The organism is Sinimarinibacterium flocculans (assembly GCF_003201205.1).
Classification (GTDB): Bacteria; Pseudomonadota; Gammaproteobacteria; order Nevskiales; family Nevskiaceae; genus Solimonas; species Solimonas flocculans.
Window position 1 is genome coordinate 1 of sequence record NZ_QICN01000002.1, and the last position, 111685, is coordinate 111685.

General features: G+C 68.9%; 100 protein-coding genes and 1 pseudogene. 49 read left to right on the forward strand and 52 right to left on the reverse strand.

Annotation, left to right across the window (positions count from 1 at the left end; translation table 11 throughout):
* The 8 genes from C8D93_RS20570 to C8D93_RS03795 form a co-directional block, all read right to left on the reverse strand.
* On the reverse strand, window positions 1-335 hold a 335-nt coding region (locus C8D93_RS20570; protein WP_170123880.1), incomplete at its 3' end, for a DUF3450 family protein.
* Window positions 336-597: 262 nt separating this feature from the next.
* Entirely contained in the window at window positions 598-3156 is a 2559-nt protein-coding gene (locus C8D93_RS03765; RefSeq protein ID WP_211307191.1) for a TonB-dependent receptor, read from the reverse strand.
* A 443-nt stretch (window positions 3157-3599) separates the two neighbouring features.
* On the reverse strand, window positions 3600-3998 hold the full coding sequence (locus C8D93_RS03770; RefSeq protein WP_110263849.1) for a hypothetical protein: 399 nt from the start codon (window positions 3996-3998) through the stop codon (window positions 3600-3602).
* Entirely contained in the window at window positions 3995-4393 is a 399-nt protein-coding gene (locus C8D93_RS03775; protein ID WP_211307192.1) for a nuclear transport factor 2 family protein, read from the reverse strand. The genes C8D93_RS03770 and C8D93_RS03775 overlap by 4 nt, the downstream gene beginning before the upstream one ends.
* Window positions 4394-4413: 20 nt before the next feature.
* Complete coding sequence (locus C8D93_RS03780; protein ID WP_110263851.1) at window positions 4414-4737, reverse strand: 2Fe-2S iron-sulfur cluster-binding protein; 324 nt, start codon at window positions 4735-4737, stop codon at window positions 4414-4416.
* A gap of 45 nt (window positions 4738-4782) precedes the next feature.
* Window positions 4783-5625: an enoyl-CoA hydratase-related protein gene (locus tag C8D93_RS03785; protein WP_170123881.1), complete on the reverse strand. Its 843-nt coding sequence runs from the start codon at window positions 5623-5625 to the stop codon at window positions 4783-4785.
* An 11-nt stretch (window positions 5626-5636) separates the two neighbouring features.
* Window positions 5637-6875 carry a cytochrome P450 gene (locus C8D93_RS03790; RefSeq protein ID WP_110263853.1) on the reverse strand — a complete coding sequence of 413 codons (1239 nt, stop codon included), beginning with the start codon at window positions 6873-6875 and terminating at the stop codon, window positions 5637-5639.
* 58 nt (window positions 6876-6933) lie between these two features.
* A complete protein-coding gene (locus C8D93_RS03795) occupies window positions 6934-8376 on the reverse strand; it encodes a coniferyl aldehyde dehydrogenase (protein ID WP_245903834.1) in 1443 nt (480 codons plus the stop codon).
* 138 nt (window positions 8377-8514) lie between these two features.
* Here C8D93_RS03795 and C8D93_RS03800 point away from each other — a divergent pair, with 138 nt between their 5' ends.
* From C8D93_RS03800 to C8D93_RS03815, 4 genes are all read left to right on the forward strand, one after another.
* The gene (locus C8D93_RS03800) at window positions 8515-9072 is read left to right on the forward strand and encodes a MarR family winged helix-turn-helix transcriptional regulator (RefSeq protein WP_110263855.1); all 558 of its coding nucleotides are present in this window, start codon (window positions 8515-8517) and stop codon (window positions 9070-9072) included.
* Between the two features lie 84 nt (window positions 9073-9156).
* The gene (locus C8D93_RS03805) at window positions 9157-9975 is read left to right on the forward strand and encodes an SDR family oxidoreductase (RefSeq protein WP_110263856.1); all 819 of its coding nucleotides are present in this window, start codon (window positions 9157-9159) and stop codon (window positions 9973-9975) included.
* 9 nt (window positions 9976-9984) lie between these two features.
* Window positions 9985-10968, forward strand: a complete 984-nt coding sequence (locus C8D93_RS03810; RefSeq protein WP_110263857.1) for an NAD(P)H-quinone oxidoreductase — start codon at window positions 9985-9987, stop codon at window positions 10966-10968.
* A 47-nt stretch (window positions 10969-11015) separates the two neighbouring features.
* On the forward strand, window positions 11016-11672 hold the full coding sequence (locus tag C8D93_RS03815) for an ankyrin repeat domain-containing protein (RefSeq protein ID WP_110263858.1): 657 nt from the start codon (window positions 11016-11018) through the stop codon (window positions 11670-11672).
* 1 nt (window position 11673) lies between these two features.
* Here C8D93_RS03815 and tadA read toward each other — a convergent pair whose 3' ends face one another.
* Genes tadA through guaB form a run of 4 tightly spaced genes read right to left on the reverse strand, consistent with a single transcriptional unit; the run spans window position 11674 to window position 15552 of the window.
* On the reverse strand, window positions 11674-12159 hold the full coding sequence (gene tadA, locus C8D93_RS03820) for a tRNA adenosine(34) deaminase TadA (protein ID WP_110263859.1): 486 nt from the start codon (window positions 12157-12159) through the stop codon (window positions 11674-11676).
* 4 nt (window positions 12160-12163) lie between these two features.
* Window positions 12164-12445 (reverse strand): TMEM165/GDT1 family protein, encoded by a 282-nt coding sequence (locus C8D93_RS03825; RefSeq protein WP_110263860.1) that lies wholly within the window; start codon window positions 12443-12445, stop codon window positions 12164-12166.
* A 20-nt stretch (window positions 12446-12465) separates the two neighbouring features.
* Window positions 12466-14037 carry a glutamine-hydrolyzing GMP synthase gene (gene guaA, locus C8D93_RS03830; protein ID WP_110263861.1) on the reverse strand — a complete coding sequence of 524 codons (1572 nt, stop codon included), beginning with the start codon at window positions 14035-14037 and terminating at the stop codon, window positions 12466-12468.
* 51 nt (window positions 14038-14088) lie between these two features.
* Window positions 14089-15552 (reverse strand): IMP dehydrogenase, encoded by a 1464-nt coding sequence (gene guaB / locus C8D93_RS03835; RefSeq protein WP_110263862.1) that lies wholly within the window; start codon window positions 15550-15552, stop codon window positions 14089-14091.
* Between the two features lie 82 nt (window positions 15553-15634).
* Here guaB and xseA point away from each other — a divergent pair, with 82 nt between their 5' ends.
* From xseA to purH, 4 genes are all read left to right on the forward strand, one after another.
* On the forward strand, window positions 15635-16999 hold the full coding sequence (xseA, locus tag C8D93_RS03840; protein ID WP_110263863.1) for an exodeoxyribonuclease VII large subunit: 1365 nt from the start codon (window positions 15635-15637) through the stop codon (window positions 16997-16999).
* A gap of 24 nt (window positions 17000-17023) precedes the next feature.
* A complete protein-coding gene (prmA, locus tag C8D93_RS03845) occupies window positions 17024-17917 on the forward strand; it encodes a 50S ribosomal protein L11 methyltransferase (RefSeq protein ID WP_110263864.1) in 894 nt (297 codons plus the stop codon).
* A gap of 267 nt (window positions 17918-18184) precedes the next feature.
* Window positions 18185-18454 carry a helix-turn-helix domain-containing protein gene (locus tag C8D93_RS03850; protein WP_110263865.1) on the forward strand — a complete coding sequence of 90 codons (270 nt, stop codon included), beginning with the start codon at window positions 18185-18187 and terminating at the stop codon, window positions 18452-18454.
* A gap of 55 nt (window positions 18455-18509) precedes the next feature.
* Entirely contained in the window at window positions 18510-20072 is a 1563-nt protein-coding gene (gene purH / locus C8D93_RS03855) for a bifunctional phosphoribosylaminoimidazolecarboxamide formyltransferase/IMP cyclohydrolase (protein ID WP_110263866.1), read from the forward strand.
* A 16-nt stretch (window positions 20073-20088) separates the two neighbouring features.
* Here the strand turns inward: purH and C8D93_RS03860 are convergent, their stop codons facing one another.
* From C8D93_RS03860 to C8D93_RS03870, 3 genes are read right to left on the reverse strand one after another with little or no spacing between them, the layout of a single operon-like run.
* Window positions 20089-20949 carry a DUF4097 family beta strand repeat-containing protein gene (locus C8D93_RS03860; protein ID WP_170123882.1) on the reverse strand — a complete coding sequence of 287 codons (861 nt, stop codon included), beginning with the start codon at window positions 20947-20949 and terminating at the stop codon, window positions 20089-20091.
* 13 nt (window positions 20950-20962) lie between these two features.
* A complete protein-coding gene (locus C8D93_RS20575; protein ID WP_170123883.1) occupies window positions 20963-21412 on the reverse strand; it encodes a hypothetical protein in 450 nt (149 codons plus the stop codon).
* Window positions 21409-21993 carry an RNA polymerase sigma factor gene (locus C8D93_RS03870; protein ID WP_422635958.1) on the reverse strand — a complete coding sequence of 195 codons (585 nt, stop codon included), beginning with the start codon at window positions 21991-21993 and terminating at the stop codon, window positions 21409-21411. Before C8D93_RS03870 ends, C8D93_RS20575 begins: the two co-directional genes overlap by 4 nt.
* Before the next feature lie 158 nt (window positions 21994-22151).
* Between C8D93_RS03870 and C8D93_RS03875 the strand changes: the two genes are divergently transcribed.
* The 4 genes from C8D93_RS03875 to C8D93_RS21060 all read left to right on the forward strand — a co-directional run bounded on the left by C8D93_RS03875 (window position 22152) and on the right by C8D93_RS21060 (window position 25415).
* Window positions 22152-22913, forward strand: a complete 762-nt coding sequence (locus C8D93_RS03875) for a glutathione S-transferase N-terminal domain-containing protein (RefSeq protein ID WP_110263869.1) — start codon at window positions 22152-22154, stop codon at window positions 22911-22913.
* A gap of 15 nt (window positions 22914-22928) precedes the next feature.
* On the forward strand, window positions 22929-23738 hold the full coding sequence (locus C8D93_RS03880) for a CHAD domain-containing protein (protein ID WP_110263870.1): 810 nt from the start codon (window positions 22929-22931) through the stop codon (window positions 23736-23738).
* Window positions 23739-23844: 106 nt separating this feature from the next.
* Window positions 23845-24420, forward strand: a complete 576-nt coding sequence (locus tag C8D93_RS03885) for a GNAT family N-acetyltransferase (RefSeq protein ID WP_110264335.1) — start codon at window positions 23845-23847, stop codon at window positions 24418-24420.
* Window positions 24421-24476: 56 nt separating this feature from the next.
* Window positions 24477-25415 (forward strand): LysE family translocator, encoded by a 939-nt coding sequence (locus C8D93_RS21060; RefSeq protein WP_281269289.1) that lies wholly within the window; start codon window positions 24477-24479, stop codon window positions 25413-25415.
* Here C8D93_RS21060 and C8D93_RS21065 read toward each other — a convergent pair.
* The 5 genes and pseudogenes from C8D93_RS21065 to C8D93_RS03915 all read right to left on the reverse strand — a co-directional run.
* A pseudogene (locus C8D93_RS21065) lies at window positions 25329-25706 on the reverse strand (MOSC domain-containing protein); the annotation flags it as partial. The gene C8D93_RS21060 and the pseudogene C8D93_RS21065 overlap by 87 nt on opposite strands.
* Before the next feature lie 51 nt (window positions 25707-25757).
* Window positions 25758-26066: a YceK/YidQ family lipoprotein gene (locus C8D93_RS03900; RefSeq protein ID WP_110263872.1), complete on the reverse strand. Its 309-nt coding sequence runs from the start codon at window positions 26064-26066 to the stop codon at window positions 25758-25760.
* Window positions 26067-26116: 50 nt separating this feature from the next.
* Entirely contained in the window at window positions 26117-27055 is a 939-nt protein-coding gene (locus C8D93_RS03905; RefSeq protein WP_110263873.1) for a hypothetical protein, read from the reverse strand.
* The gene (locus tag C8D93_RS03910) at window positions 27048-27548 is read right to left on the reverse strand and encodes a sigma-70 family RNA polymerase sigma factor (RefSeq protein WP_211307195.1); all 501 of its coding nucleotides are present in this window, start codon (window positions 27546-27548) and stop codon (window positions 27048-27050) included. Before C8D93_RS03910 ends, C8D93_RS03905 begins: the two co-directional genes overlap by 8 nt.
* Window positions 27549-27567: 19 nt before the next feature.
* A complete protein-coding gene (locus C8D93_RS03915; protein WP_110263875.1) occupies window positions 27568-29325 on the reverse strand; it encodes a vWA domain-containing protein in 1758 nt (585 codons plus the stop codon).
* 95 nt (window positions 29326-29420) lie between these two features.
* Between C8D93_RS03915 and C8D93_RS03920 the strand changes: the two genes are divergently transcribed.
* Window positions 29421-30344: an alpha/beta hydrolase gene (locus C8D93_RS03920; protein WP_110263876.1), complete on the forward strand. Its 924-nt coding sequence runs from the start codon at window positions 29421-29423 to the stop codon at window positions 30342-30344.
* A gap of 16 nt (window positions 30345-30360) precedes the next feature.
* On the forward strand, window positions 30361-30852 hold the full coding sequence (locus C8D93_RS03925) for a YybH family protein (protein WP_245903810.1): 492 nt from the start codon (window positions 30361-30363) through the stop codon (window positions 30850-30852).
* Between the two features lie 11 nt (window positions 30853-30863).
* Here the strand turns inward: C8D93_RS03925 and C8D93_RS03930 are convergent, their stop codons facing one another.
* Window positions 30864-31586 carry a hypothetical protein gene (locus tag C8D93_RS03930; protein ID WP_110263877.1) on the reverse strand — a complete coding sequence of 241 codons (723 nt, stop codon included), beginning with the start codon at window positions 31584-31586 and terminating at the stop codon, window positions 30864-30866.
* Window positions 31587-31777: 191 nt separating this feature from the next.
* On the opposite strand from C8D93_RS03930, the gene C8D93_RS20880 reads away from it, so the two are divergent.
* The gene (locus C8D93_RS20880; RefSeq protein ID WP_211307196.1) at window positions 31778-33118 is read left to right on the forward strand and encodes an alpha/beta hydrolase family protein; all 1341 of its coding nucleotides are present in this window, start codon (window positions 31778-31780) and stop codon (window positions 33116-33118) included.
* A gap of 74 nt (window positions 33119-33192) precedes the next feature.
* Entirely contained in the window at window positions 33193-33408 is a 216-nt protein-coding gene (locus tag C8D93_RS03940) for a hypothetical protein (RefSeq protein ID WP_110263878.1), read from the forward strand.
* A gap of 71 nt (window positions 33409-33479) precedes the next feature.
* Here the strand turns inward: C8D93_RS03940 and C8D93_RS03945 are convergent, their stop codons facing one another.
* Together C8D93_RS03945 and C8D93_RS03950 are read right to left on the reverse strand one after the other, a co-directional pair.
* Entirely contained in the window at window positions 33480-36995 is a 3516-nt protein-coding gene (locus C8D93_RS03945; protein ID WP_110263879.1) for a protein kinase domain-containing protein, read from the reverse strand.
* Between the two features lie 69 nt (window positions 36996-37064).
* Complete coding sequence (locus tag C8D93_RS03950; protein ID WP_110263880.1) at window positions 37065-37679, reverse strand: TetR/AcrR family transcriptional regulator; 615 nt, start codon at window positions 37677-37679, stop codon at window positions 37065-37067.
* Between the two features lie 222 nt (window positions 37680-37901).
* On the opposite strand from C8D93_RS03950, the gene C8D93_RS03955 reads away from it, so the two are divergent.
* The 5 genes from C8D93_RS03955 (at window position 37902) to C8D93_RS03975 (ending at window position 45387) form a co-directional block, all read left to right on the forward strand.
* Window positions 37902-39107, forward strand: a complete 1206-nt coding sequence (locus C8D93_RS03955) for an acetyl-CoA C-acetyltransferase (RefSeq protein ID WP_110263881.1) — start codon at window positions 37902-37904, stop codon at window positions 39105-39107.
* A gap of 109 nt (window positions 39108-39216) precedes the next feature.
* Window positions 39217-41352, forward strand: a complete 2136-nt coding sequence (locus C8D93_RS03960; RefSeq protein WP_110263882.1) for a 3-hydroxyacyl-CoA dehydrogenase NAD-binding domain-containing protein — start codon at window positions 39217-39219, stop codon at window positions 41350-41352.
* A 55-nt stretch (window positions 41353-41407) separates the two neighbouring features.
* Entirely contained in the window at window positions 41408-42565 is a 1158-nt protein-coding gene (locus C8D93_RS03965) for an acyl-CoA dehydrogenase family protein (protein ID WP_110264338.1), read from the forward strand.
* A gap of 168 nt (window positions 42566-42733) precedes the next feature.
* On the forward strand, window positions 42734-44824 hold the full coding sequence (locus tag C8D93_RS03970) for a serine/threonine-protein kinase (RefSeq protein ID WP_110263883.1): 2091 nt from the start codon (window positions 42734-42736) through the stop codon (window positions 44822-44824).
* Window positions 44821-45387, forward strand: coding sequence for a sigma-70 family RNA polymerase sigma factor (locus C8D93_RS03975; protein ID WP_110263884.1), 567 nt, complete (start codon window positions 44821-44823; stop codon window positions 45385-45387). The genes C8D93_RS03970 and C8D93_RS03975 overlap by 4 nt, the downstream gene beginning before the upstream one ends.
* 39 nt (window positions 45388-45426) lie before the next feature.
* Here C8D93_RS03975 and C8D93_RS20350 read toward each other — a convergent pair whose 3' ends face one another.
* Window positions 45427-45717, reverse strand: coding sequence for a hypothetical protein (locus C8D93_RS20350; protein WP_146216498.1), 291 nt, complete (start codon window positions 45715-45717; stop codon window positions 45427-45429).
* A 146-nt stretch (window positions 45718-45863) separates the two neighbouring features.
* Between C8D93_RS20350 and C8D93_RS03980 the strand changes: the two genes are divergently transcribed.
* Window positions 45864-47033 (forward strand): IS4 family transposase, encoded by a 1170-nt coding sequence (locus C8D93_RS03980; RefSeq protein ID WP_110263885.1) that lies wholly within the window; start codon window positions 45864-45866, stop codon window positions 47031-47033.
* A gap of 99 nt (window positions 47034-47132) precedes the next feature.
* On the opposite strand, the gene C8D93_RS03985 is transcribed toward C8D93_RS03980, so the two are convergent.
* Complete coding sequence (locus C8D93_RS03985; RefSeq protein WP_110263886.1) at window positions 47133-47696, reverse strand: twin-arginine translocation signal domain-containing protein; 564 nt, start codon at window positions 47694-47696, stop codon at window positions 47133-47135.
* 190 nt (window positions 47697-47886) lie between these two features.
* Between C8D93_RS03985 and C8D93_RS03990 the strand changes: the two genes are divergently transcribed.
* From C8D93_RS03990 to C8D93_RS04010, 5 genes are all read left to right on the forward strand, one after another.
* The gene (locus C8D93_RS03990; RefSeq protein WP_110263887.1) at window positions 47887-48285 is read left to right on the forward strand and encodes a hypothetical protein; all 399 of its coding nucleotides are present in this window, start codon (window positions 47887-47889) and stop codon (window positions 48283-48285) included.
* A gap of 120 nt (window positions 48286-48405) precedes the next feature.
* On the forward strand, window positions 48406-48699 hold the full coding sequence (locus C8D93_RS03995; RefSeq protein ID WP_146216499.1) for a hypothetical protein: 294 nt from the start codon (window positions 48406-48408) through the stop codon (window positions 48697-48699).
* Window positions 48700-48803: 104 nt separating this feature from the next.
* Window positions 48804-51293 carry a TolB family protein gene (locus C8D93_RS20885; RefSeq protein ID WP_211307198.1) on the forward strand — a complete coding sequence of 830 codons (2490 nt, stop codon included), beginning with the start codon at window positions 48804-48806 and terminating at the stop codon, window positions 51291-51293.
* Window positions 51290-53404 carry a TonB-dependent receptor gene (locus C8D93_RS04005; protein WP_146216500.1) on the forward strand — a complete coding sequence of 705 codons (2115 nt, stop codon included), beginning with the start codon at window positions 51290-51292 and terminating at the stop codon, window positions 53402-53404. The genes C8D93_RS20885 and C8D93_RS04005 overlap by 4 nt, the downstream gene beginning before the upstream one ends.
* Before the next feature lie 2 nt (window positions 53405-53406).
* Window positions 53407-54621 (forward strand): hypothetical protein, encoded by a 1215-nt coding sequence (locus C8D93_RS04010; protein WP_110263890.1) that lies wholly within the window; start codon window positions 53407-53409, stop codon window positions 54619-54621.
* Between the two features lie 46 nt (window positions 54622-54667).
* On the opposite strand, the gene gstA is transcribed toward C8D93_RS04010, so the two are convergent.
* A complete protein-coding gene (gstA, locus tag C8D93_RS04015; protein WP_110263891.1) occupies window positions 54668-55282 on the reverse strand; it encodes a glutathione transferase GstA in 615 nt (204 codons plus the stop codon).
* Window positions 55279-56412, reverse strand: a complete 1134-nt coding sequence (locus tag C8D93_RS04020; protein WP_110263892.1) for an NAD(P)H-dependent flavin oxidoreductase — start codon at window positions 56410-56412, stop codon at window positions 55279-55281. Before C8D93_RS04020 ends, gstA begins: the two co-directional genes overlap by 4 nt.
* Window positions 56413-56535: 123 nt before the next feature.
* Here C8D93_RS04020 and C8D93_RS04025 point away from each other — a divergent pair, with 123 nt between their 5' ends.
* A complete protein-coding gene (locus tag C8D93_RS04025; protein ID WP_110263893.1) occupies window positions 56536-56895 on the forward strand; it encodes a winged helix-turn-helix transcriptional regulator in 360 nt (119 codons plus the stop codon).
* A gap of 33 nt (window positions 56896-56928) precedes the next feature.
* On the opposite strand, the gene C8D93_RS04030 is transcribed toward C8D93_RS04025, so the two are convergent.
* A complete protein-coding gene (locus C8D93_RS04030) occupies window positions 56929-57279 on the reverse strand; it encodes a DUF2834 domain-containing protein (protein WP_170123884.1) in 351 nt (116 codons plus the stop codon).
* A gap of 53 nt (window positions 57280-57332) precedes the next feature.
* A complete protein-coding gene (locus tag C8D93_RS04035) occupies window positions 57333-58370 on the reverse strand; it encodes an AraC family transcriptional regulator (protein WP_110263895.1) in 1038 nt (345 codons plus the stop codon).
* Window positions 58371-58483: 113 nt separating this feature from the next.
* On the opposite strand from C8D93_RS04035, the gene C8D93_RS04040 reads away from it, so the two are divergent.
* From C8D93_RS04040 to C8D93_RS04060, 5 genes are all read left to right on the forward strand, one after another.
* Complete coding sequence (locus C8D93_RS04040) at window positions 58484-59386, forward strand: fatty acid desaturase family protein (protein WP_110263896.1); 903 nt, start codon at window positions 58484-58486, stop codon at window positions 59384-59386.
* Between the two features lie 270 nt (window positions 59387-59656).
* Window positions 59657-61888 (forward strand): NADP-dependent isocitrate dehydrogenase, encoded by a 2232-nt coding sequence (locus C8D93_RS04045; RefSeq protein ID WP_110263897.1) that lies wholly within the window; start codon window positions 59657-59659, stop codon window positions 61886-61888.
* A gap of 148 nt (window positions 61889-62036) precedes the next feature.
* Window positions 62037-63455 (forward strand): LVIVD repeat-containing protein, encoded by a 1419-nt coding sequence (locus C8D93_RS04050; RefSeq protein WP_110263898.1) that lies wholly within the window; start codon window positions 62037-62039, stop codon window positions 63453-63455.
* Complete coding sequence (locus tag C8D93_RS04055) at window positions 63452-64162, forward strand: DUF305 domain-containing protein (RefSeq protein ID WP_146216501.1); 711 nt, start codon at window positions 63452-63454, stop codon at window positions 64160-64162. The genes C8D93_RS04050 and C8D93_RS04055 overlap by 4 nt, the downstream gene beginning before the upstream one ends.
* 119 nt (window positions 64163-64281) lie before the next feature.
* Window positions 64282-65685: an LVIVD repeat-containing protein gene (locus C8D93_RS04060; RefSeq protein ID WP_110263900.1), complete on the forward strand. Its 1404-nt coding sequence runs from the start codon at window positions 64282-64284 to the stop codon at window positions 65683-65685.
* 13 nt (window positions 65686-65698) lie between these two features.
* Here C8D93_RS04060 and C8D93_RS04065 read toward each other — a convergent pair whose 3' ends face one another.
* The 5 genes from C8D93_RS04065 to C8D93_RS04085 all read right to left on the reverse strand — a co-directional run bounded on the left by C8D93_RS04065 (window position 65699) and on the right by C8D93_RS04085 (window position 70223).
* Window positions 65699-66379: a DUF4336 domain-containing protein gene (locus tag C8D93_RS04065; protein ID WP_110263901.1), complete on the reverse strand. Its 681-nt coding sequence runs from the start codon at window positions 66377-66379 to the stop codon at window positions 65699-65701.
* A 94-nt stretch (window positions 66380-66473) separates the two neighbouring features.
* A complete protein-coding gene (locus tag C8D93_RS04070) occupies window positions 66474-68288 on the reverse strand; it encodes an ABC transporter transmembrane domain-containing protein (protein WP_110263902.1) in 1815 nt (604 codons plus the stop codon).
* A 153-nt stretch (window positions 68289-68441) separates the two neighbouring features.
* Window positions 68442-68882: a hypothetical protein gene (locus C8D93_RS04075; protein WP_110263903.1), complete on the reverse strand. Its 441-nt coding sequence runs from the start codon at window positions 68880-68882 to the stop codon at window positions 68442-68444.
* Window positions 68879-69868 carry a carbon-nitrogen hydrolase family protein gene (locus C8D93_RS04080; RefSeq protein ID WP_211307199.1) on the reverse strand — a complete coding sequence of 330 codons (990 nt, stop codon included), beginning with the start codon at window positions 69866-69868 and terminating at the stop codon, window positions 68879-68881. Before C8D93_RS04080 ends, C8D93_RS04075 begins: the two co-directional genes overlap by 4 nt.
* 64 nt (window positions 69869-69932) lie before the next feature.
* The gene (locus C8D93_RS04085; RefSeq protein WP_110263904.1) at window positions 69933-70223 is read right to left on the reverse strand and encodes a hypothetical protein; all 291 of its coding nucleotides are present in this window, start codon (window positions 70221-70223) and stop codon (window positions 69933-69935) included.
* A gap of 152 nt (window positions 70224-70375) precedes the next feature.
* Between C8D93_RS04085 and gcvA the strand changes: the two genes are divergently transcribed.
* From gcvA to C8D93_RS04120, 7 genes are all read left to right on the forward strand, one after another.
* Window positions 70376-71338, forward strand: coding sequence for a transcriptional regulator GcvA (gene gcvA, locus C8D93_RS04090; protein WP_170123885.1), 963 nt, complete (start codon window positions 70376-70378; stop codon window positions 71336-71338).
* 109 nt (window positions 71339-71447) lie between these two features.
* Window positions 71448-71810: a glycine zipper 2TM domain-containing protein gene (locus tag C8D93_RS04095; protein WP_170123886.1), complete on the forward strand. Its 363-nt coding sequence runs from the start codon at window positions 71448-71450 to the stop codon at window positions 71808-71810.
* Between the two features lie 171 nt (window positions 71811-71981).
* Entirely contained in the window at window positions 71982-73073 is a 1092-nt protein-coding gene (locus tag C8D93_RS04100) for an MBL fold metallo-hydrolase (protein WP_110263907.1), read from the forward strand.
* The gene (locus C8D93_RS04105; RefSeq protein ID WP_110263908.1) at window positions 73070-73891 is read left to right on the forward strand and encodes an SDR family oxidoreductase; all 822 of its coding nucleotides are present in this window, start codon (window positions 73070-73072) and stop codon (window positions 73889-73891) included. The genes C8D93_RS04100 and C8D93_RS04105 overlap by 4 nt, the downstream gene beginning before the upstream one ends.
* 61 nt (window positions 73892-73952) lie before the next feature.
* Complete coding sequence (locus tag C8D93_RS04110) at window positions 73953-74903, forward strand: histone deacetylase family protein (RefSeq protein ID WP_110263909.1); 951 nt, start codon at window positions 73953-73955, stop codon at window positions 74901-74903.
* Window positions 74904-74907: 4 nt separating this feature from the next.
* A complete protein-coding gene (locus tag C8D93_RS04115; RefSeq protein WP_110263910.1) occupies window positions 74908-77283 on the forward strand; it encodes a bifunctional acetate--CoA ligase family protein/GNAT family N-acetyltransferase in 2376 nt (791 codons plus the stop codon).
* Window positions 77250-78494 carry an MgtC/SapB family protein gene (locus C8D93_RS04120; RefSeq protein ID WP_110263911.1) on the forward strand — a complete coding sequence of 415 codons (1245 nt, stop codon included), beginning with the start codon at window positions 77250-77252 and terminating at the stop codon, window positions 78492-78494. Before C8D93_RS04115 ends, C8D93_RS04120 begins: the two co-directional genes overlap by 34 nt.
* Window positions 78495-78504: 10 nt before the next feature.
* Here C8D93_RS04120 and pmbA read toward each other — a convergent pair whose 3' ends face one another.
* Window positions 78505-79848, reverse strand: coding sequence for a metalloprotease PmbA (pmbA, locus tag C8D93_RS04125; protein ID WP_110263912.1), 1344 nt, complete (start codon window positions 79846-79848; stop codon window positions 78505-78507).
* 92 nt (window positions 79849-79940) lie between these two features.
* On the opposite strand from pmbA, the gene C8D93_RS04130 reads away from it, so the two are divergent.
* Window positions 79941-80930 (forward strand): LLM class flavin-dependent oxidoreductase, encoded by a 990-nt coding sequence (locus C8D93_RS04130; RefSeq protein WP_110264340.1) that lies wholly within the window; start codon window positions 79941-79943, stop codon window positions 80928-80930.
* Window positions 80931-81089: 159 nt separating this feature from the next.
* Here the strand turns inward: C8D93_RS04130 and murU are convergent, their stop codons facing one another.
* Complete coding sequence (gene murU, locus C8D93_RS04135) at window positions 81090-81770, reverse strand: N-acetylmuramate alpha-1-phosphate uridylyltransferase MurU (protein WP_110263913.1); 681 nt, start codon at window positions 81768-81770, stop codon at window positions 81090-81092.
* On the reverse strand, window positions 81767-82774 hold the full coding sequence (locus C8D93_RS04140; RefSeq protein WP_110263914.1) for an aminoglycoside phosphotransferase family protein: 1008 nt from the start codon (window positions 82772-82774) through the stop codon (window positions 81767-81769). The genes murU and C8D93_RS04140 overlap by 4 nt, the downstream gene beginning before the upstream one ends.
* Before the next feature lie 135 nt (window positions 82775-82909).
* On the opposite strand from C8D93_RS04140, the gene C8D93_RS04145 reads away from it, so the two are divergent.
* The 5 genes from C8D93_RS04145 to C8D93_RS04165 all read left to right on the forward strand — a co-directional run bounded on the left by C8D93_RS04145 (window position 82910) and on the right by C8D93_RS04165 (window position 88825).
* Entirely contained in the window at window positions 82910-85069 is a 2160-nt protein-coding gene (locus tag C8D93_RS04145; RefSeq protein WP_110263915.1) for an LPS-assembly protein LptD, read from the forward strand.
* A gap of 78 nt (window positions 85070-85147) precedes the next feature.
* Window positions 85148-86482, forward strand: a complete 1335-nt coding sequence (locus C8D93_RS04150; protein ID WP_110263916.1) for a peptidylprolyl isomerase — start codon at window positions 85148-85150, stop codon at window positions 86480-86482.
* 28 nt (window positions 86483-86510) lie between these two features.
* Window positions 86511-87515: a 4-hydroxythreonine-4-phosphate dehydrogenase PdxA gene (gene pdxA / locus C8D93_RS04155; RefSeq protein WP_110264341.1), complete on the forward strand. Its 1005-nt coding sequence runs from the start codon at window positions 86511-86513 to the stop codon at window positions 87513-87515.
* Between the two features lie 5 nt (window positions 87516-87520).
* Complete coding sequence (gene rsmA, locus C8D93_RS04160) at window positions 87521-88312, forward strand: 16S rRNA (adenine(1518)-N(6)/adenine(1519)-N(6))-dimethyltransferase RsmA (RefSeq protein ID WP_110263917.1); 792 nt, start codon at window positions 87521-87523, stop codon at window positions 88310-88312.
* Window positions 88313-88390: 78 nt separating this feature from the next.
* A complete protein-coding gene (locus tag C8D93_RS04165; protein WP_110263918.1) occupies window positions 88391-88825 on the forward strand; it encodes a universal stress protein in 435 nt (144 codons plus the stop codon).
* A gap of 24 nt (window positions 88826-88849) precedes the next feature.
* Here C8D93_RS04165 and C8D93_RS04170 read toward each other — a convergent pair whose 3' ends face one another.
* The 15 genes from C8D93_RS04170 to C8D93_RS04235 form a co-directional block, all read right to left on the reverse strand.
* Window positions 88850-91879, reverse strand: a complete 3030-nt coding sequence (locus C8D93_RS04170; RefSeq protein ID WP_110263919.1) for a sensor domain-containing protein — start codon at window positions 91877-91879, stop codon at window positions 88850-88852.
* 19 nt (window positions 91880-91898) lie between these two features.
* Window positions 91899-93620 (reverse strand): Tad domain-containing protein, encoded by a 1722-nt coding sequence (locus C8D93_RS04175; RefSeq protein WP_110263920.1) that lies wholly within the window; start codon window positions 93618-93620, stop codon window positions 91899-91901.
* Between the two features lie 8 nt (window positions 93621-93628).
* A complete protein-coding gene (locus C8D93_RS20585) occupies window positions 93629-93907 on the reverse strand; it encodes a DUF3613 domain-containing protein (RefSeq protein ID WP_170123887.1) in 279 nt (92 codons plus the stop codon).
* Window positions 93904-94581, reverse strand: a complete 678-nt coding sequence (locus C8D93_RS04180) for a tetratricopeptide repeat protein (RefSeq protein WP_170123888.1) — start codon at window positions 94579-94581, stop codon at window positions 93904-93906. Before C8D93_RS04180 ends, C8D93_RS20585 begins: the two co-directional genes overlap by 4 nt.
* Before the next feature lie 25 nt (window positions 94582-94606).
* Window positions 94607-95545 (reverse strand): type II secretion system F family protein, encoded by a 939-nt coding sequence (locus tag C8D93_RS04185; protein ID WP_110263921.1) that lies wholly within the window; start codon window positions 95543-95545, stop codon window positions 94607-94609.
* Window positions 95546-95561: 16 nt separating this feature from the next.
* Window positions 95562-96485, reverse strand: a complete 924-nt coding sequence (locus C8D93_RS04190) for a type II secretion system F family protein (RefSeq protein WP_110263922.1) — start codon at window positions 96483-96485, stop codon at window positions 95562-95564.
* On the reverse strand, window positions 96485-97717 hold the full coding sequence (locus C8D93_RS04195) for a TadA family conjugal transfer-associated ATPase (protein ID WP_110263923.1): 1233 nt from the start codon (window positions 97715-97717) through the stop codon (window positions 96485-96487). The genes C8D93_RS04190 and C8D93_RS04195 overlap by 1 nt, the downstream gene beginning before the upstream one ends.
* 13 nt (window positions 97718-97730) lie before the next feature.
* Complete coding sequence (locus C8D93_RS04200) at window positions 97731-98921, reverse strand: CpaE/TadZ family protein (protein ID WP_110263924.1); 1191 nt, start codon at window positions 98919-98921, stop codon at window positions 97731-97733.
* 99 nt (window positions 98922-99020) lie between these two features.
* Window positions 99021-100382 carry a type II and III secretion system protein family protein gene (locus C8D93_RS04205; protein WP_110263925.1) on the reverse strand — a complete coding sequence of 454 codons (1362 nt, stop codon included), beginning with the start codon at window positions 100380-100382 and terminating at the stop codon, window positions 99021-99023.
* A gap of 10 nt (window positions 100383-100392) precedes the next feature.
* Window positions 100393-101268 carry a Flp pilus assembly protein CpaB gene (gene cpaB, locus C8D93_RS04210; protein WP_110263926.1) on the reverse strand — a complete coding sequence of 292 codons (876 nt, stop codon included), beginning with the start codon at window positions 101266-101268 and terminating at the stop codon, window positions 100393-100395.
* A gap of 37 nt (window positions 101269-101305) precedes the next feature.
* The gene (locus tag C8D93_RS04215; protein WP_110263927.1) at window positions 101306-101815 is read right to left on the reverse strand and encodes a TadE/TadG family type IV pilus assembly protein; all 510 of its coding nucleotides are present in this window, start codon (window positions 101813-101815) and stop codon (window positions 101306-101308) included.
* 38 nt (window positions 101816-101853) lie between these two features.
* Complete coding sequence (locus C8D93_RS04220) at window positions 101854-102282, reverse strand: prepilin peptidase (RefSeq protein WP_110263928.1); 429 nt, start codon at window positions 102280-102282, stop codon at window positions 101854-101856.
* 18 nt (window positions 102283-102300) lie between these two features.
* Window positions 102301-102507: a Flp family type IVb pilin gene (locus tag C8D93_RS04225; RefSeq protein WP_110263929.1), complete on the reverse strand. Its 207-nt coding sequence runs from the start codon at window positions 102505-102507 to the stop codon at window positions 102301-102303.
* A gap of 237 nt (window positions 102508-102744) precedes the next feature.
* Window positions 102745-103479 carry a nucleotidyl transferase AbiEii/AbiGii toxin family protein gene (locus C8D93_RS04230; protein ID WP_110263930.1) on the reverse strand — a complete coding sequence of 245 codons (735 nt, stop codon included), beginning with the start codon at window positions 103477-103479 and terminating at the stop codon, window positions 102745-102747.
* Window positions 103472-103957, reverse strand: a complete 486-nt coding sequence (locus C8D93_RS04235) for a helix-turn-helix domain-containing protein (RefSeq protein ID WP_170123889.1) — start codon at window positions 103955-103957, stop codon at window positions 103472-103474. Before C8D93_RS04235 ends, C8D93_RS04230 begins: the two co-directional genes overlap by 8 nt.
* 204 nt (window positions 103958-104161) lie before the next feature.
* Between C8D93_RS04235 and C8D93_RS04240 the strand changes: the two genes are divergently transcribed.
* The 3 genes from C8D93_RS04240 to C8D93_RS20590 form a co-directional block, all read left to right on the forward strand.
* Window positions 104162-104974, forward strand: a complete 813-nt coding sequence (locus tag C8D93_RS04240; protein ID WP_110263932.1) for a symmetrical bis(5'-nucleosyl)-tetraphosphatase — start codon at window positions 104162-104164, stop codon at window positions 104972-104974.
* 253 nt (window positions 104975-105227) lie between these two features.
* Window positions 105228-106043, forward strand: a complete 816-nt coding sequence (locus tag C8D93_RS04245) for a sulfatase-like hydrolase/transferase (protein WP_110263933.1) — start codon at window positions 105228-105230, stop codon at window positions 106041-106043.
* A 67-nt stretch (window positions 106044-106110) separates the two neighbouring features.
* Window positions 106111-111685: type I polyketide synthase (locus tag C8D93_RS20590; protein WP_211307200.1), on the forward strand; the 5575-nt coding region annotated here is incomplete at its 3' end.

The following is a 111685-nucleotide window of genomic DNA, read 5'->3' on the forward strand; positions in this document are numbered from 1 at the left end:
TGACGATCCACCGTCGTCGCCTGCGCGATGCTGTCGTCGAGAATCGCGATCTCTTCGCCCTGCAGTCGCAGCTGGCGCTCGAGCTGGCGGTTGTACGCCTCCAGGCCCTCGATCTCGCGCAGCACCGTGCGGTACTCGTCCGCAAGTCCCCGCCGCGCTTCGCCCAGATCGTCTACACGGTCCTGGCTCGCAGCCTGCGCCACCAGCCACTGGTTACCCGCGTCCAGGACTTCGGGGACTGTCGCTGCGTGGGTGGCTGCACCAAATGCGAGCACGCACCCCGCCCCCAAACCCAGTACCGCGCGCCCGAGCAGGCGCGTCACCCCACTGTTCATCTTGAATTTCTCCTCAACACTCGTTCCGGTCGCACTGCCGGTCATCCGCGGTGCACGGCACGTGCATCCCGCAAGCCCGCCGCTGTCGTGGCTGCGCAGGGAAACGCCTCCGACGACCCGGGGCGTCCCGCTGCTGCGCCATGATTCTGTTTCGCGGAGCGCGTGCATCTTAGCAAGACTTCCACACGATTCGCCCGGGGCCGACCGCGACTGATTCCACCATTGCGTTTCCATCCTGACTACCTACCAAAAAGGGGTGGGGTCAGAAGCTCCACTTCACGCGCAAGCCGTAGGTCCGCGGCGGCGCCAGCGTCACCGTCCGCCCGAAGTCCTGCTGGAGCATCGCCTGGATGTACTGCTCGTCGAGCGCGTTGTCGATGAAGCCGGTGAGCTGGATGCCCATCGGATCGTAGAAGTACGACAGCCGTCCGCTCCACAGGTCGTACGCCGGCTGCTCGTAATGCGGCGAGTTCTGCGGCGTCGTGTTGAAACCGCTGTTGTAGTAGTAGTCGACGCCGATCTCGAACGAACCGCGTCCGACCGAGATCGCCTGGTTGAGCGAGATGTTCGCAGTCAGGTCGGGCGTACGGACGATGTCGTTGCCGGTGAAGTCACGCGCCGGACCGCCGTAGAGGCTGTCGTCGCCGAAGTACAGGCCGGTGTCGTCGTCGTAGCCGACGCCGTCGCGGTAGTCGGTGTAGATGCCGCGCAGCCACGTGGCACCGGCCGAGATCGCCAGGCCCGGATTCATCGACGGCATCGGCTGCCAGAGCATGTCGAACTCCACGCCCTTGATCTCCGCTTCGCCGGCGTTGCGGAAGGTGACGATGCCACCGGAACCCAGCGAGACGATCGCCGTCAGCAGTCCGTCGATCTGCGTGTAGAACGCTGCGGCGTTGAGCCTGAGCGTGCCGTCGAGCAGGTCGGACTTGAAGCCGATCTCGTAGGCGGTCGCGGTTTCGCGCTCCACCGCGTCCGGGTTGGTGAAGAAGTTGACGATGTTGTACGTCGGGCTCTTGAACGCGCGCTGCGCCGAGGCGAAGTACTGGATGTTGTCGGACGGGCGGATCTGGATCGCCAGCTTCGGCGACAGCGTCTTGTCCTCCAGGTCCGGCGCCTCGAAGTTGCGCACGCGCAGGTTCTGCGAGGTGTCGTGACGGTCGAAGTAGTCGTTCGGCGGCGAGCCGGCCGTGGGCAGCACGACGTCGAGGTAGCTGTTGGTCAGGCCACGCGTCTCCACCTGGTAGCGCGCGCCCAGCGTGACGTCGAGCCAGTCCGTCGGCGACACCGTGCCCTGCAGATAGACCGCATCCGATTCGGTGATGAGCAATCCGCCGTTGCCGAGCACGACGTCGTTCGACGCGTTGATCAGCTGCCCCACCGTGTATCCGAGATTGGACGCGCCCAGCAGCGAGCCGAGTTGGTTGAGCACCCGCGGCAGGCCGATGACGTTGGACCCGAACCCGGCGGCGTTGACCGTGAAGTAGAGCGCGCCGAATCCGCCCTCGCCCTCCAGTCGATACAGGCCACCCACCCATTGCAGCCAGTTCGAAAACGGCGAGGCGCTGTTCGACACGAACTGCAGTTCGTAGGTGCGCTGATAGTTGTACTGGTCGTTGCTGTAGAACGTGGCCTGCGCCGTCTCGGTCGAGTCGTAGTCCATCATCGCCTCGTCCACGTCCGCCTTGTTGTCGGAGAAGATGAACTTGATGTCGGCGAAGTCGGTCAGCCACTCCAGCGTCGCCGCGTACAGCGCGTTGGACGTGTCGTTGCCGCCGAGATAGTTGTTATGCCACACCCGGTCCGGATCGTTCGGATCGGGCTCCACGCCGGCGTCGAAGATCGGCGCGGGCCGCGTGTTCTCCTGCGAGAGTGAGTTGCTGTTGAACTGCTCGTTCAGCGCCGCGGTGACGGTTAGGCTGAGGTTGTCGGTGGCGTACATCTTCAGCTTGAGGCGTCCGCCTTCCACGTAGTCGTTGCGCATCGGTCCCGGCTCGCCGTAGACCTCGTTGCGCCCGTACAGGTCCTGGTCTTCCTTGTAGAGCGCCAGCGTCGCGCCGAGCCAGCTGGTGATCGGCGTACCGAAATAGGCCTGGTACTTGCGCGAGTTGTAGTTGCCGAACTCCGCCTTCACCGAACCGAGGAACTCGTCCGGCGGATCCGCGGTGACGATGTTGATCGCGCCGCCGGTCGCATTGCGGCCGAACAGCGTGCCCTGCGGCCCCTTGAGCACCTCCACGCGCTCGACCGGGCCGATCGTGTCCTGCTTGCCCTGACTGGGCGTGATGTTGACGCCGTCGATGTACGTGGCGACGCTGGGATCGGCGTTCGGCAGGAAGGCATCGGTGCCGACGCCGCGCATGTAGATCACGCTGTAACCGTAGGTATACGTGTAGCTCAGGCCGGGCGTGATGCGCTGCAGGTCGGCGGTGTTCTCGACGCCGAAGGCATCGAGCTTCTCGCCGCTGAACGCATTGATCATGATCGGGACGTCCTGCAGGTACTCCTCGCGCTTCTGCGCCGTCACGATGATCTCTTCGACCAGGCGGCTGGCGGAAGGACGCCGACCCGCACTCTCTTCCACCGGTTCGGGGTCCGAGGCCGGGATGGTGGAATAGACCTCGGCGCTCGCCTCGGCCTCTGCGTCCGACGACGGGCTGCTGCCCTCGTCCTGTACTTCCGCAGCTTCGGGAGATGTCCCGGCTGCAGGCGCCGTCTGCGACGCGGGCGCTTCTTGTGACTCGGTCTCCGCCGCCCAGTCCGACGCCAGCAGACTGTCGAGATCGCCGTAGGTGGCTCCGTCCTGTGCAGGGGCTTTCATCGCGAATGCGCAGAGACCCATTGCGACCGCATGTACTGCCTTGGCTTTCATGGCACCTTCCCAATACTGATGAGCGCCATCGTCGGATTGCCGTCGAGGTCGACGGCACGGCGACGATGCGAACGTGTCACTTCCCTCTGGCGCAGACCGCACACACGGCACTGTGGCCGGCGATCGCGCTCGGGTCTTTCTAGGTGGAGATCTGAGGGGTCGGCCGACTGAGGCACGACGCAGTCACGCGCAGGTCAGGCAGCTGATGCCACTCGCCGCCGCGTGTTCGAGTCTTCGCGCATTTCTGGCATCTGTTCATGCCATTTCTCCTCTGCACGTTGTGGTCGTTGTAGTCGGAATCCGTTCCCGCTGACGGGCCGATCCATCTGCCCTAAACACTATGTCCTGATCCTGACTATGTCAATAGTTGATTGTGTCATTTGGACATCTTTTTATGACAACCGTCGCTGGCGGCTGTGCAGCGCGAGGATCGTCACCGCCTGTGCAAGGTCGATCGCACCGAAGACGACGAGCACTGCGGGCGCGCCGTGCCAGACGAACAGTGCAAACAGCGCAGCGGCGGCAAGCTTCACGCACACCGTCGCCCGCACGCCGTCGGTCGAGGCGCCGATCCGCAGGCGCAGGTACGCCAGCGCCGCACCCATCAGCCCCATCAGGTGAAGGAACAGGAGCAGCGCCGCAGTAGCCTGCGCGGCACCTCCCAGGCCCATCATCGTGTTCAGACGCAGAACCCAGTCGAACACGAGGCCGCCCAGCCCCGGGACGGCGAGCACCGAGAACAGCACCAGGTCGCCGGCGGCAACCGAGCGGTACAGCTTCTCCGCCGTCATGCCTTGAACGCGGCTTCCGCTGCGGACGTGTTCATGAAGTCGCGGAAGCGCAACCACTTGCCGTCCTGCACGGTGATGACGTGTGCGAAGGCCGACACGATGTCGCGGCCGGTCGAGCGCGCGGTGAGGTGCAGATTCCCGGTGACCGTCACCATCTGGCCGTCGTTGAGGAACTGCTCGGGCTCGAACTGGTGAATGTCGACCGAGCCGAGGACCGTCTCGAAGAAGCGTCTGGCTTCCTCCAGGCCGCGGTACGTCCCCGCATAGGGGATCACGGACGGCCCGTAGAACTCGATCAGGATGTCGTCCGAAAGCATTTCCAGAATGCCCGGAACGTCCTTGTTGCCGAACCGCGTGAATACTTCGACCGTGACATCGACTGGCTTGCTGCTCATGTCATCCTCCTGTTGTGCCCTCATTCGGGCTTCGCGATCTCCAGCGTCAGGCCGTCCAGATCGCCGTCCAGCGTGATCTGGCAGGACAGCCGACTGGTGGGCTGGGTATTCGTCAGACCTTCGAGCAATTCGCGCTCGAACTCGCCGGGGGCGGAGAGGCGGGCGAAGTGGTCGGTCCCGACGTAGACCTGACAGGTGCCGCACGAGCACTCGCCGCCGCAGGTAGCGTCCACAAAGTCGCGTTCCGCGAGAACGCGCATCAGCAAGTTGCCGGCGTCGCACTCGATGATCTCGTCGTGCCCGTTGCGGTCCTTCACATGAATCTTCATCTCAGCCTTGACCATTTCTCGAACCGTGCCCGCAACGGCCGCGCGAACGGCCCTCCACGCTCACGGCAGCAAATCATCGAAGCTCGCCGCTTCGCGCTTGCGCTGGGCGGCGATGGCGACGGGGATGTCCGCCGTCGGAAACATCGCGGCGTTCCACGCGGTCATGTAGTCCAGTCCCTCGCCGATGGCGCGCCGACGCTGGCGCACGAGCGCATGCTTGGTCCCGAGGACGGCCAAGGGGGACAGCCCGCCGATCCGCGCGGCCAGCTCGCCGGCGTGCGCGTGCAGCGCCGTAACATCGTCCGCCACATGACTCACGAAACCGTGCGTCAGTGCCTCGGCGGCGGCGAACCGCCGTCCCGTCAACGCGAGATCCTGGACGACCGACGGTGCGATCAGTTGCGGCAGTCGCTGCAGCACGCCCAGGTCGGCGGTGATCGCAACGTTGATCTCATGCACGCTGAAGAACGCATCGGCCGTGCACAGGCGGATGTCGGCCGCGCAGACGAGATCCAGGCCGGCACCGATGCAGGCGCCTTGCGTGCAGGCGATCACCGGCACCCTCAGCGCCTCCAGCTGATCCATCGGACGCTGCAGGTACTGGATCTTGCGGCGCAACCATTCCCGGTAGCGCCCCGGCTCAGCGCTTTCGTGTTCGCGCACGGCGGCGAAGAAGTCCAGATCCATGCCCGCACAGAAGTGCGAACCGACCGCCGTGATGACCAGCGCACGAACGGACGGCGTCGCGTCGATGCGTTCGATCGACTCACTCAGCGCACCCCAGAAGCGGTCCGTGAGCGCGTTCATCGCCTCTGCGCGCGCCAGCGAGATGCGGGCAACCGCACCCTCGATCCGCAGCTCGAATCCCGCGTCGGTCGTCGTACTGACCGCTTCGCGACTCATCGGCCGCATGCCTAGCTCTTGAGGATCAACGGCAGCGTCTGCAGACCGTATGTCAGCAGCCCGCCGGTCTGACGTCGCTTTTCCGTGCTGCCCGGCAGAATTTCCGAGCACCGGTCCAGCAGGACCTCGAGCATCTTCGTCGCTTCCATGCGCGCGACGCCGGAGCCCAGGCAGTGGTGGATGCCATGGCCGAAGGTCACGTGGCGGCCGATGTTCGGACGCTTGAGAATGAACTTGTCCGGGTCCGGAAAGACGCTCGGATCGCGGTTGGCCGCCGCCATGAAGAACGCCACCCACTCGCCGGCCTTGACCTGCACGCCACCGTGCTCGCAGTCCCGCGTCGCCACCCGGAACAGGCGTTGCGGCGGTCCGTCGCGGCGCAGGCTCTCCTCGATGAAGGGCCGGATCAGCGTGCGGTCCTGCTTGAGCTGCTGAAACAGCTCCGGCTCCTCCTGCAGCGTCGCGACGAGATTGCCGAGCAGGTAGGTCGTCGTCTCCGCGCCTGCCACCACCAAGGTGATGCAGAACAGCACCACCTCTTCACGCGTGAGGTGGTAACCCTCGTGCTCGGCCTTGATGAAGGCGGACATCAGGTTGTCGGGCACCGCCTCGCCGCGTTCGATGGCGGCATAGCGCTCGCCCACCTTGGCGACGTAGTACTGGAACAGTTCGACGTTGCTCTGCGTGCGCTCCTCGGGTGTGAAATCGGACGAGACCATAAAGGCGTTGGCCCAGCGCACGAGCTTGGTGTAGTCCTCGCGCGGCGTGCCGATCAGGAAGGTCATGACGACCGACGGCAGGATGCCGGCGACCTCCTTCATGAAGTCCACCTCGCGATTGAGCAGGCCGTCGATCATCGAGTTGAGCGTCTGCGTCACCAGCGGCGCGATGTCGCTTTCGACACGCTTGGGGGTGAACGCCATCCTCGCGATGTTGCGCAGCACCGTGTGCCGAGGGCGGTCGTGGTTGACGAGCATCAGCGTCGGTGCCGCGGAGGCCTCCTGCATCGGATCGCGCGACGAGAACGTGTCGTGATCCTTCAGGACGCCGGCGACGTCCTCGTACCTGGTGAAGACCCAGGCCGGGCTCGGCGAATCGACGCCCGGCACCGTGCCCGGCGGGTAGTCGAGCAGGCCGAACTGCGGCGTCTGGCCGCGCAGCCGCTCGTAGTACGGATAGGGATTGGCGATGACCTCTGGCCTGAGCATGTCGGCGACGCTGAAGTCGGTCGCCGGAATTTGTCCGGACATATTCTCCTCCTTTGTGTCCTGTCGATATTATGTCAACTGGACATTATTTGTGTCAACGTCATTTGCCGCTCATCGTGTAGCGGGAGAAGCGATCGAAGAGCTTTCCGTACGGCGGCCGGATCACGCGCCCCAGGTCCACGCCTGCCTGTCGATAGATGGCGCGCGCGTGGGAGAACTGTCTGAAGCCGTCGAAGCCGTGGTAGGCGCCCATGCCACTGGCCCCGACGCCGCCGAAGGGCAGATCGTCGATGGTGTAGTGCATGATCACGTCGTTGACGGTCACGCCGCCGGATGCCGTGCCCGAGATGACCTGCCGCTGCTCGGCGGCGTCGCGTCCGAAGTAGTACAGCGCGAGCGCCCGGGGACGCGCGTTGATGTACGCCAGCACCTCGTCGATCGACTCGTAGCCGCGAATCACCAGGATGGGACCGAAGATCTCTTCGCGGCTGACCGCCAGCTGATCCGGGGGATCGACCATCAGCGTGATCGGAATGCGGTTGCTCCCGTCGCTGCCCGGCTTGGCCGCGCACAGCACGCGGACGCCGGCCGCCTCGGCTTCGCCGATGTAGCGGCGGATGCGGTCGCCCTGGCGATCGTTGATCACCGAGACGAAGTCCGGATCGTCGGCACCGGCGGGCAGCGTCCGCGCCAGCTCCCTCTGCATCGACTGGACGAAGCGCTCGAGGTCCGCGCGATGGACGAAGACGTAGTCCGGCGCCAGGCAGACCTGGCCGGCGTTGAACACCTTGCCGAAGGCGATGCGACGGACCGCCAGATCCAGGTCGGCCGAACGACCGACGATGACCGGCGACTTGCCGCCGAGTTCGAGCGTCAGCGGGGTCAGGTTGTCGGCCGCATCGCGCATGATGTGCCGCGCGATCGCTTCGCCTCCGGTGAACACGAGGTGGTCGAGCGGCAGGCGACTGAAGGCCCGGCCGGTCTCGACGCCGCCGGTGACGACGCCGACCTCGTCCGGCGCGAACGCCGAGCGCAGCATCTCGCTCATCACCTCGGCGGTGGCCGGCGTGTGCTCCGACGGCTTGACCAGTGCGCGGTTGCCCGCGGCCAGTACGCCGGCCAGCGGCGTCAGCGTCAGGTTCACCGGGATGTTCCAGGGGCTCAGGATGCCGACGACGCCGAGCGGCTGGTACTCGACGCGAGCACTGGCGCCGAACAGGGCGAACAGGAACTCGACGCTGCGCCGCTCCGGCTTCATCCAGCGGCGCACGCCGCGCCGCGTCAGCCGGATGAACTTGCCGGTGGTCGCCACGTCCGCGAAGTAGGACTGCCGCGGCGAGCGGTAACCGAAGTCGCTGCCCAGGGCGTCGCACAGACGGTCCGCATAGCGATCCAACGCGTCCCACAGGCGGTCGAGGCGGTCCCTGCGCACCTCGAGTGCCGGATAGCGCTCGGCGGCGAAGCCTGCACTGAGGGTCTCGAACGCTGCACGCAGACCGTCGAGATCATCGGCGGCAACGCCGCCCGCCATTCCATTCTGCATCGTCACGGCCCCGCTCCTCATCGGCGCACACTGCGAGCAGACATTATTGTCGTTGTGATATTGTGTCAACTCGACATAATTGTACGGCAATGATGGCCGGCCCTAGAATGTTTCAATCGAGAAGCGGGACGGACCTCCTTGAAGAACATCAGCGCCCAGATCAAAGAGATCAAACACGAAGACGCCGCGCGCCACTTTCTGGAGCTCTTCTATCCGATCCACTACGCGATCGGCATGCAGGTCGAGGATGCGCTGCGCTGCGGCGGCGAACTCGACCGGCACCAGACCGTGATCATGTGGCTGCTGCGATCCGAGGCGGTCACCAACGGCGGGTCGAGTATGCGTCGCAAGGACATCGAGCGGCGCCTCATCAGCTGGTACGACATCACCAGCAGCACGGTCTCGAAGGCGCTGCGCGCGCTGGCAAAGCCGCCGCACAGCTTCATCGTGATCTCGGAAGACCCGAACTCGGGACGCGAGAAGCTCGTGACCGTGACGCCGGCCGGACGGCGCTACTACAAGCGGATGGTCGACAACGCGACCGCGTTCATCAAGCTCGCGACGGATCGCATGAGCGTGGAGGAGAACTCCATGGGCGTGCACATGTTCAAGACCATTTCCGACACGTTCCAGGAACTCCGGAACGAAGGCCGCATCGAGTCGTTCCAGGGCAACGGCTCGCCCAAGTCCCGCTAGCGGCCCCCATTTGCCGGCTGCGGCGCGCAGGCGCCGCGGCTCGCGCGTGCGCGTCACACCCGATCAACCGAGGAGAATGACCCGATGGCGACAACTGAATCGCTGTTTCAGAGCGGCACGTTCAGCGGCCGCAACGTTTTCGTGGCCGGCGGCACTAGCGGCATCAATCTCGCCATCGCGCGACGCTTCGGCGAGCTCGGCGCACGACCGTTCGTCATCAGCCGATCCCAGGAGCGCGTCGATGCCGCGGTGGCCGAACTCGCGACGGTGGCGCCGGCCGCGGCCGGAATGGCGGCGGACGTACGCGACTACGCAGCGGTCGAGACCGCGTTGAAGACCTTCCACGATGCCGCAGGCGAGATCGACATCGTCGTATCGGGCGCGGCCGGCAACTTCGTCGCCGAGGCCGCCAAGCTGTCCTCCAACGGCTTTCGCACCGTGGTCGACATCGACCTCGTCGGCACCTTCCATGTCTGCCGCGCGGCTTTCCCGATGCTCCGCAAGCCGGGAGCGTCGCTGATCAACATCTCGGCGACGCAGGCCATCAACCCGATGCCCGGGCAGGCGCACGTGTGCGCGGCCAAGGCCGGCATCGACGCGCTGACGAAGGTGCTGGCCATCGAGTGGGGCCCGCTGGGCGTTCGCGTCAACGGCATTGCGCCCGGACCGGTCGAGGCGACCGAGGGCATGTCGCGGCTGACGCCGACCGACGCCCATCGGCAGGCGGTGCTCAGGGCGATTCCGCTGCGGCGTTACGCGCGCTTGTCGGAGATCGCCGATACCGCCGTCTTCCTGTGCAGCCCCGCCGGCGCCAACTTCAACGGCGAGATCCTGGTCTGCGATGGCGGCCAGTCGACGCTCGGCAGTGGTGCGTTCGCTGCGGCCTGGGCCGGCGCAGGCTAAAGTCGGCGGATGCGCGCGATCGAGATCAGCAGGCCGGGACCGCCGGAGGTGCTGCAAGCCTGCAGCCGTCCGCAGCCAACCCCGGGAGGCGGTGAAGTCCTGATCCGCGTGCGGGCCGCGGGCGTCAATCGCCCGGACGTGCTGCAGCGGCTCGGCCAGTATCGCGCCCCGCCGGGCGCCTCGGACCTGCCCGGCCTCGAAGTGGCCGGGGAGATCGTCGACGGCGACGCGCAGGCCGGCGGTTTCACGGTCGGCGATCGTGTCTGCGCGCTGACGCCCGGCGGTGGCTACGCCGAGTACGTCTGCGTACCGGCCGTGCATTGCCTGCCGATTCCGCACGGCTGGAGCGATGTCGAGGGCGCGTCCCTGCCGGAAACCTGCTTCACGGTCTGGAGCAATGTCTTCGAACGCGGACGCCTGGCAGCGGGCGAAAGCCTACTGGTGCAGGGCGGCAGCAGCGGCATCGGCGTCACCGCGATCCAGATCGCCAGCGCCCTCGGTCATCGCGTGTTCGCCACCGCCGGCAGCGACGACAAGTGTCGCGCCTGCGAGCAGCTCGGCGCCGAGCGTGCGATCAACTATCGCGAGGCCGACTTCTCCACTGAGGTGCGCTCGCTCACCGACGGTCGCGGCGTCGACGTGATCCTCGACATGGTCGGCGGCGACTACCTGCCGCGCGAGATCGGCTGCCTGGCCGACGACGGTCGACTGGTCATCATCGGACTGCTCGGCGGCGCCCAGGCACAGGTACCGCTTGCGCAAATCCTGCTGCGACGGCTCACGCTTACCGGTTCGACGCTGCGTCCGCGGTCGATCGAGTACAAGGCAAACCTTGCGCAGGCGCTACGCACGCGGGTCTGGCCGCTGATCGAGGCCGGCACGATCCGACCGATCATTCATGCGAGCTTCCCGCTCGAACAGGCAGCAGAAGCGCACCGGCTGATGGAGAGCAGCACCCACATCGGCAAGATCGTGCTGACCGTGCAGAGCTAATTGGGGATAATTCGCGCCGCGCGATCCGCCGCACAGCCTGTTCTCACATGAGCGCCGTCAGCCCCTTGATGCTTGCGATCCAGAATCGCGATCTCGCCGCCGCCGAGTCTGCCCTCGAGCGCGACGTCGGCCGGGCGACAACGCCGCTGCCGGGCGGCCTGTCACCGCTGATGTTCGCGCTCTACAACGGCGCGCCGGACATCGCGGATCTGCTCAAGCCGTTCCGCGCACTCGACCTGTTCGAATCGGCCGCCGCCAACGACGCCCGGCGGGTCGCCGAACTCGCCAGTGCAGGCGCCGGACTGGATGCGTACAGCGTCGACGGCTGGACGCCGCTGCACCTCGCAACCTTCATGGGCGCGCGCGACGCCGCACTGGTGCTGATCGGCATCGGCGCGCCGCTCGATGCCGTATCGCAGAACCCGATGGCGAATACACCGCTGCATGCCGGCATCGCTGGCGCCGCGGGCGAGAGTCTGGCACCGCTGCTGATCGCGCTCGGCGCCAACGTGCTCCACGTCGGCGGAAGCGGGGTCAACGCGCTGCACCTGGCCGCCTCGCGCGGCTTCGAGCCGCTGTGCCGCCTGCTGCTCGCCCGCGGCGTCAACCGGCTTGCACGTACCGAGGACGGCAAGACCGCGGCCGAACTCGCACGCGAGCGGGGCCACCTGGCCGTCGCGGCGGCGCTGGAACTGGCGGACTGACTCAGGAGCGCCGCGCGCGGAAGAACGCGCGCAGCCGCTCGCCGCACTCGTCGGCGAGCACGCCACCCTGCCACCGGACGCGGTGATTGAGCCGCGGGGCGGCGATGACGTCGTAGACCGAATGCACGGCGCCCGCCTTCGGATCGTCCGCCCCATAGACGAGCCGCGCGACCCGCGCATGCACGATTGCGCCGGCGCACATCACGCAGGGCTCCAGCGTGACGTACAGCGTGCTGCCGCCCGTCCGGTAGTTGCCCAGATGCCGTGCCGCCGCACGCAGGGCGACGATCTCGGCGTGTGCGCTCGGATCGTGGTCGCCGATCGGACGGTTCCAGCCCTCGCCGACGATCCGGTCGTCGCGGACCACGACCGCGCCGACCGGCACTTCGCCCGCCGCTTCGGCGCGACGCGCGAGCAGCAAGGCATGCCGCATCCAGACCTCGTCCCGGGCGCGATCGTCCGTTACGGCGGGCAGGCCCGTCGTCATCGTCTCAGGCGGTGAAGGCCGACCGCAGCGTCCACGCGCCGATGACCATGAAACCGGCACCTGCGAGCAGCTTGAGGTGCCGCGGACTGACGTGCTGGGCCAGCCAGCCGCCGGCGAGCACGCCGATCCCCGCCGCAAGCACCAGCGCCGAGGCCGACGCCACGAACACCGTCCACCTGGACGCCGGACGATCGGCCGAGAACAGCAGGGTGGCCAGCTGGGTCTTGTCGCCGAGCTCGGCGACGAACACGGTCACGAAGACCGTCGCGAAGATTCTGGGGTCCATCGATCCACGGCTCCGGAGGTCTATTCCCACTCGATCGTTGCCGGCGGCTTGCCGCTGACGTCGTAGACCACCCGCGAGACGCCCGGCACCTCGTTGACGATGCGCCGCGAGCAGACGTCGAGCAGCTCGTAAGGCAGGTGCGCCCACTGCGCGGTCATGAAGTCGATGGTCTGCACGGCGCGCAGCGCGATCACGGGCTCGTAACGGCGACCGTCGCCGGTCACGCCCACCGATCTCACCGGCAGGAACACCGCGAACGCCTGGCTGGTCTTGTCGTACCAGCCGGCGCGGCGCAGTTCCTCGATGAAGATGTGATCGGCCTGACGCAGCGTGTCGGCGGCCGCCTTGCTGACCTCGCCGAGGATGCGTACGCCCAGGCCAGGCCCCGGGAACGGATGGCGGTAGACCATCTCGCGCGGCAGGCCCAGTTCGACGCCGATCCTGCGCACCTCGTCCTTGAACAGTTCGCGCAACGGTTCGACCAGCTTGAGCTTCATGTGCTCGGGCAGGCCGCCGACATTGTGATGGCTCTTGATGACGTGCGCCTTCTTGGTCTTGCTGCCGGCGGACTCGATGACGTCGGGGTAGATCGTGCCCTGCGCGAGGAAGTCGATACCCTCGAGCTTTCCTGCCTCCTCGTCGAAGACCTCGACGAACAGCCGGCCGATGATCTTGCGCTTGGCCTCGGGATCGTCGACCCCCTTGAGCGCGTCGAGGAACCGCGCCTCGGCATCGACGCGGATGACCTTCACGCCGAGGTGCTCGGCAAAGATCTTCATGACCTGGTCGCCCTCGTGATGGCGCAGCAGGCCGTGATCGACGAACACGCAGGTGAGCTGCTCGCCGATCGCCTTGTGCAGCAGCGCGGCAACGACCGACGAATCGACGCCGCCCGACAGGCCCAGCAGCGCCTTCGCTTCGCCGACCTGCTCGCGCACCGTCGCGATCGCGTCGTTGATGATGTTGCCGGGCTTCCACGCGTCGCCGCAGCCGCAGATCTCGTGCACGAAGCGCGAATAGATGCGCGCACCCTGCGTCGTATGCGTCACTTCCGGGTGGAACTGCAGTGCGTAGTAGCGCCGCGATTCGTCGGCGATGCCGGCGATCGGCACGTCCTTGGTCGAGGCGATCAGCTTGAAGCCGTCCGGCAGGCCCGACACGTGATCGCCATGCGACATCCACACGTCGAGCAGGCCGTGGCCCTCGTCGTTGACGCGGTCCTCGATGTCGCGCAGCAGCTGCGAGTGCCCGCGTGCGCGAATCTCCGCGTAACCGAATTCCTTGACCGTGCCCGGCGCCACCGCGCCGCCGAGCTGCACCGCCATCGTCTGCATGCCGTAGCAGATGCCCAGCACCGGTACCTGCAGATCCCAGACCGCCTGCGGCGCGCGCGGCGAGTTCGCCTCGGTGACCGACTCCGGCCCGCCCGACAGGATCACCCCCTTGGGCGCGAAGGCCCGGATGTCGTCGTCGGACATGTCCCAGGGATGCAGCTCGCAGTAGACCCCCAGCTCGCGCACGCGCCGCGCGATCAGCTGCGTGTACTGGCTGCCGAAATCGAGAATCAGGATCTTGTCGGAGTGGATGTTCAACGCTGTGCTCTCAACGAAAAAGCCCCGGCGAACCGGGGCATGCGCAGTGGATCACTCCACGCGGTAATTGGGTGCTTCCTTGGTGATGCTGACATCGTGGACGTGCGACTCCTTGATGCCGGCCGAGGTGATCTTGACGAAGCGCGTGCGCGTGCGCAGTTCCTCCACGGTCGCGCAACCGGTGTAGCCCATGGTGGCACGCAGGCCGCCGATCATCTGGTGGACTATCGCCGCCATCGGCCCCTTGTACGGCACACGCCCCTCGATGCCTTCCGGCACCAGCTTCTCGACTTCGGACGTCGTGTCCTGGAAGTAGCGGTCCTTGGAGCCCTGCGCCATCGCGCCGAGCGAACCCATGCCGCGATAGGACTTGTACGAACGCCCCTGGTAGAGCTCGACCTCGCCCGGCGCCTCCTCGGTGCCGGCCAGCATCGAGCCGACCATCACCGCGTAGGCGCCGGCTGCCAGCGCCTTGGAGAAATCACCGGAGTAGCGCACGCCGCCGTCGGCGATCAGCGGCAGGTCCTTGTTCTTCAGCGCCTCGGCGACGTGCATCACCGCGCTGATCTGGGGCACGCCGACGCCGGCGACGACGCGCGTCGTGCAGATCGAGCCGGGGCCGATGCCGACCTTCACCGCATCCGCACCGGCATCCGCCAGCGCCAGCGCAGCGTCGGCCGTGGCGATATTGCCGCCCACGACCTGCAACCTGTCGCCGTAAGCCTTCTTGATCGCGGCGACGCGGTCGATCACGCCTTTGGAGTGCCCGTGCGCGGTATCGACGACGACGACGTCGACTCCGGCATCGACCAGCCGTGCAACGCGCTCGTCGGTGTCGCCGCCGGTGCCGACCGCGGCGCCGACGCGCAGGCGGCCGTGCTCGTCCTTCGACGCCATCGGGTAGTCGGTCGACTTCTGGATGTCCTTGACCGTGATCATCCCGCGCAGCTGGAACTTGTCGTTCACCACCAGCACCTTTTCGATGCGGTGCTCGTGCAGCTTGGCGACCACTTCCTCCTTGGACGCCCCTTCCTGCACCGTGACCAGTCGCGCCTTGGGCGTCATCACCTTGGACACCGGCTCGCCGTAGCGCGTCTCGAAACGCAGGTCGCGGCTGGTGACGATGCCGACGAGGTCCTCGCCGTCGACCACGGGTACGCCGGAGATACGGTTGGCGCGCGTGAGCTTGAGCACCTCGCCGATGGTCATCGTCGGCGGGACGACGATCGGGTCGGTGATGACGCCGGACTCGTACTTCTTGACCGCGCGCACCTCGGCAGCCTGGCGCTCGGCGTCCATGTTCTTGTGGATGATGCCGATGCCGCCCTCCTGCGCCAGCGCGATCGCCAGCCGCGACTCGGTCACGGTGTCCATCGCTGCGGACAGCAGGGGAATATTGAGCACGATGCGCCGCGTCAGCGGCGTGCGCAGATCGACCTGGCGGGGCAGCACCTCCGAGTACGCGGGCAACAGCAGCACGTCGTCGAAAGTGAGTGCTTCGGTCAGGATGCGCATGGCGGGTGCGGGCCTTGGATGAAGCGCGTCATTATAGCCGATGCCGCCCGCGTTCGCGGCACCGGGTGCTAGAGTTCGCGCCATGAGCGTTCCACCCGGCCGCACCCCGCCTGGCCGCACCGTCTACGAGGTCGGCGAACTCGTCGAGATTCTGCGAGCCCTGATCGAGGATGCCCTGCCACGGGTCTGGGTGCAGGGTGAGATCTCCAACTTCTCGCGCCCCGCCTCGGGGCACTGGTACTTCACGCTCAAGGATGCCCGCGGTCAGCTGCGGTGCGCCATGTTCCGCAATGCCAACATCCACGTGCGACCGCCGCCGAAGGACGGCGATCAGGTCCTGGTCCGCGCGCAGCCAGGCATCTATGTCGCACGCGGCGAACTACAGCTCGTGTGCGAACACATGGAGCCGGCGGGCGAAGGCGCCCTGTTGCGGGCGTTCGAGGAACTCAAGAAGCACCTGGCCGCGGAGGGGCTCTTCGACGAGGCGATCAAGCGACCGCTGCCGCGCCTGCCGCGGGCGATCGGGCTGGTCACGTCGGCGACCGGCGCCGCAGTCCAGGATGTGCTGAGCACCCTCGCACGCCGCTATCCGCTGGCACCGGTTCACCTTTTCCCGGTCCCGGTACAGGGCACCGAGGCGCCGGCCGCCATTGTGAGAGCACTGGCCGAACTGCCACGGCGCGCGCCGGTCGACGTGCTGCTGCTGGTTCGCGGTGGCGGCTCGCCGGAAGACCTGTGGGCGTTCAACGATGAGCGCGTCGCACGCGCGATCCGCGCCTGCGCGGTGCCGGTCATCTGCGGTGTCGGCCACGAGGTGGACGTCACCATCGCCGACTTCGCCGCCGATCTGCGTGCACCGACGCCCACCGCCGCCGCAGAACGCGCGACCCCCGACGCCACCGAATGGCGTCGCGACATCGCCTCGTTCGAAACCCGCAGCCGGCTCGCGGTCGAGCGCCTGTCGCTCAGGCTGCGCGAACGACAGCGCGCACTCGACGCGCGCCTGCTCGCGCAGCATCCGCAGCGGCGACTGCACGAGGCCGCGCAGCGGCTCGACGAGCTGGCTCAGCGCGTGGCGCACGCACTGAGATCGCGCATCGACGGTCGCCGCCAGCGGCTGGCACAACTGCAGACGCAGCTGGCGCTGCACGCCCCGGCGCGGCGCATCCAGCAGCGCCAGCGACGCATCGACGAACTGTGTGCGCGACTGGCCGCCGCGCAGCAGCGCCTGATGACGCGCGCCGACGCACGCTGGCAGCGCAGCAACACACAGCTTGCCGGCCTCGACCCGCGAGCGATCCTCAAGCGCGGCTATGCCATTGCCCTCGATGCCGAGGGTCGCGCACTCACCGATGCGACGCGCACCCGTATCGGTGCCGCCGTGCACGTCGTCCTGTCGCAGGGCGCGCTCGATACGCGCGTCGAACGCCTGCACGGCGACGACTGATTCCCCACCCGCCCCCCCGACACCATGGCCTGGCTTCAGCTCCGCGTCCGCTCCCGTCATCCCGAGTTTGCCGAGGAGGTGCTGCTCGCTCACGGCGCCAGTGCCGTCAGCTTCGTCGATGCCGTCGACGACCCGGTGCTCGAACCGCCTCCGGGCGAAACACCGCTGTGGGCTCATACCGTGACGGTGGGCCTGCTCGCCGAGCACGCGGATCTCGTCGCGATCGCCACGAGCCTGCGCGAGCTGCTGCCGGACGGCGAGACCGTGACACTCGATCACGAACTGGTCGAGGATCGCGACTGGGTGCGGGTGTGGCTCGAGGACTGTCCGCCACTGCGCTTCGGCGATCGTCTGTGGGTCGTGCCGCACGAGAAGCTGCACGAGGTCACGCAGGCCGATGCCGTGATTCTCAGGCTCGATCCGGGCCTGGCCTTCGGCACCGGCACGCATCCGACCACCGCCCTGTGTCTCGAATGGCTCGCGGTACAGGACCTGCGCGGCAAGACCGTCCTCGACTATGGATGCGGCTCCGGCGTGCTGGCGATCGCAGCCCTGCTGCTCGGCGCGACGCGAGCGGTCTGTGTCGACATCGATCCGCAGGCGGTCCAGGCGACGCGGGACAACGCGGTGGCCAACGGTGTCGCTACGCGCATCGAGGCCATGCTGCCCGACGCGTTCCCGCCCGAGGCTGCCGATGTCGTCGTTGCCAACATCCTCGCGAATCCGCTCGTCGAACTCGCACCGCAACTTGCGGCGTGCACGCGCAACGACGGGTGCATCGCGCTCGCCGGCCTGCTCGACCGCCAGCGCGACGAGGTGCGTGCGGCCTACGCACCGTGGTTCGAGTTCGACGACGACGCAAGTCGCGAAGGCTGGACACGCATCGCCGGTCGCCGCGCGGACAAGCGAACCGCGTAACGAATCCTCGGCGCCATCGCGCCTTACGTCGCAAAGCGAAGATCGCGCTGCAACTGCACGATCGATTGTGACAGTGCGGATGTCGTCGGCGCCTCGAACCGCTGCGCGCATGGAACCGCATCGCGGGATTTGCGATTCGTGCACGTGGTGCTTTTTTCGGCACGGGCGCGGGAGTATGATTGCCGCCCCCTTGACCGGTGCCCCCCCGAATACCGGGCCAATGGCGTCGCGTTCGCGCGCGCAGGCACAGCATGTCAGGAACAGACGATGGCACCCTTGCGTTCTTCAGACATCAAACCACTCGGGCACTCGGTACAGGAATCGCTGGACGATTTCTTCCGCACGCTCAACGGTCACGCACCGCAGAATCTCTACGACCTGTTTCTGGATCAGGTCGAGCCGCCGTTGCTGCGGGCGACGCTGCGCTATTGCCACGGCAACCAGTCGCGCGCCGCCGACATGCTCGGACTGAACCGCGCGACGCTGCGCAAGAAGCTCAAGCAGCACAAGATCAGCGCCGACTCGCACAAGCTGTGATCCGGTCCGGTCGCTGCGCGGCCCTTTCTTCTTCCACCGCTGCCCGCAAGACTCCATGAAGACGCCCGTCTCCCGCGCCCTGCTGTCCGTTTCCGACAAGACCGGCATCGTCGAGTTCGCCCGCGAACTGGCCGCACGCAACATCGCGCTGCTGTCGACCGGCGGCACCTACAAGCTGCTGCGGGAGTCGGGGCTCGACGCGACCGAGGTGTCGGCGCACACGGGCTTTCCCGAAATCATGGACGGGCGCGTCAAGACCCTGCATCCGAAGATCCATGGTGGCCTGCTCGGGCGCCGTGACATCGACGGCGCGGTGATGACCGAACATGGCATTGCCGGCATCGACCTGCTCGTCGTCAACCTGTATCCGTTCGAGGCCACGGTCGCCAGACCCGACTGCACGCGCGCCGATGCCATCGAGAACATCGACATCGGCGGTCCGGCCATGTTGCGCGCCGCGGCGAAGAACCACGCCTGGGTCACGGTGCTGACCGACCCGGCCGACTACGCCGACGTGCTCGCGCAGATCGACGCCGGCGGCGTCACGCAGGCCACGCGCGAGAAGCTCGCGCTCAAGACCTATGCCCTGACCTCGCGCTACGACGCTGCGGTCAGTGCCTACCTGTCGAGCCTCGCCGACGATGGCAGCCGCGACCGCTTTCCCGGCGTGCTCGGCCTGCAGTTCGACCGCAAGCAGACGCTGCGCTATGGCGAGAACCCGCACCAGCAGGCGGCGTTCTACGTCGAGCGCGGCGCCGAATCCGGCACGATCGCCGGCGCCAGCCAGCTGCAGGGCAAGGAGCTGTCGTACAACAACATCGCCGACGCCGATGCCGCACTCGAGTGCGTGCGCAGCTTCGCCGAGCCGGCCTGCGTGATCGTGAAGCACGCCAACCCCTGCGGCGTCGCCGTGCGCGAGAATATCGGCGCGGCCTACGACGAGGCGTTCCGCACCGATCCGACGTCGGCGTTCGGCGGCATCATCGCGTTCAACCGCGAGCTGGACGGCGACACCGCGCGACGCATCATCGAGCGCCAGTTCGTCGAGGTGATCATCGCGCCGGCCATCAGCGCCGAGGCCCGCGCCGCCGCCGCCGCCAAGCAGAACGTTCGTCTGCTCGACTGCGGGGCCTTCCCCGCAACGCGCGCACCGAGCTGGGACTACAAGCGGGTTGCCGGCGGCCTGCTGGTGCAGGACGTCGATGCACTGTCGACGCAGCGCGCCGATCTGAAGATCGTGAGCACGCGCGCGCCGACCGAGGCCGAGATCCACGATCTGCTGTTCGCCTGGCAGGTCGCGCAGTTCGTCAAGTCCAACGCCATCGTCTACGCCAAGGACCGCATGACCATCGGCGTCGGTGCCGGCCAGATGAGTCGCGTCTACTCGGCGAAGATCGCCGGCATCAAGGCCGCTGACGAGAAGCTCGAGGTCCGCGGTTCGGTGATGGCGTCCGACGCCTTCTTCCCGTTCCGCGACGGCATCGACGCCGCGGCCGCCGCCGGCATCACCGCGGTGATCCAGCCCGGCGGCTCAATGCGCGATGCGGAAGTGATCGCGGCGGCCGACGAAGCCGGCATGGCGATGGTATTCACCGGCGTGCGCCACTTCCGGCACTGAGAGCCGGACGGCTTTCTCAGCGTTCGATGACGATGTCGCCGCTGAAGGTGCTCAGTTCGGCGCGCGCCGTGCCGGCACCCAGCGTGTACTCGGCGCTGCGCTGATCGCCGGACACCGGCTTTGACGGCCGCCCGCGCAGGCTGCCACTGAAGGTCTTCATCGACAGGCGCACGTCGCCGGTGTCGACCAGCCGCAGGCGCACGTCTCCGGACAGGGACTCCGCGCGCAGTCGCGATTTCGGCAGCAGGCGCACCGACAGCTGCAGGTCACCGGAAACGGTCTCGCCTGCCAGATCGCTGAAGTCCCCGCCGATCAGATCGATATCGCCGGAGACCGTTTCGGCCTTGAGCTCCCCGCGCAGCCCGCGCGCAACGACATCGCCGCTGACCGTGCGCAGCTCGCTGTCGGTCGCCGCCGACTGCACGCTGACGTCGCCGCTGACGCTGTTGAGTCGCAGGCGCTCGCCGTCGAAACGCACGTCCACATCGCCGCTGACGCTGGCGGCGTGCAGATCGCCGCGCGTACCGACGACGCGCACGTCGGCACTCACGGCATTCAGGTCCAGCGCCGCACCGTGCGGCACGCGCAGACGCAGCATCGTTTCCTCGACGCTGCGGCGCGACTTCTTCGGGTAGCGCACGTGAATCGACAGGCGCTCGCGGTCGCCTTCGATTTCGAGCGCCTCGACATCCTCACCCAGTTCGCCGGTCAGATGGACGGCGTTCTCGTCCCAACCGACGACCTCGATCAGACCGGCAAGATTGTTGACCTCGACCCGGCCGTCGGCAGCGAGCGCGCGGCGCTCGTCGATGGGCGTGGCGGCGATCACCGGCAGCGCGATCAACAGCGCCGTCGCCGTCAGTGCTTGCTTGAACATGGCGTGTACTCCTTCAGGTCTCTTGCTGGCCGATCCGCGAGCGCAGATCGCCCTGCCGCTGCTCGACGCTGAGCAGCAGGCGTTTGAGGGTCGCCGATTCCGGATCCAGCTCCAGCGCGTGCCGCAGCTGGCTTTCCGCATCCTGGACGATGGCGAGATTGGCCTTGAGCAGGGCGTCCTGCTGCGGCATGACCTGCCCGGCCCGCGGCAGTGGCTCGGCGAGAACCGCCGCGACCTCGCCGTCCGTCACCGGCGGTGCATCCGGGCGCAACTGCAGCACCACGGCAGCCACCAGCGCCGACGCCGCCAGCGCCCCGAGCCAGGGCCGGTGCCTCCGCGACCGGCGCGGTTCGATGCGCGCCGCAACCGCCGGCCACAGATCCCGCTCCGGTTCGCGGTCCAGCGACAGCTCACGCAGGGCCTCGATGCGATCTTCTCCGTCGTGCTCATCTTCGGCATTCATCTCAACCACTCCTTCATCAGCTTGCGGGCACGGTGCAACTGCGCCTTCGACGTGCCGACCGCGATACCGGTCAGCGCCGCGATCTCGTCGTGGCGATAACCCTCGACGTCGTGAAGCATCAACACCGCGCGCGCGCCCCTGGGCAGCTTCGCCAGCGCGCGCTCCAGGTCCATGCGGTCGCCGACACGCTGCTGCGGGTGCTCACCGAACGCGGCAGCCTCTGCCGCCTCGCCGTCTTCGCCGGCGGCGACGTGGTCGTCGAAGCTGACCCAGCGCCGCAGCAGGCGGCGCTCGCCCAGCACCAGGTTCACGGTCAGCCGGTGCAGCCAGGTCGAGAACTGCGCCTCGCCGCGGAAGCCGTCCAGCTTCTCCCAGGCACGCACGAAGGCGTCCTGGGTGTACTGCTCGGCCCTGGCGCGGTCGCCATCGGTCAGGCGCACGCACAAACCGTACACGCGGCCCACATTGGCCCGGTACAGGCGTTCGAAAGCGCGCGCATCGCCGGCCGCAGCCCGCCGCACCAGCTCGGCATCGCCGGCGTTCTGATCGTCATCGTTCGCGCCGCTCTGCACGCCGGGAATCCTGTCCGCTGTCCACGCCATTGCTGTCATGACCCGGTTTGGATGCAGCCGGCCGGCCGGGGGTTTGAAGCACCGGTCCTCGCGCTGCGCTGCGGCATGAGCGCGTCGGCGGCGGCCTGCGCATAATGGCGGACCCCGTGCCCCGGTCCAAGTCCGCCATGCTCCACGGCCTCAAGGTCACCGCCTCGGTGCTCACCAGTACCGCCGCGCTCTGGCGCGGCACCGATTGCTTCGCGCCGGCACGCGAGCCGCCAGCCGAGCTGCTGCGCCTCTACGAGTTCGAAGGCTGCCCGTACTGCCGCATGGTCCGGCAAACCCTGACCGAACTCGACCTCGATGTGCTGATCCTGCCGTGCCCGAAGGGCGGTACGCGTTTCCGGCCGACGGCGCTCGAACTGGGCGGCAAGGCGCAGTTCCCGCTGCTGGAGGACCCGAATACCGGCACGCGGATGTACGAGTCGCGCGACATCGCCGCCTATCTCGCGCAGACCTACGGCGGTCACGCCCGCGCCAATGCCGAGCCGCTGCGCAGCCTGTTTCTCCTCGGCAGCATGGGCGCGAGCGCGCTGCGCCCGCTGTCCGGCATGCGTGCGCGACCGTCCAAGGCACCCGAGCAGCCGCTGGAGCTGTACAGCTTCGAGTCCAGCCCGTACTCGCGGCTGGTGCGCGAGCGCCTGTGCGAACTCGAGCTGCCGTACATCCTGCGCAACACCGGCAAGGCGGCGTGGACCGATATGGGGCCGCCGGCGGTGCGCGACCGCCTGCTCAAGGCGCCGGCGGACAGCGGCCGCAACCGCGCGGCGCTGCTGGCGCGGACCGGTCGCGTGCAGGTGCCCTACCTGATCGACCCGAATACGAACACCGAGATGTTCGAGTCGGCGGACATCATCGACTACCTGGAGCGGCAGTACGCCGCCTGAGCCGGGGCGCGGCGCATGGCCTTCGACCTCGACCCGCGTGCGCCGCTGCCGACGAGTCTGCTCGGTGCCGCCCGCATCGAGTGCAAACAGGCCGAGGCGACGCTCGCCGAACCGACGCCGGCGCATATCCATGCCACGCGCAAGTCGATCAAGCGGCTGCGTGCCTGGTTGCGGCTGCTGCGCCCCCAGCTCGCCGGGCAGTACCGGCTGATCGACCGGCTGTTGCGCGATGCGGCGCGACAGCTCGCCGGCCGGCGTGATGCCGACGTCGCCCTGCAGACGCTGCTCAGCCTGCGTCGTGCGCGCCTGATCGACGCGGCCGCGTACCGCCAGCTGCGCGACCTGGCGTCACGGCAACGGCGCGATACGCAGGGCGACGGCGCGGCCGACGAGCGCGCGACGACGCTGTTGCGCGCCGCCGCGACCTATGTCGAAAGCCTCACCCTGCCCGACGTCGGCGAGTCCACCCTTCACGCCGCGCTGGCGAAGACGCGGCACCGCTGCCGTCGCCGCTGGAAGCGGGCGAGCGCCGACCCGACCGCCGAGGCGCTGCATGACTGGCGCAAGTGGGTCAAGCATCTGGCGACGCAGGCGCAGCTCGTTGGCAGCCGGATCGGCGAGCCCGGCGTGGACCCCGCGGCGCTCAAGTCGCTGGCCGACACGCTCGGCCGCCATCATGATCACGCGCAGCTGCTGCAGGGCCTCGAGGCCGCCGGCCTCGCCGGCCAGCCGCTGCTGCATCTGCGTCTGCGCGATGCGGTGACGCGCCGGCAACAGGCGCTGGAACGACGGGCGCTGCGCCTAGGCAAACGGCTGCTGGACTAGCCGCGGCCCGTCGCGAGCCGATCCGCGCGCGTGACGGCTGACGCGGCCGTCGATGGCACCGGTCGCCGGCCCGCTATCATCCGCACCGTTTGCCGACGACGACGCCATGCAAGACCTCGTCACCACCTGGTATCTGGAGATGCGCGACCCCGCGATGCTGCGGCCTGCGCGCATGCCGGCCGTCGAGCCGCTGATCATGCAGGCGCGCGCACCGCTGCCGATGCTGAGCCGCTTCCTGTACACGGCGGTCGGCGGCCACTGGTTCTGGCGCGACCGGCTGGGCTGGAGCTACGCGCGCTGGATGGCCTGGCTGGACCGGCTGCAACTGCAGACCTGGGTGCTGTATGTCGACGGCACGCCCGCCGGCTACGTCGAGCTGGAGCTACAGGCCGGCGACGACGTGGAGATCGCCTACTTCGGTTTGATGCGCGAATTCACCGGACGCGGGCTCGGCGGTCACCTGCTCACGCGCGGCATCGAGCAGGCCTGGGCGATGGGCGCGCGTCGCGTGTGGGTCCACACCTGCTCGCTGGACGGGCCTGCGGCGCTGGCCAACTACGAGGCGCGCGGCATGCGGCAGTACCAGGTCGAGCACCGGACCATCGAACGCCCGCCAACGCCGGATGGCCCCTGGCCCGGATGGGACCACGTCGCACCCGAACCCGGCCCCGGGCCCGCATGAACCTCGACGGAGCGGCCCTGTTCGTCGCCGTCGCGACGGCGCACGCACTCGGTGTCATGTCGCCGGGCCCGGACTTCGCGATGGTGACGCGCCAGTCGCTGGCGCTGGGGCGTGCCGCCGGCGTCTGGACCGCGGCCGGCATCGGCAGCGGCATCCTGTTCCACGTCGCCTACGGCCTGTTCGGCCTGCGCTGGCTCACGCAGCATTTTCCCTGGAGTCTCGACGCCATCGCGCTCGCCGGCGCCGCCTTCCTGCTGTGGATGGGCGTGCAGGCCCTGCGCGCGCAACCGCTGCCGGCGGACGGCGACATGGGCGGACGCGCCGAGCGCGGGAATGCCTGGCGCAACTACCTCGTCGGACTGGCGACCAATGTGCTCAATCCCAAGGCGACGCTGTTCTTCGTCGCCCTGTTCACGACGGTGGTCGCCGGCCCGGTGAGCACGGCGACGATGCTGGTGCTGGCCCTGTGGCTGCCGCTGTCGACCTTTGCGTGGTTCGCGACCGTCGCGCTGCTGCTGTCGCATCCGGGTCTGCGCCGCGGCCTGCACCGGCATGCGCACCGACTCGATCGCGCCATGGGTGCCGTGCTGGTGCTGCTGGCGCTCGCCGTGATCGCGCGCACCGTGTGTCGCCATAGCGCACCGCGACCCGCCGCGCACAGCCAGCGTGGATCAGCCGTGCGCCTGCAGCCACTCCAGGCGCTGCCGCCAGCGCGCCCGCTTGTCCGGCGCCAGACCGGGCGCATCGACGACACGCCGCACGGCGGCGAGATCCGGACGCGTCGCGGCGTGCAGATCCCAGTACTCGCGCAGGCTCACGGCGTCGGCCGCGCGTTCTTCGAGCATCAGGACGTCACCCGCCGCGAACCTGCCCGGCTCCAGCACGCGGTAGTACCAGCCGGCGATGCCATGTTCCGCGACAAAGCGCGTCATGCCATCGACGCCGAAGCGGGCGTCGATCTTCCAGCACGGCGAGCGCGGCTGGTTGAGCTGTAGGCGTACGCTGCCCAGGCGATAGACATCGCCGATGCAGACCTCGGTTTCGTCCCAGGCGGCCGTGGACAGGTTCTCGCCGAGACTGCCCGGCACCAGTCGTGCCGCGACTGCGGGAAACGCCGCGCGCAGGCGCAGCAGGTTCTTCGCCGGAAAGTGATGGACGGCCTTCTCGGGCCCGCCGTGCACGCGACGGTCGGCCTGCGCGTCGATCTCCAGCCCCTCGATACCGACCCGGACCGGTTCGACGACGGCCGTCTTGAAGATGCCGGTGGGGCGTCCATCGCCGGGCATGGCCTGCACGCGTCCGGCGAAGACCGCGTCGACGCGCGTCTGCTGCACGCCCTATCGCGACGTCTGTGCGAACACGAGACCCGGATAGGCCGTGATCGGATTCGTCAGCACCAGGTCTGCGGCCAGGCTCAGTGGCAGATCGGCCAGCGGGTAGCGCGGGGGCTGCATGCCGTAGGCGGCAAAGCGGTCGAGGGCGTCGACGTCGTAGGTCAATGCGGCAAGGTTCAGCCGCGTGCCGCCGAAGTAGACCGGCGCCCCGCGCTCGTGGTTCTGGATGACCGACGAGGTTGCGCAGCCGGTCAGCAGCAGGCTCGCGAGCGCCGGCAAGACCCGGTTCGTGCGCAGTCTCGATATCCGCATGGCCAGCCTCCCTTTCAGGACATCTTCGCTGCAGCCATTGTAGGCGCGTGTCAGGACGCCGGCGACAGGGCGAGGATCTGCCAGCCCGCGGGGATGATCCGCAGCCGGATCGTGCCCAGATCCCGGCCCGCGGCGTCCTGGATCCCGACGCGCCAGCCGTCGTCCTGGCGATCGAGCAACCGCGCCGCGTGCGCGGATGCAAAGTGCATGATGGCTGCCTCCGCGGCCGTCGCCGGCAGGCGCGCATCGAGATGCCGCGACAACCGCTCGGCGTCCTGGGCCTGCAACAGCGCGAGCAGTTCCCGCGTCGCGCCGACCCTGCGCTCGAGCGTCACGGCCTGAGGCACCGAATCGGACAGCGGAACCGGCGGCGCGAGCGCGAAGGCGCGCGCTTCGGGTGCCGCAGGCGCAACCGGGGCCGGCCGCTCGCGTGCGGCAAGCGCGGACTGCCCGTCGCTCGCTGCCGGCGCGGCCGCCTCGCCCAGTACGGTGCCCTGTCGTTCCAGGACCGACGCCGCCGGTGGGGCCGCCCGCTTGGCGGACTCCGCCTCTTCTGCCTTGCGCGCTTCACGTGCCGGTGGCTGCGCGGCCTGCGCCGCGACCGAGGGCGGCGGCGCCTCGGCAGCCATCCCGCGCGCCGCCTGATCCGTGGTCGCCAGCGACTCGACGATCGCGGTTTCGCGCGCCTTCCGCGCCACCGTCGCCCGGTCCTCGTTCAACACCGGCACGGCCTCATCCCGCAACTGCGAGACCAGACTCACGCCGAGCACCATCGTCGCCGCTGCGGCCAGCGGCACGCGCCAGCGCGCGCGGCGCTTGGGCGCTGCCGCCACGCCCGCGCGCGCTGCCGCGAGAACCGCCGCATCGAGTTCCGGCGGCGGCGTCTCGCGGGCGGCCTCGCGATAGCGCGCCGACACGGGGTGGCGACCGGCGAGGTAGTCCTCGAGTTCGCGATCGTTCTTTGGACCGTCGGTGCGGGCGTCAGTCATGGAAGGCCTCCCGCAACTTGGCGAGTGCGTAGCGCAGGCGACTCTTCACGGTCTCGCGGCCCACGCCCTGGATGTCGGCGATCTGCTCCAGCGTGAGGTTGCGCTCTTCGCGCAACACGATGATCTCGCGCTGCTCCGCGGGCAAGCGCGCGAGCGCCGCCAGCAGGCGCCGCGCCGTGTCGTCGTGCTCCACCTGCGACTCGGGGCCGCGCGCGTCGGCGTCGACCGCGTCGGCCGGCAACTCGTCGTGCGGTCGTGCGCGTCGCCAGTGATCGACGAGCCGGTTGTGCGCGATGCGGTACAGCCAGGCGGCGAAGGGGGCATCGCTGCGATAGCCGCCGCGCGCCTGGATCAGCTTCTGCCAGACATCCTGGAACAGTTCGCCGGCATCGGCGGCCTCGACATGCCGCAGGAAGTAGCGGTACAGCGCGTCCTTGTGGCGGCGATACAGCCGCTCGAACGCCGCTGCATCGCCGCCCGCATAGGCCAGCATCAGCCTCTCATCCGAGGTCTCAGTCGCACCCGCTTCCAAGCTCGCAAGCCTCCCCTGCGTGTCCGACCTGCTGAGCCGGCTGCGGCTGCAGGCTTTGCGCGAGCTGCACCAGCTGCACGAACTCGCCGCGCCAGCCTTGCGCATCTACCCCGCGCGCGCCGCGCGCCAGTGCCAGCGCATCGTCCCAGGTCCAGGCTTCAGTGTAGCGACCGCCGCGCAGCAATTGGCCGAATCCGGCCACCGCCGCGGCGAAGCGGAAGTCCTCGCTGCTCGCCGCCAACGCGCGCGTGATCTGGCTGCGGCGGATCGGCCGCTCGATCAGCTTGCTGCTGTCGCCGTCAGGCGCCTTGTAGCGCAGTCGCAAGTGCGCGATCTCGTCGGCCGTGCCGGCAGGCTTCGCGCCGCCGTAGCGCAGCGCCTCGATGCGCTCGCCGCCGCTGCCGACCAGCGCGATCTCGTAGAGCGCGGTGACATTGTGACCCGCACCGATCTCGCCGGCATCGACCCTGTCGTTGGCGAAGTCCTCGCGTGCCAGCGCCCGGTTCTCGTAGCCGATCAGGCGGTACTCGGCGACGACCGCCGGGTTGAACTCGATTTGGATCTTCACGTCCTTGGCGATCGTCTGCAGCGTCGCCGCACGCGCCTGCACCAGGACGCGACGCCCCTCGGCGAGATCGTCGATGTAGCTGTAGTTGCCGTTGCCCACATCGGCCAGCTGCTCCATCAGGTGCTCGTTGTAGTTGCCTGTGCCGAAGCCCAGCGTCGACAGCGCCACCCCCGACGCGCGCTCGCGCTCGACCAGGTCCTTGAGCTGCTCGAAGTCGGTGACGCCGACATTGAAGTCGCCGTCGGTGGCGAGCAGCACCCGGTTGATGCCGCCCTCGATGAAGCCCTGCCGGGCCATCGAATACGCCAGCTCGATGCCGGCCGCGCCCGCCGTGGAGCCGCCGGCGGTCAGGCCGTCGATCACGGCGGCGATCCGCGCCTTGCGATCACCGGGCGTCGGCTCGAGCACGACGCCGCTGTGTCCGGCATAGACCACCAGGCTGATGCGGTCGCGGGCACTCAGCTGCTGCACCAGCAGCTTGAGCGAGGACTGCACCAGCGGCAGCTTGTCCGCGCTGTGCATCGATCCGGAGACGTCGATCAGGAAGACCAGGTTCGACGGCGGCAGCTCCCCCTGGGGCCGCCAGCCCTGCAGGGCGACGCGCAGCAGATGCGTCTTCGCGTTCCACGGCGTCGGCGCGATCTCGACGTGCGTCGCGAACGGCGTGGACCGATCGCGAGGCGGCGCGTAGGCATAGTCGAAGTAGTTGATGAACTCCTCGACGCGCACGGCGTCCTGCGGCGGCAGGCGCCCATTGCGCAGCCAGCGGCGCACGTTGCTGTAGGCACCGGTGTCGACATCGACACTGAAGGTCGATACCGGCGATTCGGCGACGCACAGCACACCGGCATCGTCGAACGCCGCGTAGCGCTCGCGCTCTTCCGGCGATACCGGCGCCGGCCGGTGCACGGGCGGCATCGGTGCAGGCGCGATTGCAGACCTCGTCGGCGCCTGATGCTGCTTGCCCGCGGTCTGCGGCGACATCGCCATGCGGTCGGCGATCAGCTCCCGCGCCGCCTCCTGCTTCCCCGCGGCATCGCCCAGCTCGGCAAGCTCGGCGACGCGCCCCTCCTCGACGGGCATGCGGGAAGGCGCCTCGCGTTCCGGCTGCGCGCACGCCGCCACCAGGGCGGCCATTCCGACAACACTGATCCACTGTATCCGTGACATGACTGACGACTCCGGCTGATGACGTCATTCGATAACGCAGCCGGCGGCCAAACGGGGTTAAATTGCCGTTCCAGACCTTTTCCGGGGAGCCGCCGATGGGCGAGCAGTTCGAACCGATCGAGTTCCACAGCCATGGCGTCACCGTGCGCGGCGCGCATTTCCGGCCGCAGTCGGAGGTCCTCGCCGCCGGCAGCGGCGCAGCCCCGTGCGTGGTGATGGCGCACGGACTGGGCGGCGTGCGCGCCGCGCGACTCGACGCCTTCGCCGAACGCTTCGCGGCCGCCGGCCTGCATGTAATGGTGTTCGACTATCGCTACTTCGGTGACTCCGACGGCGAGCCGCGCCAGCACTTCAACATCCGCGCGCAGCTCGACGACTGGGCGGCGGCGATCGCCTGTGCGCGCAAGCTCGACGGTGTCGACGCCAAGCGCATCGCGCTGTGGGGCAGCTCGTTCTCCGGAGGTCACGTCGTCACCGCCGCCGTCGAGGACGGCCACGTCCAGGCGGTCAGCAGCCAGGGCCCGATGATGGACGGCTTTGCCGCACTGACCAATGTGGTCCGCTACGCCGGGGCCTTGCAGGCGCTGCGCGTCACCGCGCATGCCCTGTGGGATACGCTGCTGATTCCGTCGGGACGCCGTCACCTCATTCCGCTGGTCGCGGAGCCGGGCGAACTGGGGGTGATGACTTCGGCGGATGCGCAGAGCGGCTACACCGCGATCGTGCCGCCGGACTGGCGCAACGAGATCACCGCCGGCTGGCTGCTGGAACTGCCGCTGTACCGACCGATCGCCAAGGCGCACCGGCTGCCGTGTCCGACGCTGATCTGCATCTGCACGCAGGACAGCGTCGCACCGGCCTCGGCCGCCGAGAAGACCGCCGCCGCGGCCGGCGACCGCGCGGAGATCCGCCGTTACGACATCGGCCACTTCGACATCTACGTTGGCGACGGCTTCGAGCGGGCGGTCTCGGACCAGACCGAATTCTTCTGCCGCGTGCTGCGCGCGCCGGCCGACTGACCGTCGCGAACGCCCGATGATGATGCAGCCGGTTGCGAGCCCGATGCGGTCTGCGGCACCGGCGCGACTCACCGCGGCATTGATGCTGCTGGCATCGCTGGGCGCCTGCACCGCGCTGCCGGCCGCGCCCCGCGCGATGCCGCCGGCCGACGAGGTACGCGTGCGCGAACAGGCATTCGCGCGGACCATGGCGGATCGCGACTTCGAGGCTTTCGCGACCTTCGTCGCCGACGATGCCGTGTTCCTCAACGGCGGCCACCCGCTGCGTGGCAAGGCGGCCGTGCTGGCGCACTGGCAGCGGTTCTTCGACACCGCCGACGCCCCGTTCTCGTGGACGCCGGATCTGGTCGAGGCGCTGCCGGACGGCCTTCTTGCACATTCGGAAGGACCGGTGTCGGCGCCGGACGGCCGCGTGATCGCCCGCTTCTACTCGACCTGGCGCCGTGGCACCGACGGTGTCTGGCGGGTGGTCTTCGACAACGGGCACGACGTCTGCCCGCCACCCTGAACCCGCGGGGGTCAGCCGCGACGCAGTGTCGACCGGTCGACCAGGGTCTCGGTGGCCCGGCGCGCGAGCGCCGGCAGACTGCTGCCGTCGGACACCGAGCGTTCGACGTTCACGCCGAGCAGCCAGCGCTCGTCGAGCACGACCTTGTCCGGCGAGCGCAGGATGACCTGGTCGCGCCACACCACCTTTGCCGCGGCATCGACGACGCTGATCTGCAGAATCATCTCCGGGTGACCGCTGGTCTTCGCGGTGCCGGTGCCCAGCCAGGCGAAGTACCCCGTGCCCTGGTCGGGCACGCTCACGTCGACATCGATCTCCGCCAGCAGCGGCGCCACGCCCTGTCTGGCCAGCGCCTTGGCGTCGCCCTGCGGGAAACCGAGCAGATACGGCACGCGGCCGCGCAGCGTCTCGACCGGCGCCAGCGTCAGGCGGCTGCGCGTGGACAAGGCCTGTTCGATCTGCGCGAGCACGGCATCGGCCGTCGTCTTGACCACGGTCCCTTCCGGAGTGCGCAGCGTCTCGATCGCCTCGCGGATGTCGCCGAGCACACGATGCGCTTCGGCGATGTCGGGAATCAGGCCGTCGCCCGGCTGCGGGAATCCGCTTTCCAGACCGTCGATGTCGAGACTGAACCGGGCGATCGTGACCTCGCCGGCGAGACTGCCGGCCGGGGGCTGGACGGCACAGGCGCAGAGCACCGCGACCGCAAGAAAAGCCGCGATTCGGATCGGCACGGAAGCTTCGTCGGCAGACCGGCAGGCGCCGGCGGCGCATCTTGCGCTGACGGCGGATCGGCGTCCACGGCCGCTCGTCGGCTGCCGGTCGCTGCGCGGTGGCCCGCTGCCGCCGCGGCCTGAGGACAAGTCCCGTAGCACGCGGCCACCACCCTTGCCATCCTTGCCGCGGGGATTTGCGGGGGTGAACCGTGCGGATGCGACTGAGCGGCCACGTGTGTGTGCTGGCCGCCGTTTCGATGCTGCTGGCGGCCTGCGGCGGCGGTGACTCGTCCGGCGCGGCACCCGCGCAGAACGATGGCGCCGTGCCGTCGGCAAGCCCGACGCCGGCCGTCGCATCGACGCCCACCCCTTCGGCCACCGCCACGCCGACCCCGACGGCAACGCCCGCTCCCGCCGCCACGCCGACGGCCGCGCCGACCCCGTCGCCCGCGCCTACCTCGACGCCGGCCGCCACGCCAACGCCAACGCCAACGCCGACACCCCTCCCCACACCCACGCCCGAGCCGACGAAGCTGAACTGCCCGCCGGTGCCGCCGTCCGGCGCCACGCCCGCCAGCGCCGTCCATCCGGTCTTCGCGTGGCAGAAGAACTGGCAGATCTGCGACGTCAGCTTCGACTCGCAGATGCATGGCACGCGCCTCTACGGCGTGCTGTTCGCACCGGCCGGCACGGACCTGTCCGGCAGCGTGCTGCCGGCGGTGGTCATCACGCCGGCCTCCGGGGGCGGGGACGAATCGATGTACCACTGGGCCGCGCGCGATCTCGCCGGCCACGGTTACATCGCGGTCACGGTCGATCCGCAGGGCGTCGGGCGCTCGCCCGGCAACGCACCGGAACAGGATTTGAACAACTATGCGGACGCGACGGTCAGCGCGCTGAACTTCCTGCTGTCGGAGCGCAATCCGGCGCGCGCGTATACCGACGTCACGCGCCTCGGCGCCGCCGGACACAGCCTCTCGGCGCGCGCGGTGAGCTGGCAGCAGGGCGAGGACCGCCGCCTGCGCGCGATCGTCGCCTGGGACAACCTGTCGAGTACGCGGCACGGCGATCCGGGCACGCCGTCGCAGGGCGGGCTCGGCGGTGCGCTGATCAGCGGCGAACTCACGCGACCCAACGCCCCGGTCACGCCGCTGGTCCCGGCGATGGGCCAGGCCTCGGACGATCCGGGCACGAGCAATCCGCCGCCGGACCGCAAGAAGTACGCGTACGACTACTGGCGCCGCGCCGGACTCGCGTCGATGCAGGTCGTGATGCGCGACCTGCGGCACGAAGCCTGGGCGCAATACTCGACCCAGAACAGCGAGGCCGACTCCCAGCGCCTGCGGCGGATGGCGCACCTGACCCGCGCCTGGTTCGACCTGTGGCTGAAGCGCGACGACACCGCGGTCTCGCGCCTGCGTTCGCGCAGCGTCGCCGGCACCGACGCCGCGGCGGTCTACAGCGCCAAGTTCCGCTCGGCGCTGTATCTGCCGGCCTACGGCATCGACTGCGCCGACCTGCTCGCGGACGGCTGCCTGCAAGCGGACTGATCGAAGCCGGTGTCGCCATCGCGACACGGTCGCCGGCTAGACTGCAGCTCGTCCGGACGAAGAGGATTCCAACGATGCGATCGCCCGCCCTCGCCGCGGCCATCGGCGCAACGCTTGCGCTGCTCGCGGCCTGCAGCAACCGCGGCGTCTACGAAGGCACCCAGGCATGGCGCGCACAGGATTGCGACGTGCAATCCTCGCGCACCGAACGCGACGACTGCCGCGAACAGGCGCGCCTGACCTACCCCGAATACGAGAAGGAACGCGACGAAGCGCTGGCCGAGCGCTAGCGCGGGCTGCGGCGCGCTCGAAGAGAGATCAAGGTCGCCGGCGAATCGACCCGGCTCGGCGCGTCCCCGTGTCATTGGGGTGACATGGCGCAGGCACCGTAGACGTTCAGCTCGCCGAGCACGTTCACAAGACCACCGTAGGACAGTTCCAGTGCATTGAACGGCTTCGACGGCTCGAAGCCGACAAAGAGCGGATCGGAGCCGCTCAGCAGGCCGGCGATATCAATTGTCAGCACTCCACCTGCGACGTCGGCGAGCTCCTGCGGATCGCCATCCAGATAGGTGGTGATCACCAGACTTCTCAGAAGCTCGACATTGAGTGGTGCTCCCGGCCAGGCAACGACGAAGCCGGCCATGCCCGCCCCCGGGTAAACAGCCATCGCGTCGCTGACGCGTAGCGACACTGCACCTTGCGCACCGATCGACGGCGCCAATGTCGCGAAGTTGTCCGGATCGGCGTCTGTGGTGTTGGCCGTACCTGTCACGGAACAGACGACGCAGGAGGCCGAAACGAATCCGCTTGCAGTGGCGCCCGGCCTGACCAGCTGCACCAGGGGAGCCTGGTCATCGCAGACCGATCTGGCCTCGCACGCATCGCCGACACCGTTGCCATCGGCGTCGCTCTGGTCCGGATTGGGCACGTCCGGGCAGTTGTCCGTGACGTCGGGGATGCCATCCGCATCGCGGTCGGATTCCACGCCTCCGACTGTCGGCACCTCGAAGATGAACAAGCCCTCTTCCGAGAAGTTTGGCGTGTCGCCGACGACGTAGGCCAGATTGTCTCCGACGACAACGTCCCGCGCCTGTGCGGGTGTAGCGGGCTGAAACACGATCACCGGTGCGGCCGGATCGCGAACGTCAATCACCTGGAGTCCGCCATCGCTGTCCGCAACGAAGGCACGATTGCCATTGACGGTGATGCCCATCGCCTCTCCTAGTGTGTCGATGCTGCCGACGATCGCGAGAGAAGCAGGGTTGCTGACATCCACGATCTGGAGGCCTGACAGGCGATCCGCAACGAAGGCCAGGCCGTTCGCAACCTCGACGGCCATGGGCTGGTCCGGCGTGTTGATACTGCCGATCAAGGCCGGTGCGGCCGGATTGCTGATGTCCACGATCCGCAGGCCGGCATTGACGGCATTGGTCGCTCCATCGGCAACGTAGGCCCGGTCGCCCTGTATGGCGACGGCGCGGGGCAGGTCGCCCGGAGTCTCGAGCGTGTTGACCAATGCCGGCGCGGAAACGTTGCTGATGTCGACGACATGCAGGCCAGCCGATTCCGATGCCACAAACGCAAAGCCTTGGGAGAGCGCGAGCCCGCGCTCACGTCCGGGCAGGTCGATACTGCCCATCAGGGCTGGACCGGCCGGATTGGTCACGTCTGCGACCCACAGTCCAGAGCCGTCGCGCGCCATGTAGGCCCGGCCGGCCTCCAGAGCAATGTCTGCCTGCAGGCTGCCGCTACCACCCTCGGCCAGGCTGCCCACCACCCTCGGCGCTGCAGGATCCGTGACATCGATCACACGCAGCCGGTTGCTTTCCGTGGTGTACGCGTAGTCACCGGCACGCACGATCGACCATGCGGTCGACTCCGTCTCGACCCGTCCGACCAGTGTCGGGCCCGCCGGGTTAGCCGCGTCGATGACCTGCAGGCCGGCGGTGCCATCGGCGACGTAGATGTAGCGCCCAAGGGTCGCGACACCCGATGCCTGTCCCGGAGTATCCGTGCTGCCGATGCTGAGCGGCAGCGTGTGATCGGTCACGTCGAATATCTGAACACCCGCTCGATCATCGACCACATAGGCCGTATGCCCAGAGACGGTGATGTCCAGCGCCTCGTCCGGCGTGTCAGCGCTGCCGACGATCAGAAAGGGCGCTGCACTCCCGCGCACATCGACGATCTGCAGGCCGGATGTCCCGTCTGCCACATAGGCGTACCCGTCGACCCACGCCACACCCTGAGCATCTCCCGGCGTGTTCGCCGTGCCCAGCAGTTGCGGCGCAGCTGGATTGCTGATGTCGATGACGTGCAGGCCGGCGTCACCTGCGGCCAGATATGCGCGGCTGCCCGAAACGGCGACCCCCAGGGCATCACCGGGTGTGCTCAAGGTTCCCACCTCGACGGGCGTCGTGGGGTCGGATACGTCGACGACCTCCAGATCGTTGCCTCCGGCGATGTACGCGAAATCGCCGAGCACGGCGATGCCATAGCCTCCCGCGCCGACGAGGCTTCCGATGACCGTGGGCGCAGCCGGATTACCGACGTTGACGATCTGCAGATAACTCTGAGGCGCAGTGACGATGTAAGCAAGGTCATCGACAAGTGCGAGTGCTTGGGCACCACTGCTCGGCAAGTCCGTCTGACCGATGATCGATGGTCTTGTTGCGCTGGAAACATCGATGATCTGCAGACGCTGATTCGCTGCCACGTAAGCCAGGGAACCCACGGCCGCAACATCCAGGAACTGATTGCCGCTGGCGCCGCCCGGCCGTGCGACCGTACCCACGATCGTGGGCCCCTTCACCATGGGCGGTGCCACGAGAACATCGACAGCATCAGCGTCTTCGTAGATGTCAGACTGAAGCGTCGCCGGTTGCCCCGCCACGACTTCCGGCGCGAGATACAGCGGAGTGCCCCCATCGGCGTCACTACTGTCCGACGATACGAGGGTAGTCCCCAGGGCCGTTATGCCCAGGGCCTCCAGCTGTCGCGGCTCCATCAGCCGCCCCGAGCCGAAGTCGGTGAGACAAACCTGACGCCCGTCGGCGCAATCGCGAATCAGAACATTGGCGGGCTTCAGGTCCTTGTGCATGACGCCGACCTTGTGCGCCGCAGCCACCGCCTCTGTGATCTGCAGGAACAAGTCCAGGCGCTCCGCGCGGGATAGTCCGCTCAGGCGATCGTCGCACTGAGACCAACGCAACAGATCTGTTCCGTGATCGGCGCGCTCGACGTAAAAGGGAGGATCTGAAAAGTTCCACTCGAGGATCGGCGCGATGTCGGCGCGCGGACCCAGCTCCTGCAGCAAGTAGCGGGAGAGCGTCACCTCCCGCTTGAGCGCAGCCAGACCATCGCCATCCACGCAAAACTTGAACACCCGGCTCTGCGCAGATTCTGCCGCACGGGCCAGCCAGACCTCGTTGAGGCCCGTTCCCGATAGCTGCTCTTCGAGCACGAACGGATCGCGGCCCGGGACTGCCATGCCGGGCTCCAGTGAAAGCGCGCTGACCATGCCGCGCCCGGTGGCGATTCGCTCTACCGGACCATCGAACCGATAGCCGACGCGCGGAACCGTCGTGATCCGGCCCGCGTGCTCAGGCCCCAGGGCCACACGCAGTTTCGCCATCGCCTGCTTGAGCACGTCGCGCTCGGTCACCCGATCGCGCCACACGGCTCCATGCAGCTCCTCGTGCGTAACGACCTCGCCGACGTGGATCAGCAGCACCTCGAGAAGTTCCAGCGGGCGTCGCTCAGCCTGAACGGCGCGACCGTCGAGGATCAGCTCGAAACGCGCCTGATCGAACTCGGCAGTTCCGAAACGGAACCTGAACTGCCCCCTCGCCTGATGGTCGTCTGCGCGACTCATCGCATACCCTCCCCCTTGGGCCTGGGAAGGTTATGTACCAGATCGTGCCTATCGGCGCACGCAGAAAGGTTAGGGCTTGGAGATCGCCCGCCAGAGCATTTCGAACAGCACGTTGGCCTGTCGCGTCAGCGAATCCTTCATGCCGCGCTGCACCCAGGTCTGCGACAGGCGGAACAGCACGCCCATGATGTAGTCGAGCAGTACCTTCTCGTCGACCTGATCGTTGAGCACGCCCTTGGCGCGCCCTTCCGCGAGCACGCGGATGAAGGTGCCGAACAGTTCGGGGTTGTCGTACTGGGCGCCCTGCTTGCGCCAGGTGTTGATGTAGACCGAGCTCATCATCAGCTGCACGATCTTCGGGTTCTTCTCGGTGAAGTCGAGGAATACCCAGAAGACCTTACGCAGGCGTTCCTTGTAGTCCTCGATGCCCTGCAGGTGATCGATCATGCGTTCGGCGAGCTTGCCGAGCCAGGCGTCGAGGCTGGAGAACAGCAGCGCCTCCTTGCTGCCGTAGTACTTGTAGATGGTCTGCAGCGAGACGTTGGCGCCGCGCGCGATCTCGATCAGGCCGACGCGGTGGAACTCGCGTTCGGAGAACACGTCGAGCACGGCACGCTCGATACGCACGCGGGTGTCCGGATCGAGCAGGGCGGCATCCGCGGTGGCGGCTTCGCTGTGGCGCATCAACGCTTCTCCTTGTTGTAGTAACAGGGCTTACTTCGGCATCCCGCCGCGGTGTTTGACCCCGGCGGGGGGCCTGATTAAGCTCCGGTGCGGATCGCCGGTTCAAGACCGCATCCTCGCTTCCCCTACCATTCCTGCGAATGGTGCACGCATGGTAAGAGTCGTTACCATCCGCTGCAAGCCGCATCGCGATCCTGTCACCCAACGCAACCCGAGAACACCATGGCCGAAGCATTCATCTACGACGCCGTGCGCACGCCGCGCGGCAAGGGCAAGAAGGACGGCAGCCTGCATCAGGTCACGCCGATCCACCTCGTTGCCAATCTCATGTGGGCGCTGGAAGAGCGCAGCGGTCTGGATACCGCGCTGGTCGACGACGTCGTGCTCGGCTGCGTGACGCCGGTCGGCGAACAGGGCGCGGACATCGCGCGCGTGGCGGTGCTCTACGCCAACTGGGCGGAGACCGTGGCCGGTGTGACGCAGTCGCGTTTCTGCGCCTCCGGTCTGGAGTCGGTGAACATCGCCGCGCAGAAAGTCATGTCCGGCATGGAAGACCTCGTCGTCGCCGGCGGTGTCGAGAGCATGTCGCGCTGGGCGATGGGCTCGGACGGCGGCGCCTGGGCGATGGACCCGCGCGTCAACCAGTTCACCGGTTTCGCGCCGCAGGGCATCGGCGCCGACACCATCGCGACGCTCGAGGGCTTCTCGCGCGAGGACGTGGATCGCTTCGCGCTCGAGTCGCAGCGCAAGGCGACCCAGGCGCGCGAGTCCGGTCACTTCAGCAAGACGCTGGTGCCGGTCAAGGACGTCAACGGCCTGACCGTGCTCGATCACGACGAGTACATCCGCAGCGACGCGACGATGGAGGGACTCGGTGCGCTCAAGCCCTCGTTCGAGCAGATGGGGCAGATGGGCTTCGACGCCACGGCGCTGCGCAAGTACACGACGCTGGAGAAGATCAACCACGTGCACCACGCCGGCAATTCGTCCGGCATCGTCGACGGCGCCGCGCTGATGCTGATCGGCAGCAAGAAGATGGGCCGCAAGCTCGGCCTCAAGCCGCGGGCGCGCATCCGCCAGACCGCCGTGATCGGATCGGAACCGACGATCATGCTCACCGGCATCGGTCCGGCGTCGAAGAAAGCGCTCAAGCGCGCCGGCATGCAGGCCAGCGACATCGACCTGTTCGAGATCAACGAGGCTTTCGCCGCCGTGGTGCTGCGCGCGCAACGCGACCTCGACATCGACCCGGCGAAGGTCAACGTCAACGGCGGCTCGATCGCGATGGGGCATCCGCTCGGCGCCACCGGCTGCATCATCCTCGGCACGCTGCTCGACGAGCTGGAGCGCCAGGACAAGCAGACCGGCCTCGCCTCGCTGTGCGTCGGCGCCGGCATGGGCATCGCGACGATCATCGAGCGCGTGTAGCGCGCCGCCCCATCGCACAGACCTGTAGGAGCGCCGTCAGGCGCGATTCTTCTCGACACCCGGTCGCGCCTGACGGCACTCCTACAACGAAAGCAACAGGAAGACACACATGACCGCAGTGCAATTCAACCAGGACGCCGACGGCATCGTCACGCTGACGCTGGACATGCCGGGCCGTTCGATGAACGTGCTCAACGAGGAGCTCACCGGGCCGTTCTCGGACGCGATCGCGAAGATCGAGAACGATGCCTCGATCAAGGGCGTGATCATCACCTCCGGCAAGAAGGAATTCCTCGCCGGCGCCGACATCGACAAGGTCTACAGGATGACCGATCCGGCGGAGGCCTTCGCGATGGCCGAGGCCTACAAGAGCTTCCTGCGCCGCCTCGAGAAGTGCGGCCGCCCGGTGGTCGCCGCGCTCAACGGCACGGCTCTGGGCGGCGGCCTCGAACTGGCGCTGGCCTGTCATTACCGCATCGCGATCGACAATCCGAAAGCCAAGTTCGGTCTGCCCGAGGTCAAGCTCGGTCTGCTGCCCGGCGGCGGCGGCACCCAGCGCCTGCCGCGCCTGATCGGCATCCAGGCCTCGCTGCCGCTGATGCTCGAAGGCAAGGAGCTGAAGGCCGCGCAGGCGAAGCAGCAGGGCATCATCCACGAACTCGCCGCGGACAAGGACGAGATGTTCGCCAAGGCGCGGGCGTGGATCGCCGCGAACCCCAAGCCGGTGCAGCCCTGGGACGACAAGAAGTTCAAGTGGCCCGGCGGCGACTCGAAGAGCCCGGCGAACGCGCAGGTCTGGGCGATCGCGCCCTCGATGGCCAGCGCCAAGACCTGGGGCAACATGCCGGCGCCGACCAACATCATGTCGAGTGTCTTCGAAGGCGGCATCACCGACTTCGACACCGGCTGCCGCGTCGAGTCGCGCTACTTCGCCGAGCTGGTGGTGTCGCAGGTGTCGAAGAACATGATCGGCACGCTGTGGTTCCAGCTCAACGGCATCAACAAGGGCAGCTCCAGGCCGGAAGGGTTCGAGCGCTCGACGGTCAGGAAGCTCGGCATCCTCGGCGCCGGCATGATGGGTGCCGGCATCGCCTACGTGTCGGCGAAGGTCGGCATCGAATGCGTGCTGCTCGACACCACGCAGGACGCCGCCGACAAGGGCAAGGCGTATTCCGCCGGCCTGCTCGACAAGGCGATCAAGCGCGGGCGCGAGACGCCCGAGGGCAAGGACGCCTTCCTCGCGCGCATCAAGCCGACGACGAGCTACGACGATCTCAAAGGCTGCGACCTGATCATCGAAGCGGTGTTCGAGGACCGCGGCATCAAGGCCGACGTGACCAGGAAGGCCGAGGCGCAGCTCGCCAAGACCGCCGTGTTCGCGTCGAACACCTCGACGCTGCCGATCACCGGCCTCGCCGAAGCCAGCGAGCGGCCGAAGAATTTCATCGGCCTGCACTTCTTCTCGCCGGTCGACAAGATGCCGCTGGTCGAGATCATCAAGGGCAAGAAGACCAGCGCCGAGACGCTGGCGCGCGGCTTCGACTACGTGCAGCAGATCAAGAAGACGCCGATCGTCGTCAACGACTCGCGCGGCTTCTACACCTCGCGCTGCTTCGCGACCTACCCGATGGAAGGCCTGACCCTGCTCGCCGAAGGCCAGCATCCGCGCTCGATCGAGGTTGCCGGCCTGCAGGCCGGCATGCCGGTCGGCCCGCTGGCGCTGCAGGACGAGGTCTCGCTGTCGCTGTCGATGCACGTGCTGGAGCAGACGCGCAAGGACTACGCCGCCGAGGGCAAGACCGTTGCCGAACATCCGGGTGTCGCCGTGATCGAGAAGATGGTCAGGCAGCTCGACCGCGTCGGCAAGAAGTCCGGCAAGGGCTTCTACGACTACCCGCAGGGCGGCCAGAAGCACCTGTGGCCGGAGCTGACAAAGCACTTCCCGCTCGCCGAAACGCAGCTCCCGCAGCAGGAGATGATCGACCGCCTGATGTACGCGCAGGCCAACGAGGCGGCGAAGTGCTTCGAGGAGAAGGTCGTGGAATCGGTGGCCGACACCAACATCGGCTCGATCTTCGGCTGGGGCTTCGCGCCGCACCAGGGTGGCGCCCTGCAGTTCATCAATGCCGTCGGCCTGGACCAGTTCGTCAAGCGCTCGAAGGTCCTGGAGAAGAAGTACGGCGCGCGCTTCAAGCCGGCCAGGATCCTCGTGCGCATGGCCAAGGAAGGCCGCCGCTTCGAGTAGTCGCAGCACCCCCCGCACCCCACAGGTTCACCACCCTTCACCGAGGAAGATGTCGATGCTCAACGCCGCTCTTGCAGAAGGCCGCTACGTCACCGACGAGCTGAAGATGTTCCACGACACCGCCCGCCGGTTCATGCAGGCGGAGGTGGCGCCCAACGTGGTGCGCTGGGACGAACAGGGCCACGTCGACCGCGAATTGTGGAACAAGGCCGGCGAGCTCGGCCTGCTGTGCCCGAGCATCCCCGTCGAGTACGGCGGCGGCGGCGGCGACGTCGCATTCGAGAAGGTGCTGATCGAGGAGCAGGGCCGCGCCGGATGCTCGGCCTGGGGCCTGTCGCTGCACAACGGCATCGTCGCCCATTACATCCTCGCCTACGGCACCGAAGAGCAGAAGCAGGCCTGGCTGCCGAAGCTCGCCAGCGGCGAAATCGTCGGTGCGATCGCGATGACCGAACCGGGCACCGGTTCCGACCTGCAGAGCGTGCGCACGACGGCGATCGCCGACGGCGACGACTACGTCGTCAACGGCCAGAAGGTGTTCATCACCAACGGCCAGCAGGCCGGGCTGGTCATCGTCGTCGCCAAGACCGATCCGAACGAGAAGGCCAAGGGCATTTCGCTCGTCGTCGTCGAGACCGACAAGGTCGAGGGGTTCCGCCGCGGACGCAATCTCGAGAAGGTCGGCATGCACGGGCAGGACACGTCCGAGCTGTTCTTCGAGAACGTGCGCATCCCCAAGGCCAACCTGCTCGGCAAGGGCGAGGGCATGGGCTTCGTGCAACTGATGGAACAGCTGCCGCAGGAGCGCCTGATCGTCGCCTGGGCCGCCGTCGCCGCGATGGAGCTGGCGCTGGACCTGACCACGCAGTACGTCAAGGACCGCAAGGCCTTCGGCAAGCGCGTGATCGACTTCCAGAACACGCGCTTCCAGCTCGCCCAGGCGCGTACCGAGGCCACGCTGGCGCGCGTCTTCGTCGAGCGCTGCACCGAGATGCTGATCGACAAGAAGCTCGACGTCGTCACCGCGGCGATGGCCAAGTACTGGACCACCGACAAGCAGTTCGAGATCGCCGATCTGTGCCTGCAGCTGCATGGCGGCTATGGCTACATGGACGAGTACCCGATCTCGCGGCTGTGGCGCGACTCGCGCGTGCAGCGCATCTACGGCGGCACCAACGAGATCATGAAGGAACTGATCGGACGCTTTCTCTGAGCGCATCCCGACACGACCAGAGCCCCGCGAAAGCGGGGCTTTTTCGTGGCCCGGAACGCAGGCGCAACTGGCCGTTGCAGAACAACGCAACATATCGTCTCGAAACGGCTCATTGCGTTCGCGGCGCCGTTCTCAGAACGATTTTCCATCGGTGATTAGAATCGCCGGATGGACCCGGATCGCTGGCAACGACTGCAGACCGCGCTCACCGCGATCGTCGATCGACCGGCACAGGATCGCGCGTCGCTGATCGAGCGGATCTGCGCCGACGATGCGGACCTGCGCAGCGAACTCGAATCGCTGCTGCACGAATGGGATGCCGATCCGGACTTCCTCGAACGCGGCTCGGGCCTCGCCCCCGATCACCTTGCCGAAGCTGCCGGGGGCGACCCGCTCATCGGCGAGATCGTCGGCGCGTGGACCATCGTCCGGCGCATCGACCGTGGCGGCATGGGCTCGGTCTACCTGGCCGAACGCCGCGGCGACGATTTCCACCGGCACGCGGCGATCAAGGTCATTGCCCGCGGCATGGACTCGGAGGCGGTGCTGGCACGCTTCGAGACCGAGCGACGGATCCTGGCGGCGCTCGACCATCCCAACATCGCCTCCGTCATCGACGGCGGCCTCACCGCGGATGGCCGCCCGTGGTTCGCGATGCCCTACCTCGAGGGCGCGCAACCGCTCGACGCCTACTGCGACGAACGGCGCCTCACGCTCACCGAGCGCATCGGCCTGCTGCGCCAGGTCTGTGCCGCGGTGCAGTTCGCGCACCAGAACCTCATCGTGCATCGCGATCTCAAACCGGCGAACATCCTGGTCACGCCGCAGGGCGTGCCGATGCTGCTCGACTTCGGCATCGCCAAGCTGCTGGACCAGCCCTCGGGCGTCACCACCGGCGCCGCCACCCGCCTGTTCACGCCGCAGTACGCCAGCCCGGAGCAACGCAGCGGCGATGCCATCACCACCGCGAGCGACGTCTATCAGCTCGGCATCCTCTGCTACCGCCTGTTCTGCGGCGAGCGACCCTTCGACGAAACGCCGGCAAGCGAAGAGGTGCTACGCAGACCGTCCGAGTGCGTCACCGCCGAAACCGCGCGGCTGCGCCGCGAGACGCCGGACGGCCTGCGCCGCCAGCTTCGCGGCGATCTCGACACGATCTGCCTGCATGCGCTGAACCTCGAACCGCAGCGCCGGTACCGCTCTGCGGAAGGCCTGGCCGACGACCTCGATCTTCATCTGCGCGGACTGCCGGTCTACGCGCGTCCGGACACCTTCGCGTACCGCTCAGGCAAATTTCTCCGGCGCAACCGCTGGAGTGCGTCGTTCGCGGCGGCGCTGTTCGTCGTCGCGATCGGCTTCGGCGTCTTCGCGTCGGTGACCGCTGCACGCATCGGCGAGCAGGCGGAGGCAGTGCGCGCCGAACGCGATCGCGCGCAGGCCACAGCGCGCTTTCTCACCGAGCTGTTCACCCAGGCCGATCCGACCCGTGCGGAGCGCGACTACACCGCAGGCGAGATGCTCGAACGCGGGCTGAGCCTGCTCGAAGCCGACACGGCGCTGCGCGACGCGGAGCGTGCCGCGGTCCTCACCGTCGTCGGCGGCGTCTATCAGGTGCGCGGCGACTACGAGCGTGCGCGCACCGCCCTGACCGAAGCCGTGGGGTTGAGCCGGCGCGGCGGCGCGGAGGGCGAGCCGTATGCCGGCAGCCTGCTCGAACTCGCAAAGGTGGAATACCGGCTCGACAACTACGCCGCATCCGAGCAGCTCGCGCGTGAGGCGCTGGGCGTGTTCGACAGCCTCACCGAGGTCGGACCGGACGCGCGCGCCAGCGCGCTGAACCAGATCGCGATCGCGCTGAGCGAACAGGACCGGCTCGACGAGGCCACCGTCCTGCTGGAGCAGGTCGTCGCGCTGCGACGCCAGTTGCCGGGCGCCGCCACCGACCAGGATCTCGCCGCCAATCTCAACAACCTCGCACTGAACTACGTCGCGCTGCGCCGCTTCGACCGTGCCGAAACGGCGTTCGATGCCTCACTGGCCATCGTCGAACGTCGTTACGGGCCGGTGCATCCGTATGGCGCATTCCTTCGACGCGCCCGGGCCGCGCTGCACGAGGACCGCGGTGACACCGACGCCATGCGCCGCGACCTGCAGGACGCCCTCGACATCGGGATGAGCACCCTGGGCGAGGACCACCCCTTCGTCCTCGACGTCACTCAACAGCTCGAACAGGTCGCCATGGAGGGCGACACGCCATGAACGGACCGGTCACCCAGCTGATTCTCAGCGCCCGCAACGGCAATCGCCGCGCCCTCGATGCCCTGATGCCGCTGATTCACGACGAGTTGCAGGCAACCGCGCACCGCCAGCTGCGCGGCGAGCGTATCGGGCACACGCTCGACACTTCGGCACTGGTCAACGAGACCTACCTGCGCCTCGCCGAGCAGGACCGGGCGCAGTGGCAGAACCGCTCGCACTTCCTGGCCGTCGCCGCCATCGTGATGCGCCGGGTGCTGGTCAACTACGCCAAGCAGCACAACCGCGCGAAGCGCGGCGGCGGCGCCGTGCAGCTCACGCTCGGTCAGGCGCAGCACGTGGCCTCGGAAACGCCCGATGTCGACGTCGAAGCGCTCGACGAGGCGCTGACGCGGCTGGCAGCCATCGACAACCGCGCTGCGCGGGTCGTCGAGTGCCGCTACTTCGGTGGCCTCGACATCGACGAAACCGCCGAAGCGCTCAACATCGCGCCCGCCACCGTCAAGCGCGACTGGCTGCTCGCGAAGACCTGGCTGCGGCGCGAACTCGAAAGCGACGGAGCCTAGGCCTTCGCGCCCAGGCTCCGCCGCAAGCCAGTCGAGCGATCAGGGCATCGACGGCGACACCTTTTCCGGAGGAGTGTCACCGCCGGGCGAGCGCATGGGCTTCCGGCCGTGAACGCAGATGCCGATCCCGCCACCCGGCCGGACCGAGTCGTCGCAGTACTGTCCCGCAGGGCACGAACCTTCACCTTGGCAGTGCGTGATCGCACTCGCGGAGGATGCCGGCCCCATCTTGAGTTCGTTCGTGGTCTTCGCCTGCTGGGCGGCCAGAGGTGTTGCCAGAGTGAAGGCAATGGCGGCCAGAGTGGCCTTGATCTTCGAGTTCATGTTCATACAGTAGTGTCCGGTTCGTTGAACGCCCAAACGCCAGAACACGCATTGGAGCAATGAGTTAGCGCGATTCATGGGTGTCCACGATTTGAAATCGACTTTGCGGTGTTGTGGGCAGACTTCCGGCGTTTTCGTTGCCGGGGACCGCCATGAACACGGGCAAAACGTTGTTCGCGCAGCTGATGGAGTTCGTGCCGTGGAAGACGTTCACGCGCATCGTGGCGCGCCGCCAGGGCGACCGTGGCGTGCGCACCCTCAACTGCGTGGAGCTGTTCCGGGTGCTGGCCTTTGCCCAGCTGACCTATCGCGAAAGCCTGCGCGACATCGAAGCCTGCCTGTCGACGCAGGCCGGCAAGCTTTATCACATGGGCTTGCGTCAGGCGCCGCCGCGCTCGACGCTGGCCGATGCCCTGGCGCAGCGCGACTGGCGGATCTACTTCGAGTTCGCGCAGCGCCTGATCGCCCAGGCGCGCACGCTGTACGCCAGCGAGCCACTGGAGGTGAATCTCGACGAGACGGTCTACGCGCTGGACGCCACGACGATCGACCTGTGCCTGTCGGTTTTCGACTGGGCGCCGTTCCGCACGACCAAGGCCGCGATCAAGCTGCACACGCTGCTCGATCTGCGGGGCCCGATTCTCAGCTTCATCCACATCAGCGACGGCAAGATGCACGACGTCAACGTACTCGACATCCTGCCGATCGAAGCGGGCGCGTTCTACGTGATGGATCGCGGTTACCTGGATTTCGCACGCCTGTTCGTCCTCCACCAGGCGCAAGCCTTCTTCGTCACGCGTGCCAAGGCGGGCTTGGATGCGCGGCGTCTGTATTCGGCGGCCGTGGACCGCAACACCGGCGTGATCTGCGACCAGACCATCGCACTCAATGGCTACTACTCCGCGCGCAAATACCCGCAGACACTGCGGCGCATCCGCTTCAAGGACACTGTGTCGGGAAAGACGCTGGTCTTTCTGACCAATCACATGAGGCTGCCGCCGTTGACCGTCGCCGCGCTCTACAAGAGCCGCTGGCAGGTCGAGCTGTTCTTCAAGTGGATCAAACAGCACCTGCGCATCAAGCAGTTCTATGGCACCAGCGAGAACGCGGTGAAGACGCAGATCTGGTCCGCAGTCTGCGTCTACGTGCTCGTGGCCATCGTCAAGAAGGCGCTTCAACTGGATGTCTCGCTCTACACTTTTCTACAGATCCTGTCGGTCACGGTCTTCGAGAAAACCTCGCTGCAACAAGCTCTGGCGGGCCTCGACTACCGAACCGACATCACCGACTTCGCTAAGCAGATGAATCTGTTTGAGATCTAACCGGACACTACTGATGTTCATACTCCTTTCAATCGAATGTCGGTGCCGAGAGCATTGGCGGACTCGGCGCGTAACAACCAGAGTTGAGCTGCAGGGTTCTCAGCGATCGCCGCCGTCGTTGTCGACTTCGACTTCCGCGCTCATCCCGCCTGCCGAGAACTTGACCTTTACGTTGCTGTCCTCATTCAGGGCGGTCGCAATGGCGGCGACACCGGCGCCAATGACGACTCCAGCCAGAAAAGCGCCTGCTCCAGCGACTCCAATCGCCACGGCGGCCGGCAAGGCCTGCGTACTGACCTGGCCGGACTCGCCGCCGAAGCTCATGTCGGCGCTCTTCAGATCGTCCCGCAAGGTGATTCGGCCCGCTTTGCCATTTGCCACGAGACTGAGCGCCTGCGTCTTGGCGAACGCTTCCGCCACCTGCTGATACTTCTTGGAATTGCTCCTCAGGCGTGTGGTACCCGACTCCTTGCCCGACTGCCACTTGATGCTGAAGTTGCCGGATTGCGGGTCGCCCACGATGGTTCCCTCCACGCGACGCGAGCCACTCACATAGCTGAAGCGACCGCCGCCTCCGCCGCCCTGCGCAAGCACCGATGCCGGGCTCACTGCGAGAGCGCCCCCGGCCGCAAGGGCGAACTTGACGAAATCCCTGCGTTTCATTTGCAGACTCCTTGATTTCGGAGACCCCGGATTGGGCCTCTCAAGGATCAACGCACCGTTCTCCGCGCGGACGGCTCATCGGACACCTTGAGCCGTTTGCCGGCGCGATGTTGCGTCTTGCCATGAAGCTCCCTTCCCGCTGCATGCGCGGAACAGCGACCGCAACCCTCACGATGAAGGACGCTCGCCGATGAAGTTCGTCGCCCACGTGGTGCTGATGGTCCTGCTGCTGGCCGCTACCGGCCCGGCACTGTCGACACCCGATCCGTCCAAGGACGACTTCGCCCGCATGAAGACGCAGCCGGGGGCCCTGATGCTCTCGCCCACCGACCCCGCGGTGCTCGATCTTCGCCGTCGCTCGAGATCCGGCGCCCAGAAGGCCTACGGTTCCCTGCAGGGCCATCGCTGCGCGGCAGGCGACACCCTGCGCATCCAGGAGGAGGCCGTCTGCGAACCGATGCAGCACGACGGCAAGGATGGCCGGCTGTGCTGCGCGGCGAACTGCAACTACGCCTGCGGGGGCGGGCGGCTGCAGGGCCGTTGTTCCGTGCGCAGCGGCGACTGTGCGTTCGTGCCGGCGCGGCGCTGAAACGCCGATGAGCCGTTTTCGATGCCGACGTTGCGTCAGTTCATGAACGCCTGACCTCGTCGACGCACGACAGGCGGCGCTCGCACCCCCGTTGCACACGTCAACCAAGGAGAGTTCAACGTGAAACCGAATCCTTCCACCACCCGCGTCTCGTTGTTTGCATCCGCCGCCCTGCTCATCTGCGTGAACGCACCCGCCTGGGCCTGGTCGGTGAAGGTCACCGAGCACCCGAGCGGCGGCTACGTCGCCTCGCTGATCCACGGCAGCGAGCCCGCTCAGAACAAGACGGTTGGCCACTACGCGACGAAGAGCGAAGCACGCAAGGCCGGCAAGGCAGCGAAGAAGGAGGCCGAAGGGTTCAAGGCCGAGGATTCCGGGCCGTGCGCCGACCCCATGTCCGGCGTGCGCTGCTGACCGGAACGAGTCCTCGAAAGAGGCGCAGACACCCTTTGCGTTGACCCTTCCTTCCGGCCGGCGCAGGTAGACGGCGCGCCGGGCCGAACCACGCGGAACCGACGGTGTACGCCAACCACCTGCGCAGGGCCCTGACGACGCTGGCCGGGATGCTGATGCTCCCGGCCGGCGCCGCGGTGCTGGTGAGTCACGTCCCCGGAGAGCCCGGTACCGCCGGCGATGCCGGCGTGGGCTACTTCGACGGCGAGTCGTTCTCGTACTACCACGCCCTCGCCCGCGACGCCGCCGTCGTCGCCTTTGCCTCGACCTCCACCGACCTCGCCACTGGCCAGGCCGGCGGCGGCGGACTGCATCTGTTCCAGCAGCGTCTGCTGGTACCGGACGGCAGCGACAACATCCTCATCACCCACGCCTCCGGGTCGGCCGCCGAATGCCTTGCACCCGGTGGCGCGGCGGCGTTCTCGCGCCTGGGCGTCCAGGCCATCAGCGCGGACGGGCGCTACGTCGTCTACGAAAGCCGCTGCGAAAACCTCGATGCGGACCTGCCGGGCGATGCCGGCATCTCGGTCTACCTCTGGGACGCGCAGACCGGCCTCAACACGCTGCTGTCCCGCGATGCCACCACGGCCTTCGCCGGCGGGAACGCGATGATCAGTGCCGACGGCTCGACCATCGTCTACACCGGCGAGGCCGAGGAGCTGGGCCGCGCCGGCGGTCTGGGCTGGGATCGCGTGGTCATCCGCATGGACCGCGTCAGCGGCAGCAAGACCCTGGTCAGCGCGCCGGTGCCGGACGACGGTGTCAGCAGCGCGGACAGCTCGTCTGCGCTCGCCGTCAGCGACGACGGTCGGTACATCCTCTACGGCAGCTTCGCCAGCAACCTCGTCGCCGGACAGGTGGACAACGGCAACGACCCCAACCTGTTCCTTTACGACAGCCTGGCCGGCACCAGCCAGCTCGTCACCCATGCCGCCGGCAACCCGACGACCCCGGCCGAAGACGATTTCTACAGCACCGGCGACGCGGTGCTGAGCGCGGACGGTCGCTTCGTCGCCTACGACAGCGCCGCCACCGACCTGGTGGCCGGCTTCGTCGACGGCAACGGCGTCGATACCGATCTCTACGTCTTCGACCGCGAGACCGGCAGCAACCGCCTGGTCAGTCATCGCTTCGACAACCCGCTGGCGGGCGCCGACGGGGCCAGCTTCGGACCGGGAACGCTGGCACCGACCGGCGGTGCGATCGCCTTCGTCAGCGCCGCCACGGATCTGGTCGCCGGCCAGATCGGTGGCGGCATCCAGGCCTTCCTCGAACCGTCGGCGGCCGACGCGACAGTCCTGCTGAGTCACGTTCCGGGCGATGCGCTCGTCGCCGGCAATGGCGATGCCGCCGACCCGACGCTGGGCGTCGATGGCAGCGTCGTCTACGTCTCGAGTGCGGACGATCTGGCGGCGGACGACGGCAACGGCGCAGCGCCCGACGTCTTCCTGTGGCGCGACGGTGCCAATGCGCTGGTCAGCCGCAATGCCGGCACCGGCATGTCCGCCAGCGGTTCGAGCTTTTCGCCGCAGGCGAACGGCAACGGCGTGCTGTTCGGCAGTTTCGCCACGGACCTCGCCGACGCTCAGCTCGACGGCAACGCCGAGGCGGACCTGTTCTTCGCCGCAGACGCCACGCCGACCCCAAGCCCCACGCCAACGCCCACTCCAACACCAACGCCTACACCCACACCTACACCCACACCTACACCCACACCTACGCCGACGCCGACGCCTACGCCTACGCCTACGCCTACGCCGGTTCCGACACCCACGCCGGTTCCGACTGCGGTCCCGACCCCAACACCCGCGCCCACACCGCTTCCGACGCCGACTCCGACGCCCAGCCCGACACCCGCGCCAACGCCCGCGCCGACGCCCAGTCCGACACTTACACCTACGCCCGCGCCGACGCCCAGTCCGACGCCTGCACCGACGCCCACACCGGTGCCGACGCCATCACCCAGCCCCACGCCCACGCCGACGCCTTCGCCGAGCCCGACACCCGCGGCCACGCCGCCGCCGGTCGTTCCGCCGCCCACACCGACACCGACGCCCACACAAACGCCCGCACCGACCCCCTCTCCGGTGCCTACGCCGACACCCGGGCCGCAGGTCAACGTCGTCACCTCGCAGGTCACGCTCGGCGAGGGATTCGAAACCGACATCTGGATCGAGCTGGACGCGCCGCGCCCGACGCAGACGCGCGTGGACTTCACGGTCGGCAGCGTGCACGGACAGCCGGGTGCGTCGCCGGACGACTACGAGATCGCCGCCAGCCCCATCGTCATCCCGGCCGGCAGCACCCGCGCCGCGATCCGCTTCCTGGCCCTGCACGACGACCGCGTCGAGGTCGAGGAGTGCCTGTTGCTGAGCCTGCTGCCGGGCGCCGATGTCTCGCCCGGTCCGCGCGCCGATGCCCTGGTGCTGATCGGCAATGACGACGGTTCCGACGACGCCGGTGGCGGCGCACTGCCATCGAAAAATCTGCTGGCCTTGCTCGGCCTGCTGCTGCTGCGTCTCGGCCGTCCGGACAGAGGTCGGCGATGGCGATGAAGGAGCTGCGCGGCCGATGGCACCGCCGGGCCGCTGCCGTACTGGTCATCGCCGGCCTGCATCTGCCCGTCGCGGCGCAAGACCCGGATGTGGCGCAGCTCGTCTTTCCGGAAGGCCGCGAAACCTACACCGTCGATGACGACATCGTCATCCGCTTCGACCCGCAGGCCGCACAGTGGAACGACGCCTGGCTCGTCGAACTCGATGCGCTCGATGTCACCGCACTGGCTGTGCGCAGCGGCTACGGTCTGATGCGGCTGCGCCCGGTCAAGCGGCTCGCGCCCGGCACGCATCGCCTGCGCCTGATCCGCGAGACGGCAAGCCGCGAGCTGATCGAGGTGGCCGTCTGGGAACTGGAACTGCAGCGCCCGGAACGACAGATCGAGGCCGGGATGGTCTACGCCGCCGACGTCCAGGGCAGCAGCACGGTGCTCAACAGCGAGGACCTCGACGAGGCGCGCGAGCATGTCGTCAGCGGCAGCCTGCGGCTCGAACCCTCGCTGCGCAGCCGCCATCTGGCCGTGCAGGCTGCCGCCAATCTCTACGCCAGCAGCAACGCCGACCGACTCGGTCAGGACGATCTCGAACTCGGCGATTTCCGCGTGAGCGCGGGCAGCGAATCGCTGCAGCTCGTCGCCGGTCATTTCGCCGCCGCGACCGTGGACGGCCGCCCCTACGGAAGTCTCGCCTACGACGGCGTCAGCCGCCGCGGCGTCGGTCTGAGTGCCCGCCTGCCAGTCGCCGGGGCCAACCTCGCCGTGTTCTCGCAGGGCTCGGAGCCGGTCAGCGGCTTTCGCCGGGGATTCGCCCTCTCGCGGCCCGAGCAACGCCTCAGCGGCGGCATGCTGGCACTGCAGCCGCTGGCCGGCGACGATCACCGCGTCGACCTCACACTGGGCTACATCGAAGGCCGCAGCCTGAGCGGCGGAACCGCGATCTACGACGCGGGCATCAATGACTTCGCCTATACGCCGGGAGTCGACGGCAGCGTCGGCAGCGCGGTGCTCGACACACAGTGGCTGTCCGGCGCGCTGGCGCTGCGCGCCGAATACGCGCGCAGCGAACGGCAGTTTCCGATGGTGATGGGCGTGCCGGTCGATCCGGTGCGCGACGACGCGCAGGTCTACACGCTCAGCTACCGGCCGCTCGACGGCATCGCGCTCGGCGCGCACCGGCTCACGAGCCACCTCACGCTCGAACACCAGAAGGTCGGCACGGCGTTTCGCAGCGTCGGCGCGCCCGGCGGACTGGTCGACCTCGACCAGAACCGCATCGCCGCCGGCCTGCAGTACGCGACCGTGGCGCTGGACGTCTCGGCCACGCGCTCCGAGGACAACGTCGCCGACGGCCCGCTGCCGACGACACGGGCCGACAACCTGTTCGCGCAACTCGGCTGGACACCGAAACTGACCGGCTGGACGCTGCCGCCATTCCTGCAGCAACCCAGCCTGAGCGTCGGCGCAGGCCGCGACCGGCGACGCACCGTGGCCTTGCCGGAGAACGACGCGGGCTTTCGCGCCGACGACGACAGCCGCAGCCTGACGACCTCACTGTCGTTCGTGCAGCCCTACGGCGACTGGAGCCTGAACTACAGCCGCTCGGCCACCGACGACCGCACCGGGCAGGCCCAGGCCTACCGGGGCGATTCGGGATCGATGGACATCAGCTTCTATTTCGGCGACCGGCTCAGCCTGAGCGCGCAACTGTTCACCGACCTGTCGCGTCAGCTGCAACTGCGCGCCGGCGACGCCGATCCGTTCGCCTTCTCGCTGCCGAAGACCGCCACGCGCACGCACAGCGGCACGCTGTCGCTGCAGTGGCAGGTCGTGCCCGAGCGCTGGCAACTCTCGCTCGGCTACTCGGCGGACCGCTCGCGCACATCGGACGAGACTTACCGGACGCGCGGCGAGCAGGTGGACGTCGGCTCGAACTGGCGCGTCTGGCAGCTCAACCTGTTCGTGCGCGGCAGCTATCAGCGCATGCGCGATCGCAGCCTGATCCTGCCGTTCGAGGACGAGAACGGCATGCCGTCCGCGCCGGAGTACAACCGGTCCCGGCGCGAGAGTTACCAGGCCTTCGCCGGCCTGTCCTTGAACTTCAGCGGGGAGTGATCATGCGCATGCCCGGGCAGCACGTATTCCTCCAGGCCGCCGTCGCGCTGGTGGCGCTGTGCGCCCTCCCGGCCCACGCCGAGATCGTTGCCGCCAGCGGCAGCAGCGGTGCACGGGCGGTCGTCGGCGCCGGCACGCGCGTTGCCATCGACTGGCGCGTGCAGGTGGCCGGCACGCAACCCGACCGCTCGCTGGCGGTGATCTCCTCGGAGGCTTTCATCACGCTGGAAGGCGACGTGAACGATCCCGTCAGCATCCGCGTGGGCCAGCCGCTCAAGCGGCTGCTGCCGCCCACGGCGGCGCCGGCCACGCAGACCGCCGTGTTCCGCGAGCAGCTCGGCGTGCCGGCGCCCATCGCCGACCTCGCGCTGGCAACGGGCCTGCGCATCTTCGTCGTACGCGAGTTCCGCGACCAGGAGACGGCGACGCCGGTCGTGGCGATGGCGCAGATTCCGCTCGGCGGCGGCAACAGCGCGCGGCTGTCGGTCTCGCGCATCGTGCTGCGCTTCCCGGACGGCGCCAGCGACAAGATCCTCGCCCGCCATGCGCGCAGCCACGTACTGGCCGAGATCCGCTACACCGGCGCCGGTCGCCTGCACGCGGTCTGGGAGATCGCCGAGCCCAGCAGCACCGCGGGCGAGCCGATGTTCCGCACGCTGAGTTCGGTGCATCGCAACCTGGTGCGCGGGTCGCGCGAGCTGCTGCTGCGCTCGCCGGGATTGCCGAGCGGCATGGAAGGCTTGCACCTGCTGCGCCTGCGGCTGATCGCGCCGGACGCGGCGCGCGCCGTGATCATCCGCTACGCGGTCAACGCCGCGATGCCGTCGGCGCCCGAGCCCGCGCGGCTGATCGCCCACGCGCCCGCGGCGGGTGCCGTCTACCGGCCGGATCAGGGCTTCCACTGGTCGCCGGTCGAGAACGCGGCGGTCTACCAGATCGAGTTCTTCACGCGTGAAGCCGGCGACATCGGCGACCGCCTGCCCGAACTGGGCGGCACCGGCGTCGACGATCGCGAACCGGCGTCCGCGCCGGCCGAAGAGCGCTATCCCGATGCCGGCATCATGGTCACGGCGATCAGCACGCGCGCTTCGCTGTCGCGGCTCACGCTCTCACAGCTCACGCCCGGCCGCGTCTACGACTGGCGCGTCACTGCCTACGATGCGCAGGGCCGGCTCATCGGCGCCTCGGCGCTGCGCGGCCTCGCGATCCCGCCGTGAGAACGGCGGCGGGCCCGCGCGCGAGCCCGCCGCGTCGAAAGCACGCTCAGGCCGACTTGCCCGCCTTCTCCGCCGCGTGCGCCTTCTGCACCGAGGGGCGCTCGGCAATGCGGGCGTGGAAGGCCTTGAGGCCCGGCCACTGGCCCAGATCGATGCCGACGAAGCCGGTCCAGTTGAGCACGGTGTACAGGTAGGCATCGGCCACCGTGAACGCATCGCCCATCAGGTAGGGGCCGTCGCCGATCGTCGCCTGCAGCCAGGCGAACTTCTTCGCCAGCCGTTCGCCGGCGGCCACCTTCTCCGCATCCGCCGTGCCGGGGATGAAGAAGGTGCTGAAGCTCTTGTGGATCTCGGAGTTGACGTAGCCCAGCCACTCCTGGAGACGGTAGCGCGCCATCGTGCCGTTGGCGGGCGCCAGCCCGGCGTCCGGCTTGCGGTCGGCGAGGTACTGCAGGATCGCCGGGCCTTCGGTCAGCACGCCGCCGTCGTCCAGGCCCAGCGCCGGCACATAGCCCTTGGCGTTGATCTGCAGGTAGTCGCCGCCATCGGCGGTCTTCTTGGCCTTGGTATCGACGCGCACGATCTCGTGCGGCAGGCCCAGCTCGTGCAGCACGATGTGCGAGGCCAGCGAACAGGCACCGGGACTGAAATACAGTTTCATGCGGATTCTCCTTCGGGGTGGGTGGAGGGATCGAGAGCGGTGCTGCTGCGCACGAAGCGGCCGAACGCCGCATCGGTCTCGCGCACCAGCGCCGAAAACAGTTCGCTCGCGCGACGATGACGTAGCAGCGGCGCCGCCTGACCCGACCACAGCGACATCAGGCCGGGCCGCTTCTGCTCCAGGGCGGCGGCGCGCAAACCGCCGGCGAACCAGCCCTGGATCGGGTACGGCAGGATTTCGGACTCGCGGCCGCGCCAGTCGTCGACGAACTCATTGTGGATGCCGCGTGCCAGCCGGCCGCTGAAGGCGCGCGTCAGCGCCGTGTACCGCGCCGCATCGCTGAACAGCTGTTCGCGGTGCAGCGGCGTGGTACCGGATTCCTCGCAGGCCAGAAACGCCGTGCCGATCTGCACGCCCTGGGCCCCGAGCATCAGCGCCGCGGCCACGCCGCGACCGTCGGCAATGCCGCCGGCGGCAATCACCGGCGCGCGTACGCGATCGACGATCTGCGGAATCAGCGCCAGCGTGCCGGTCAGCGAGTCCTCGGCGCTGCGCTGGAAGGACACGCGGTGTCCGCCGGCCTCCATGCCGCTGGCGACGATCAGATCGACACCGGCCGCGTCCATCGCCAGCGCCTCGTCCAGCGTCGTCACCGCACCGGCGGTGACGATGCCGCGCGCGCGGCAGGCGTCCAGCACCGACGCCGAAGGAATGCCATAGACGAAGCTGAACACGGCCGGCCGCACGTCGAGCAGAGCCTCGACCTGCTCCTCGAAGCGCCAGCCGTAGCGCGCCGGCATCGCCGGCGGCTCGATGCCCAGTGCCGCGTAGTACGGCGCGAAGCGCGCAAGCGCCTGCGCGAACTGCGCCTCGCTCAGCGTCAGCCCGCCGTCATCGTGATTGGACACCCAGAGGTTGAGATTGAAGGGCCGCTCGGTGCGCGCGCGCAGTTCCGCACCCAGCGTGCGGATCTGTTCCGGACCCAGATGCTGCACGCCGAACGATCCGAGCCCGCCAGCCTCCGATACCGTGGCCAGCAGCGCCAGCGATGACAGGCCGCTGCCGAAGGGTCCCTGCACGATCGGATACCGCAGGCCCAGGCGTTCGGTGAAGGCATTGCGCTGCCACATGCGACGGCTCCGTTCGACGTGTGGCCGGCACTATAGGTGCTCTGGTTACGTTTGGGAACCACATTACTTGCGGAAACCCAGAAAATCGGGTTTCCTCGCGGTAACCGCCCCACTGCCAACGCCATGGTCAAAGTCCGCAAGAGCAAGGTCGATCCGCCATGCAACGGCGAGTGCCCGCTGTCCGACTGCATGCGCCTGATCGCGGGCGCGTGGGCGCCGCACGTGATCTGGTACCTGCGCGAAGGCCCGCGCCGCTTCAGCGAACTCAAGGGCGACATCCGCGCCGTGACCGCCAAGGTCCTCGCCGAACGCCTGCGCCAGCTCGAAGCCGACGGTGTCGTCCACCGGCAGGTCATGCAGACCTCGCCGCCGACGGTCGAGTACTCGCTGACCGAACTGGGCGCCGAACTGACGCCGGCGATCGCCGCGATCGTCAGCGTCAGCGAGCGCCTGAAGCGCCAGCGCGGACGGCTCGGGGCATAGAACGCCGCCGGAACCGGCGCCCCCGCACAGCGCTCAGGCGGCGTCGGCCGGCACGGCCGTGCGCTGCGCGCGCAAGCGGCGTTCGCGCAGCAGCAGGAACAGGCCGAGGCCGAAGCCCAGGCTGACGAACACCGTCGCCGGCACGAGTACCAGCGATCCGCGCATGTCGAGCCGCAATGCCTCGAACACCATCCACAGATTGACGAGGACGTAGGTCGCCGTCAGGTCGATCAGGGCCACGGTCGCGGCGTCGTTCACCAGGCATTGCCGGATCCAGTCGAGCCATCCCGCGTCCGGCTGTTGCAGGTACTGCAGGTTGTAGTACCAGCCCCAGACCGCGGCCACGACGGCAAGGACCCCGTAAACCGCTTCGCGCACGGACATCGGCTTCTCCTCCCTGGGTGATCCTGCAGCGGCACGGGGCCGCCGCCTGCACATCACTGAACCACACCGTCGCGCTCGCCGAGCGCGCGTCGACGATACTCGCCGGGCGACACGGCCTGCCAGCGCCGGAAGGCGCGGGTGAAGCTCGCGGTATCCGAATAGCCGAGCTGGATGGCCATCTCGTCCAGCGTCATCTGCGTCCCGCGCAGCAGTTGCTCGGCGAGCTGCCGCCGCTCGCCCTCCACGATCTGCCGGAACGTCGTGCCCTCGGCATCCAGCTTGCGGCGCAGGCTGCGGGCCGACATCGCCATGGCCGCGGCCACCTCCTCGATGTCGGCCACGAGCCCGGACGGACCGAGCAACTGCGCGCGGACCTGCCCGGTCAGCCCGCCCTGCTTGCGCCGCTCGAGCTGCTGGCGGCACTGGTCTTCGAGCATGCGAACCAGATGCGCGTCGAAGGTCGGCAGCGGCTTGTCCGCGGCCGCACGCGGAATCAGCAGCGCGTTGCGCCCGCAGCCGAACGCGGGCCGCACGCCGCACAAGGCCTCCAGGCTCGTCGCATAGTCGGGCTCCGGAATCTGCAGCTGCAGCGCCTGGACGTGCAGACCGGTGAGGCTCAGTTCGCGGATCAGGTGGATCGCCGTGGCCATGTCGCGCTCCAGCAGGAACTGGCGCAGGTGCCGCGGAATCTCGTCGGGGTCCATGCGGATACCGAGCACGTCGTCCGCCTCGAGCATGCCGATCCGGCAGTACGCCGTGCTCAGCGGCAGATACCGCAGCGCGAGCCTGAGCGCGTCGTGCAGGGTACGGCTCGTGCGCAGGGCGAAACCCCAGATGCCGAAGGTCGCGACGTTGTACTGCAGGCCCAGCCGGAAGCCCAGGGCCGGCACGTCCGGCAGCGCCAGCATGAGGTTCTCGACCAGGCGCATCTCCTGGTCGCGCGTGATCAAGGCTTCCGCGTCGAGCAGCCGTTCCGGCTCGATGCCGGTGCCGAGCAGGCAGGTTTCCTCGCTCACGCCATGGCCGGCGGCGAAATGGATCATCACCTGGCTGATCGCGACGGGATGCAGGATTTCGGCGCCCGGGCTCATGGGCCCGGATTGTAGGCCGCTGACCGGAAGTGCACGGTGGCTGGCCGCGTCTGCCCTGTAGGCCGCTCCGCCGCCGGCGTAGCCTGCGCAACGTCCCGATCCCGGAGTAGCGCATGTCCGCCGACCTCGCCGCCTTGAACAAGCAGGCCATCCTGGCCGCCCAGCAGCACATGAACCGCGTGGCCTGGCCGACCGTGCTGCTGGTCACCGCCGTGCTCGCCGGTTTCGTCGCGACGCTCGGGCTGTTTGCCGCCGGCCTGATGCCGGCATGGATCGCGACGCCGCTGATCGCCGCGCTGACCTACATGTCATACACGCCGTTGCACGAGGCCGCGCACGGCAACATCCACGGCGGTCGCGACCGCCTCAAATGGCTCAACGACCTGTGCGGCTACCTCGTCGCGCCGATCATCATGGTGCCGTACGGCTCGCACACGGTGGAGCATTTCACCCACCACCGCTACACCAACCAGCCCGACAAGGACCCGGACTACGTCGTCAGCCGCATGGGCGCCGGCCCGGTCGCGGCCTTCCTCACCGTGTTCCGCTTCCTGTGGGTGCAGAACAGCTTCTTCGTGCAGAACCACTGGGCCAAGGCCACCCGCAGCGAGCGCCTCACCTACCTCGCCGAGATTGCCGTGTCGGTGGGCTGGCGCGCCGCCTTCCTGGTTCTGGTTTCGCAGCCGGGCACCGTGGCCGTCATCGTCCTCGGCTACATCCTCGGCGGGCTGTTCACCGCCTACTGGTTCGCCTACCGCCCGCACATCCCGTATCGGGACCCGGCGCGCTACCGCAACACCAACAGCCTGATCATGCCGCGGTGGATGAAGCCGTTCGAATGGTTCTGGCTGGGCCAGAACCTGCATTCGATCCACCACCTGTTTCCGCGCGTGCCGTTCTACCGTTATCACGTCCTGCACCGCGAGATCGAACCTGTCCTGCGCGCCCACGGCACGCCGATCGTCGGCGTGTTCAGCCGCAAGCCGGTCCCGAACCCCGTGGCGGAGGCCTTCTAGCCCGCATTTCTCGCAGGGGGGGCGTGAAGTCTTCAGCCCAGTCCGGTACCGGCGCGAGGATCGAAGGCGACCCTGTGAGAAATGCGGGCCGGGACGGGCTCCCGGCGGCCGGCCGCCAACACCGGCCCTCAGGCGCGCTAACATGCGGCCCCACCGCAGTGAGCCGGCCGCGGAAGCACGGCACGCCGCGCGACGCCCCGTAACGGGCGTCGCCGCTGTTTATGCGCTTCCTGTCGCCGATTCCGTCCAGAACCGCCGGGAGTCGAACGCTTGAGCAAGCAACAGTCCGCCATCATCTACACCCTGACCGATGAGGCGCCGATGCTGGCCACCGCATCGTTCCTGCCGATCGTCGAGGCCTTCACCGCACCGGCCGGCATCCAGGTCAAGACCAGCGACATCTCGCTGGCCGCCCGCATCATCGGGGAGTTCCCGGAATTCCTGAGCGAGTCCCAGCGGCTGCCGGACAATCTCGCCGAGCTGGGCCGGCTGACGCTGCAGCCCGACACCAACATCATCAAGCTGCCCAACATCAGCGCGTCCGTGGCGCAGCTGCTGGCCGCGATCGAGGAGCTGCGCGCCCAGGGCTACAAGCTGCCCGACTATCCCGAGAACCCCGTCACCGACGAGGAGAAGGCGATCCGCAAGCGCTACTCCAAGTGCCTGGGCAGCGCCGTGAACCCGGTGCTGCGCGAAGGCAATTCCGACCGCCGCGCGCCCAAGGCCGTCAAGGAATACGCCCGCCAGAACCCGCATGCGATGGGCGAATGGAGCCAGGCGTCGCGCTCGCACGTGTCGCACATGCACCACGGCGACTTCTACCACGGCGAGAAGTCGATGACGCTCGACCGCGCGCGCAAGGTGAAGATGGAGCTGCTGACTAAGAGCGGCAAGACCATCGTCCTCAAGCCCGAGGTGGCGCTGCAGGACAAGGAAATCATCGACAGCATGTTCATGAGCAAGAAGGCCTTGCTCGACTTCTACGAAAAGCAGATCGACGACGCCTACCAGACCGGCGTGATGTTCTCGCTGCACGTGAAGGCGACGATGATGAAGGTCTCGCACCCCATCGTCTTCGGGCATTGCGTGCGCATCTTCTACCGCGACGCCTTCGCCAAGCACGGCAAGCGCTTCGAGGAACTGGGCATCAACGTCAACAACGGCATGGTCGATCTGTACAGCAAGATCGCCAAGCTGCCGCAGAGCGAGCAGGACGAGATCAAACGCGACCTGCACGCCTGCCACGCCAACCGCCCCGAGCTGGCGATGGTCGATTCCTCCAAGGGCATCACCAACTTCCACTCGCCCAACGATGTCATCGTCGACGCGTCGATGCCGGCAATGATCCGCAACGGCGGCAAGATGTACGGCGCCGACGGACGCCTGAAGGACGTCAAGGCAGTGATGCCGGAATCGACCTTCGCGCGCATCTACCAGGAGATGATCAACTTCTGCAAGACGCACGGCGCCTTCGACCCCCGGACCATGGGCAGCGTCCCCAACGTCGGCCTGATGGCGCAGCAGGCCGAGGAGTACGGCTCGCACGACAAGACCTTCGAGATTCCCGAAGACGGCGTCGCCAACATCACCGACGTCGATACCGGCGAGGTGCTGATGTCGCAGAACGTCGAGACCGGCGACATCTGGCGCATGTGCCAGGTCAAGGACGCGCCGATCCGCGACTGGGTCAAGCTCGCCGTCACCCGCGCGCGCCAGTCCAAGACACCGGCAGTGTTCTGGCTCGACCCCTACCGCCCGCACGAGCACGAGCTGATCCAGAAGGTCGTGAAGTACGTGCAGGAGCACGACATCAAGGGGCTGAAGATCGAGATCATGTCGCAGGTGCGCGCCATGCGGTACACGCTGGAGCGCGTGATCCGCGGCCAGGACACGATCTCGGTGACCGGCAACATCCTGCGCGACTACCTCACCGACCTGTTCCCGATCATGGAGCTGGGCACCAGCGCCAAGATGCTGTCGATCGTGCCGCTGATGGCCGGCGGCGGCATGTACGAGACCGGCGCCGGCGGCTCCGCGCCGCGGCACGTGCAGCAGCTCGTCGAGGAAAACCATCTGCGCTGGGATTCTCTGGGCGAATTTCTCGCGCTCGCCGCCAGCCTCGAGGATCTCGGCGCCAAGACCGGCAACGCCCGCGCCAGCCTGCTGGCCAAGACCCTGGATGCGGCGACCGGCAAGCTGCTCAACAACCGCAAGAACCCGTCGCCGAAGACCGGCGAGCTGGACAACCGCGGCAGCCAGTTCTACCTCGCGATGTACTGGGCGCAGGCGCTGGCCGAGCAGACCGAGGACGCCGAACTCGCCGCGCACTTCGCGCCGCTCGCGAAAAAGCTGGCGGACAACGAGCAGACCATCGTCGCCGAGATGGCGGCCGTGCAGGGCAAGCCGGTCGACATCGGCGGCTACTACCACCCGGACCGCGAGAAGATGGCCGCGGTGATGCGGCCGAGCGCGACCTTCAACGCCGCCCTCGCGGAACGCTGATCCGCCTGCGGGCCGCGGGCGGCATCGCCGGCGTCACGTCCGGAGATGCCATCCCGCGGCAACCTCAGTTGACGCTGCGGGCAGTGCCCGCGCAGCGGGCGATCGCCCCGCCGATATACTCCGGCGACGACAAGGGGGAGCATCGGCGATGAGCGTAGTCATCCGTCTCGCGCTGTGTCTGGCCGTCGCCACGACGGTCGGCGCCTGTGGCAGCAGCAGCGATAGCGCGGCGCCCGTCGCGCAGGGCCCGACGCCCAAGGCCCGCTGCGGTCCGGGCTCGCGGCCCGAGACCGGCCTGCAGGGGCGCGTCAGCGCCGAGGACCACGAGAGCGGACGCGCCGCACAGGGCTATACCTGCAATACCGAACTGGTCGGCAGCTACACGACGCCGACGGCGCTCGGCACCGTCGGCGGCTTCAAGGTGCAGCGCTACGTCGACAAGGCCGGTCGCGAATGCGCGTACTACGACACGACGACGCTGTTCCCGACCAACCTGCTCGAAGGCAGCATCGGCGTGAACGTGATGGACATGAGCGACCCGGCGAACCCGGTGCTCGCACGCCGGCTGGTGACGCCGGCGATGCTGTCGCCGCACGAGTCGCTGCTGGTGTCGCAGGAGGCCGGCGTGCTCGCCGCGGTGATGGGCAACATCATCGCCTACCCCGGCATCGTCGACGTCTACGACCTGTCGGCAGACTGCCGCGACCCGCAGCTGCGCGCATCGTCGCTGACCGGCGTGTTCGGCCACGAGAGCGGCATGGCACCCGACGGCAGGACCTTCTACACCTCCTCCGTCGGCACGCCGACGCTGACCGCGGTGGACATCTCCGATCCCGCGAACCCGCGTCGCCTGCTCACCACCAACTACCGCTCGCACGGCCTGTCGGTCAGCGCCGACGGCAACCGTGCTTTCCTCGCTTCGGCATCGCTGACCGGCACCGGCATGGTGATCCTCGACGTCTCCGACATCCAGGCGCGCAAGGCCGATCCGCAGGTGCGCGAGATCTCGCGCCTGACCTGGGACAACATGAGCATCCCGCAGAACGCGATTCCGTTCACCCGCGACGGCAGGCCCTATGTGCTGGAATTCGACGAGTTCGCCAGCAACAGCAACACCTCCGGCATTCCGGCAGCGACGGGGCTGCACGTGGGCGCGGCCCGGATCATCGACATCGCCGACGAGACCGAGCCCCGGGTGATCTCGCAGTTGCGGCTCGAGGTGCACGAACCGCAGCACCGCGAAACCGTCGCCGACGACCCGGGCGCCGATGCGGTCACCGGCGGCTACGCGGCGCACTACTGCGACGTGCCGACGCGGATCGACCCCGATATCGCCGCATGCACGATGATCCTGTCCGGCCTGCGCGTCTTCGACATCCGCGATCCGCATCATCCGCGCGAGATTGCCTACTACAACGCCCCGATGGAGGCGCGTGGCCTGTTCGACGCGGCGCCGGCCAGCCAGGCGGTATCGAGCCCGGCGTTCGTGCCGGAGCGCAGGGAGATCTGGTACAGCGACGCGTACAGCGGCTTCTACGTGGTCCGGGTGACCAACGACGCGTGGTGAACCGACTGTTCGGCCGGACCCGCGCGAACGGTGACGCGCGCACGACGCGGCAGGCGACCTCGGTTGTCCTCGCGGCGGCCATCGCGCTGCTGGCGCTCGGCCTGTTCGCGTTGGCGCTGCCGCGCCTGGGCGCGCCACCGGCACAGGCGATCCCCCTTCCCGGACCGATCGACATCGGTTTTGCGCAATCGATGAGCCTGCATCATCAGCAGGCCATCGGCATGGCGCAGCTGATGCTGGACGGACGACCGACGCCCTTGACGCCGCTGGCGCGCAGCATCGTCGCCGAACAACTGCTCGAACTCGGCGAGATGCGCGGCTGGCTGCGGCTGTGGGACGCGCCGCTGATCGCCGCCAGGCAGGGCATGGACTGGATGCGCCTCGCCGACCGGCCGCTGGCGCCCGAGGAGCTGGACTACCTGCTCGACTGCCAGCGCTCGCCGACCGGCATGTCCGGTCTCGCCACCGACCATGAGGTCAACCGCCTGCACCAGCTCGAAGGCCGCGAGCGCGATGCACACTTCCTGCGGCTGATGCTCGCCCACCACGAGGGCGGACTGCCGATGGCGCGCTTCGCCGCCGAGCAGGCGCGCGTCCAGGTCGTGCGCGAACTGGCTGCGCGCGTGGTGCTGGAGCAGTCCAAGGAGGTTTACCTGCTCCAGCGCATGCTCGCGGCGATGGCCGCGGCCGAGGCCCCACCCCGGTAGTCCGGCCGTCCCTGCCAAGGGCGCTGCCGCCACGCCGCGGCTGCGCTGCGGCAATCAGGGAATGGCGGGACGCGCCGATATACTCACGGCATAACGATCATTCTCGCGAGGAGAACCCCATGTCGTCTCTGAACCGCCTGCTGCCGAGCGCCGCGCTCGCCGTGCTGCTGACTGCCTGCGGCAGCGATGGCGGCGGCACGCCGGTCGTCGTCGACGGCCCGACGCCCAAGGCCGAGTGCGGTCCGGGATCGAAGCCCGAAACCGGCATGCAGGGCCGTGTCAGCCGCGAGGAACACGACAGCGGTCGCGCGACCGAGGGCTATACCTGCAACACCGAGCTGGTCGGCCACTTCGGCGCGGAGAACCCGATCGGCACCGTCGGCGGCTTCAAGGTCGAACGCTACACCGACAGCAGCGGCCGCGACTGCGCCTACTACGACACCACGCTGCTCTATCCGACCAACCTGGTCGACTTCGAGGCCGGCGTGAACGTGATGGACATGAGCGACCCGACGAACCCGGTGCGCACCGCACGCCTGGTCACGCCGGCGATGCTGTCGCCGCACGAGTCGCTGGTGGTCTCGCAGGAAGGCGGCGTGCTCGCCGCCGTGCTCGGCAACCCCTCCTTCTATCCCGGCATCGTCGACGTCTACGACCTCGAGCCGGACTGCCGCCAGCCGCAGCTGCGCTCCTCCTCGCTCACCGGCGTGCTCGGACACGAGAGCGGCATCTCGCCGGACGGCAAGACCTTCTACTCCGCCTCGCCCGGCACGCCGACGCTCACCGCGGTCGACATCTCCAATCCGCTGCTGTCGCAGCGCCTGTGGACCGGCGACTACACCTCGCACGGCCTGTCGATCAGTGCCGACGGCAACCGTGCCTATCTCGCCGCGGGCAACGATCACGGCGTGCTGATTCTCGACGTCTCCGAGATCCAGGCGCGCAAGGCGGACCCGCAGGTGCGCGAGATCGCCACGATCTCGTGGGACAACCAGACCATCCCGCAGAACGCGATTCCGTTCACGCGCGACGGCCGGCCCTACCTGCTGGAGATCGACGAGTACTCGACCAATGGCGGCAGCGTGACCGCGCACGGCGACACCGTCGGTGCCGGTCGCATCATCGACATCAGCGACGAGACGAATCCGCAGATCGTCTCGAACCTGCGGCTCGAAGTGCACGAGCCGGAGAACCGCGATCTGATCGCCAACGATCCCGGCGCCTTCCTGCCGGTGCAGGGCTACGCCGGCCACTACTGCAACGTGCCGACGCGCGTGAACCCCGATATCGCCGCGTGCAGCATGATCGTCTCCGGCCTGCGCGTCTTCGACATCCGCGACCCCGCCCGCCCGCGCGAGATCGCCTACTTCAACGCGCCGGTCAACCCGCGCCTCACGCCCGTGTTCGAGGCCAGCAACTGGGCCATGTCGAGCCCGTCCTTCGTGCCCGAGCGCAAGGAGATCTGGTACACCGACGGCTACGGCGGCTTCTACGTCGTGCGCGTGACCAACGGCGTGTGGTGAACGCGCGCAGCGTTCACAGCAGCCAGCGCAGTCCTTCGCGGATCACGCGGCCGGCGTCATGCTCGATGTTATCGCCGTGGGCGACGAGCACGCGTTCGAACGGCAGCGCGAGGATGCGCTGGATCGATACGCGCGCCTTGCGCCGGTTCAGGTAGGTCGCACGCAGCAGCGGATGCCAGCCGGGGCGGCCGTAGATGCCGCCGAGCTTCAGGTACCAGCGTGTCGGCGCGTGGTCGCAGTGGGAGAAGTTCTCGACCAGGTCGACGGTGATCAGGGTCTTGCTGGCCTTGTGGTACAGCACCGTCTCGCCGAGCAGGCTGCCGTCGATGGTGATCGCGACGAGGTCGTCCGCCCAGTCCGGATGCGGCACCTCGCCGAACACGGCGTCGAAGCGCAGGTCCCGCCGCTTGCGCTGCAGGGCTTCCGGCGCATGGAGTCTGGCCTGCGGCCAGGCGGCGATTGCACTGCCGGCATGCAGGTGATGGAACATCGCCGGACAGATCACGTGGCGCACCGGACCCAGCGTGTCGATCTGCGCCTTGAGTTCCGGCGTGATCGCGACCGGCGAATGCAGGACCAGTCCACCGCCGGTCAGGCGCACGATGGTCATCTGCGTGCCGACGTGCAGGCCGAGAAAGGTCTGCGGCGCACGCACGGTCCAGATGTTCTCGACGATCGGCAGGGGTGATGTCACGGCGGTCTCCGGCGGGCGGGCGTGAGCGTCATTGTGTCAGCGTGTACGCGAACACGACGCCGGGCCGGACGACGACGCGCGCAGGCTGCACGGGTCAGGCGACGACCTGGAGGTTGGCGAGCCGCGCGTAGAGACCGCCCTGCTGCATGAGCTGCTGCGGGTGGCCGCTCTCGACGACGCGCCCCTGTTCGAGCACGACGATGCGGTCCGCACGCTGCACGGTGGCGAGCCGGTGGGCGATGATCAGCGTCGTGCGGTCCTTCATCGCGGCGTCGAGACCGCGTTGCACCAGGGCCTCGCTCTCCGCATCGAGGGCGCTGGTGGCTTCGTCGAGCAGCAGCAGGGGCGGGTTGCGCAGGATGGCGCGGGCGATGGCGATGCGCTGCCGCTGACCGCCGGACAGCCGCAGGCCGCGCTCGCCGAGGAAGGTGTCGTAGCCGTCCGGCAGTCGTGCGATGAACTCGTCGGCCAGCGCCGTTCGCGCCGCCGCGATCACCTGCTCGTCGCTGGCGTCGGCGTTGCCGTAGCGGATGTTTTCCATCGCATTGGCCGAGAAGATCACCGCATCCTGCGGCACGATGCCGATCTGCGCGCGCAGCGCCGCCGGGTCGAGCCGGCGCAGGTCGATGCCGTTGAAGCGGATCGCACCTTCGCGGATGTCGTAGTAGCGCAGCAGCAGCTGGAACACGGTGGTCTTGCCGGCACCGCTGGGGCCGACCAGCGCCACGGTCTCGCCTTCGCCGACCTCGAGCGTGATGCCGTCGAGCGCAGGCTGCTGCGGTCGCGAGGGATAGCTGAAGCGCACGCCGTCGAACGCCACGCGCGCCTGCCGCGTCACCGGCAGCGTTGCCGGCACGGCCGGCGCACGGATCGCGGGCACGGCGGACAGCAGCTCCATGAGGCGTTCGGTGGCGCCCGCGGCGCGCATGACATCGCCCCACACTTCCGAGATCACGCCGATGCCGCCGGCCGTGAACGCCGCGTACAGCACGAAGGATGCGAGCTGACCCGGGCTCATCGTGCCGTCAATGACGGCCTGCGCCCCCAGCCACAGCACGAAGACGATGGCGCCGAAGACGCCGGCGATCGCCGCGGCGGTCATACCGGCCCGCCAGCGCGTGCGGTGGATCGCGGACCGGAAGCTGTGTTCCACGGTGCGGTCGTAGCGCGCAGCCTCGTCGCCCTCCTTGACGAAGGCCTGCACCGTCGGAATCGCATTGAGAATCTCGCTGGCGATTGCCGAAGTATCGGCGATGCGGTCCTGCGATTCGCGCGACAGCTTGCGCACGCGCCGGCCCGCGGCGATCAGCGGCACGACCACGAGCAGCAGCAGCACCAGCGTCACCGCGAACAGCTTGAGGCTGGTGACCGCGCACATGATCAGGCCACCGGCGAACTGGAAGGCGCTGCGCAGGCCCATCGATACCGACGAGCCGACGACGGTCTGCACCAGCGTCGTATCCGCGGTCAGGCGCGACAGCACCTCGCCGGTGCGCGTGGTCTCGAAGTACTGCGGCGACTGCGCGAGCATGCTGCGATAGACGGCGCTGCGCAGGTCCGCGGTCACGCGCTCGCCGATCCAGCTCACGTAGTAGAAGCGCCCGGCGATGGCCGCGCCCCAGAACAGCGCGATGCCGAACAGGCCCAGAAAGTAGTGGTTGATGGCGCCGCCGCCGTCGAAGCCGTGGTCGATCAGGTCGCGCAGCGCCAGCGGCACGGCGAGCATCGCCGCGGACCCCAGGCACAGCAGCACGAAGGCGAGGCCCACCTGCCGCAGATACGGCCTCAGGAACGGCCACAGGCCGCTGAGCGAGCGCAGCCGTCGCTGCGTCGGTGCCGGTTCGGCGATGGATTCGAGCAGGTCCGGTGACGGTGTCTCGGAACCCTGGGGCGGTGCGGCGTCAGTCATGCGCGGCACGATAGCAGCCGCCCTCCCCGTTCGTCCCGAGTGCCGCGGGCACAGCCCGCGGTGTATCGAGGGGGCTCTGCGCGTGAGCGGACGCCGCCGAGGTCTCGATACGCCTGCTACGCGGGCTACTCGACCCGATCGGAAAGGATGGGGTCAGAACGCGCTGCGCAACAGCCCGTAGAACAGGATGGCGAAGCCGCCGATCTCGCCGGCGATCAGCGCCACCATGTACACGGTGATCAGCACACCGGGCACGGTGCCGCGGCCGAGCACATGCGGGCGGCGCAGCTGGTTGTCGGTATCGCGCAGGATGCCGTGCAGGATGTACATCGCGATCGCCGACGCGAAGAACAGGATCGGCACGGCGACGGCCCACAGCGTGCCGGTGGGTCCGAGCGGCGAGTACGGCACGAACTCGCGCAGCAGGATTGCGGAGAATGCGTACATCAGACTCGTGCGATGCGCGATGTCGACGTAGACCGGCGCCTGCGCAGTCTCGGCGTTCATGATCGCCACGTACTTCCAGACGCCGGTCAGCAAGCCGCTGGTGAAGAACACGCCGGCGGCGAGCAGGCAGAACAGGTCGGCGGTCACTGGTGCTTCTCCGCAGCGGCGAGGCCGGCGGCGCGGCCACGGCTCCGGTAGTAGGCCTTGCCGCACAGGTTCTGCTGATGCCAGTAGGCGCGCAGGAACAGCGGCAGCTCCGGAATCCAGAAGCGCTCCTCGAGCGGCAGTCGCGGCGCCTGCGCGCCAAGGGTGATCTCGGCGACGACCACGCCCGGCCCTTCCTGCGCCTGGCGCTGTGCGAGCACGTGCCCGTCGGCATCGACGATCTGGGTGCAGCCCACGAACTCGGTGTCGTAGGGCGCCGCCAGCGGCACGCCCGGTGCGACCATGAACCCGGTGCGGAAGCGGCCGCAGTGCGATGCCTGCAGCACCGGTGCACCGAGCCGCCGCGCGAACTCGGCCGGCGCGTTCTCGGACAGGTAGCGGTTGAACTGCGCGAGGGACGCGAGCCCGCGGTTCACGGCGCTGCCCCAGTTGCTCGGCAAGGTCCACCAGTGCGTGCCGGTCACCGCGACGGCGACGCGGCCGAGCATGCGACGCACGGTCTGCGTGCGGATCAGCTCCCAGCACACCGCGGCGCCGACGCCGCCGAGAGCGGTCTCGAACACGCCGTCGTCGCTGCCGGGACCGTAGAAGGCGTTCTCCCACATCGTCGGCAAGTCCTTGTCGTGCACGTGCACGCGGCCGTCCGGCTCGACGAAGTGGTAGCGGTTGCTGATCTCGCCGTGCTGGGCAACCAGCATCGAACCGCCGATCCAGCAGCGATGCCGCGCCGCCAGCTGCCGGAACAGCGCGACGGCCGCGTTGTCCGGTGGCAGCACCGCCTCGTGGGCGCGGGGATCGAAAGGCAGACGCGAGGTGCAGAATTCGGGAACGGCGATCAGTCGCGCGCCGCTGGCGGCAGCCTCGTCGACGAGACGCTCGATGCGTTCGAGGTTGGTGGCGACGTCGCCGACTTCGGCGTCGAGCTGGACGGCAGCCGCGCGCATGCGCGGCTCGATCGGAGCGGTCATGGTGTCCATGCGAGCAGGCCCGACGCGCATTCTGCGCACCGGTCCCGCCGGACGCCCCACCCGCTCAGGCGCCGCTGTGCCGCTCGCCGAGCGTGCCGGGAACGATGCCCGACAGCGCCGGCGCCGATCGCAGGCCGTGCAAGCCGCGCAGGGCCGGCGGCTGTCGCGCGGCCAGCGCCTCGTGCATGTCGACGCGAATCTGCAGCAGCGCGCGGTTGCCCTGATCGGCGATCACGGCGGCGACACCGGTGTCGCGTGCCGGAGCGGGCGGCGGGAGCGGCTCGCCGGCGGCGACGGCCGGCACCAGGGCGCCGAGGAGCATGACAGCGGCGAATACAGGATGATTGTTGCGCATGGTTGACTCCGGTTGATGCGGGGGGTGCCGGCGGCATGAAAAACCTCTTCTTCCTAGGAATTTCTGCCGAACTGGCCGACATTCTCGACTTGCTAGACACCCCGCTCAAACGATACGTTTGCATCGCTTGCATGCGTTACAGGAATGCATCAATGGCCCGGCGCGACCTTCCCCAGCTCGACCTGCTCACCGGCTTCGAAGCCGCGGCACGCCACCTGTCCTTCACCAAGGCCGCGGCCGAGCTGTTCCTGACCCAATCGGCGATCAGCCGCCAGGTGCAGGCGCTGGAGGCGCAGATCGGCACGCCGCTGTTCCAGCGCCGCCATCGGGCGCTGCTGCTGACCGATGCGGGTCAGCTGCTCTATCGCAGCACCCAGGACGTGCTCGGTCTGCTCGAGGCGGCGACCCGCGAGATCCGCGGCCTGCACACCGCGCGCACGCTGACGGTGACGACGACGATCTCCTTCGCATCGCTGTGGCTGATTCCGCGACTGCCGCGCTTTCGCGAGCACCACCCGCAGATCGACGTGCGCATCTCGGCCGACCACGCGGTCTTCGACCTGTCGCGCGACCGCATCGACGTCGCGATCCGCTACTGCGCACCGGAACGCGCACCGGCGCAGGCGACGAAGCTGTTCGGCGAATCGGTGGTGCCGATGTGCAGTCCGGCGCTGCTCCGCGACCGCAAGCGGCCGCTGCGCGTGCCGGCGGACCTGCGGCATCACGTGCTGCTGCACGACGACTACCTCGACTCCACGCCGTGGCTGGAGTGGGGCAACTGGTTGCAGTCGCAGGGGCTCGGCGACCTGAAGCCGGCCGGCGACCTGCGCTTCTCGATCTACGACCAAATGATCCAGGCGGCGCTGGAGGGCCAGGGCGTCGCGCTCGGACGCCTGCCGCTGCTGACGCAGCACCTGCGCTCGCGCCGGCTGGTGATGCCCTTCGCGGACGGCCATCGCAGCGGCGATGAACCGACCTCGTCGCGCGCCTTCTACCTGATCACCGAACCGCGCGCCGCCCTCCGGCCCGAGGTGCAGGCCTTCGTCGACTGGGTGCTCGCGGAAACCGCCGAGGCGCCCGCGAGAACGGCCGGGGTCCCTGCAGTGCGACGCTGAACGCGCGCTGATCGACGCGGCGCGCAGGATCAGCCGCGATTCAGCGCGGCGTTCCTATCGTGCGTCCCGCAGAGCGTGGCTTTGCGCTCGACGCATGAGGCATATGGACATGAACAAGATGACCGTGGGAATCGTGAGCGGTGTTGCGGCAGCTGTCGTGGTCACGTCGGCGATGGTGTTTGCGACCCGCTCGGACGAGGCAAACGAGGTCGCGGCAACCAAGACCGAGTGCACGACCGAACGCGTCGTCACCAACAAGGAATGGGGCAAGAACTCGGTGGCCGGCACCATCATCGGCGGCGCCGCGGGTGCCGCGATCGGCCACCAGTTTGGCGGTGGTAGCGGCAAGGACGCCGCTACGGCAGCGGGTGCCGTGGGCGGCGCCTACGTCGGCAACAAGGTCGCGAAAGAGAACTACCCGGATCAGGAAGTGAGCTATCGCGAGAACTGCCGCGAAGTGCCGGCCGGCTGATCCGGCCGCACACGCCAAGTCACCGGCCGCAGCCGCCGGTGGCGGAAAGAGCGGGCCGCAAGGCCCGTTCTTTTTTCGTGCATGACGGGGTAAGCGGAATTTTCGGCTTGCGATGTGCAGGTCGACTCAATAGCGTGGCGCATTCCTGACGCCTGCACCCCGGACTCCGCCATGCGACCGCCCGCCGACCCCCCGCTGATCCGCATCACCGACTTCGACGGCGCCCGCGATGCCGCGCGCCCGCTCGACCGTGTCGAGAACGTGCGCGCGGCCGGCGTCGCCCTGCGCACGCGCATGCTGCGCGGCCGGCCGGTGCCGTACTACCGCTCGATGGAGCTGGTGCGCGTGCCGTACCCGGCGAAGTTCGGCTACCTCAACGGCTTCGGCACGCTGCCGCCGTTCATTCACCTGTGCAACCGCCTGTTCGTCGTGCAGTTCCACGGCAGCGACGGACTCAAGACGCTGCTCGTGTCGCCTTCGGACTGGGAGTTTCAGCGCGCCACGCCGTTCTTCAAGCGGCTGGACGAATCGATGGGCGCGTTCTCGAAACTCGGCGAGGCGCTGGTCTTCCGCAAGGTCGCCACCGTGCTCGAACGGCTCGCCGAGATCGGCCTCGCGCCGGAAGACATCGACTACATCACCTACGATCACCTGCACACGCAGAACCTTACGCGCTGGCTCGGCGGTCACGGCAAGCCTGCGGTGTTCCCGAACGCCAGGCTGCTGGTGATGCGCGAGGAATGGATGTCGGCGCAGGCGCTGATCCCCTGGCACAACCAGTGGTACTGCCCCGGCGGGATCGACGGCGTGCCGATGGACCGCGTGATCCTGCTCGATCACGACACCTTGCTCGGCGAAGGGGTCGCGCTCGTCCGCACGAAGGGTCACACCGAAGGCAACCACTCGATCGTCGCGCACACGCCGGACGGACTCAAGGTGACCAGCGAGAACGGCGTGAGCCTCGATGCCTACGTGCCGCAGCTGTCGCGGATTCCCGGCGTCGCCGACTACGCGCGCGCCACCGGCGCGGAAGTCATCCTCAACGGCAACACGCTGGAGTACGGCGTCGACCAGTACATCTCGATGGTGCAGGAAAAGGCCATCGCCGGGCCGGACCCGCGCGACGAGCGACTGCCGAACCTCGCGCCGTCGTCGGAGTCGGCGGGCTACTGGCTGTTCCCGCGTACCGCGCCGAGCTTCACGGTCGGCGACCTGTGCTACGGCAGCCTGGCACGGCGCGAAACGCCGAGGGCCGCGGCATGAGCGCCGTGCAGGAGCAGGTCCACCTGGTCACCGGCGCCGCGTCGGGCATCGGCCTGCATCTGGCCACCGAACTGCTGCGCCGCGGCGCACGCGTCTGCGCCGCCGACGTCAACCGCGACGGACTGTCGACGCTGCAGGCCCATGCCCAGAACGACCGGCTGCTCGCGGCAACGCTCGACGTGCGCGATCCGGCGCAATGGTCGGCGCTGATCGGGCAGGTTCTCGACCGCTGGCAGCGGCTCGACGTGCTGATGAACGTGGCCGGCGTGATCCGGCCGGGCTGGGTCCACGCGTTCAGCGCCGACGACGTGCACCTGCAGCTCGACATCAACACCAAGGGCGTGATCTTCGGCACGCAGGCCGCAACGCGGGTGATGCTCGACCAGGGCCACGGCCGCATCATCAACATCGCCTCGCTGGCCGGCGTCGCGCCGGTGCCGGGGCTGGCGCTGTACTCGGCCTCGAAGTTCGCGGTGCGCGGCTTCACGCTCGCGGTCGCCTTCGAGCTGCGCGAGAAGAACATCCGGGTCACGGCCATCTGCCCGGATGCGGTGCAAACGCCGATGCTCGACCAGCAGGTCGACCGCGAGGAGGCGGCGATGACGTTTTCCGGCAGTCCTTCGCCGCTGACCGTCGAGGACATCGGCCGCGCCGTCTTCGAGCGCGCCCTGCCGCATGCGCCGCTGGAGATCACGCTGCCCGCCCATCGCGGCGCGATGGCCAAGTTCGGCAGTCTGTTCCCGGGTGCCAGTGTCGGCCTGCTCGCGCGTCTGCGCGAACTCGGGCGCGCCCGCCAGCAGCAGCGGCGCCGGAGCTGAGCCGCCCGCGGCGCACCCCCGCCGACAGCGGGCAGAAAGGCGCGCCCGCTACACTGCCGGCATGAGCGCCGAACTGCCCGTCGCCTGGATCACGCACCCGCTGTGCGCGCGGCACCTCATCGAGGAGGGCCATCCGGAATCGCCGGAGCGTCTGGCCGCGATCGAGGACCGCCTGCTGATCGGCGGTCTCGGCGGCTTCATGCAGCGCCACGAGGCGCCCGAGGCCAGCCGCGAGCAGCTGCTGCGCGCGCACACCGCCGCGCATGTCGACCATGTGCTCGCGCATCGGCGGATCGGACCGCGACGTGTCGACATCGACGGCGAGACGGCCTACACGCAGTACACGGTCGATGCGGCGCTGCGCGCGGCCGGGGCCGGCGTCGATGCCGTCGAGCGTGCGTTGCGTGGCGAGGCCGGCCTCGGCTTCTGCGCGGTGCGGCCACCCGGCCATCACGCCGAACGCGCCCGAGCGATGGGCTTCTGCTTCTTCAACAACGTCGCCGTCGCCGCCGCCCACGCGCTCGCCTGCGGCCTCGAGCGCGTCGCCGTCGTCGACTTCGACGTGCACTACGGCAACGGCACGGCCGACATCTTCCGCGACGACCCGCGCGTACTGCTGCTGTCGAGCTACCAGCATCCGCTGTACCCATGCTGGACCGGCGCGCCCGAAGCCGCCAATCTCGTCGACGTGCCGCTGCCCGCCTATACCCGCAGCGACGCGTTCCGCGCCGCGGTCACGGCGGCCTGGCTGCCGGCGCTGGAGGCGCAGCGACCGCAGATGATCTTCGTGTCGGCCGGCTTCGACGCGCATGCGGCGGATCCGCTCGCCGACCTGCGGCTGAGCTACGACGACTATCGCTGGCTCGGCGCACTGATCCGCGACATCGCCGCCGACACCGCGCAACAGCGCGTCGTCGCCACGCTGGAGGGCGGCTACGATCTCACGGCACTCGCGCGCAGCGTCGAGGCCTTCCTCTCGCCGTTCCTGGGCGCCGAGCTGCTGCCGGCCTGACGCCATGAGCATCCGCAACCTCGACGCCCTGTTCCGACCGCGGACGGTTGCCGTCGTCGGCGCTCCCGCGGACCGGCCGGGTGCGCAACTCATGCGCCAGCTCGATGCGCTCGATCCCGCGCGCCGGACGATCCTGCTGGGCGAGCGCGACGGCTGGACCCGCGCACGTCGTCCGGGCGATCTGCCGCCGTCCGAGCTGGTCGTCGTGCTCGACCCCGAACCGGTGACGCCGCGCCTGGTGCGCCGGCTGGCCGACAACGGCAGCCGCGGCATGATCTGGGCCTGCGACGCGCCGGTGCCGGTCGCGGTGCTGCGCGCCGGTCACGACGCGACACTGCGCGTGCTCGGCCCGCGCACCGGCGGCACGGCGCACGCGCACGGCATCACCGCCTCGGCCTGGCCGCTGCCGGGTGCCGGCACCACGGCGCTGATCGCGCAGTCGCGCTCGATCACCGCCGCCGCCCTCGACTGGGCGGCCGGTCACGCGCTCGGCTTTTCGTGGATGGCGGTGACCGGCGGCGAAGCCGACGTCGACGTCGGCGATCTGCTCGATCATGCGGCGCTCGATCCGCGCACGCAGGCCGTGGTGCTGCAACTCTCGCGTGTGCGCTCGGCGCGCAAGTTCATGTCGGCGGCACGCGCCTGCGCGCGCTCCAAGCCGGTCGTCGTGCTGCAGACTCCCGACGCAGACAGCGCCGGAACGCCGCAGGACCCGGTGTTCTCGGCGGCGTTCCGTCGTGCCGGGCTGGTCGAGGTCGATCGCGTCACCGCATTGTTCTCGGCGCTGGCCGCGCTCGACCGCGTCGGCGAGGCCGCCACCGGCGAGGTCGCGGTCTTCGGCAACGGCGCCGGCATCTGCCAGCTCGCGCACGCGGCACTGCTGCGCGAGGGCCTGACCCCGGCCGCTGCGGGCGAGGTCTCGCGCGCCCGCATCCTCGAACAGGCGCCGCTGGCGCGCATGCATGCCGGTGCGGTGGATCTCGACCTCGCCGACGACCACGCGACCATCGGCGCGCTGCGCATCGCCCTGTCCTCGCCGCTGGTGGACTTCGTCATGCTCGTGCGCAGCCCGTCGCCGGGCCTCGACGACGAGGCGCTTGCACGCCGTCTGGTCGACGCCGGCCTGCGCGAGAAGCTGGTGGTGGTGTTTCTCGGCCAGCAGCGCGCCGCCCCGGCCCTGCGTCGCTGCGCCGAAGCCCGGATTCCGGCCTTCGCGTCGGTCGAGGCCGCTGCGCGCGCGCTGCGCTACCGGCGCGAGCACCGCCACACGCAGGACATGCTGATGCAGACGCCGACGCTGGACCCGCTGGTCCACGCCGGCGACGGTCCGCCCCGCTTGGCGCCGGCGAAACGCGGCAGCCCGCCGCGCATCCTGCCCGCGGACGAGGCGCAGGCCCTGCTCGGCGCCTACGGCCTGCAGCCGGCCGCGTGGATCGGCGGCGAGGGCCGCGGCCTGCGCGTGCGGTTGCGTCGGCACCCGCAGCTCGGCACGCACCTGCAGATGCGGCTCGACCCCGCGTCCGCGTTCGCACCGACCACCTGGGCGCTGCCGCCGCTCGACGACGTCATCACCGCGATCAAGCTGCGCGAGGTCGGCCTCGGCGAGCGCGAACAGGCCCCGCCGGGGCTGCGCATCCGCGACTACGCCCTGGCCGTCGCGCGTCTCGCCCAGCTCGCGGTCGAACAGCCGCGCATCGCCGAGGCCGACCTGCGTCTCGTGCCGGCCGACGACATCGCCGAGGTCGGCTTCGCGCGCATCACCGTCGACGCCGCGGCGCCGCCCGAGCGCAGCCGCCTCGCGCTCGCGCCGTATCCGGCGGAACTCGAACACTTCGCGATGCTGCGCGACGGCCGCCGCTACCGCATCCGGGCGATCCATCCGACCGACGAACCGGCGCTGATACGCATGCTGTCGCAGGCCGGGCCGGAAGACATCCGCCTGCGCTTCTTCCGCTACATCCGCCAGTTCACGCACGCGATGGCCGCGCGCATGACGCAGATCGACTACGACCGCGAGATGAGCCTCGTCGCCGTGCCCGAGCAAGGCGAGGAGGAGGTGCTGGGCATGTCCACGCTGGTATTCGATCCGGACGGCCGCGAGGCCGAGTACGCCGTGCTGATCCGCCGCGAATACGCCGGCCAGCGGCTCGGCCTGCAGCTCATGCAGGACATCCTCGACTACGCCGCCGCGCGCGGCACGGCCAGCGTGTACGGCGACGTGCTGATGGAGAACGCCGGCATGCTCGGTCTGGCACAGCGACTGGGCTTTCGTCGCACCGCGCACCCGGACGACCCCGGCTGCGTGCGCGTGCTGATCTCGCCGAAGCTGCCTGCGGAGCCGCCGCCATGGACGAAAGGACTCTCGTCAGCATCTATCTGACCGCGCTCGGCATCGGCCTGCTGATGGGCCTGGAGCGCGAACGTGCCAAGGCCGACGGCCCCGGGCTGCGCAGCTTCGCGCTGGTGGCGCTGGCCGGCGCCACCGCGGCGATCGTCGCGCAGGCCGGGCAGTCGGCGTGGGTGCTCGGAACGACGCTGATCGCCATCGCCGGTCTCGCGGTCGCCGACACGCTGCGCGGTCCGCGCAACGGCGACGGGCCCGGCGCCACCACCAACGCCGCGCTGCTGCTGTGCTTCCTGCTCGCCGCGCTGTGCGCCTACGACGAACGCGAGATCGCCGTCGCCGCGGGCGTCGCGGCCACCGCGCTGCTGTACTTCCGTCCCGAACTGCACGGGTTCTCGGAGCGCCTGTCCACGCTGGAGATGCGGGCGATCGTGCAGTTCGCCGCGGTGGCCTTCGTGCTGCTGCCGCTGCTGCCCGACCGCACCTGGGACCCCTGGGACGCGATCAACCCGTTCCGCATCGGCCTGCTCGTCGTGCTGATCTCGGGCCTGAGCCTGGCCGGCTACGCGGCGCTCAAGCTCTTCGACCACCGCCACGCGGTGCTGGCGATGGGGCTGCTCGGCGGTGCGGTTTCGAGCACGGCGACGACGCTGACGTTCTCGCGCCGAGCGCGCGAGGGCGCCGTGCCGGCGCCGGCCGCGGCACTGATCGCCTCGCTGGCGAACCTGACCATGCTGCTGCGCGTCGGCGCGATCGCCGTCGCCGCATCGCCGGCGCTGCTGCCGACGCTGGCGCCGGTGCTGGGCACGGCCCTGGTCATCGGCCTGGCCTTGCCGCTGCGGATGTGGCTGCGCCTGCGCAGCGAGAACGCCAAGCCGGAACTCGAGATGAAGAATCCGGCGGACCTGCGCAGCGCCTTCCTGTTCGTGCTGGTGTTCACCGTGGTGCTGGCGATCACCGCCGTGGCCAACGACATGCTCGGCACCGCCGGGCTGTACGCCGTCGCCGGCCTGTCCGGCCTGACCCAGGTCGATGCGATCAGCCTGTCGGCGATGCAGATGTCCGATCAGGGACGCATCGAGGCCGCCACCGCGGTGATCGCGATCGCCATCGCCTGTGCGGCCAACCTCGCGTTCAAGGCCGGCGTCGCGGCCACGATCGGCGGTCGCGAGATGCTGCGCGGCATCGTCGCGCCCTTCGGCCTGCAGCTCGCCGGACTGATTGCCGGGGTGCTGCTGTGGCGCTGAGCGCGGCGGCTCAATGCCCGGCGATCGTCATGCGTTCGAGCAGCACGGAGCCGGTGCGCACGTTGGCCAGCGGGTCGACGTCGCTGCCGACCGCCACGACGTTCCTGAACATCTCGGCAAGGTTGCCGGCAATCGTCAGTTCCTCGACCGGATAGGCGACGGCGCCGTTCTCGACCCAGTAGCCGGCCGCCCCCCGCGAGTAGTCGCCGGTAACGAGGCTGACGCCGTGGCCGAGCAGTTCGGTCACGATCAGGCCACGGTGCATGCGCCGCACCAGCGCGTCGAAGTCCTCGGTGCCCGGCTCGACGACGAGGTTGTGCACGCCGCCGGCATTGCCGGTGGTCTGCAGGCCGAGCTTGCGTGCCGAGTAGCTGCTGAGCAGCCAGCCCTTCAGCACACCGGACTCGACCAGCGTGCGTTCGCGTGTGGCCACGCCCTCGCCGTCGTAGGCGGCGCTGCCGGCGCCGCACGGCAGGTGCGGTTGCTCCCTGAGCGTGACGAACGGCGCACAGACCGGTTCGCCGAGACGGTCGAGCAGGAAGCTCGCGCGGCGGTAGAGCGTGCCGCCCGAGATCGCGCCGACGAGGTGGCCCCAGAAACCGCGCGCGATCTCCGGCGGCAGCAGCACCGGCGCGGTGCAGGTGCCGAGCCGTTGTGCGCCGAGGCGGGCGACGGCGCGCGTGCCGGCCTTGCGTCCGAGCAGCTGCGCGTCGAGCAGGTCGGTCGGGCGGCGCGCGCTGCTGTACCAGTAGTCGCGCTGCATGTCCTCGCCGACGCTGGCAATGACCGCGCAGCTCAGACCGTGGTTGCTGCCCGTGCGCACGCCGACGAAGCCGTGCGAGTTGGCGTAGACGCTGCGCCCGCGGTGGGTGCTCACGCTGGCGCCCTCGCTGCCGGTGATGCGCGCGTCGACATCGAAGGCCGCACGCTCGCAGACCGCCGCCAGGTCGATCGCGGCGTCGGCGTCGATCTCCCAGGGGTGATCGAGGTCGAGATCGGGAAAATCCGTCGCCATCAGCGCGGCATCCGCCAGGCCGTTGCAGGGGTCCTCGCCGGTGGCCCGGGCGATGTCCAGCGCCGCGGCGACGGCGCGGCGGATGCCGGACTCGGCGAGGTCGCCGGTCGTTGCATTGCCCTTGCGCGCACCGACATACACGGTCACGCCCAGATCGCGATCCTGCTGGAACTCGAGGCTCTCGACCTCGCCCTTGCGCACGTTGACCGAGAAACCGCGGCTGGCCCCGACGCTGACCTCAGCCTGCGTGGCACCGCCGGCGCGTGCGGCGTCGAGCGCCAGCGCGGCACAGCGTTCGAGAAAGTCGGCGTCGGGCAGGTGTTCCGGCGAGTCGGTCATCGGCAGGCGTGTGGATGGGAAGCCGTGCACTTTAGCATCCGACCGGACGCCGCCCGTGGACGCTGGCCGCCGCGGTGCAGTACAAGACCGGCATGCGTCTTCCCCTCTCGATTCTCGATCTCGCACCGGTCGCGGCCGGTTCCTCGGCCTGCACCGCCCTGCACCGCTGCGTCGACCTCGCGCGCCTGGGCGAACGGCTCGGCTATGTGCGCCACTGGTTCGCCGAGCATCACAGCATGCCCAGCGTCGCCAGCGCCGCACCGGAAATCCTGATCGCGCACGTGGCCGCGGCGACGACGCGCATCCGCGTCGGCTCCGGCGGCATCATGCTGCCGAATCACGCGCCGCTGCGGATCGCCGAAAGCTTTCACGCGCTCGCCGCCCTGCATCCGGGCCGCATCGACCTGGGCATCGGCCGCGCCCCGGGCTCGGACGTCGCCGCGTCGCGTGCGCTGCGCGCCGCCGGCGGCGACGCGATCGGCCAGCAGCTCTCGGAGCTGCTCGCCTTCTCGCGCAACGACTTTCCGCCGGGACATCCGTACCGCGGCGTGCATGCCGAACCGGTCGACGCCGCGCTGCCGCCCATCTGGCTGCTCGGCTCGAGCGGCGCCAGTGCGCGCATGGCCGGTCAGGCCGGCATGGGCTACAGCTTCGCCAGCCATTTCAGCCCGGCGCCGGCCGCGCCGGCTTTCGCGGCCTACCGCGCCGCCTTCCAGGCATCGGCGGATTTCCCGCAGCCGCATGCGATCCTGGGCATGTCGGTGGTCTGTGCGCCGACGACGGAAGAAGCCGAGTACCACGCCGCGACGATGGATCTGGCGTGGCTGCGCATCCGCCGCGGCGAATTCCTGCCGCTGCCGAGTCCGGACGAAGCGCTGGCCTATCCGTACAGCGCCGCCGAGCGCGAGGCCATTCGCGACTACCGCGCGCTGACCGTCGTCGGCGACCCGGCGCAGGTGCGGGAGCGGATCGAGCGCGCGGCACGGGAATGCCGCGCCGACGAGGTGATGATCGTCTCCAACCTGCACGACCCCGCGGCGCGACTGCGCAGCTACGAGCTCGTGGCGTCTGCCTTCGCCTAGGAGACTGGGCGGTGGGAACCCCGCAGGCGAGGCAAACCATTTCGAGACAGGTTTCGCGTCGATTCGAGGCCAATAGCAGGGACTATTGGCCGAGAAGCAGCGCGGAAGATGGCCGAAATGGCGAAGTCGCAGCCGCGCGCGTTTCTGCCGCCCAGGGTCCTAGCCGCCGAGCTGCGCGGCGAGCGCTGCCAGCCGTTCTGGCGTGCCGATGTCCAGCCACTGGCCGTCGTAGCGCTCGCCGGAAACGGCCTCGCGCTGCATCGCCGCGCGCAGCAGCGGAACCAGGCTGAAGCGGCCGCCGGTGCAGCCGGCGAACAACTGCGGACGCAGCACCGCCTGTCCGCTGTAGGTGAGACGCGCCGCGCCCGACTCGCGCACGCGGTCGCCGGCGAGCGCGAAGTCGCCCTGCGGATGCTGCGGCGGATTGGGCACGAGCACGAGATGCGCGAGGTCGCCGGCCGGCAACCGTTCGGCGCGCTCGCGCAGCGCGGCCAGCGGCAGGTCGCACCAGACATCGCCGTTGACGAGCACGAACGGCGCGTCGCCGAGCAGCGGCAGCGCCCGATGGATGCCGCCACCGGTGTCCAGCGCCGGCCAGCCCTCGTCGGACCAGGCGATCTGCAGGCCCCAGGCGCTGCCGTCGCCCAGCCGCTCGCGGAGCTGTGCGCCGAGCCAGCCGAGATTGATGACGGCGCGGCCGATGCCGGCGGCGCGCAGGCGCAGCAGGTGGTGCTCGATCAGCGCACGACCGCCGACCTCGATCAGCGGCTTGGGCCTGCGATCGGTCAGCGGACGCAGGCGTTCGCCGCGGCCGGCCGCGAGGATGAAGGCCGTGGTCACGGGGCGCGCAGCCCGAGCGCGTCGAACAGCCGCAGCAGCGGGCTCATCTCGGCGTAGCGCGCGCCGACGTCGCGGACGTAGCCGACGAAGCGTGGCACGTCGGCCAGATAGTGCGGCTTGCCGTCACGGTGACAGATGCGCGCGAAGATGCCGATCACCTTGAGATGGCGTTGCAGGCCCATCCAGTCGGTCGCGCGACGAAACGCCGCGGCATCGTCGCCGACCGGCAGGCCGGCGGCACGCGCGCGCTGCCAGTAGAGCCGTATCCAGCCGTCGATGCGCTCGGACGGCCACGACAGGAAGGCATCGCGCATCAGGCTGGCGAGGTCGTAGGTGATCGGCCCTTCCACCGCGTCCTGGAAATCGAGAATGCCGGGGTTGGGCTCGGCCAGCATCAGGTTGCGCGGCATGTAGTCGCGATGCACCCAGACCCGCGGCTGCGCCAGCGCCGAATCGAGCAGCCGGCGTTCGGTTTCGCGCAACCAGCCGCGCTGCGTGCCGTCGAGTTCCCGGCCCAGCTCGCGACCCACGTACCACTCGGGAAACAGGTCCAGCTCGCGTTGCAGCAGGGCTTCGTCGTAGGGCGGCAGCACGCCCGGACGGCTGGCCTTCTGCCAGCGCACCAGCGCGTCGATCGCATCACCCATCAGCGCGTCGGCATTGTCCGGCCCGATCGCCTGCAGGTAGGTGCGGCGGCCGAGATCGTCGAGCAGCAGCAGGCCCTGCGCGCGGTCCTCCGCAAGAATCCGCGGCACGTGCAGCCCGGTGGCCTGCATCAGCGCGGCGACTTCGATGAACGGTGCCAGATTCTCGCGCTCGGGCGGGGCGTCCATGACGATCCAGCTGCGCGCGCCGTCCTCGACACGGAAGTAGCGCCGGAAGCTGGCGTCCGCGGACGCCGGCCCGAAGACGGCCTCGGCCAGGCCGAGCCGGTCGAGCGCCCAGCGCTGCGCGAGGGCGGCTCGCGGGTCGTTGGCGCCTGTCTCGGTGAGGATCTGCGACATGGGAGCGGGTCGGCCTGCGTGGCGATGCGAGCGGGCGCGCAGCTTACACCGGCGTGCCGCCGGGATGACCCTCGATCCCCGGGACGGCGGCCGGGAGCGAATATACTGGCCGGCCGACAAGCCCACCCACCGACCTTGTCCGTCCGAACCGCCCTGCCGCTGCTGGCGACCAGTCTGCTCGCATGCCCCGGCGCGTACGCCGTCGAGGCCGCCTGCGTGCAGCTCGACGAGACGATTCCGCAGATCGAGCCCTCGGACGACCCGCGGCTGCTGCTCGACGCTGATCGCGTCGATCTCGACGTCGACGGCCGCTCCGAACTCGAAGGCTCGGTGCGCCTGCGCTTCGGCGACCGCGAGTTCACCACGGAGAAGCTGTCCTACGACGAGCGCGAACGCCGGGTCGAGGTCGGTGCGCCGTCGGTGTTCCGCAACGGCGACCTGACGATCCGCTCGCAGTCCGCGGACTTCGACCTCGACGCCGAGACCGGGCGCTTCGACGGCGCCTCCTTCGTCCTGCCCGAGCGCGCCGCGCGCGGCGAGTCCGGACGCATCGAGCTGGACGCCGAGGGCACGGCCCGGCTCGATGCCGCGCGCTACACGACCTGTGCCCCGCAGTCCGACGCCTGGTACCTGGAGGCGGGTTCGATCAGGCTCGATCACGACGAAGGCCTCGGCACCGCACGCAATGCGCGCCTGCGCTTCTTCGGCGTGCCGATCCTGTATGCACCGTGGTTCCAGTTCCCTATCGACGACCGGCGCCGCACCGGCCTGCTGTTCCCGACGTTCGGCGAATCGAGCAAGACCGGTTTCGACGTGCGCCAGCCGGTCTACTTCAACCTGGCGCCGAACTACGACGCGACGCTGACGCCGCGCTACATGTCCGAACGCGGCCTGCAGCTCGACGCCGACGGCCGCTACCTGCTGCGCCGCTCCGAGGGTCGCGTCGGCTACGAGGTGCTGGAGGACCGCGAACTCGACGACGAGACGCGCGCCTACACCGAACTCGAACACCGCGGCCTGCTGACGCGGCAGCTCGGCGTCGACATCCGCTATGCCGACGTCAGCGATCCGGCCTACTTCGAGGACCTGGGCGGCAGCATCGACCTGTCCTCGATCACGCACCTGGAACGCAGCGCGCGCTTCACCTACAACGCGCCGGCGTCCTACACCGTGCAGGCGCTGTTCCAGGACTACCAGACGATCGCCAGCAACCTCGAACCGGTCGACGACCCGTACCGGCGCCTGCCGCAGCTGCGCATCGACGCGATCACCCGCAATGCGATCCTGGACACGCGGCTGGGCGGCAGCGCGGAGTACGTCAACTTCGTGCGCAGCGACTCGATCGAGGGCCAGCGCTTCGACCTGCACCCGTACCTGCGCATGGAGAAGGACCGTGTCGCCTGGTTCGTGAAGTCGCAGCTCGACTTCCGCTACACCACCTACGAGCTGACCGGTACCGAGCCGGGACGCAACCAGCAGGTGGACCGCGCACTGCCGCAGTTCAGCGCCGAGTACGGCCTGCGCTTCGAGCGCGTGACCCGCTCCGGCGCGTTGCAGACGCTGGAGCCGCGCCTGTTCTATCTCTACATCCCTTACGAGAACCAGGACGACGTGCCGGTGTTCGACAGCGGCGAACCCGACTTCGACCTGACCCAGCTGTTCGCCCGCAACCGCTTCTCCGGCGAGGACCGCATCTCCGACGCCAACCAGTTCGCCGGCGCGGTGACGGTCCGCCAGCTCGATCCGGACAGCGGCGTCGTGCGCGCCAGCGCCAGCTTCGGCCAGCTGTTCCGCTTCCAGACCCCGCGCGTGCGCCTGCCCGACGAGCCGGCGCCGGACCGCGGCGCGACCGACTTCATCGGCATCGTCGACTACCGCCTGCTCGACAACTGGACCCTGCGCCTCGACACGCAGTGGTCGCCGGAGAGCGCCGATTTCACGCGCACCAGCGCCGCAGTGCGCTTCCGCACCGAGCGCCGCTACCTGGAAGTGGCCTACCGCTTCCGCGAAGACCTGCTCGAACAGACCGACCTGCTGCTGTCGACCCCGCTCGCGGCCGGTTTCAGCCTGCTCGGACGCTGGCGCTACTCGGTGCGCGACGACAACTCGCTCGACGCGCTCGCCGGCGTGCGCTACGAGACCTGCTGCTGGGCCGTGGCCACGTCCTACCGGCGCTATGTCGCCGACACCCAGGGGCGCTTCAACACCGGCGTCTACCTGCAGCTCGAACTCAAGGGCCTGGCGCGCCTGGGTTCCGGCGTCTCGAACCTGTTCCCGGCAGGCGTTGTCGAATGACGCTCCGGGCGCGCCGCCCGCGGCCGACCCGCAATGGTTGATAATTGCCCTTTCGCACCTCCAGATCGCTGTTCGTCCATGACTTCCAATCCTGCTTCTGCCCTGTTCCTGCGCCGTCTCGCCGCGCCGCTGCTGATCGCGATGACCGCGGCGCTGGCGCCTGCACAGGCGGCCACGCCGATCGACCGCATTCTCGTGGTCGTCAATGACGGCGTGATCCTGCAGAGCGAGCTCAACGCCGCGATGCGCGAAGCCGGCCGCCAGATCCAGACGCGCGGCATCGCGGCGCCGGACACCGACGTGCTGCGCGCGCAGGTGCTCGAGCGCCTGATCCTCACGCGCATCCAGACCCAGCGCGCCGAGTCCGCCGGCATCCGCGTGGACGACCGCGAGCTCAACGAGGTGCTGACCAACCTCGCCCGCCAGAACGACATGACGCTCGCCCAGTTCGCGGAGGCGGTGCGGGCCGACGGCATGGACTACCTGCTGCTGCGCGAGCAGATCCGGCAGGAAGTGATGATCCAGCGCGTGCGCGCCCGTGAGGTCGACTCGCGCGTCGTCGTCACCGACCAGGACGTCAACATGCTGCTGGCGACGCAGGGCCCCGATCCCGACGTCGAGTACCGGCTGTCGCACATCCTCGTCGCGGTGCCGGAAGGCGCCAGCGCGGACGTGCGCGATGCGGCGCGCAAGAAGGCGGAAGGTCTGCTGCAGCGCATCCGTGGCGGCGAGGCCTTTGCCGAGATCGCGATTGCGCACTCGGACGGCCAGCAGGCCCTGCAGGGCGGCGATCTCGAATGGCGCCGCGCCGACGCCCTGCCGCAGCTGTTCGCGCTGACCGCCGCCGACCTCGCACCCGGCGAGACCAGCGACGTGATTGAGGCGTCCGGCGGCTTTCACATCGTGCAGCTCGCCGACATCCGCGGCGGCCCGGAGCGCAAGACCGTCGACGAGACCCGCGCGCGTCACGTGCTGATCCAGACCAACGCCGTGCGCGACGACGAGCAGGCGCGGCTGCTGGCCCGCGACATCTACAACCGGCTCGAGGCCGGCGAGGATTTCGCCAAGCTGGCCAAGGAGTACTCGGACGACCCGGGCTCCAAGAACAGCGGCGGCGACCTCGGCTTCCAGCCGCCGGGCGTCTTCGCGCCGGAGTTCCAGGTGCGCATCGACCAGTTGCAGCCGGGCGAGCTGTCGCCGCCGTTCCGCACGCAGTTCGGCTGGCACGTGGCCGGCGTGCTTGAACGGCGCACGCGCGACACCACCGAGGAAACGCGTCGTGCCCGCGCGCGCAACGCGATCGGCAGCCGCAAGTCGGCGGAGGAATACGAGATCTGGCTTCGGCGCCTGCGCAGCGAGGCCTACATCGAGTACCGCCTGCCGGACGATGCCGAGGCCGCCCGCAGCACCTGAGCCGGGCCCGGGCCGCGGCGGCGCGCGCATGCTGCCGCGCATCCTGATCACGCCGGGCGAGCCGGCCGGCATCGGCCCGGACCTGACCTGCCTGCTCGCGCAGTCGGCACCGGTTCCGGCGCAACTCGTCGCCGTCTGCGACGCCGCCCTGCTGCGCGCCCGGGCCGACCAGCTCGGCGTGACGCTGGCGCTGCGCGACTTCGACCCCTCCGCGCCGCGGCAGGCGACGCCGGCCGGCTCGATCGAGGTACTGCCGGTGCCGTTGCGCGCTGCGGCGCAGGCGGGCCGCCTGAACCCCGCCAACGCCGCCTACGTGCTCGAAACCCTCGACCGTGCGGTCGACCTGTGCCTCTGCGGCGACGCCGACGCGCTGGTGACCGGACCGGTGCAGAAGAGCGTGATCAACGAGTCCGACGTCGCCGCCGCCGGGCGTTTCTCCGGCCACACCGAGTATCTGGCCGAGCGCTGCGGAACCGGCGCACCGGTGATGATGCTGGTGGCGCCGACGACTCCGCCGCTGCGCGTCGCACTGGCGACCACGCACCTGCCGCTGCGCGCCGTCGCCGACGCGATCACCGCGCCGCGGCTGGATACGGTGCTGCGCACGCTGGTCGCCGACCTGCGTCGCCGCTTCGGCATCGAGGCGCCGCGGGTGCTGGTCTGCGGGCTCAACCCGCATGCCGGCGAATCCGGCCATCTGGGACGCGAAGAGATCGACGTGATCGCGCCGGTGCTCGACCGCCTGCGCGGCGAAGGCCTGCGACTGACGGGTCCCCTGCCGGCCGACACGCTGTTCACGCCGGCGCTGCTCGGCGAAGCCGACGCGGTGCTGGCGATGTACCACGACCAGGGTCTGCCGGTGCTCAAGCACGCCGGGTTCGGCCAGGCCGTGAACGTGACACTGGGCCTGCCGATCGTGCGCACCTCGGTCGATCACGGCACCGCGCTCGACCTCGCCGGCAGCGGTCGCGCCGATCCCGGCAGCCTGCGTGCGGCGCTCGCGCTCGCCGCGGACCTGGCGCACGGGCGCTGACCGTCATGTCGACCCGGCCCCCGCACGCCGCGAAGAAGCGTTTCGGCCAGAACTTCCTGCACGATCCGCAGGTCATCGACCGCATCCTGCGCAGCATCGATCCACGACCGGGACAAGCGCTCGTCGAGATCGGCCCGGGGCTCGGTGCGCTGACGCGGCCGCTGCTCGAACGCAGCGGCGCGCTGACCGTGATCGAGATCGACCGCGAGGTCATCCCGCACCTGCAGACGGCCTGCGCCGGGCTGCCCGGCCTGCGCGTCGTCCAGGCCGACGCGCTGCGCGTGGACTTCCGGGCGTTCGCATCCGCTGACTCGCCGCTGCGCGTCGTCGGCAACCTGCCGTACAACATCTCGACGCCGCTGCTGTTCCACCTGCTCGGCCAGGCCGACGCTGTGCGCGACATGCACTTCATGCTGCAGAAGGAAGTCGTGGACCGCATGTGCGCCGCACCGGGCGACGGCGCCTACGGCCGCCTGACCGTGGCGCTCGCGGCGCGCTGCGCCGTCAGCCACCTGTTCGATGTCGGCCCCGGCGCGTTCCGTCCGGCGCCGAAAGTGGACTCGGCCATCGTGCGCCTGGTCCCGCGCACGCCGGACTTCGCGATCGCGGATCTGGCGGTCTTCGACCGCGTCGTCACCCAGGCCTTCGCCCAGCGCCGCAAGACGCTGGCGAACACGCTCAAGGGACTGGCCGACGCCACGACGATCGAGCGTGCCGGCATCGACCCGAAAGCCCGCGCCGAAACCCTGCACGCGCGCGACTTCGCACGGCTTGCCGGCCTGCTGCAGACGCGCTGAAAACCCCGACTGGCGAGCACGGCCGAAATCCGCAACACTGCCAACCGACGGACGGACCCACCGAACCCGGAGCCGCGCATGACCTACCAGCACCTGCTCGCTGCGATCGCGATCGACGAACACGGAGAGGGCGTTGCACAACGCGCCAAGGCCCTCGCCGCCCAGTTCGGTGCCCGGCTCTCGATCGTTCACGTCGTCGAGTACATCCCGCTGGAAACCGGCGAGGCCTTGATGGCGGCACCGCCGGACCTGGCCGCGCAACTGCAGGAGCAGGCGCGCACACGCCTGCACGAGCTGAGTGTGCGGCTCGGCCTCGAGTCCGCACAGCTGCGTGTGGCCAGTGGCGGTGTGGCTGCCGAGATCCATCGCGCGGCCAAGGAACTCGGCGCCGACCTGATCATCGTCGGTCATCACCCGCGTCACGGCCTGTCCGCGCTGTTCAGCCATACCGAGGAAGACGTCGTCCAGCGCGCCCGCTGCGACGTGCTCGCGGTGTGCCTGACGCGCGACTGACCCCGCCCCCGGCTGTCGCTCCCCTCAGCGCGGCGGCGCCACGCGCGCCTGCCGCAGCCAGTCGCCGAGCACTTCACCCGCCAAGGCCGGCATGACGGCCGAGCCGGCGAAGCCGTCGATACCGGCCTCGCGGCAGCGCCCGAGCACGGCTTGGTCTTCTACTCCGCTGGCCACCACCAGGACCTCGCCACCCGCCGCCTCGCGGATGTCGCGCATCGTCGACACCTGGTCGGTCAGCGGTTCTCCGACGAGTACGCAGGCCAGCGGCAGGGTCAGCGTGGCGGGCATGCGGTTGAAGTCGCGCAGACCGAAACGCAGCCCGCCGGCGATCAGCTCGTCGAGACCGGCATGGCGGTCCTCCGCCTCAACGTGACCGTCCGGCGTCAGCGCCAGCACCAGGGCCGAGGCCGGGACGGCATAGCGCTGCAACAGGCCCGACAGGTGGCCCAGGAACTCGCGGTCGCGCAGTTGCCAACCCGATAGCGGCAGCACCTGCGGCAGCAGCGGCAGGCCCGCGGCCGCCACCTCGCGCAGACGCTCGCAGGCCTCGCAGATCATCCACAGCTCGATGTCGGCGACCAGACCGGCACGGCCCGCCGCCTGCAGGATCTCGGTCTGCTCGATCCAGCCGTAGTGCGGGTGCTGCCAGCGCATGCGCCCGAGCAGTGCGCGGGCAGCGCCCTCGCCATCGAGCACCGGCAGCAGCTGCAACTGGAACTGGTTGAGCGCGACGGCGGCGTGCAGCCCGCGTTCGAGTTCGAGCTGGCGCAGGCGCTGCGGATCGATGTGCAGGGTGTACAGGCGGAAGCAGCCGCGCCCCGCCTGCTTGGCCTGGTACATCGCATGATCGGCATGCCGCAGCAGTCCGTCGGCGTCGGACTCGTCGAGCGGATAGAGGGTGATGCCGATGCTCGGGCGGCAGTTGATGGACAGGCCCGGCAGATCGAGCGGTTGCGCGAAACGTTCCAGCACCTTCTGCGCGAGGAACTCCGCGTCCTCGGCGCTGCGCAGTCCGGGCGTGAGCACGACGAACTCGTCGCCCGACAGGCGTGCGATCGTATCGCTCGGCCGCATGACCGAACGCAGCCGGTCGGCAACCGCGCATAGCACCTGGTCGCCGACCTCGTGGCCGTGCTCGTCGTTGATCGCCTTGAAGCGGTCGAGATCGAGAAAGAACACGCCGAGCATGCGCGCACCGCGCTGCGCCGCGAGCAGGGCCTGCTGCAGACGGTCGTACAGCATCACCCGGTTCGGCAGGCCGGTGAGCGCGTCGAAATGCGCGAGCTGGTTGAGCTTCTCCTCGGCTTCGAGCCGCTCGCTGATATCGGTGGCGATCGCCATGAACACCGGCGGCTCCTCCTCGCGCGAGTAGTTCAGCCGAACCTCGACCGGATAGCTGCTACCGTCCTCGCGGCGATGACGGCAGCGGTAGACCAGGTGATCGCGCTCGCCGCTGTGCAGGCGTGACAGGAAGTTGCGCAGGCTGTCGTCGGCCAGCTCCTCGCTGATGTCGAGCGGCGTCATCCGCGCCAGCGCCTCGGCGCCGTAGCCGAGGTTGCGCCGTGCGCCGCGGTTGACCTCGAGGAAGCGCAGGGTCTGCGCATCGAAGATGTAGATCTCCTCGTTGGCAGCATCGAGCAGCCGACCGAGGCGCGTCGCGAGGTTCTCGCCGCGCAGGCGTTCGCTGATGTCGCGCACGATCACGACCAGGCCTTCCGAACCTTCCACGCGCATCGGCTGCACCCACAGCTCGACCGGAAACGTGGTCGCGTCCTTGCGCCAGCCGACGACCTTGGGCAGTTTGCCGTTGCCGCGGCCGCTCACGTAGTCCGTGATCCGGATCGTCGGCAGGTTCAGGAACGGCACCGGCATCAGCTTGGCGACGGTGAAGCCGACCAGTTCGTCGCGCAAGTAGCCGAACATCCGCTCGGCGCGCGCATTGGCGCTGCGCACGACACCGGCCACATCGGTGGTCAGCAGGCCTTCGTCGAGATGATCGACCACCGCCTGCGACAGACGCACTTCGCGGCGCAGCGAATCGAGCTCACGCCGGTACGGCGTCTGGTCGCGGAACAGCAGGGTCACGCCGTCGAGCCCTCCCTGGCGGCTGCGCAGCGGATACGCGATCACCTCGACCGGCGTGCAGCTGCCGTGACGCTGGCGCAGCACCGCACCGCTCACCGACTGCGGGCGTCCCTGCCCGAGCGCGCGTTCCATCAGCGCGGCGGTCGCGTCCTCGCCGCCGGCGCCGCTCAGATGGACCACGGAGTAGTGCATGCGTCCCGCGGCATCCGCGCCGCTCCAGCCGGTCAGTCGCTCCGCGCTCGCATTGACGAAGCGCACGCGACCGTCGCGGTCGGTCACGACCAGGCCGTAGCCGAGCGCATCCATGACCTCGCCGGCGCGGTCGCGGAACTCGCCCGGATCGGCTGCGCCCCACGAAGTCGTCTCACCGCGCCGGTTCGGATCGGCACGGCCCGCCCACGGCGGCGGCGTACGTCGCCGCCGGCGTACCGCCAACGCAAACATCAGGCCGACCGGCGCGACGAGGCCGAGCGCGATCCAGCCGGCAAGGCGCAAGGCGGCGACCGCCTCGACGCGCACCCCGTCGACATCGCCCGGATCGAGGCTGTACTCGACGGTGCCGATCAGGCGCTGGTCGGCGGCGAACAGCCTGTGACGGCCGACGCTGCCGATCAGCGCATACCCGGCGCGGCGCGCCCGCGCCTGGGTCGCCGCCGGGACCCGAGGCAGGCGCAGACCCTCGAGCACGCCGGCACGGGCGAGCTGGACCCCTTCGGCGTCGTAGACCGCGAGCGCGTACAACCCGAGGTCGGGTCGTTGCAGCAGGGCATCGACCAGCGGTCGCAGGCGTCGCTCACTCTCGCTGCCCAGCAGGGCCGGTTCGAGCACGCGCCGCGTCTGCTCGCCGACATGGACATGATCGAGCCGCGTCTGCAAGCGGTGCGCGTGCAGCAGGCACCAGCCCCCCAGCGCCAGCAGCACGAGCATGCTGGCGCCCGACAGTGCGATCAGCCATCGCTGCCGGTCCATGAAAGATCGAGCCCCCCGGTTACCGCGTGAACAGATGAGGTTCTTCAGCCACCAGATCGACGACGCTGACTTCGGCGCCGCCCAGGGTCAGGCCGGTGTCACGCAGGGCCCGCGCCAGCAGCGGATCTGCCGCTGCCAGCAGTGTAGTGGCAATGCGGCTGCGCAGGGTCTGCTCGATCTGCGCGCGTGCGCTCTCGAGCGTTGCGTTGACCCGATCGCCGACGACGCCGGCCTGGCTGCCGAGCAGGGTCAGCTCGACCTCGAGATCGAGCTGCGACGGCAGCGCCTGCAAGGCCTCGCGCAGCAGCGCCGCATCCGGGCCGCCGATCGGCTCCGGCGTGGCCGGGAACGGGCTCGTGAACACGAGCTCGCGCCGGTCGCTGGGCAGATCGATGCTGGCGCCGGCGATGACGCGCACCCGCACCGGCAGCGGCAGGCCGAGCAGGCTGCCGGCGACCTGGGTATCGAGCAGGGTCGCCGGCTGCATCACCGGCGTCGGTGCGGTCGGATCGACGAACTCGCCGATGCCGATGCGGCTGATGCTGCTGCGCGCCTCGACGGTGACGATATCCTGCGGCTGACCGCTGCGCGCGCAGCGGATATCGACGACCTCCGCGGTCGCCTGCGCCACCTGGACCCACAGCGGCAGCGCCACGTTCACGCCGAGCGGCGGCAGGCTGACGCCGAGGTCGGTCATCAGCAAGGCTTGCGCGTTAGTCGCGAAGTCGGGATCGTCCGGCTCGCCGGGGACCCTGCGCGTTGTCAGCAGGGCGGGCCGCCCCGGCTCGATGATCCGGATCAGCGCCGAGCTGTCGCCGAGCGGGGGCGGCAGCCGATAGAGCAGTTCGATCAGCGCCAGATCGGACGTCGCCTGCGCCAGGACAAGCGTCAGATCGCCGACATTGATCAATGCGTCACCGAGAATACGCGCGACTTCGTACTCAACGGCAACGATGGCTTCCGGCAGGATCAGCGACGTCGCATCGACCAGCGCCTCGATCTGCGCGACGGCGGCGGCGGCGATTGCGTTTCCGCTGCGCCCGAGCGAATCGACCAGACGGCGAAGGATCCCGGCAACCGGAACTGGCTGTGTGCTGATCTCGTCATCACGGCCAGGGTCGAGCGAATCGAGAATGTCGCTGAGCGGGACATTGGCCTCGAGCAGGCTGGCATAGCCCAGCGCGGAAATGCTCAGACCGGGCGCGCCGAACAGCGCGCCAAACAGGCGATCGAGTACCGGCGGATCAAGCTCGAGCAAACGGCTGCCGACCCGCACGCTGGCGTAGGGCCGCGAACGTGCCGACGCGACCGCGGTCAGGGTGCCGGCCGCCGGCGCCAGCGGCAGCAGGCGCATCGGCGCATCGCGCGAGACGATCACGCGGACCGCGTGACTGGTTCGGGCGAAACCGGGATCGAAGTAACGGCGACCGTCGGCGGCCAGGCTTTCGCGCCCGATCTCGACCGTCAGCGGGCGGACGTCGCCGCGTCCGGTGTTGCGGGCAATGCTCGCCGCCGCCTCGTCGAGTGCGGCGCCGGCCGGATCCTCGGGCTCGCCGAAGCAGCCGCCGGTGACGCGCGCGGCATCGAGCGCCGCGAGATTGGCCACGCGCTGCAGATCGCGCTGCGCCGCGTACAGCCGGCCGACATCGATCGCCAGCGCCAACGCAGCCAGGCCCGCGCCGGCAGCGATCGCCGCAAAGACCGCAACCGCCCCGGCCTGGCGGCTACGCGTGCGCGCCATCCGCTGGCTCAGGAACCGCTGCCTCCGGACACGAAGGTCTCGCGCTCGAACTCGTCCGGAATCTGGTTATCGAAACTTTGCAGATAGCGATCGTAAACCTTGTCGGCGACCTCGCCCGGCATCGGCCGCAGCTCGCCCTTCGAGGCGTTGCCGCTGGCCTGCAGTTGCAGCCAGGCGCGGGTATCGGTGCCGACCGGCGCGGTCTGCGGCTCCGCTGCAACCGCGACCTGCATCGCGCACATGACCATGGCCACCGCCATCGTCGGCCCTGCAAACTTGAGTTTCATCCTCGACCTCCTGACGTCGTCGACGTCCTGCTCAAAGCGCGCGCCTGCTGGCGCAGACGGGTAATCGTTTCCGGCGAAACCGCCGCCTCGCGGGTGATGCGGCCAACCGCGGTCTCGTTGCCTTGCACCATCATCAGCAGCAACAGGTTGTTGCGCGCCTTGTCCGAGTCCGGTGCCAGCTCGACCGCCGTCGCCAGCTCGTGCAAGGCGTCGCCGTAATGCCGGGCGATCAGCAGGGCATAGCCCAGATCGTTGCGGACATTCGCATCGGTCGGCCGCAGGCGCGCGGCTTCGCGCAGAAAGCCGATCGCGCGCGGCGGATCGGTGCGTCCGTGCAGCAGGCCGAGGCCGTGATAGGCCTGCCCGGCGAGGCGCGAGCGCACCAGACCCTGATACAGCCTGTCGGCCGTGGCAATCTGGCCAAGACCGCGTCGTGCCTCGGCTTCGAGATAGTTCAGCGTATCGAGATCGCCGCCGCCGGCCGCGCGGCGCTGCTGCACATGCGCGAGTGCGGCGTAATACTGGTCCTGATCGAGCATCGAGCGGATCAGGTCGGCGTAGACCTCGCGATCGACATTCAGCGCATCGCGATCGCGCGGCGCACCGACCGGGGCGTCGACACGCTGCGGCATCGCGCACCCGGCGAGGCTCAGCGCGAGCCCGGCCGCGATCATGCGCCGCCATCGGCCAGGGCTGCTCCTAGCCATTGACGTCACCCAGCGCGCGGATCAGCGCGAGGAACGCCGGACCGGCGACGAACACCATCAGCGCCGGGAAGAAGAACAGCACCATGACCACGGTCATGCGCCCGGACAGCAGATTGACCTTCTCGCGCAGCTCCAGCGACCGCCGCTCCTCGATGACCTCGAGGGCCTCGAGCAGCGGCTCGCGAATCTCGCCGCCGTAGCGATCCACCTGGCGCAGCACACCGAAGATGGTGCTGAGGTCGTCGACGGCAAGGATCTCGCCGAGATTCTTCAGCGCATCGCCGGTTTCGGCACCGGCCTCGATCTGGCGCAGCATCAGGTCGAGTTCGCGCCCGATCTCGGGCAGCACCCCGCCGCCTTCGCGCACCAGACTGGCCAGCGCCTGGCGGATCGACAGTCCGGCCTCGAACAACAGGGTCAGCAGATGGATCAGCAGCGGCACCTCGCTCTTGATCCGCCGCTGGCGCGAGGCCGCCGCGCCGCGCAGCACCCAGCGCGGCAGCAGGAACGACATGGCCGCGGCGGCGAAACCGAGCAGCACCGTGACCAGCAACTTGCTCTCGACCTCGGCGAACATCCAGAAACCGACCAGCAGCGCGGCGAGCAGGATCGGCAGCACGCCCTGGAACGCGTACCAGAGCACGCGCTGCTCGACACCGCGCCAGCCCGCCTGCATCAGCAGCCGGCCGCTCTCGCCCTCGGGATCGACCATGCCCTCGATCGCCTTGCCGCCGCGCACCATCGACGCCACCAGCGGCCGCTGCCCGCGATCATCGAGGTCGTCGCCGACGCCGCTGGCCTCCGGCGCCAGACGCCGGCGCAGATGGCTCTCGCCGCGGCTGCGCACGACCAGGATCGCGACCAGGCACACGCCGATCGTCGCCAGCAGGATGGTGCCGGCGACCAGACCGGCGAACAGGGTCGGACTCATGCGCGCAGGCTCCGTCTCACGCCGGCTCTCCGGTCGAGCGCATCATCCGGTAGATCACCAGCACGCCCATGACCTGCAGGACCACCGATCCGACCAGCAGCCAGCGGCCGACGCCGTCGAGCCACATCGTCCGGTAGTAATCGGGGTTCTGCGCGAAGATGTAGACCATCAGGCCGACCGGGATCACCGACAGCACGAAAGCCGAGAAACGTGTTTCCGCGGTCAGTGCCCGCAGTTCGCGGGCGGCGCTGTCACGCGCGCGCACCGCCTGGATCAGGCTGCGCAGCAGATTGCGCAGGCTGCCGCCGTACTTGCGGTTGATCGCCGCTGCCAGCGCCAGCACCTTGAGGTCGCGCAGGCCGTGAATCTCCGCGGTTTCCATCAGCACCGACTCGATCGGCGCACCCAGACGCACCTGGCGACTGATCGACAGGAACAACGGACGGATCGGATCGGTGCTCTCGCGCGCCGACGCCGCCAGCGACTCGTCGAGCGTGTTGCCGGCGCCGAGCACGCGGATCACGCTCTCGATGAACGGCGGCAGCTGCTCGACGATCCGTGCGCGTCGCAGCGCACCCTGGCGATTGAGCCAGGCCCAGCCGAAGGCCAGCAGCATCGCGGTCGCCGACAGTCCGCCAAACCAGCCGAGCACGACAACCGCGACCACGGCGAGGCCGACGATCACCAGCAGGATGCGGCCGACGGTATCGGCCGACAGCTCGGCCCCGGTGCGCCAGACCAGATGGCAGGCCCAGCGCAGCAGCGGGTTGCGCAGCTGCGCATTGTCCGCAGGCACCACAAGGGCCGCCTCGTCGCCGCCCATCGCCCGCAGCCGCAGCAGGACTTCCTCTTCGCGCTCGCGCTTGCCGGCGCGCACGAACAGCCAGATCGCGCCACCCGCGAGCAGCAGCGCAAGCACGAAGACGATGGCCAAGCCCATCAGGGCACCTCCCGGCAGTCGACGTGCTGGCCGCGCTCGACGTCGTAGCGGAACAGCTCCCGGGTCAGCAGCTCGTGCCCGCGCAGACCGAGCACCTCGGTCACCGACATCACCCGGCGTTCGCCGCCCTTGAGGCGACTGACGTGGACCAGCAGCTGGATCGCCGAGGCGACCTGTCCGCGGAAGGTGACCTCGCTGCCGGTATAGCCGGCGAAGCCGGCCAGCAGTTCGAGGCGATGCACGGCATCGCGGGTCGAGTTCGCGTGGATCGTCGTCATCGAGCCGTCATGGCCGGTGTTCATCGCCTGCAGCATGTCGAGCACCTCGTCGCCGCGGACCTCGCCGACGATGATCCGGTCCGGGCGCATGCGCAGCGCATTGCGCACCAGATCGCGGGCACTGACCGCGCGCTCGCCCTCGAGGTTCGGCGGACGCGTTTCCAGACGCACGACGTGGCCGTGGTTGAGCCGCAGCTCGGCGGCGTCCTCGACGGTGATGATGCGCTCGTCCGGCGGAATCCACTGCGACAGCAGGTTCAGGAAGGTGGTCTTGCCCGAGCCGGTGCCGCCGACGACGATCAGGTTGGTGCGCTTCTCGACGCGCTCCTTCAGATAATGCAGTTCGGCCTCGCTGAGCGTGCCGTAGCGCAGCAGGTCGTCGGCGGACAGCGGCTGCTTGCGGAACTTGCGGATCGACAGGCACGGGCCGTCGAGCGCGATCGGCGGGATGATCGCATTGACCCGCGAGCCGTCGGGCAGACGCGCGTCGACCATCGGCGTCGACTCGTCGACGCGACGACCGATCGGCGCGAGGATGCGCTGGATCACGCGGATCACGTGGGCATCGTTGAAGAAGCGCACCGGCGCCGTGTACAGGCGCCCCTCGCGCTCGATGAACACCGTGGCCGGACCATTGACGACGATGTCGTTGACGCTGTCGTCGTCGATCAGGCCCTGGATCGGGCCGAAACCCATCAGCTCGTCGCGCGCGTCGCGCGCCAAAGCCTCGGACTCGCGCTGGTTGACCGGCAGGCGCTGCTCGACCACATAGCGGCGCATCTGCTCGGTGACGAAACGGTCGATCTTGACCGCATCCCAGCGGTCGATATCGAGATCGCGCTCCTCGATCTGCTGGATCAGGTGACGATGGAAGCTGTTCTTGAGCTGCTGGTACTGATCAGACAGCCGGAATCGCGTGATCTGCGGGTCGGTCGCGGGGGTCGGCGCGTTCACGGCAGATCCTTGATTACCCGAACAGCCGGCCGAGCAGGCCGGACTGGGCAGGTTCCATCCGCGCGCCGCCGCCGAGCAGGGTCGCCGACAACCGGCGCACGTCGACGGCGAACGGATCCTTGGGCGCGATCGTGAACATCGATTCCCCGGCGTTCATCGCCTGGATGCGCGCATTGCCATTGCTGGCCGACAGCGTGCCGAGCATCGGCAGATCGAGAATCTCGGCGAGGTTCTCCGGTTCGAGACCGATGCGACGGCGGTAGTTGTCGACCACCAGCGCGGTCCGGTCGAGCGGGCAATCCTCGAGACGCAGCGCACGCAGCAGATACTTGCTGTGGCGCGACTTCATGATCGACTGGTCGGTCAGCAGCACCGAGCGATCTGCCTGGGTGACGATGCCGGCGATGGTCTCCAGCGGCAGGTGGCCGTCGAAACACACGACCACGCAGGCGAACAGGCCGCGAACGACCTGCAGCAGCTTGATGAACTCCTCGAAGTTGGCCTGCGGCCGGCCGACCATGTCCTCGGGCAGGCTCAGCAGGTACAGGCCGCTCGCGTGCTTGGCGAAGGCGGTGTCGATCAGGGTCTGGTCGCAGCGATAGACGTCGTTGATCGCGTCCAGCACGCTGTACGACTGGTTGATGTTCAGGAAGATCGCGGCCGCGCCGGACGGTGTGGCCATGTCGATCAGCAGCACCGGCTCGCTGTGCGGGAGCATGTCGACCGCGGACAGGGCCAGATGCTCGGCGACGAAGGCTATCGCATCGGTCGGATGCGCGGCGAACACGCCGAACAGCTGACCCTGCTTCTGCGCGGCGCGCGCGGCGGGCGTGGACCGCCGCAGCAGCTTGGACATCAGCGCCGCGACATCGCCCTCGTCGCGGCGCAACACCAGAAAATCGCGCGCACCGGCGCGCATCGCCGCGAGCACGATGTCCGGATTGCTGTCGGCACCGAGACCGGCGACCGGCAGATCCGGCATGCGCTCGGCCAGACGCTCCATCATGCTGATGCGGGCATCAAGGGTTCCGGCCTCGAACTGGAAGAACGCGACGTCGACGCGGCCCATGATCTGCACCCGCTCGATCAGGTCCTCGGCGTCGAGCGGCCGCACCAGCGAAAACTCCACCCCTTGTCCGGCCGCGTTCTCGAGCCAGCTCAGGTATACGGGATCGTCTGCGACGACGACGGCCTGGGTTTTCATGATGCGTTCGTCCGATGTTCGACTCGGGCGGATTCTATGGCCTGCGGGCGGCGACCGGGGATCGACATGGCGGCTTCCGGTCGTCGCGCAGGCCGACGCTCAGCGTGAAAAGCCGCTGTCGAAGTCCCCGCGTTCGAGGAAGATCGTCTGCGCCGCCGACGGCGCATAGCGGTCGTACTCGGCGCCGGGCAGCTTGGGCAGGGTCGCGCCCCTGGCCAGCGGTCGCACCAGCTGCGGCGTGACCACCATGATCAGCTCGCGGTCCTGGCGCTGCATGTCGTTTGACTTGAAGAACGCGCCGAGAATCGGGATGTCCCCGAGCCACGGCACCTTGTTGACGTTGTCGGCCAGATTGCTGCTGACCAGACCGGAGATCACGAAAGTCTCGCCGTCGCCGAGTTCGATCGTGGTCTCGGTGCGCCGCACCGACAGCGCCGGGACCGCAACGCCACCGATCTGGATGCCGGCCGAGAAATCGAGATCGCTGACTTCGGGCGCGACCTTCATCGCGATGCGATTGCGCGCGAGCACCGTCGGCGAGATCGCCAGGCGCACGCCGAATTCCTTGTACTGGATCGAGATGCCGCCGGCCGTGGCGCCGCCCTGGCTCACCGGCACCGGGAATTCGCCGCCGGCGAGGTAGGTCGCGGTCTGGCCGCTCATCGCCAGCAGGCTCGGCTCCGCGAGCACCCGCACCAGACCCTTGCCTTCGAGCAGGCTGATGATGCCGAGCAGGCCGCGGCCCGGATCGGCCAGCACCAGGTTGAACGCATTCTGGATCGGCAGGCCCTGCAGGAACTCGATGCCTGCGGTCTCGCCCGAATTCTGCTCGACCCCGGACAGGCTGCCCGGCGCGAACAGGCCGCCGGAATCGCCACCCGAGGCCTTCGACGCATGCAGGCCGTAGCGGCGCAGCGTGCTGCGCCCGACCTCGGCGATCTTGACCGTGGTCATCACCTGGGTTTCGAGTTCAACCCCGCTGCTGTCGGTCACGGTGCCGGCTTCGGCGAGCGTTCCGGCCTGCGCGGCGCGGCGGTGGGCCAGCAGATTCGGCAGCTTGCCGGACACGCTGCGGCCCTGATCGATGGTCGCCTGCGACAGCTCCGGATCGGGACGCGAACGCACGGTCGGATCGACCACCGCACCGACGCGCACCCGGTACGAACTCGGCTGCGGCGCGCCGCGGGTCCAGACATGCAGGCTGGTGATGCCCAGGCCCTTGCCGGTGATCAGCAGCTCGCGGCGATTGACCACGGTCACGTCGGCAATTGCCGGATCGCCGACCGCGACCCGGCTGACGTCGCCGGCAGCGCGATGCAGGCGCTGGGTGCCCAGCTCGACCATCAGTACGGTCGGGTCGGCACTCGCCGGCATCGCCGCGATCAGCAGCAGACCCGCCACGCATGCGCGGACCCACGCCCGCGTCCGCTCGATTGCACCCCGTTCGAAAACACGCTTCATGTCGTGGCTCTCAGTTGGTGGTGACGATTTCGCGCGCGCCGCCGCGCAGAATCTCGACCCGCGGTCGCGGCCGGTCCTGGCTTGGCGGCTTCAGGCGCCCCAGCTCGGCCAGGCCGATGGCCTTGTCGGGTGACTTCGCGGAAACCCTGCCCGGGACCTGCGCCTCGCCAGCCGCCTGGGCGACGTCGCCGGCCAGCGGCTCGGCCTGGCTGTGCAGCGCCAGGCGCAACTCACCGAGGCTCGACCCCAGCATCAGCTTGGTGGTCTGGTCTTCGGCGACGGCGAGCACCGCCGTGCGCTGGCGTGAACGCTGGTTGTTGTCATCCTGCACGCCCTCGGGCCGATCGATGATCCGCTCCTGGTAGGCCAGCACGCGCGCCCCTTCGAGCAGCACCCGCGACTGCGGCTGGTCGAGTCCGGTGCCGCCGCGCAGGTACAGCAGCACATCGACGATGTCGCCCGGGCGCACGAAGCCGCCCACCGCAATCACGTCGTTGACTTCGACCGAAACCGCCTGGTAACCGGGCGGAATGATCCGGGCGAGGACATTGCCTTCCTTGAAATAGCGCTGGGTCACCGGTGCACCGGCGTCGATGTCGACCAGCGGCACCTTGTTGACCACATCCTCGATGCTGTCGTACGGATCGGCGGGGACCACCGACACTGGGACCAGGGCGACGGCGTCGCGGGCGATCGGCCGATACGCGGCCAGGGGCTTGAGGGCGACGACCGCAAGGGTCTGCTTCACCTCCTGCTGCGCGACCTGCTGCTGGGCCTGCTGCGCCTGCTCGGCATAGTCGCGGCTGATGCGAAAGCCGACGAAGGCAAGCACGATGGCCAGCAGTACCGCGACCACCGCGACGATTTTCAGCGTGGTGCTGCTCATGGTCAGATTTCTCCCGATCCCCAGACGAACCGCCGGCTCAGATGCGCACGACCGCGCTCGCGGTCAGGGTATCCGGCAGCGGTGGAACGCTGCCGACAATATAGAGGTTCAACACCGGGAACAGATGGTTTGGCGCGGCCAGGTCAAAGCGCAGCGTCACCCGCAAGGCATCGCTGTCAGTCGGGCAGTCCTGGGTGCCGGCGGGGCACAGGGTCACTTCGACACGCTCGCCACCGGGGCCGGTCACTCGGGCGCGCTGCGACGCCGGCAGCCACGACAGGGCCGACACCGCGGTCGCCCGGACCACCGACTGGCGCTGGGCGAAGGCATCGGCGATCGTCGGATCGACCGCAACCGCGGCCTCGGCCGCTTCCTGCGCGGCGTAGACGATGGATTGCTTGAGGACGTAGACGTAGGCGTAGACGATCACGCCGTAGACCAGCAGGAACAGGATCGGGAACACGAACGCGAACTCGACGACCGCGGCCCCGGACTGGTGCCGGCGCGGTCCGTGTTCACTGTGTGCCTGTCCGCGTCCTGCGATCATCACGCAACCCCTGGTTGACCCCGAAACCCCGCCCTGCCCTACCCGGTCCACAACGGCCCGGCCCACAGGCGAACGATGAAGCCGGTCGACAGTGCCGCCGCCGCCGGCAGACGATAGCTCGGGCCGAACGACAGGCTCGCGATCACCGACATCACCCCCAGCGCCACGGCCGCGATCAGCATCGCCTCAACCGCCGCCAGCCCGCCGAGCAGACCGCCGATACAGCCGGCGAGCTTAACGTCTCCGGCGCCGAGCTTGCGCAGCAGCCAGCCCGGCAGCCAGACCAGCATCCCGATCGCGGCGCCGGCGAGGCTGGCCAGCCAGCCGGCGCCGGTCACCCCGTGGCCCTGCACCAGCAGCAGACCGAGTCCGGTCAGGGCAGCCGCCACCAGGGTCCAGTTCGGAATCCGCCGTTCGCGGAAATCCCAGACCGAGATGACGGCTGCCCATGCGGCCAGCAAGGGCATCACGATCGGCAGACGCGATTACGGCGTGCCGGCGTTGTTGACTTCGGTGGCGACTTCGCTGAACAGGCCGCGCAGACCGGCGGTGTCATCGGCGCCGCCGACGGCAATCAGCACCGCGATCAGCACCACGGCGATCAGGCCGACGATCAGGCCGTACTCGACCGCGCTCGCGCCTTCCTCGTCCTTGAAAAAGGTCTTCAGGTATTCGACATAAACGTTCAACATGATGTGCTCCTGTCCATGAGTTCCGGCCCGTACCGACCGTGGACGTACTATGAGAGCCGCTCACGACAGCGTCAAAGCTGTAAGTCCCGCACATTCCTACCGTTTATCGGTCGCGAATCGACTCGCGACCATTCACGCCCGCAGGCGCTACCGCTCAGCAAACCTGGCCCGGTGCGCCGCAAGGCGAGCCGGGAACGGCCCCGCCGCACCACCCGGGCTCCGCAACGCGAAACCGGGCTACACCCGAGTCGTTGAGGCAGCCCGGCATGCCTGCAGTCGGCGCCGCAATGCACGCAACCGCTGTTGCAGGGCCGCGGCGGGCATCGACATCGACAAGGCACCGATGCACCGCTGCAGGTGTCCGGGTCGCTGCCGCAGACTTTCCAGCGCACGCAACATGTCGTCGACCGCGGGGTCGCCGTATGCATGCGCGGCCTTGTCCACCGCCGGATGCAGGCGGCGCGGCGGCAGATCCATCATCGCCAGGTCGATCGCATCGCGCGAGAAGGTGCTGTCGTCACGCCAGCGATCAGCGTTGGCGAGCAGCTTGCTCGCCGCCAGATCGGTCGTCGTGAGCGTGGCAACGCCACAGACGACATCGCTACGTCCAGGCAGATCGAGTGCGATCCGCGCTTCCCTGACGATCTCGAACTTGATGCGCGCGCCGTCCACGTCCAGCGCGGTGCGGATGCCGTACTGATCCGCGCGGACGTCGCGCGCCAGCGCAATGGACGACGCGCCGTCACGGATCAAGGCATCGAGATTGCCGGGACCGGCGATCTCCTGGCGCAATTGCCGGTAGCCATCGGCATCGGCAACGAGAAAATCGATGTCCCCCGATTCGCGGTATTCACCATGGCGCAGGGCGATGGCGGTGCCGCCGCCGAACCAGCATCGACGTGCGCGCAGCCGTTCGGCGTCGAGCGCTTCAAGCACGCGCGCAATACAGCGGTGATGCGACCGCTCAAACACGCAAGCCATCCGCACCGAAGGTGTCGCGCAAGGCCTCGATCAGCTTGCGCTCTTCAGCGCCAAGAAGATCGGGCTGCAGATGCCGCCAGTTGCGCTCGTACAAGCCAAGCGCCTCACGCGGCGATACGCTTTGCGCACCGTCACGCACCTGCCAGGCCAGACGGCGAAGCTGGGGGTAGTCGTCAAGACGGATACTCAGGGGCAGCCAGGCGCCGGATGCGGCTTCCGAATCCGTCTCATGCCCGCCGAAGCGCACGACCAGCCCCAGCACTCGCGTTGCAGCGAGCACCGATCCCCAGGAGACCGTGATTGCACCCTTCTCCAGGCGGTGCCAGGTCACGCGTGAAATCTGAGCCGCTTCCGCCGCAGCCGCCGCGCTGATACTCAAGACCTTGCGGCGCGCGCGCAGGGCTCGCCCTAACTCGGCGGCCGTCACTTGATCGCGGGTGGCATCGTCGTCGACGTTGATTCGAGTCATGGGCATGATTCCAAATTATGGATCTATTAATGTACATATTGGGTATTTAGTACATTATAAGAAACATATTATGACAATTAACCCGCAAAGCCTGCAACACCGCTGCGTCCCCGCCGACATGCTCACGACGATGCATCGCTATTCTCCGCACCGTCCGGAAACAGCCGGCACACCTTGGTTTTCATCCACCCCGTTTCTTCGCCCATGTCCACTTACGTGATCGGCGACATCCAGGGCTGCTGCGACGCCCTGTTGCGCCTGCTTGATCTGTGCCGCTTCGATCCTGCCGCCGACCGTCTGATCTGCGCCGGTGATCTGGTCGCACGCGGTCCCGATTCGCTCGGCACGCTGCGGCTGGTCCATGGCCTCGGCAATGCTGCGACCGCGGTTCTGGGCAATCACGACCTGCACCTGCTGGCGCTGGCCCAGGGCATCGGCAAGGCGCGCGACGGTCTCGATGCCGTCGTCGAGGCCGACGACGCCGATGTCCTTCTCGACTGGCTGGCGTCCCGGCCGCTGGCGCTGCATCACCTGGCGACCGACACCCTGATCATCCACGCCGGCCTCGCCCCGCAGTGGACCGTCACGCAGGTCGTGGCGCTCGCCGCCGAGGCTCAGGCGGTGTTCGCAGACCGGCGGCGGCGGCGGGCATTCCTGCCGCACATGTATGGCAATGAGCCGGCACGCTGGCGCGACGACCTGGGCGGTGACGCGCGCATCCGCTTCATCGTCAATTGCCTGACCCGGGCGCGCTACTGCACGGCGCTGGGCAAGTTCGAGTTCTCGGAAAAAGGCAGGCCGGGGCGTCAGGCTGACGATTTACTGCCGTGGTTCGCGGCCCCGGACCGGCGCAGCGCCGGGACCCCGATCGTGTTCGGCCACTGGTCGACGCTCGGGCAGATCGAATGGCCCCGGCATCGCGTCTGGGGGCTGGATACCGGCTGCGTCTGGGGCGGCCCGCTGACCGCGCTGCGTCTCGAAGACCGGGCCTTGATCCAGGTGCCGTGCAGCGGCTGAGGCTCGTGGCCACGTCAGGGTCACCGTGCGCCTTTTTCCGACAGCGGTCCCTGAAAGCGATGGCCACAATATAGGCCAGTCGCTTGTTTCCATGGGGTGAAACTCTGTACCTTGTGCTGCCAGAGATGTTGTTGACGGTCCCCACGATGGGCATACGCGTTGCATCTCGCGCCCTCCCCCCGCCCGGCACGCAACGCCACGAGCCGGTCAGCCGCCGCCTCGCGCGGCCGCATCGCATCGTCTCGAAACCGGCATGAGCAACAACCTCGTTTATATCGTCATGGACAGCTGTCGTTTCGACAGCTATCAGCGCGCAAAACGTCCGCACATGGACCGCATCGCCACCGGCGAGCGGCGCTACGCCTATGCGTCGTGGACCTCGCCGTCGCACTACACCTATCTGATGGGGATGATTCCCCACGACAGCCCGCAGGGCGTGTTTGCCTCCGAGGTGTACAAGAAGGACTTCGTCAAATGGGTCGACCGCCTCGGCATCGAGGGGCTGGCGTTCAAGAGCTTCGTGCCGCAGCTGTCACTGCCCAAGGTGCTGCAGGACCACGGTTACCGCACGGTGGCGCGGGTGTCGATGCCGGTGCTCAATCCGACCTCGCACCTGAACCGGCATTTCGACGATTACAAGTTGATGGCCGATCACAACGATTTCGCCGGCATGGTCGACGAGATCGAGTTCTACGACGACGAGCCGCAGTTCTTCTTCCTGAATCTGGGCGAGACCCATTATCCGTACATGCTCGAACCGGGAAGCCTGCCGCACATCTCGGGCGTGCACGGCGTGTTCAAGCGCATGGATGACGAGCTCGGACAGCAGACGGATGACCGCTTCTTCGACGACGACCAGATGAAGATGCTGCACGAGCAGCAGATCAAATGCGTCGAATACGTCGACGGCGTGCTCGACGCCCTGATCAGCAAGGCGCCGGCAGACACACATTTCATCATCACCGCCGACCACGGCGAGTGTTTCGGTGAGGGGGGGTATTTCGGCCACGGCCCGATCGTGCACGACAAGGTGCTCGAAGTGCCGTTTGTCGAGGGCAGAAAGCGTTAATTGAAGTGTTGGGATCGGGTCGCCGCCGCTACTGGGAGGGCCGGCGCGACGCATGGAGCGCGGTAACGTGAAGACATTCGAAGTATTCGGGCTGTGCCCGGCCGACCTGGCCCACCCCGGCCTGGCCATCGCCGTGAGCCGTCATGGCGGCTGTGGCGTCCTCGACCTGACAGCAACGCAGGATCACGCCGCTGCCCGGCGCAATTTCATCCAGCTGCTGCACAGCACCGGCGGCGCAATTGGCCTGCGCGTGAACGCAAATCATGCGGCGCTCGCCAGCGAACTGCTGGCGATCGCGGCCGAACGGCGGCTGCATCTGATGGTCGGCGGCGATGTGGCCGAACAGCGCGCCCTGCGCGAACGCCTCGGTCCGGCACCCCAGCACCTGTGGTTCGCCGAGATCAGCACGGCCGCGGATGCGTCGATCCTGGCACCGCATGTCGACGGCCTGGTTGCACGCGGCGCCGAGGCCGGCGGCTGGGTCGGCGCTGACAGCAGTTACGTCCTTCTGCAGAAGCTCGCCGACCTCGCCGCGCGCACCCCGATCGCTAAACCGGTGTATGCCTGCGGCGGCATCGGCGTGCGCGCCGCCGCCGCCTGTCGCGCCGCCGGTGCTGCCGGCGTCGTGCTCGACGACGCGCTGCTGCTGCTCGACGAATCCCCGCTGCCGGTGACACTGCAGGCCGAACTGGGGCGTCTCAATGGCGCCGAGTGCAAGGCGCTGGGCGAGGTGCTCGGGCGTGCCTGCCGGATCTATGCGCGGCCGGCGAATGTCCTTCTCAAACAGAGCGAGGCCGAGACCCGGCGCGTCGAGGCCGGCGAACTTGAACTCGATCCCTGGACACTCGCGCTGCAGTCACGCCTCGGCTGGACCGATGAGGCCTTGCTGCCGCTGGGTCAGGCCATCGGCCTGTCGGCGATCTACCGCAACCGTTACGGGTCGGCCGGGCGCCTGGTCCAGGCGGTGCGCCGCGCCGCGCGACAGCAGCCGGATCGCGCCGCAAACCAGAATGCACTCGGCGCCGGCGCCGCGCTCGCGCTGTCGCATGGCACCCGCTACCCGCTCGCGCAGGGACCGATGACGCGCGTCTCCGACTCGCCGGCCTTTGCCGCCGACGTCGCGAAGGCCGGTGCGCTGCCGTTTCTCGCGCTTGCACTGATGCGGGGGCCACAGGTGCGGGAGATGCTCGAGCAGACGCGCGCACGCATCGGCGATGCGCCCTGGGGCGTGGGCATGCTCGGCTTTGTGCCGCAGGCGCTGCGCGACGAACAATGCGCCGAAATCTGGGCGTGCAAACCGCCCTTCGCGCTGATTGCCGGCGGCCGCCCGGACCAGGCCGCCGAATTCGAATCACGCGGCATTGCAACCTACATCCATGCGCCCGCGCCGGCCCTGCTGAAGCTGTATCTGGAGCAAGGCGCACGCCGCTTCGTGTTCGAGGGCCGCGAATGCGGCGGTCACGTCGGCCCGATCGCCAGCTTCCCGTTGTGGGAGCAGATGATCGAGCTGCTGCTGACGCAGGTGCCGCCGGGCGAGGACAAGAAGGTCCATCTGCTGTTTGCCGGCGGCCTGCACGATGCCGCCTCGGCGGCAATGCTCGCGGCGATGGTGGCACCGCTGGTCGAGCGCGGCATGAAGGTCGGTGGCCTGATGGGCACGGCCTATCTGTTCACCCGCGAGATCGTCTCCAGCGGCGCGATCGTGCAGACCTTCCAGGATGAGGCCCTGCGCTGCACCCAGACGCTCAACCTCGAATCGGGGCCCGGCCACGCGTCACGCTGTGTCGATACCCCGTTCGCGCGCGCGTTCTACGACGAGCGGCGGCGCCTGCTGCGCGAGAACCGCAGCGCCGAGGATATCCGCGACGCCCTCGAAGACCTCAATCTCGGCCGCCTGCGCATCGCGTCCAAGGGTCTCGATCGCGGCGCCGATGGCACAGTCGTCGTCGTGCCCGAGGACCGTCAGCGCAGCGACGGCATGTACATGATCGGCCAGGTCGCGACCCTGCGCGAGCGCGTGCAGACGCTCGCCGAACTGCACGCCGATGTCAGCGACGGCGCCCGCCAGCACCTGCAGCAGATGCTCGGCGCCCGCGGTGCGCAGCGCGTCGAGCCGAAACCCTCGGATATCGCGATCGTCGGCATCGGCGTGACCCTGCCCGGCGCCGACACTCCGGACGATTACTGGGAGCTGATCCTCAAGCAGCGCTCGGTGCTGCGCGAAGCGCCGGGCGAGCGCTGGGATCCGGCGCTGATGTACGACCCGGATCCGAAGGCGCGCGACAAGGTCTACTCGAAGTGGGGCGGCTTTCTCGACGAAGTGCCGTTCGACCCGCTGAAGTTCGGCATTCCGCCGAAGTCGATGAAGGCGATCGACCCGTTCCAGCTGCTGACCCTGGAAACCGCTGCGCGCACGCTGGCCGATGCCGGCTATGCCGACGGCAACTTCGATCGCGAGCACGCGTCGGTGATTCTCGGCGCCGGCGGCGGCTCCGGCGATCTCGGCCAGCAGTATGCGATGCGCACCGAGCTGCCGCGCTTCGTCGAACAGCTTTCGCCGGAGGTCTGGGAACGTCTGCCCGAATGGACCGAGGAGTCCTTCGCCGGCACCCTGCTCAACGTCGCCGCCGGCCGGGTGGCCAACCGCCTCGACTTCGGCGGCGTGAACTACACGGTCGATGCCGCCTGCGGCTCGTCGCTCGCGGCGATCGGCATGGCCGTGCACGAACTCGAAACCGGACGCAGCAACCTGGTGCTGGCCGGCGGCTTCGATACGACGCAGTCGGCCGTCGGGTTCATGGCGTTTGCGAAGACCCAGGCGCTGTCACCGACCGGCAAGCCGCGCACCTTCGATCAGGATGCCGACGGCATCGCGATCTCCGAGGGCGTGGCGATGGTCGCGCTCAAGCGTCTGGCCGATGCCGAACGCGACGGTGATCGCATTTACGCTGTGATCAAGGCCACGGCCGGCTCCAGTGACGGCAAGGCCCTGGGCCTGACCGCGCCCCGCACCGAAGGCCAGGTCCGCGCGCTCGAACGCGCCTATGCCAAGGCCGGGTTGTCGCCGGCGACGCTCGACCTCGTCGAAGCGCACGGCACCGGCACGCCATTGGGCGACCGCACCGAGGCGCAGACCGTTGCGCGCGCGCTGGCCGATGCCGGTGCAGCGCCGAAGACGGCGGCGATCGGCTCGGTCAAGACCCTCCTCGGCCATACCAAGGCGGCGGCTGGCGCCTCCGGCCTGATCAAGATCGCACTGTCGCTGTACCACCGGACGCTGCCGGGTCATCACGGCGTCACCCGACCGATCGATGTCGTTGCCGATCCGAAAGCACCGATCTATCTGCTCAAGGACGCGCGCCCATGGCTTGCCCCAGCCGATCACCCGCGGCGTGGCGCGACATCGGCGTTCGGCTTCGGCGGGACCAACTTCCACGCCGTGCTCGAGGAATACACCGGCAGCAGCGGCAGTGCCGGCGGCGCCCGCTGGCCCAGCGAACTGTTCCTGTTGCGTGCTGCCGACACCGACGCGCTGACGCGCCGGCTCGAGCAGCTTCGCGATGCCGTGCCGGCGCTCAGTCCGTTGCAGCCGGGCGTGCTCGCGCAGGCGCTGGCGCGCCAGGCTGACCAGCAGCGCGGCCTACCGGTCGCGCTGGCCATCGTCAGCGCCGATCTCGACGCGCTGAAGCAGGACATCGGCCGCGTGCTGGCGCATCTGCAAGGCGACGCCAAGCCGCTGCCGCAGAACATCCGATTGAACCGCGAAGCACCGGCCGAGAGCCCTGCGGTCGGCTTCCTGTTCCCCGGACAGGGCGCCCAGCACGTCAACATGTGCCGCGAAACCGCCCTGCATGTCGACGAACTGCGCAGTGCCGTCGAACTCGCCGACGCCAGCCTGCGCGATGCGCTGCCGGAACGCCTCAGCAAGCGCATCTGGCCGCCCGCAGCCTTTGACGCCGAAACCGAGGCGCAGCAGAGCGCCGCGATCACCGACACCCGCTACGCGCAGCCGGCGATCGGCGCGCTGTCGCTGGGGTATCTGCGCCTCGCGCAACGCCTCGGCCTGTCGGCGATCGCCACCGGCGGCCACAGTTACGGCGAGTACAGCGCGCTGATGGCAGCCGGCGCGATCGAACCGCTCGACTTCCTGCACCTGTCGGCAATCCGCGGCCGCGCGATGGCCGAGGCCGCGCAGCAGACCGAGCCCGGCGGCATGGCCGCCGTGCAGGCGCCGCGCGAGCGCATCGCCGCGCTGATCGACGGGCTCGACGGCGTCTGCGTCGCCAATCACAACGCGCCCGAACAGAGCGTGATTTCGGGGCCGAAGGCCCAGATCGAGCGCGCGGTGGCGGTGCTCGCCGATGCCGGCCTGCGCGCGGTGCCGTTGCCGGTATCCGGTGCCTTCCACACCGCCTTGATCGCGCCGGCGCAGCCGCCGCTGTCACAGGCGATCCACGCGACCCGCTTCGTCACGCCGCAGCTCGCCGTGTTCGCCAACCGCGATGGCCAGCCCTATCCGGGGACGCCGGCGGCGATACAGCAGCAGCTCGACGCGCACCTGCTTCAGCCGGTCGAGTTCGTTGCCGAAGTCGAGGCGATGTACGACGCCGGTGTGCGCGTATTCCTCGAACTCGGCCCGCGCGGCATCTGTGCCGCGCTGGCGCGCCAGATTCTCGCCGGCCGCGACGACGCGCGCGCGGTCTCGCTCGACACCGGCATGCAAGGTGTCAAGAGCCTGCAGCTTGGTCTGGCCGAGCTGTTCGTCGCCGGCGTCCGCTTCGACGCCGCCGCCCTCTTCAGCGGTCGTGGCCTGCCCCTGATCGAGCTGGCCCAGCTCGCCCGCCACGCCGCGGTACCCGAGCACGCCAGGCACATCTGGTGGCTGTCGGGCGGCTGCGCGCGCGGCCCCGACGAAACCGAGCGCCGCACCGGCAAGCGCCCGGCGCTGACCGCCGCCGCCCGTGACGCGGCGCGGGCAAGACTCGACGCCCAGATGCAGAGCGCACAGACCGCGGCGATCCCGTCACAGCCAGGCTCGCCCGCGATGTCGCCCGCGCTGCCGATGCCGATGCCGATGCCGATGCCGGCGGTCACCGCTGCACGGTCGAACGAAGCCCTGCTCGCCTTTCAGCAGACGATGCGCCAGTTCCTTGCGCTGCAGGAGCGCGTGCTGCATCAGTTCCTTGGCGGCACCGCCGCGCCGTCGGGCATGACCCTGGCGATGCCGACACCGGTCGCCATGCCGGCGGTCGTCGCGCCTCGCGAGGCAGCGGCACCGCAACCGGCCGCAGCGCCGCCTGCGCCGGTCCCGGCGGCGGTCAGTACCGCCAGCAGCGTCGATCTGCGTTCGACCCTGCTCGACATCGTCGCCGAGCGCACCGGCTACCCGACCGAGATGCTCGACGTCGATGCCGATCTCGAGGCCGATCTGGGGATCGACTCGATCAAGCGCGTCGAAATCATTGGCGCCTTGCAGAAGGCGTTGCCCGACACCCTCGCCGCCGGCATCAAGTCGCGGATGGAGCACTACACCAAGGCGCGCACACTCAGCGCCGTGCTGGCGGAACTCGGCACGCTCGAACCCGCCACAGCGTCGATCGCCGAAGCAGGCGCGGCGCCCCGGACCACGCCGACGCCGACGG

What these genes read in the sequence shown, in the direction of transcription:
- C8D93_RS03765 (WP_211307191.1), bottom strand. Translation starts at nt 3,156, where the DNA reads ATGAAAGCCCCTGCACAGGACGGAGCCACCTACGGCGATCTCGACAGT.
- C8D93_RS03770 (WP_110263849.1), bottom strand. Translation starts at nt 3,998, where the DNA reads ATGACGGCGGAGAAGCTGTACCGCTCGGTTGCCGCCGGCGACCTGGTG.
- C8D93_RS03775 (WP_211307192.1), bottom strand. Translation starts at nt 4,393, where the DNA reads ATGAGCAGCAAGCCAGTCGATGTCACGGTCGAAGTATTCACGCGGTTC.
- C8D93_RS03780 (WP_110263851.1), bottom strand. Translation starts at nt 4,737, where the DNA reads ATGGTCAAGGCTGAGATGAAGATTCATGTGAAGGACCGCAACGGGCAC.
- C8D93_RS03785 (WP_170123881.1), bottom strand. Translation starts at nt 5,625, where the DNA reads ATGAGTCGCGAAGCGGTCAGTACGACGACCGACGCGGGATTCGAGCTG.
- C8D93_RS03790 (WP_110263853.1), bottom strand. Translation starts at nt 6,875, where the DNA reads ATGTCCGGACAAATTCCGGCGACCGACTTCAGCGTCGCCGACATGCTC.
- C8D93_RS03795 (WP_245903834.1), bottom strand. Translation starts at nt 8,376, where the DNA reads ATGCAGAATGGAATGGCGGGCGGCGTTGCCGCCGATGATCTCGACGGT.
- C8D93_RS03805 (WP_110263856.1), top strand. Translation starts at nt 9,157, where the DNA reads ATGGCGACAACTGAATCGCTGTTTCAGAGCGGCACGTTCAGCGGCCGC.
- C8D93_RS03810 (WP_110263857.1), top strand. Translation starts at nt 9,985, where the DNA reads ATGCGCGCGATCGAGATCAGCAGGCCGGGACCGCCGGAGGTGCTGCAA.
- C8D93_RS03815 (WP_110263858.1), top strand. Translation starts at nt 11,016, where the DNA reads ATGAGCGCCGTCAGCCCCTTGATGCTTGCGATCCAGAATCGCGATCTC.
- tadA (WP_110263859.1), bottom strand. Translation starts at nt 12,159, where the DNA reads ATGACGACGGGCCTGCCCGCCGTAACGGACGATCGCGCCCGGGACGAG.
- C8D93_RS03825 (WP_110263860.1), bottom strand. Translation starts at nt 12,445, where the DNA reads ATGGACCCCAGAATCTTCGCGACGGTCTTCGTGACCGTGTTCGTCGCC.
- guaB (WP_110263862.1), bottom strand. Translation starts at nt 15,552, where the DNA reads ATGCGCATCCTGACCGAAGCACTCACTTTCGACGACGTGCTGCTGTTG.
- xseA (WP_110263863.1), top strand. Translation starts at nt 15,635, where the DNA reads ATGAGCGTTCCACCCGGCCGCACCCCGCCTGGCCGCACCGTCTACGAG.
- prmA (WP_110263864.1), top strand. Translation starts at nt 17,024, where the DNA reads ATGGCCTGGCTTCAGCTCCGCGTCCGCTCCCGTCATCCCGAGTTTGCC.
- C8D93_RS03850 (WP_110263865.1), top strand. Translation starts at nt 18,185, where the DNA reads ATGGCACCCTTGCGTTCTTCAGACATCAAACCACTCGGGCACTCGGTA.
- purH (WP_110263866.1), top strand. Translation starts at nt 18,510, where the DNA reads ATGAAGACGCCCGTCTCCCGCGCCCTGCTGTCCGTTTCCGACAAGACC.
- C8D93_RS03860 (WP_170123882.1), bottom strand. Translation starts at nt 20,949, where the DNA reads ATGTTCAAGCAAGCACTGACGGCGACGGCGCTGTTGATCGCGCTGCCG.
- C8D93_RS20575 (WP_170123883.1), bottom strand. Translation starts at nt 21,412, where the DNA reads ATGAATGCCGAAGATGAGCACGACGGAGAAGATCGCATCGAGGCCCTG.
- C8D93_RS03875 (WP_110263869.1), top strand. Translation starts at nt 22,152, where the DNA reads ATGCTCCACGGCCTCAAGGTCACCGCCTCGGTGCTCACCAGTACCGCC.
- C8D93_RS03880 (WP_110263870.1), top strand. Translation starts at nt 22,929, where the DNA reads ATGGCCTTCGACCTCGACCCGCGTGCGCCGCTGCCGACGAGTCTGCTC.
- C8D93_RS03885 (WP_110264335.1), top strand. Translation starts at nt 23,845, where the DNA reads ATGCAAGACCTCGTCACCACCTGGTATCTGGAGATGCGCGACCCCGCG.
- C8D93_RS21060 (WP_281269289.1), top strand. Translation starts at nt 24,477, where the DNA reads ATGTCGCCGGGCCCGGACTTCGCGATGGTGACGCGCCAGTCGCTGGCG.
- C8D93_RS03900 (WP_110263872.1), bottom strand. Translation starts at nt 26,066, where the DNA reads ATGCGGATATCGAGACTGCGCACGAACCGGGTCTTGCCGGCGCTCGCG.
- C8D93_RS03905 (WP_110263873.1), bottom strand. Translation starts at nt 27,055, where the DNA reads ATGACTGACGCCCGCACCGACGGTCCAAAGAACGATCGCGAACTCGAG.
- C8D93_RS03910 (WP_211307195.1), bottom strand. Translation starts at nt 27,548, where the DNA reads ATGCTGGCCTATGCGGGCGGCGATGCAGCGGCGTTCGAGCGGCTGTAT.
- C8D93_RS03915 (WP_110263875.1), bottom strand. Translation starts at nt 29,325, where the DNA reads ATGTCACGGATACAGTGGATCAGTGTTGTCGGAATGGCCGCCCTGGTG.
- C8D93_RS03920 (WP_110263876.1), top strand. Translation starts at nt 29,421, where the DNA reads ATGGGCGAGCAGTTCGAACCGATCGAGTTCCACAGCCATGGCGTCACC.
- C8D93_RS03925 (WP_245903810.1), top strand. Translation starts at nt 30,361, where the DNA reads ATGATGATGCAGCCGGTTGCGAGCCCGATGCGGTCTGCGGCACCGGCG.
- C8D93_RS03940 (WP_110263878.1), top strand. Translation starts at nt 33,193, where the DNA reads ATGCGATCGCCCGCCCTCGCCGCGGCCATCGGCGCAACGCTTGCGCTG.
- C8D93_RS03945 (WP_110263879.1), bottom strand. Translation starts at nt 36,995, where the DNA reads ATGAGTCGCGCAGACGACCATCAGGCGAGGGGGCAGTTCAGGTTCCGT.
- C8D93_RS03950 (WP_110263880.1), bottom strand. Translation starts at nt 37,679, where the DNA reads ATGCGCCACAGCGAAGCCGCCACCGCGGATGCCGCCCTGCTCGATCCG.
- C8D93_RS03955 (WP_110263881.1), top strand. Translation starts at nt 37,902, where the DNA reads ATGGCCGAAGCATTCATCTACGACGCCGTGCGCACGCCGCGCGGCAAG.
- C8D93_RS03960 (WP_110263882.1), top strand. Translation starts at nt 39,217, where the DNA reads ATGACCGCAGTGCAATTCAACCAGGACGCCGACGGCATCGTCACGCTG.
- C8D93_RS03965 (WP_110264338.1), top strand. Translation starts at nt 41,408, where the DNA reads ATGCTCAACGCCGCTCTTGCAGAAGGCCGCTACGTCACCGACGAGCTG.
- C8D93_RS03970 (WP_110263883.1), top strand. Translation starts at nt 42,734, where the DNA reads ATGGACCCGGATCGCTGGCAACGACTGCAGACCGCGCTCACCGCGATC.
- C8D93_RS03975 (WP_110263884.1), top strand. Translation starts at nt 44,821, where the DNA reads ATGAACGGACCGGTCACCCAGCTGATTCTCAGCGCCCGCAACGGCAAT.
- C8D93_RS20350 (WP_146216498.1), bottom strand. Translation starts at nt 45,717, where the DNA reads ATGAACATGAACTCGAAGATCAAGGCCACTCTGGCCGCCATTGCCTTC.
- C8D93_RS03980 (WP_110263885.1), top strand. Translation starts at nt 45,864, where the DNA reads ATGAACACGGGCAAAACGTTGTTCGCGCAGCTGATGGAGTTCGTGCCG.
- C8D93_RS03985 (WP_110263886.1), bottom strand. Translation starts at nt 47,696, where the DNA reads ATGAAACGCAGGGATTTCGTCAAGTTCGCCCTTGCGGCCGGGGGCGCT.
- C8D93_RS03990 (WP_110263887.1), top strand. Translation starts at nt 47,887, where the DNA reads ATGAAGTTCGTCGCCCACGTGGTGCTGATGGTCCTGCTGCTGGCCGCT.
- C8D93_RS04005 (WP_146216500.1), top strand. Translation starts at nt 51,290, where the DNA reads ATGAAGGAGCTGCGCGGCCGATGGCACCGCCGGGCCGCTGCCGTACTG.
- C8D93_RS04010 (WP_110263890.1), top strand. Translation starts at nt 53,407, where the DNA reads ATGCGCATGCCCGGGCAGCACGTATTCCTCCAGGCCGCCGTCGCGCTG.
- gstA (WP_110263891.1), bottom strand. Translation starts at nt 55,282, where the DNA reads ATGAAACTGTATTTCAGTCCCGGTGCCTGTTCGCTGGCCTCGCACATC.
- C8D93_RS04020 (WP_110263892.1), bottom strand. Translation starts at nt 56,412, where the DNA reads ATGTGGCAGCGCAATGCCTTCACCGAACGCCTGGGCCTGCGGTATCCG.
- C8D93_RS04025 (WP_110263893.1), top strand. Translation starts at nt 56,536, where the DNA reads ATGGTCAAAGTCCGCAAGAGCAAGGTCGATCCGCCATGCAACGGCGAG.
- C8D93_RS04030 (WP_170123884.1), bottom strand. Translation starts at nt 57,279, where the DNA reads ATGTCCGTGCGCGAAGCGGTTTACGGGGTCCTTGCCGTCGTGGCCGCG.
- C8D93_RS04035 (WP_110263895.1), bottom strand. Translation starts at nt 58,370, where the DNA reads ATGAGCCCGGGCGCCGAAATCCTGCATCCCGTCGCGATCAGCCAGGTG.
- C8D93_RS04040 (WP_110263896.1), top strand. Translation starts at nt 58,484, where the DNA reads ATGTCCGCCGACCTCGCCGCCTTGAACAAGCAGGCCATCCTGGCCGCC.
- C8D93_RS04050 (WP_110263898.1), top strand. Translation starts at nt 62,037, where the DNA reads ATGAGCGTAGTCATCCGTCTCGCGCTGTGTCTGGCCGTCGCCACGACG.
- C8D93_RS04060 (WP_110263900.1), top strand. Translation starts at nt 64,282, where the DNA reads ATGTCGTCTCTGAACCGCCTGCTGCCGAGCGCCGCGCTCGCCGTGCTG.
- C8D93_RS04070 (WP_110263902.1), bottom strand. Translation starts at nt 68,288, where the DNA reads ATGACTGACGCCGCACCGCCCCAGGGTTCCGAGACACCGTCACCGGAC.
- C8D93_RS04080 (WP_211307199.1), bottom strand. Translation starts at nt 69,868, where the DNA reads ATGACCGCTCCGATCGAGCCGCGCATGCGCGCGGCTGCCGTCCAGCTC.
- C8D93_RS04085 (WP_110263904.1), bottom strand. Translation starts at nt 70,223, where the DNA reads ATGCGCAACAATCATCCTGTATTCGCCGCTGTCATGCTCCTCGGCGCC.
- gcvA (WP_170123885.1), top strand. Translation starts at nt 70,376, where the DNA reads ATGGCCCGGCGCGACCTTCCCCAGCTCGACCTGCTCACCGGCTTCGAA.
- C8D93_RS04095 (WP_170123886.1), top strand. Translation starts at nt 71,448, where the DNA reads ATGAACAAGATGACCGTGGGAATCGTGAGCGGTGTTGCGGCAGCTGTC.
- C8D93_RS04100 (WP_110263907.1), top strand. Translation starts at nt 71,982, where the DNA reads ATGCGACCGCCCGCCGACCCCCCGCTGATCCGCATCACCGACTTCGAC.
- C8D93_RS04105 (WP_110263908.1), top strand. Translation starts at nt 73,070, where the DNA reads ATGAGCGCCGTGCAGGAGCAGGTCCACCTGGTCACCGGCGCCGCGTCG.
- C8D93_RS04110 (WP_110263909.1), top strand. Translation starts at nt 73,953, where the DNA reads ATGAGCGCCGAACTGCCCGTCGCCTGGATCACGCACCCGCTGTGCGCG.
- C8D93_RS04115 (WP_110263910.1), top strand. Translation starts at nt 74,908, where the DNA reads ATGAGCATCCGCAACCTCGACGCCCTGTTCCGACCGCGGACGGTTGCC.
- C8D93_RS04120 (WP_110263911.1), top strand. Translation starts at nt 77,250, where the DNA reads ATGGACGAAAGGACTCTCGTCAGCATCTATCTGACCGCGCTCGGCATC.
- pmbA (WP_110263912.1), bottom strand. Translation starts at nt 79,848, where the DNA reads ATGACCGACTCGCCGGAACACCTGCCCGACGCCGACTTTCTCGAACGC.
- C8D93_RS04130 (WP_110264340.1), top strand. Translation starts at nt 79,941, where the DNA reads ATGCGTCTTCCCCTCTCGATTCTCGATCTCGCACCGGTCGCGGCCGGT.
- C8D93_RS04140 (WP_110263914.1), bottom strand. Translation starts at nt 82,774, where the DNA reads ATGTCGCAGATCCTCACCGAGACAGGCGCCAACGACCCGCGAGCCGCC.
- C8D93_RS04150 (WP_110263916.1), top strand. Translation starts at nt 85,148, where the DNA reads ATGACTTCCAATCCTGCTTCTGCCCTGTTCCTGCGCCGTCTCGCCGCG.
- pdxA (WP_110264341.1), top strand. Translation starts at nt 86,511, where the DNA reads ATGCTGCCGCGCATCCTGATCACGCCGGGCGAGCCGGCCGGCATCGGC.
- rsmA (WP_110263917.1), top strand. Translation starts at nt 87,521, where the DNA reads ATGTCGACCCGGCCCCCGCACGCCGCGAAGAAGCGTTTCGGCCAGAAC.
- C8D93_RS04165 (WP_110263918.1), top strand. Translation starts at nt 88,391, where the DNA reads ATGACCTACCAGCACCTGCTCGCTGCGATCGCGATCGACGAACACGGA.
- C8D93_RS04170 (WP_110263919.1), bottom strand. Translation starts at nt 91,879, where the DNA reads ATGGACCGGCAGCGATGGCTGATCGCACTGTCGGGCGCCAGCATGCTC.
- C8D93_RS04175 (WP_110263920.1), bottom strand. Translation starts at nt 93,620, where the DNA reads ATGGCGCGCACGCGTAGCCGCCAGGCCGGGGCGGTTGCGGTCTTTGCG.
- C8D93_RS20585 (WP_170123887.1), bottom strand. Translation starts at nt 93,907, where the DNA reads ATGAAACTCAAGTTTGCAGGGCCGACGATGGCGGTGGCCATGGTCATG.
- C8D93_RS04180 (WP_170123888.1), bottom strand. Translation starts at nt 94,581, where the DNA reads ATGATCGCGGCCGGGCTCGCGCTGAGCCTCGCCGGGTGCGCGATGCCG.
- C8D93_RS04185 (WP_110263921.1), bottom strand. Translation starts at nt 95,545, where the DNA reads ATGAGTCCGACCCTGTTCGCCGGTCTGGTCGCCGGCACCATCCTGCTG.
- C8D93_RS04190 (WP_110263922.1), bottom strand. Translation starts at nt 96,485, where the DNA reads ATGGGCTTGGCCATCGTCTTCGTGCTTGCGCTGCTGCTCGCGGGTGGC.
- C8D93_RS04200 (WP_110263924.1), bottom strand. Translation starts at nt 98,921, where the DNA reads ATGAAAACCCAGGCCGTCGTCGTCGCAGACGATCCCGTATACCTGAGC.
- C8D93_RS04205 (WP_110263925.1), bottom strand. Translation starts at nt 100,382, where the DNA reads ATGAAGCGTGTTTTCGAACGGGGTGCAATCGAGCGGACGCGGGCGTGG.
- cpaB (WP_110263926.1), bottom strand. Translation starts at nt 101,268, where the DNA reads ATGAGCAGCACCACGCTGAAAATCGTCGCGGTGGTCGCGGTACTGCTG.
- C8D93_RS04215 (WP_110263927.1), bottom strand. Translation starts at nt 101,815, where the DNA reads ATGATCGCAGGACGCGGACAGGCACACAGTGAACACGGACCGCGCCGG.
- C8D93_RS04220 (WP_110263928.1), bottom strand. Translation starts at nt 102,282, where the DNA reads ATGCCCTTGCTGGCCGCATGGGCAGCCGTCATCTCGGTCTGGGATTTC.
- C8D93_RS04225 (WP_110263929.1), bottom strand. Translation starts at nt 102,507, where the DNA reads ATGTTGAACGTTTATGTCGAATACCTGAAGACCTTTTTCAAGGACGAG.
- C8D93_RS04235 (WP_170123889.1), bottom strand. Translation starts at nt 103,957, where the DNA reads ATGACTCGAATCAACGTCGACGACGATGCCACCCGCGATCAAGTGACG.
- C8D93_RS04240 (WP_110263932.1), top strand. Translation starts at nt 104,162, where the DNA reads ATGTCCACTTACGTGATCGGCGACATCCAGGGCTGCTGCGACGCCCTG.
- C8D93_RS04245 (WP_110263933.1), top strand. Translation starts at nt 105,228, where the DNA reads ATGAGCAACAACCTCGTTTATATCGTCATGGACAGCTGTCGTTTCGAC.